This is a genomic window from Anaerococcus sp. C0059F3, from assembly GCF_056590475.1.
Window position 1 is genome coordinate 1 of the sequence record NZ_JBWPWE010000011.1, and the last position, 102,346, is coordinate 102,346.

Consider the following 102,346-nt stretch of genomic DNA (forward strand, 5'->3'; position numbering starts at 1 on the left):
AACTTAAAAAGGGATTTTATTTTATTGAAAATCTCAGTTATATATATTTGGTATACACATTTGTTTTTTAATAATGTTATTATACTATAGATTTATAAATCGAAACTCAATAAAATCTTTATATTTAAAGATGAAATTTTTATTCTAAACTTCTTATTCTATCTACAAGACTGTTTTGACTGTGCTTTTCATAGAATCTACCTGTAAATATTATACCAATGATAATATTTACAAAGTTTACAAGTATAAGTGGCATGATTACAAATTTATAGGAAGTCCACTTCGCTTGTTCCATAAAATCCAACAAGATGTATTTATCTACAAGAAGCATAATGATGAAAGAAAATATTAAGCCACATAAAGAATAGATCAAATTCTTTTTCACCAAATATTTTTTAATATTTTTCTTTGTCATTCCAATTGCTTCAAGAATTGATAAGTTAACCATATTTCTCAAAATTTCAGTAGCAATAACATTTATAAAATTCAGTACAGAAATTAAAAACAATACTATAGATAAACTATAACCCACAAATTCTATAAGATTTTTGAAATCTTTAAAAGACTTTATCTGAAGATCTCTTGAATCGTAAGAAAATCCTGGTTCATTTTCAAAAGATTTTAATAACTTATCAAAATTTTCCTTTTCACTATCTTCTACATCAAATCCATATGACATTATACTGTTATCGCCTGTGAGTTCTTTGTACAAATTAGGATTTAAATAAAAATATTCTAAATCTAACTCAGGGCTAGACTCATCAAATTGATTTTCCTGGATAATAGGATAATATCTCAATCCATCGGAAAAATTATAATTAATTTTTCCCATAATTTGGACTTCTTTAATGCTATTTTTTACTTTGATCTTTATTTTATCGCCAGATTTAAATGCAGATTTTTTATCTCCATATTCTCCTATGATAACATAATTTCCTGTTTGCCATTTTTCTTTATCAAATTCTCCATCTATTATTTTTTGTTTATTTATTAAATAATCATCTATTCCCAATAATATTGGAGCAACTTTATTGTCTTCTATTTTTATAACCGGATATGTGTACTCATAACCGTATGAATATAAGGCACCTCCACTTTTAAATCCTTTATGGTTTTCTATTTCACCAATATACTTTTCATTAATACCGTCTTCACTTCCTGAGTACATATACCTAAAATATTTTGGGCTTGCTATATTATAGTCTGTTACAATTACATCAGAAATTCCCTTTTCTAGATCAATATTGCTTGTATAAGTTAAAACGCTATTTAAAATAACAGCTGATAAACTCATAGAAAGAACAATTGAAACAAATCTAAATTTATTTGAAAAAACCTGTCTTTTTGCAAGTTTTCCTAGTGAAATAGAATTACTTATGTATTTCTTTTTTACTTGAGTTTCATTATATTTACTAGCATCTATTGGTGAAATTTTAGCTGCATATTTTGCTGGACTCATAACTGATAGAAAAACAGTTAATAAAGTAAATATGGTAGAGAAAAGTATAATTAATAATATTAAGGCTAATGATAGATTTATATTCGCTAGCATTACATTAGTAGAAAATATTTTATTTAAAATTATTTTACCAATAGAAATACCTATGGCGTTTCCTATTATTATAGATGGGATTGAAAGTATAAAAGATTCTAAATGAACAAGCTTTTTAACTTGAACTTTTGTCATACCAATTGTTTTAAGTAGTCCAATTAAATTTATATCTTCATTTACAGATATTTTAAATATATTATTGATAATTAAAAATCCTGCAATAATTACTAAAATTAATAAAAGTAATGCGGGTAAAAATATCAAAAAGTCTGCGTTATCACCTCTAGATAAAATATAAGCAAAATTAACACCAATTCTTATTTCTTTATCAGATAAATTTCCAGGGTCATCTACCACTTTATAACCATTTCTCTCTGCTATTTTTAAGAGTTTATTTTTTATCATAAAAGAGTTTTTTAGCATTACTTCCATATCGTTATTCGTATCTGGTAGTAATAATTTATCCACATAGGCTTTTGATAAATAGATTTGTCCTACACCAACATTGGAATCAATAGGATTTTGAAAGGTTCCAGATATAATAAATTTATCACTTTTCTTTTCAATAATCTCTCCTGTGTAAGGTTTTTCAATACTGTATGGAATTTCTATCTCTTCTCCAATTTCACCCTTATAACCTAATTTTTTAGCAGTTGCTAAATCTATAAATACGTCGTTTTCTTTTTCAGGAAATTTCCCTTTAACTTTTTCTATTAGAGACCATTCAAATCCTTTCTTATCCATATAAGATAGTTCTGCCATAACTTTTTCATCATCAAGAATTCCAACTTTTTCTCTTACTGAAAAATCCTTTATATCCTTATCCTGGGTTAATATTTCTATATCTTCGTCAGAAAGTTCTTTAAAAGATCCGTGGCTGATTGTTCCAATAGTTTTCATTGTTTGGGTTTCCATGCTTTTTCCTAAACCTAAGGCTACGGAAAACAGACTTGTAAATAGTATAGAAGTCAAAGCAATTGCTAATAAGAGAATATTTCTCCTACTTTTATTTGCATTTAAAATACTTTTTGCAAGACGCCTTATATAAGCTTTATTTTTGACTTTCATTTTTTTCCACCAGCCTTCCATCTTCTATTCTTAAAGTTTTTTCTGCAGCTTGAGCGACAGCATCATCGTGAGTGATCATAAGAATAGTATTTCCAAGCTCTTTATTAATCTTTTTTAGTAAGTAAACAACTTGAGAAGATGATTTTGAATCCAAATTTCCTGTAGGTTCGTCAGCTAAAATCAATGATGGTTTAGTAACCAAGGCTCTCGCTATGGCAACCCTTTGTTGCTGTCCACCTGATAATTCGTTTGGCATTTTATTTTTTTGATCGCTTATCTCAAGAATGTCTATTACTGAATCAACATATTTCTTATCTACTTTATCCCCATCAAGACCAAAGGGAATAATTATATTCTCATATACATTTAGCATGGGCAAAAGATTATAGGCTTGAAATACAAAACCAATATTTCTTCTTCTAAAAATGGTTCTCTCATCATCTTTCAATGCATAAATGTCGGTATCATCAATTAAAACTTTTCCGCTTGTAGGATAATCAAGTCCTCCTAGTAGATGTAACAGGGTTGATTTACCAGAACCGCTTGCTCCAATTATAGAAATAAATTTTCCTTTTTCCACATCGAAAGATACTCCGTCAAGGGCTCTTACTTCTACATCATTTGTTTTATAATATCTTTTTAAATTTTCTACTTTTAACATATTTATCACCTCTTTACATTTAATATAACATTCATATCTTACAAAGTACTTACAAGACTTCTTACAGTTTTGTAAGAAAAAAGACTTCTCACAAGGGGAAGTCTACTGAAAATTTTATTCTATTTTCGTTCAAAGATGCCTTTATATTTCCACCATGCTTTTCTATAATTTCTCTGGCTATAAATAGACCCAAACCCAAACCGTCCTTTGAAACTGAATTTTTTCCTCTATAAAATCTTTCAAATATCTTTGGCAAAGCTTCTTCTGATATGTCTTTGCACTCATTTTCTATGTCTAGATTATAGTTTAGGTAAGATTTATAAACTGAAATATTAATTGTAGAACCATTTTGCGAGTATTTTATAGCATTATCTACTAGATTGTGGATAGCTTCTTTAAGCCATCTTTCGTCTAAATTGAAAATTAAGTCTTCGTCTTTTAAATTTATGCTTATGTTTTTTTCATATAATATTACTTTAAATTCTCTCAAAACATCTTCTACTATGTCTTTTAAATTTGCTTGATGTTTTTGTAAGGAAATAATATCTGATTCAAGCCTAGAAGATTTTACTAGGTTTTGAATTAAAAATTCTAGTTTATTAAGTTCATACTTTATAATTTCAAGATACTCATCTTTCGGATCATCTTCTAAAAGACTAATGTATAAAGCAAGATTGGTTATTGGCGTCTTGGTTTGGTGGGATATATCTGCTATTAAATCTTTTGTTTTACTTTTTTCTGTATTTATTTTCGCTTCTTTTACTTGGCTGGCATACAAAAACTTAATGAGCTTTGATTTTATTTTAGATAATTCCTTTTCATCAAATTCTGTAATTTCTAAATTTCCATCCAAAGCCTTATCAATATAGTCTGAAAGTTCAAGCATTTCATTTCTCAAGGTAATATATTTATATAAAAGAATTCCAATTATAATTACTAAAAGACCTATTAAAATTTCCATTTATATCCAACTCCAAAGACTGTTTCTATTGGGTCATAGGGTTTTAATTTATTTCGTATCCTAGAAATATTGACGCTCAATGTATTTTGATCAATAAATTCATCATCTATTCCCCAAACAAAATCAAAAAGTAATTCCTTAGTAATAACTTGAGACTTGTTTTTTATCATGTAGTATAAAATTTTTGTCTCTGTCCTTGTGAGATCTATATTTTTATTGTCTACATAGAAAATATTTTCATTGAAATTAAAGTCTAGACCATCTTTCTTATAAAGATTTAAATCACTAGACACTATTTTTTCAAAAGCTCTTTTTATCTTTGCTTCTAATATACCCAAAGAAAAAGGTTTTGTTAGATAGTCGTCTGCCCCTAAATTTATGGCTGAAATTATATATGCTTCTAGATCTATGGCTGATAAAACTATTATAGGAATTGATGAAGATTGTCTCGTATATTTTATTATTTCAAGTCCATCTCCATCTGGTAAGTTCATATCAAGTAAAATCAAATCTGCATCATCAATAAAAGATTTAGCTTCACTAATTGTGTTTACAGAAAAAACTTCATATTCTTTATTTAAGGCTATAGAAAGCCCTTTATTTAAATTTGTATCATCTTCAATTATTAATATCTTTTTCATACCATTTCCTATTCATAAAAATCCTAATAAAAAATCGTAATACGAATTTGAATATATTTAAACTCACTTATGCTAATTTATATACTATCTATAGTAACTATACCATAAATAAAAAACAATTTTATAACATCTAAAACATAATAAAAGCGAGTCTTAGACCCGCTTTTTTCATTAAAATGATATTCTAAATATGACTGCAATTAAACATAAAATAACTGCTAGAGGTACATATAGGAATTTTCCAATATTGTACCAGGTATCGCCGTAGACTTTCTTTGAGCCAAGATTAATCGCACCGAGTAATTGGTCTTTTTTCAAAATCCAGAACCAGGTCACAGCCCCAATCATTGCCCCTATTGGGATTACATAGATTGAGATAATGTCCATAAATGGTCCCCACTGGCTAATCATTTCCATGTTTACGCCTATTGCAAAAACCACGATTCCGATTAAAACTAAAACCAAATTACGTTTTAATTTTGGATGTCTTTGCATAAGGGATTCTGCTACTACCTCAAACATATTTTGTAGGGATGATATACCGCCGAATACAACTGCTACGTATAAAATAATGGCAAAAATTCTTCCTGCTGCCATGTCTTGAAGAATTGTTGGTAGAACTTGGAATAAGAGTCCAGGTCCACCTGCTTGGTCCATACTATAAACAATAATTGCTGGAATCATTACAAAAGACGCTAGCATGGCTGCTAGAGTATCAAGAAAGCCTGTCATTTTTGATGATGAAACTATATCTTCATCATCAGAAAGATACGCACCTACTACTAGCATGCCCGATCCTGTTACAGATAGGGAGAAAAATGCCTGGCCCATGGCCTGAAGGATTGTTCCCCAAGATAGCATTTCTTTATCAAACCTAAACATGTATTTGTAGCCTTCTATAGCATTTGGAAGTGTTAAAATCCTAATTGCTAAAATTACAAAAAGTACAAAGAAGGTTGGCATCATAATTTTGTTTGATTTTTCAATGGTTGTTGCTCCACCTATACATGAAAGCAATGTAATTGCAATTATAAAAAAGTGGTAAGGCACTACTGAGAATGGCTTTAAGGAAAAACTATCAAAGTAAGATGTAGTGTCAGTAGTTAATAAAAATCCAGATAAAGAATCAACCAAGGCTTTTAGAACGTAGGCAACTATAACTGCATAGCCAATAGCTATTAATAAAGACCCAATTAATGGAATGTAGCCTATAAACTTGCCTACAACTGTGTCTTCTTTACGGCTTTTGAAAGCCTTGTGGTAAGCACCGAGTGTGCCTGTTTGAGCATATCTTCCAACTGCAAACTCACTAGCGAGTCCACAGTAAGAGAAGACACTAACAAAAAATATGTAGGCTATTAAAAAAACTAGGCCTCCTTTTTGGAATTTATATGGAAAGCCCCACACGTTTGCCATACCGACGGCCGATCCGACTGCCGTGAGGATAAATCCTAATTTCGAACTAAACTTATTCATTTTTTTCTCCTTTATTTATATAAAAATTTATTTTCTTTGTCGGTATATCACTTTAAAGCATAGTCTAATTATAACCCATTTTAAAAATAATTCAAGAAAAAAAATCTCCTACAAAGATTGGCTATTTACCTAAAAACTTGGAAAGTTTCTAGCAAAGAATCTCTGTAGGAGTAATATTTAATGGAAGAGTATTGCACCTATACAAACTATTATTACAAGCGGTGTATAGACATACCTACCAATTTTTATGAAATTTTCATTTTTTTGCTTCTTTGCTCCAAGATTTATCTCCTTTAAAAGGACTTTAGGATCCATTACGAAAAACCAAACCACAGCGCCAAGCATGGCCCCAAGTGGGATTAGGTAATAGATTGTTATGTCCATCAAATGTGACCACCTAGCTAGTGGGTGGAGGTCAATTCCCAAAATTAGGACAAGTGTGCCTACTAAAAGAAGGGCTTGTTTGTCATCCATTTTAAATTCCTGGTTTAAGGTATGGGAAATCGATTCGAATATTGTTTGAAGTGAAGTCAATCCCGCCATAATAATTGCCAGGTAAAATAAAATTGCAAATCCACTTCCTATCCTCATAGAATTAAAAATACTAGGCAGGATGTGGAAAATTAGGGCAGGTCCCTCAGCGTGACCCATAGAAAAAACAGCAATTGCAGGCACTATTATAAAGGCTGACAAAAGAGCAACTATGGTATCAAAAAGTCCTGTAAGTTTTGAGTTTGTGACTATATCGTGGTTGTCAGCAAGCATCCTTCCCACAAAAATCATGCCAAAACCCGTAATAGAAAGGGCAAAGAGGGCGTCTCCCATGGCTGAAATTGCTGTGCCAATATTACAATCTTTCCATTCAAACCTAAAAAGTAGTCTGTAGCCTTCCCCTATATTTGGAAGCGTTAACATCTTTACTAAAACTATAAGGTAAATTACAATCATTGATGGCATCAAAATCGAGTTTAGTTTTTGAACCGACTTAAAACCACCGAGACTTATCAAAATTACCATGACTATTATCAATAGATGGACTTCCATAACGGCAAAGGACCTTGAAGAAAAGTCTTCAAACCAAACTGATGGTGGGGTTAGCAAAAGCCTTCCATTGATAGTATCCACCAAGGCCTTAGCCACATAAGAAACTATTATTGTATAGCCAACCGCTATAATTAAGGAAATTAAAAGTGGAAAATAGCCGTAAATTTTTGCTAGTTTTGAATTTGGGCGGGATGTTTTTATGGCTTTTTCGTAAGAATTTACAACTGATCCCTTTCCCATCCTTCCTATGGCAAATTCGCTAGATAGGCCAACATAGGAAAAAAGCGTTATAAAAATCAAATAGAAAATCAGGAAAAATAGCCCGCCCTTGTGAAACTTATAAGGAAAGCCCCAAACATTTGCCATACCAACCGCAGAACCTGTGGCTGATAGGACAAAGATGGTTTTGGATTTTGTCTTAGGGAGCTTCATGGCTAGCCCCTATATTTTTCTTGGATTTCTTTTATAAGTTCTGTATCTTCAAAATAATCTATACCCATGGCAGCCTTGACTCTTTCGATTTTCTTAGCTCCTTGGGCCCTAGCGTCAGCTGTGCCTTTTTCTAGGATTTCAAAGACTTTTTCTATGTCTTTTTCGTATTCAGCACGCCTTGCCCTAATTGGTTCTAATTCCTCTTCTAGGACCTTGATTAAAAACTTCTTGCACTTAACATCACCAAGCCCTCCCCTTTGGTAGTGGGCCTTAAGTTCGTCAAGGTTTTTGTATTCTGGTAAGTATTTTTCAAAATGGCTGTCATTAGAAAATACATCTAGGTAGGTAAAGACAATATTTCCCTCAACCTTGCCAGGATCGTCGATATTGATATGATCTGGATCTGTATACATGGCCATGACTTTTTTCTTGACTGTTTTTTTGTCATCTGCAAGATAAATCGCATTTCCAAGTGACTTGCTCATCTTGGCAGCCCCGTCAATTCCTGGCATACGGCGAGCCATTTTTGATTCTGGCAAAACTGCCTTTGGTTCTACAAAAATTTCTCCGTAGATATTATTAAAACTTCTTGCAAGTTCCCTTGCTTGTTCTAGCATTGGTTCCTGATCTTCACCTACTGGAACAACATTGGCATCAAAGAGCAAAATATCAGCAGCCTGGCTTACTGGATAGATCAAAAATCCTGCTGGAAGGCTAGTTTCAAAATTTCTTAGCTTAATTTCTGATTTAACAGTTGGGTTTCTTTCTAGCCTTGAAAGTGTAACTAGGTTTAGAAAATAAAAGGTAAGTTCAGTTAATTCTGCAACTTGTGATTGGACAAAAATGCTCACCTTTTCTGGGTCAATGCCCACGCTTAGGTAGTCGAGGGCAACTTCGATAAGGTTTTCACGGATTTTTGCTGGATTGGCAAAATTATCTGTAAGGGCTTGGCTATCTGCAATCATGACATACATCTTATCATAGTTACCTTCATTTTGCATCTTTACCCTATTTCTTAAGCTTCCTACATAGTGGCCAAGGTGAAGTCTACCTGTTGGCCTATCACCTGTTAAAATTATATCTCCCATAATTTTCTCCTTTTGATGTAAAAAAGGGGAAGCTATTGCTTCCCTATTAATTTTCATTTTTTGCTAGATAAGCATCTATAAAGCCTTGGATGTCCCCATCCATCACTGCTTCTACATTTCCCATCTCGTAGTTTGTCCTGTGGTCTTTGACCATGGTGTAAGGTTGGAAAACATAAGATCTTATCTGGCTACCCCAGGCAATTTGCGAATACTTGCCTTGGATATCTTCTATTTTTTCTTTTTTCTCTTCTTCTTTAATCTGAATTAGTTTTGAAATAAGGAGGTTCATCGCTGTTTCCCTATTTTGCATCTGGCTTCTTTCAGCCTGGCTTGTGGCAACCACTCCTGTTGGAATGTGGGTGATCCTTACCGCAGAGTCAGTCTTATTTACGTGCTGGCCGCCTGCCCCACTTGCCCTGTAGGTATCAATCCTTAAATCTGATGGATCAATTTCTATGCTTGTATCTTCATCTAATTCAGGAAATATATCTACTGAAGAAAAAGAAGTGTGGCGCCTGGATTGGCTATCAAATGGTGAAATTCTCACAAGTCTGTGAACGCCCTTTTCTCCCTTTAGATAGCCGTAGGCGTAAGGGCCCTTGACATGGAGGGTGACAGACTTAATACCGCCTGCTTCCTCGTTGTTTAAGTCCTTGACCTCAACCTTAAAGCCCCTTTTTTCGCAATACCTGGTGTACATCCTAAAGAGCATGTCCGCCCAGTCTGTCGCCTCAAGACCACCTGCACCTGCATTTATGGAAAGGTAGGCATTGTTTTTGTCGTATTCACCATTTAATTGGGTCTTAAGTTTTAGGCTTCCTAAGTCTTTTTTGATTTTTTTAAGGTTAGAATCAACCTCTTCTAGGGTAGAAAGCTCTTCATCATCGCTTAATTCTACCAAGTCTATCAAATCTTGGTTATCTTTGATAGCCTCTTCAATGTCAGTGTAGGCTTTTAAATCTTCTTTCTTATCAGAAAGGGTCGCCATGACATTTTGGGCCTTGTCAGAATCATCCCAAAAATCTGGGCTCATTGATTTCTTTTGTAGGCCATCTATTTCTTCTTTTAGCCTAGCCGGGTCAAAGACTATCTCCGACTAGGTTTAAGGTTTCTTCGAGGTTTTTGATTTCTTCTTTTAGTTCAAATATTTCTCTCATATTATTTCTTTACAGTTGATTTCTTGGCTTCACGGTCTAATCTTCTGCGTTCAGCTCTGTTTAGACCTTCGTAGTCTTCTTCATCTGTAGAAGGACCTGTTATATCCTCGTGGCTAGCTTCTTCTGGAACAAGTATTTGCTTTCTTTGGATATTTTGTCTGATTTCTACATTCATCATGTATCTAACAGTGTCTTCTTGGATTGCCCTGGTCATTTCTTCGTACATATCAAAACCTTCGTTAGTGTAGGCCCTAACTGGGTCTTCCTGACCCATAGCCCTTACGCCGATTTCCTTACGCATTTGATCCATTGCATCGATGTGGTCCATCCATTTTTGGTCTATAACCCTAAGAAGTATTACCCTTTCAACTTCTCTCATGTTTTCTGGTCCGAAAGTAGCTTCCTTGTCTTCGTATTTAGCAAGGGTTGCACCTGTGATATAGTCAATTAGGTTATCTTGGGTGTAAGAATTTATATTTTCAAAATGAAGTTGGGTTACAGGAACTCCTAGACCATTTAGGTAGTTTAGAAGGGCTGTCATTTCCCAATTTTCTGGCTTAACTTCTGGGTTGGTGAAAGTATAAACTGCATCTTTTATAACTTGTTTAATCATATCGACGATGGTTTCTTTCATGTCATGACCCATAAGAACTTCACGTCTTTCGTTGTAGATGATTGTTCTTTGCTTGTTCATAACGTCGTCGTATTGAAGGACTCTCTTTCTTGTCGCAAAGTTATTTGCTTCTACTCTTGTTTGAGCCTTTTCAATTGACCTTGTCACCATTCTTGATACGATTGGCTCGTTTTCGTCAAAATCTGCCTTTTGAACAAATTTTGCTACAGCTTCACCACCGTTTAATCTGATTAAATCGTCTTCTAGAGATATAAAGAATCTTGACTTACCAGGGTCTCCTTGACGGCCTGAACGTCCTCTTAGCTGGTTATCGATACGTCTTGATTCGTGTCTTTCAGAACCGATAATGTATAGACCACCTGCCTTGATTACTTCGGCTTCTTCAGCCTTGATTCCTGGTCTAAATTGATCTTTATAGTGTCTAAATTTCTTTCTAACATCAAGGATTTCTTGGTTATCTGTTGCTGAGAATGAGTCAACTTCTTCGATTAATTCGTCTGAAATTCCTTCTCTTCTTAGCTTTTGTTTAGCCATGAAATCTACGTTACCACCAAGGGTAATATCTGTACCACGGCCCGCCATGTTGGTTGCGATTGTTACTGAACCAAGACGTCCTGCTTGGGCAACTATTTCTGCTTCTCTTTCGTGGTTTTTAGCGTTTAGGACTGTGTGCTTGATGCCAGCTTGTTTTAGGGCATCAGAAAGTCTTTCACTTGCCTCGATTGAAATAGTACCTACAAGGATTGGTTGGCCTGTTGCGTGGACCTTGTTAATTTCGTTTATAATTGCGTTGAACTTGCCGCGTTCGTTGATATAAACGTGGTCATTGTCATCTTCCCTTTGAACTGGTCTATTAGTTGGAATTTCAACTACGTCTAGCTTGTAGATTTCGTCAAATTCATCTTCTTCTGTCTTTGCAGTACCAGTCATACCTGAAAGTTTATCATACATTCTAAAGTAGTTTTGGAAGGTAATGGTAGCAAGTGTTTTACTTTCTGCCTTAACTTCTACTCCTTCTTTAGCTTCTATAGCTTGGTGAAGACCATCTGAGAATCTCCTACCTTGCATGATACGACCTGTAAATTCGTCTACGATTTCAACTTCGCCATGGTTTACAACATAGTCAATATCTCTTGTCATTGTTGTATTAGCCTTTAGGGCGTTGTTGATATAGTGAGATAATTCTAGGTTTTCTGTATCAGAAAGGTTGTCAATTCCAAAGAATTCTTCAGCCTTTTTTGTACCTTTTTCTGTAAGGTTTGATGATTTTCTCTTTTCATCTACAAGGAAGTCTACGTCTTCTACCTTAAATTCCCTATCAAATGGGTCAATATCTGCATCTTCATTAGGATCTAAGATTCTACCTTCAAGAGTTTGGATAAACTCATTTGCCTTTTGATAAGTATCTGTTGATTCATCGCCCTGGCCTGAAATAATAAGTGGTGTTCTCGCCTCATCTATTAAGATTGAGTCAACCTCGTCTACGATTGCGTAGTTTAGGCCACGTTGAACCATGTCTTCCTTATAGATAACCATGTTATCCCTTAGGTAGTCGAAACCAAATTGGTTGTTTGTACCATAAGTGATATCAGCGTTGTAATTTTCTCTTCTTTCGCTATTTGTAAGTCCGTAAATAATACAACCTACAGATAAACCAAGCCAGGTATGGACCTTGCCCATCCACTCTTGGTCACGCTTTGCAAGGTAGTCGTTTACTGTTACTACGTGAACACCCTTTCCAGATAAGGCATTTAAGTAAGATGGAAGTGTTGCTACAAGAGTCTTACCTTCACCTGTCTTCATTTCTGCTATCTGTCCATTATGTAGTACAATACCACCTAAAAGTTGCACTGGATAATGCTTGATTCCTAGTACCCTATTACTTGCTTCTCTAACTACAGCAAAGGCCTCAACTAAGAGGTCATCAAGGGTTTCTCCGTTTTTTAATCTTTCTTTAAATTCAATTGTTTTATGTTTTAAGTCTTCGTCACTTAACTTTTGCATATCTTCATCTAGTGCTAAGATTTTATCGACAATTTTTTTATTTTCTTCGATTTCTTTTTGACTAAATGATTTAAATATATTAAATAATGCCAAATTTTTCACCTTCCAATTCTTCACTTATCCTACCCTTATTATACAAAATTTCAATCAAAATAGGCAATCTAGGCAAGGATTACTCCCATATAAAATAAATATTAATTTTGTAAAATAAACTGATAATGATTTTAATCCACTATACATTATAATAGCTTTCTATGGTTAATTCAATCTATTTTCCTAATTTAAGGCAAATTTAATAGAAAAAAGCCCTAAATTCCTTTAGGACTCCTTAAATTAATTGAAAATCAAATTTTTTTACTTAATATTTTGAAATTTTACAAACCTAGGATATTTTTATATTTTTCAAATTCCTCTGGGACTTCCTTATCAAAGACCATTTCCCTGCCGTTCTTGTCGGTAAAGGCCAAATGGGTGCAGTGGAGAAGTGGATGGTCTAGGTTGAATTTGTGCTTAAAATTCCCATAGACAGGATCGCCCAAGAGTGGATGGTTTATGTCTGTCATGTGAACTCTTATTTGGTGGGTCCTACCTGTTATGATGTGGACCTTCACTAAGCTAAAGCCGTCTACTTCGCTTAGGACTTGGTATTCAGAAATAGCCTTTCTCCCGCTAGGACGAACCGCCATCTTACGTCTATTATGAGGGTCCCTATCCATGAAGTTTTCAATTCTGCCAGACTTTTGGTCAAAATTTCCAAAGACAATGGCCAGGTATTCTTTCCTGACCTTTCTAGTTTCAAAAAGTTCCTTTAGATATCTATAGGATTCATTATTTTTTGCAATCACCATTAAGCCTGTCGTATCCTTATCAAGTCTGTGGACAATCCCTGGCCTATCTTCCCCGCCAATGTGGGAAAGGCCGTCGTAGCCGTATTTAAAAAGCAGGGCATTTACCAATGTCCCTGTCACAATTGACCCTGCTGGGTGGACAATTAGGTTTTTTTGCTTGTTAATTATAGCGTAGTCTTCATTTTCATAGACAATATCAAGTGGAATATCCTCTGGGACAATCTCTGGGACCTCAAAAAGCGAATCGTCTATAAAGATCTCATCGCCCATTTTAAGCTTAGTTGAGGGTTTTACTTTGTCATTATTTACTTTTATTAAAGAAGCTTTGATAAAGTCCTTTATCTTCTCCCTTGGTATTTCATCAAGTTCGTCAGATATGTATTTATCAACTCTTATAAGGTCATCTGCTATTAGTATCATATGATTATTATATGAGAAAATTAATTTTCTGCATTTAACTTTTCAAAATAGGACTGAGTTTTGTCTAGGATTTTTTCTGAAGCCTTGATATTTCTAAGAAGAGGTCTTCTAATCCCAAGACTTTTCTTTGGAGCTTCATTTAGGATTATATTTCCCGCCATGGCCGCTGACTTGTTATTATAAAAGGCTAGGGCAAGCTTTCTATTAAGGTCAGAATTTAAATCCTTGTTGGTATAAAGAAGCCTTACAAGATTTACAATCATATCTTCCTCACTTTGAATAGGCTCTTTAGAAAAATTTGCCAAAGTCTTTTTAGATTTGTCCAAAACAGCCTTTGAATTTTCAATTTGCTCTCTAAGGACAGGTCTAATTTGGTCTATGGCTGGCAAATCAGACTCAAGGAGAGTTTGGCCTGCATTTATAAAAATTTGGTTTTTATAGACGGCATAGGCAAGTTTTTTCTCCTTGCTATCAAGACTTGCCAAAAGTTTTGCTTCGGACAATTTCTCCTTATTTTTATTGGCATTTTCATATTTCTCGTATGCCTTGGCAACTTTTTCGCCAAGCTTATTTATAAGGAGGATTTGATTGTAGGTATCCATAAAGTCGTTATTTTCTGTCATAAGACTTATGATATAGGCCTGGGATCCTGTTTCTATAAGGGCTACGTCGTTTTCGATGTGGGCAAGCTCCCCAGTTTTGTTCAGGGTTTTGTAGTCTGGATTTATATTTTTTAATAATTTAACCCTCTTTGTGGATGAATTGGACAAGGAAACTGCCATATCTTGGCCAATTTCACTATCATCTCTGTAAATCTTATAAAGGGCCAAAGTTAGATCCTTGGCATTGGCTGTGTTTTCCTCGCCTTTGCCTAGCATCAGTCTATTTAAACTTGTCCTGTCATTTTTTGTAAAGGATTTTATATAGGAATTTACTTCCTCAAAACCACCTATTTCCTCAATTAGCCTATTTGCCGCATCATTGTCTGATAAGCGGAGGCTAAGGTCAAGGTCTTTTTTTATTTTTTCAGAATATATCATTTGGCCCTTTTGGGTTTTATCTAAAATGGCTAGGCCGATGAAGGGCTTGATAGTAGAAGCTGCTGGCAGGCTATCTTGGTCGGTATTTGCCATGTAAATATTGATATCACTTGGTCCATGGACGGTTTTTATATTTACCTGATAATAAAGCTTGCCATCAATAGTATCTCTCACAGCTTGATAAAGTTCGTCTTTAAGGATTTTTTCATCATCACTTGCAAAAGATTTTCCAATTAAAGTCAAATTTATCAAAGCAAAAGCACAAAGAATCTTAAATATTTTTTTCATAATCTTACAAGTCTCCCAAAGCAGTTTTGAAAATTCGACCTAGGATTTCCTTGCCTGGTTGGTCATCAGTTGTGAAAATTATGCTAATATAAGAACCCTCATCTTTTACGGCAAGGATTTTTGGATTTGAAAAATGTTTCCTAACTATAGGAAGGACCGCCTTATCAAATGGCACAGACAAGCTATATTCGTCTATTTCACCACTTATCTTATCCTCAATATTGAAGCCCTCAAAGCAAAACCTATAGGCAAAATCGTCCGTAAATTTATCAAGACTTTCACTTGCATCATAATAATTATTTACACAGGTTAAAAGATCTTTATAATCTTCCTTATTTTTCTCCATTGTGGATGCAAATAGTGTCCCCATATGTTTAAAAACAGCATCAGATTTTTCTGTAAGTGTAAACCCATCTTCATCCTTATATAAGTATCTTTTTTTAAGAAGACTAGCTACAATTTCTTTGCTATCATCGATAAAATATCCGTCTATATCGTAGATTTCATCGTCATGACAGGTATAAATTGTGGAGTAATATAGGCAAAATTCAAATTCTCCAAGGCTTAAATCGTAGGCAGGAGCAATGAAAGAATATAGGTTTCTAAGATTTTCCTTAATCTTTTTATGGTCCCTATTAAAATCATCTAAAAGACCGATAAAATGGGTAAAGGCCTCACCATCTTCCATGTCATCGTCATCTAAATCCCCTATTTCAATCACATCTGAAAAGTCTTCCGCATTTACAAGTAGACTTGTCTTAACCCTTCTAGAATTCATAGTGTATTCAATTTCTACAAGGTGCCTGCCATCTTTTAGGTAGTTTTCAACCATATCGTCAAAATCTTCCTCAAAGTTTTCATCATCTTCATCAAGGTCATCAAAGGAAGGCTCCTTATATTCATCAAAATTAATTATAGATAGGTAAGGGTATTTCTCATTTAAGGCTTTTTTAAGGTCCCTCACTAATTCATAACGCCTGGTATATTCAGGATCTAGGTCACCATCAGCTTTTATATCCAATATGTACTTATCATTTCCAAAAATTCTCAAATCATCAAAAAGGTAGTTTAATTTTTCAATCACGTCTGTATAGGCAAAATCGACCAAGTCTTTGCCACGACCAAAGTCATCGAGGAGGCTTGATAGCCTTTCATCTAGGTCTATTGCTAGATTTCTTGCCTTTGGGGTGTGGGAATATGAATAATAGTAATTGTCATCACTTTCGTTTTGAGTTTCTATTTTCAAATATCCCTTATCAACCAAAGATAAAAACTCTTCCAAAACGTCTTCTCCCTTAAAAAAACCACTAGAATCGAGATTTTTAAAGATTTCACTCCTCTCAAAATGGATACTATCTATTAAAAATTCAAATTCACTAAGGCTTAGGCCATAAACTGCCGCAAAAAATTGCAAACAATGGCCGATTTCATCTTTTACAAAATTATATCTTTCAGCGACATCAAAGATGTGGGCCAGGTCGGTTTTAAAATAAGAATTATTCATGCTTGCCTCCTTTATCCTACTAATAATTTTATCATAATTTGCAAATAAAGGGAATTAAAGACAAAAAAACGGCACCCTAAGGTACCGTTTGATCCTAGATTCTATTTAATTTTCTTATAGCCGATTCCTGCACCGATTAGAGTAACAAGAGCAAGGCTTGTGCCTACTAGACCGGTTTTTGGGTTTTTAGCAGACTGTTTATTCTTTCCTGCCATTACTTCTTCGATTTTTATAATCTTTCCAAATTGGGCTGGGTAAGAGGTGAGAACTACATCATTTGTGAAAATCTTGTATTCCTTGCCTTCTTTTATTTCTAGTTTTCCAAAGTCTTTTTTAGGAACAAGGTACTTATCTTCCTTGTTTGACTTTCTATAAACAGTCACACCTTCCTCGTCGATTTTTTCTACTACAAAGATGTCAGATAGAGTTTTTTCCTTAGCCTTTTCTTCTTTAGCTGGTTTTTCCTTAGATTTTTCAGGTGTTTTCTTTTTATCAGCAGGCTTTTCTGCCTTTTTTGGAGCTTCTTTTTCTAATTCTGCCTTTATTACTTTCGCAAATTGGGCTGGATCTGAAGTTAGGATTTCTTCTGATGTTTCAATCTTATAAGTTTCTCCAACTTTTGGATTGGCCTTGCCAAAGTCTTTTTTAGGGATATTATACTTGCTTTCCTTCATGTCCTTTTCGTAAACTGTAACCATATCATCAGCAACTTTTTCTACAACATAAGATTTTACCATAGTCTTAGCTGGTATTTCTTTTTCAACAATGGAGAAAATCTTGCCAAATTGTGCTGGGTAGGATTTTAGAGAAATATTATCAGATGTAATAGTAAAGACCTTGCCTTTTTCGACTTTCATATCCTTAAATTCAGATTTTGGCACATTGTAAAGATTTGATTCGTTTCCTACTTCATAAAGGGTGACGCCTTCTTCGTTGATTTCTTTAACAACAAAATCTCTTACGACCTTTTCTTCCTTAGGTTTTACTTCACTTATTTTGTGGATTTTTGTAAATTTAGCTGGATATGAAGCGTAAAGTACATCATCTGCTACGATTTCTACTTCTTTGCCCTCTACTAAATCAATATTCTTGAATTCTTTTTTTGGAACATTGTAAAGGTCATCAGGATTTGATTTAAGGTATAAATCTACTCCTTCTTCATTTATGGTCTTGATTACATAAATATCAGAAGTAACGTGACTTTCCTTGCCTTCGATAACCTTATACACTTTTCCAAATTTTGCTGGATCTGATTCTAAGATTTCCCTATTTGTATAAAGGGTGAAAATCTTACCTTCTTTAAGGTCCATGCCCTTAAAATAAGATTTTGGAACATTGTAGACATCAGCTTCGTTATTAACGTCCACAATATCAACCCCTTCTTCATAAATTTTCTTTACCTTGTATTCTGCTACTTTTGGATTTGTAATAGGGTCTTCTGCTTCGATTTCATTTACTTTTTGATTTTTCATTTCGCTAGCATAGGCGCTATTAATCAACATAGCTGACACTGCTAGGGCTAGTAATAATTTAGATTTATTCATGACACCCTCCTTAAAAATTCTTATATTAGTGTCTTTCTTAACTATATAATACCCAAAATGGTGTTAATTTTGTGTTAAATTTGTAGAAATTTTAAAAGTTTTTTATTAGTTGTATATTAATAATAGAGAATAAAAAAAGAGAGGTAATTATGAAATTTATTTCATGGAATATAGATTCACTAAACGCAGCCCTAACAAGCGATTCTGCAAGGGCTGTGATGAGCCGTTTGGTTTTAGATAGGCTTGTGAAGGAAGATGCTGATGTAATAGCCATCCAAGAAACCAAACTTCCTTATTCTGGCCTTAGCAAAAAACATGTGAAAAAACTTGCTGAATATTTCCCAGAATATGATTATGTTTATAGGCAAAGCGAGGAGCCTGCGAGAAAATCTTATGCAGGAACTATGACCCTTTACAAAAAAGGTCTTGAGGCAGAAGCAACTTTTCCTCAAATCGGTGCACCTTGTACCATGGATTTTGAAGGCAGGATTATCACCCTAGAGTTTGATAATTTTTATTTCACCCACGTCTATACACCAAATGCTGGTGACAAATTAGTAAGACTTCCTGATAGGCAGGTTTGGGATAGGCTCTATGCTGATTATCTAAAAAGTTTGGATCAAAATAAGCCAGTAATAGCAGCTGGTGACTTTAACGTTGCCCACAAGGAAATTGACCTTGCAAACCCTGATAACAACCACGAATCAGCTGGTTTTACGGATGAAGAAAGGGAAGGCTTTACAAATCTTCTTGATAAAGGATTTACAGACACCTTTAGACACATCCACGGCGATGTGGAAGGTCGCTACACTTGGTGGGCCCAAAGGGTTAAGACAAGTAAAATCAACAACTCCGGCTGGAGGATTGATTATTTCATAGTTTCAGATAGGATTAAAGACTTAATTACAAATTCGGACATGATCGACTCTGGCGAAAGACAAGACCACACACCAATTGTTTTAGAAATTAATATATAAGAAAAAAACCTTGAAGGATCCATTTTTATGGTCTTCAAGGTTTATTTTTATTTGCAATGTATTTTAATTTTTAAATAGATTTTACACTCTTAATTTTTTATCATCCATGTAAACTTCATCAATAATTGCAGATCCTAGGCATACTTCTCCGTCGTAGAAAACTGCGGCTTGGCCTGGGGTTACGGCCTTGGTGTCGTCATAAGTCACTTCTACCTTGCCATCTTCAAGGACTTTCACATGGGCCCTTATATCTGCTTGCCTATACCTAAATTTGGCTGTGCAATCAAATTCCTTTGGACTTTCCTTATCAGAAATTGTAGAAAATTCTGACCCGTATAGCTTATTTGAAAATAAAAGCGGATTATTTTTTCCCTGGCAGACTAGAAGTTCGTTTTTCTCAAGGTCTTTTCCATAAACAAACCAAGCTTCTCCCTCACCGCCTATGCCAAGTCCACGTCTTTGGCCGATTGTGTGATACATCAAACCGTCGTGTTTTCCCATGATGTGACCTTCTGTATCGACAATATTTCCTGGTTGAGCTGGAAGGTAATGAGATAAAAATTCGTTAAAATCTCTCTCGCCAATGAAGCAAATTCCTGTCGAATCTTTCTTATTAGCAGTTGCAAGGCCCGCTTTTTTGGCGATTTCCCTTACTTCTGATTTTTGCAAATCGCCTACTGGAAATAAAACGTCTTTTATTTGTTCTTGGGATAATTGGCTTAGAAAATAAGTCTGATCCTTGTTGGAATCAAGACCTCTTAGCATCTTTGTTTCCCCATCGGTCCTGTCAACTCTTGCATAATGTCCTGTTGCTAAATAGTCCGCCCCAAGATTTTTTGCAAAATCCAAAAAGGCCTTAAACTTTATCTCCTTATTGCACATGATATCAGGGTTTGGAGTCCTGCCCTTCTTGTATTCATCAAGAAAGTAGGAAAAAACCCTGTCGTAATATTCTTTTTCAAAATTTATGGAATAATAAGGAATTCCGATTTGGTTACAAACGGCAACCGCATCTTCGAAGTCTTCTTCGGCAGTGCAAAAACCATTTTCATCGGTATCATCCCAGTTTTTCATGAAAATCCCTGTCACATCATAGCCCTCTTCTTTTAAAAGAAGGGCTGCAACAGAAGAATCCACCCCGCCTGAGATCCCCACTATTACCTTTATATCTTTTTTATCTGTCATCTAATTCTCCTAAAACTTCTAATAGCCTATCAATATCTGCCCTTGTATTTTCAAAACCCAGGCTAATCCTTAGTGAATGGCTGGCCATGTCTGGTCCGTAAATTCTTTCAACAACCTTTGAAGGAATCACAGCTCCCGCCCTACAAGCAGAACCCGCAGAAACGGCAATCCCGTGCATATCAAGATAAGTTAGCAAAAAGTCTGACCTATAGTCTTTGAAATAAATATTTACGATGTGATCGACTGTCTGATCTGGATTGCCATTTATCTCGTAAATTATCTTTGATTTTCCAAGACTTTCTAGTAAATATCCTTTCAAATCCTTGATCTTTTCCCTTTCTTCAATCATATAAGGAAAAGATTTGGCCATGGAATAAGCGCCCATTACATAGGAAGTGCCTGCCCTGCGGTATTTTTCCTGCTCACCGCCCTTTATAAAAGAAGGGAGGTTTTCTCTTGCAAATAAAATTCCAAAACCATTTATTCCCCCGATTTTGTGGCCAGAAAGGGATAAGAAGTCAATATTCATCTCATCCACATCAATATCCAAATGGCCGTATGCTTGGACGCAGTCGACGTGGAAATAAATGTCTTTATCTTTTAAAAACTCACCGATTTCCTTAATTGGCATTATAAGGCCCATTTCATTATTTACCATCATTACCGAAACGAGTTTAATATCGTCTGTGAGTTTTTCCTTTATTTGATCAAGGCTAATTCCTTCCTCGTTTGCCTCTATAAGAATGGTGTTTTGAGGATTATAGGTATTTTCAATAGAGTCGTGCTCGATATTACTTGTAATTATTTTTTCGTCTTTAAAAGCAGAAAGAACTGTATTATTGGATTCACTGGCTCCAGATGTGAAAATAATCTGACTTGGCTTTGCCCCGATGGATTTTGCAACGTCTTTTCTCGCATCTTCCAAAATTCTTTTGGCATCCCTTCCAAAAGAATGGCTAGAATCGGGATTTCCGTCAAATAATTCGGCCTGATTTATTATATCTTCTAAAATTTTCTTTCTTTTTATGCTTGTTGCTGCATAGTCAAAATAAATCTTCTTCATTCTCTCAATATACTTTTCTAGGGCTTGTATTCAAGGTTTTTGGCCAAGTAAAAACCGCCCTAAGGCGGCATTCTTTATTTTTTCATAGATTAGTATTATTGGTCCAAAAACATATGAAACTAAATGTACGGTTTGGGGAATTATAAAAAAATTATCTCCAATTTTTTCATTAACTATATCGTAAACAAAAACCATGGTAAAAACCGAAATACCAAAGTATATAGTTGGTATGATTTCTAATCCTTCAAAAGGATCAACTTTAAAATATTGGGTCATAAGTAAATAATATCCACCAAAACCAACAAGGCCAAAAATAAAGACTAAAAAGTCATAAAAATCAAATTTCTTTTTCATATTCTTATTCCTTTCTCAAATTTTTTCTGTAAATATAGGCTAAAAACAGAAAGTATATGAGGGCAATTACATTAAGCCTATCATCAATACCATCAAGGATAAAATTAGAGGTAATAGCAAGGCTAAGGGGCCTAAAAAAGCTAAAAAAGTTTAGGTCTTTTTTTATAAGTTTATTAAGGTCAAAGCAAGCAAAGATTATTAAAAATATTAAAAATAATTTATTTTCCATTCTCTTCCTCCCAAAGGTCTAAGCAAATTTTGGCTCGTCCCCCATTTTTGTTTTCAAGAAGGAGCCTTCCTCCCATAGCTTCTATATAAGAATTTCCTATAAAGAGTCCCATACCAGTTCCTTTGCCGGATGTCCTGCCGTAATTATCTGTATAAAAAAGATTTTTGCCATCTTTTAGGCTTTTTTCATCAAAACCTCGCCCATCATCAGCAACTGTGATTATGATTTCCCCATTTTTTTCCGCAAGCTCTAGCCAAACCGCACTCTTCCTGTGTTCAAAGGCATTGGTCAAAAGCTGGCTTAGGGCCTTGTCAAACCTTATTTTATCAATCTTTAGATAATATTTACTTCGAATATTAATTTCATTTATAAGACCAATTTCCTCTTCCCTCATATCTTCAAAAAGACTTAAATTTGCCTTTAAATTTGCCATAAATTCGGAAAGCGAAATTTTTACTGGCCTTATCTCTTCGATAAAGCCCCCGCTTACCTCCATCAAATCGCCAATATAGGCTGCGATTTTTTCGCTTTCGCCCTTAATCTTTACAATCCTAGCCTGGTTTTTTAGATCAATAGGCTTAAGAAGGGATAAATTTGTATTTATCACTGTAAGTGGAGTTTTCATATCATGGGAAATTGCTGCTAGACTTGTTTTTATAAAAGAATCTTTCTCTCTTATTTTTTGGTTTTTATCTTTTAAAGTCTTGGCAATTAGGTCAAATTCTGCCAATTCCAAGTCCTTGTCATAATTATCTTTTTTTATAGATTCTTCTAAAATCCTTAAATCATTCAGAATATTCTTATCAATCCCAATGTAAAATTTTCTTAGAAAATAGAGAGAATAAATCATAAAAATTCCCATGGGAAAATCTCTTTTTAGCCTTAGGGGATACAGGTATTCTTGGCCTAATTTGAGGGCAATAATTGTTAAAATCCCGTAAGTTAGGACTCTCAAGAAATTATCCAAGAGAAGGCCTAAGACCAAGTTTTTTACTCGTTTTTCCATTTGTAACCCTCCTTCCAAACATTTTCTACCGGGTCATCTGCCCCAATTTCAAGGATTTTCTTTCTGATGTTATAAATATGGGTCACAATCGTCCTCTCTGATACCTGATCGAAATTATCCGATGCCATAGAAAGAAGGCTCTCTTTAGAAAGGACCCTTCCCTTATTGATAAATAAAATTTTCAAAATCTTTTTTTCCTGACTTGTTAAATAGATTTGGCTTTCATTTTTCTTAACCGAACCCGTTTCAAAATCAAAAGTGGTCTCCTTGTAGGAAATTTCTGAATTTTCATTTATCCTTAATTTTGATTTTATCCTGGCAAGTAGGATATCCGGATCAAATGGTTTTTTGATATAGTCATCTGCCCCAAGACTCAGGCCTTTTAGCTCATCTTCTTTGCCGCCCTTGGCAGTTAGGATTATAATCGGTCTTTTTATTTCACTTCTAACAATTTTTAGAAAATCCAAACCATCAAACTTACCCAACATAAGGTCCAAAATTATCAAATCATATTTATTTAAAATCAGATAATCGTCAATTTCCCCAAGATCGAGAAAATAGTCCACCCCATAACCTTCATTTTCCAAGAGGTCCTTGAGGGATTCGACCAGGGCAAGATTATCTTCAATTATACAAATGTCCATTTTCTCACCTCTCCTATATTATAGACGATTTTTATCAATAATTGGTAAAGACCATAAAAAAACCAGACCCTAGGCCTGGTTAAATTTATCCTTCTATATCTATTTTCATCTGAGCCAAAAAAGTTTCCCCAGCTTTTAGGATGTAAGGTTCCCCGCCCTTTACAAAGGACTTGCCATTGTAGCAAGGCTCCACACACCTGTAATCATCTAGGAAATCTGTCCAGATAGCAAACTTGTGGAAATTTTCTGAAGTGATTTTAATATCGAAATTATCCGCCTTAAAGGAAACCTCACTTGCATCTAGAAAATAAGTATCTTTTAGGTTAAAGTCCCCAAAATCTAGGCCATGAACTTCAAAATCTTCACCTGCCTTAAAATATGGGTGAAAACCTGGTGCCACTGGCAAATCTTTGTCAGACTCATTTAGCATTTTTATTTCAGCGATCAAAGATTTATCTGAAAGCTCATAAGCAATAAAAGAATCCATGCCCTCATAGCCACAGGTGCCGGCAAGTTTTAAAATAACTTTTTCAGGGCTTTTTTCTACCACTTCCCATTCAAAATCCCTGCCATAGCCATGGTCTTTTAGGTCATTTATCTCGCTTGGTCCAAAAGATGGAAGACATGGGTGAGATCCTCCCCTAGTTTTCTTTTTGCCAGCAATTTCTGTCTCAAATTTTGGGAAAAATACATCTTTGCCATCGTAGGTAAATTCTTCTATGTAGGCACCATTTGTGTCTGCTAATAATCTTGTTTTATTATTTTTTAGTTCAATTTTCATCTTAACTCCTTTTTAAAGAACCATTACCAAGGTCCCAATACTTATTAATATTGCGCCAATTATAGCTTTTTTGCTTGCTGTTTCGCCCAAAATTATGAAGGCAAAAATAATTGTGAAAACCACGCTTAGCTTATCAATTGGCACAACCTTTGATGCCTCTGTCATTTGTAGGGCCTTATAAAAGGCAAGCCAGGAAATGCCTGTGGCAAGGCCTGAGAGGATTAAAAATATCAAAGTTTTTTTGCTAATACTTCCTAAATCGTGCTGTCCACCGACCACAAAAACCATTATCCAAGAAAAGACAAGGACCACTGTAGTTCTAATGGCTGTGGCTAGGTTTGAATTAATGTCGGAAATGCCGATTTTAGCCAAGATTGATGTCAAAGCTGCAAATATCGCTGATAAAAAGGCGTAAAAATATGCCATATCTTCTCCTTAGAAAAAAACTCCCCCATCAAGGGAGAGCCTAATTAGTCTTCGAATTCGTCAGCTAGGATATTTTTTAGGACTTCTGCCTCTTCTGCTGTAAGGGTGATGCCCTTGCTCATCCTAGTGTGGTCTTCGTTCCAGTCTCTGATGTCGTATTTTGGCTCTCTTTCATTCCAGCTAACAAGGTTTAACTCCTTGGTCCAACCCTTTGCATTTGTTGAAAGGATGCCAATATTTTCTACTATATCATATTTAATTGCCATAATTCACACTCCTAGTTACAGTATATGTTTATTTTTTATTTCTTCAATCTTAATTTTTTATCAACATCTTTTTGGACTTGATTATAGTTATAGCCCGCATATTTGAGGCGTTTTTCCCTTTCCTTACCCTCAGCCCAGTGACCGTCGATTATTTCCTGGATAAGGTCATTGTAATTTTTCCTAGACTTACCCTTAATGATTAAAGGATAATCCCTATAAAGAGTATTTAAGTCAAGGTTGCCTGGATAGCCTGCAACCCTACCCTTGTGGGCATATTGCCAGATGTCAAATTCTGTGTCGGTATAGCCTGTAAAACCAACTCCGTCATAGTCAGCAATCCAGAAATTGCCCCTGTTTCTTACTTCCCTATTTAAGTGGTTTTTGGCAAAGTGTGGGTAGGAATAAATCCCTGCTACATAGCCATTTCTCTTCATGATATTTAGGAAGGTGTCGGCCACTTTTGAGAGTTCCTCCCTAGAAACCTTGGCCTGTCTCATATTATCTTCCATATCCAAAAAGATTGGCAAGGAAATATTTTTGCCCCTGATATAATCAAGAACGTAGTTTGCTTCTTTTCTCGCTTCTTCAACATTTGTCGCCCTTGAATAGTGGTAAAAACCAATTGGCACGTTTCTTGCGTTTAGGTTTTGGTAGTGACTATCAACTGTGAGATCACGCCTTAGGTAATAGGATTTTTCCCCTGTTTCCTCGTCTTCTTTGAAGGTTGTAATGGATGAACGTAGTATGGCTCCGTCAATTTCCTTGGCAAAAACATCGTAATTTACAGCCACAGGATTTTGGTGCTCACTCATATCTACAACCTTGGTATAAACCGCAGTTTTTGGATAGACTACTGGTTTTTTCTTTTCTTCCGCTGGTTTCACGGAAGGATTTTTCTTAATTAGGGCCTCGCGCCTGGCCTTAACTTTTTCACTATCAACCTTAACTCCATTTTTGATTAAGACCTCATCAAGACTTGTAGCATCGTATTTTACTACATCGCTTGCGTGGGCTAGGCCTGGCAGGCCTATTAATAAGGCCACTCCTATGGCCATTATTTTTGTAAATTTCTTCATTTTATCTCCAATACATCGCTTAAATCAATGTGGCAATAGCCAGCTGGGTTTTTCTTCAAATAGTCTTGGTGATAGGCTTCTGCCACCACATAAGACCTTAATTCTTCTACTTCTACAAGGATTTTCCTGTCAGCTTCCTTTTGCTTTTTGTCTAGGAAATTTCTTGCAAATTCCAAATCTTCTTCATTTTTAGAATAAATCCCTGTCCTATATTGGCGGCCTAGGTCATTGCCCTGCCTGTTTAGGGAAAAAGGATTAATTATATAATAAAAATGTTCAAGGATTTGATCTAAAGAAATTTTTTCTTCATCAAAAGTCACTTTTACTGTTTCTGCAAAATCAGTTTTGTATAGTTCTTCATAAGTAGTTGTGGATGTGTTTCCATTAGCATAGCCACATTCTGTAGCAACAACTCCATCAAGGCCCCCAAAATAGGCATCTACTCCCCAAAAACAACCACCTGCTAGGTATATTTCTCTCATTATTTTCTCCTAAATTTTGTAAAATCTGTCCTTCTTTGACTTCTCCATTTAAAATTCTTAAGTGAAGCTGAAAATGAAGATGACAACAAAACACCAAAGGCAATGGCTGCTGCAATCCCTAGGGCCTTATAAAAATAAGAAAGGGCGACAAGATTTTCATTAGCTATAAAATTTGTCATCGATTTATAAATGGCTTCGCCTGGGCAAAGATTGATTATACCTGGAAGGATAAAAACGCTGGCTGGATAATGAAAAACCCTGGCCAAAACCTCTGCTGTTGCAGCCATTACAAGGGCAGAAACTAGAGATCCTAGATATACAGAACCAGTAACTTCCATAGTTATTTTATAGATTACCCAACCAAAACCTGCTGCCAAACTTGAAATATAAATAGCTTTTTTGGGTAAATCAAAAATCAAACCAAAACCAACTGCCGCAATGGCTGAAATTATAAATTCTCTAAAATAAATCATATTAACCCCAAATCTTCATAATTGTAATAGGAGTACCAACTCCCATGGCAAGGGCTGTCGATATTAAAATACCAATTACAGCTCCAGTTAGGCCACTAGTCGCATCCCCACTCATCAAGTCCCTCATGGCATTTGTAATCATTATTCCCGGAAGGAGTGCCATCATGGATGAAACAATGATTATACCTGATTCAATTCCAGGAAGATAATGGGCAAAAATTATGGTTAGGAGGGAAACAATGACCCCGTAGAGGTAATTTACCACAAAATAACCAATTCCATTTTGTTCCATAAAGTTTGCTGCATAGTAAGAAAGGAGTCCCACTATAAAGGAAACTGCCATCTCATCCTGACCACCACTTAGAAGTAGGGAAAAAGCTCCAGCTGCTATGCCCCCGCCTAGGATTTTTTCAAAAAGTGGTTTTCCTGTAGAAGCCTTAATCTTCTTAAGCTCCACTAAGGCCTCTTCCAGGCTTAATTTGCCCGCACAAAAATCTCTTGAAAATTGGTTGACCTTGTCAACGTAAAATAATTTATTGGCCCTGTTTTTTACCCTCCTAACATTGGTATGGACCTCGTTGTCATAGGTAAAAGATAGGATAATTACGTTAAAAGTTGAGTAAACATCAACATCCTTGGCGTTTGTCTTAGACCTTATTATTCTTTCTACTGTATCTTCAACCCTATATATCTCCGCCCCGCTTGCAAGCATGATCGCGCCAGCATCTGAGGCGACTTCTGATAATAGGACTGCTGCTTTTTCATTCTTAATTGTATCGTGCATGGTTTTTCCTATAAATAATTATTCTTGTACTTCTTGATATTTTCTTCAGACAAAAACTCATAGGCATCGTTGATTTCTTGGAATTTCTCCTTGGCACCAGGCTCTTTATTCAAATCTGGATGGTATTTTTTGGCAAGCTTCCTATAAGCAAGTTTTACATCATAGATGTCTGTATTTAGTGGCACACCAAGCTTACTTGTTGCATTTTCATACCTTTCCTTAAAGCCAAGGTCATTAACCCCAGAAAAACCACCGCCATAATTTTGGTAGCCGCCATAATTACCACCAGAAAAACCACCAAAGTCACCTTGGTTAAAATCCCTGGTGTCATAGTAGGTGAAATTACCAAAGAGGTCTTCAAAGTAGTCGTACATTTGTTCTTGGCGGCGACGAGCTTCTTCTTCCGCCTGTCTTTGTCTTTCTTTTTCTTGGTCAATCCTATATTTTTCAGAATAATCTGAAATATTTTCAAAGCCGACCCTCTCCCCTGTTATCAAATAATTTGCCCTGTCATACATCCATTCAGTAAGGACATAATTTCCATACCTTAGAATAGAAATAAACTTAGGTCCAAGGACTGGAATTACAAGGATAATAAAAATCGCATACCAGACCTTGGCAGGCAAAAATAATAAAAGAGTTGGAAGGAAAATAAAAGTCGAACAGCCCACCATAAAGACAAGGGCCAAAAGAGATCTTATTCCTTCAAAGGTCATCACTAATATATTCATAAAGTTAATTAGAACTGCAAAAATAGTTCCAACAAGAGTCGCAAGTCCATGAAGGAACTTGCCAAATAGTTTTTTCATAAAATGTCCTTTCTTTCCCATTATATTATACATCTTTAGATAAGATTACCAAGAAAAAACAGACCACGGGGTCTGTTCTTTTTAGCCGAATAAATCTGTGTTATTTGAATTGTATAGGTTGTAGTAGACTCCATTTTTGGCTAGGAGGTCTTTGTGGTTGCCTCTTTCTACTATGCCGTCGTAGGTTAGGACTATGATTTCATCGGCGTTTATGATGGTTGAGAGTCTGTGTGCTATTATTAGGGTGGTCCTGCCCTTTGATAGTTTTTCTAAAGATGCTTGGACTATGGCTTCGCTCTTATTGTCTAGGGCACTTGTTGCCTCATCTAGGATTAGGATTGGTGGGTTTTTAAGAAAGACTCTTGCTATTGATATTCTTTGCTTTTGTCCTCCAGATAATTTTACTCCACGTTCTCCAATATAGGTGTCAAGCCCATTTGGCAAATCTTTTATAAATTCATCTGCACCTGCAAGTCTTGCTGCTTCCTTGATTTCTGCTTCTGTGGCATCTTCCTTGCCGTAGGCAATATTTTCCCTAACTGTGCCTGAAAATAGGTAAACATCTTGCTGGACGATTCCAATATTGTTTCTCAAAGAATCAATGGAAAGGTCCTTGATATTTGTATTATCAATCCTAATTTCCCCTTCATTTACATCGTAAAATCTTGGGATTAGCTTTGAAATTGTGGTCTTTCCTGCTCCTGAAGGACCGACTAGGGCAATATTTTCCCCAACATCAATTTTAAAGGACATGTCTTCTAGGACATAAGGTTCATTTTCTGCTGAGTTTGGATATTTGAAAGATACCTTATCAAATTCAATTTTACCCTTAACGTCTGCTAGGGTTTCTGGGTTTTCTGCGTCAAATATATCCCTATCAAGACTCATAATTTCGATAAAGCGTTCTATACCGGTTGTCCCTCTTTCATAGGTGTCGGTGAAGTTTATAAGCCTTTCAATGGTTGCAACTAACATATTTAGATACATGGTAAAGGCGATTAGGTCACCTGGGGTGATTTCTTTATTTATTACAAGTAGACCGCCGATTACAATTAAAACCAAATACATGAGGCCTGAAAAAGTGTCCTTGACCATAAAATATTTGGCCATGTTGTAATATTGGTCGGCCTTGATGTCAGCAAACTTGTCGTTTTCCTTGGCAAATTTGGATTTTTCAATATTTTCATTGGCAAAAGATTTTACAACGCTGATGCCAAGTAAAGTATCTTCCACACCTGCATTTATTTCCCCGATTTGCTTCTTAGAATTTTTGGTCGCCTTTCTAAATTTGGCCCTAGACTTCCTTGAAACAACGTACATTAGTGGGATTAGGATATAGATTACTAGGGCTAATTTCCAATCTATTGTCAATAAGACTATAAAGGAAATTATTAGCTTGATGGCCCCAGCTAGGAATTCCTCAGGAACGTGATGGGCAAACTCAGTAATTTCAAACAAATCAGAGGTAAGCCTGGTCATTAGCTGGCCGATTTTTGCTTCATTAAAAAATTCTGTATCCATTTCCATGAGGTGGTTGAAGACATCTTTTCTCATATCTCTTTCGATCGACGCCCCCATAATGTGGCCCATAGACTGCATGAAATACCTAGCTATGACTGAAACTGCCTTTGTTATGGCATAAATTATAGCAACTTTCACTATCCTTGGCGCATCGAGGACGCCTATTTGTGCCCAGTCTGTGAGGTAGGATAACAAAAGTGGCAAGATTAGCTCAGATACTGTTGTAAAGGCTGCTGCCAACAAATCTATGGTTAAAACCTTCCTGTAAGGTCCATAATAAGGTATGAACTTTTTTAGGAGGTATTTGTTTGTGTATTTTCTTTGATTTTTTTCCATAATACTCCCTTCTTTTTTATCTCAATAGGTCTATAATACTATATTTTATAAATAATTCACCTTTCCTTGTCTTTCAACTTTTACATATTTATTATTGTGAAGTATGTTATAATTAAGGAAAGAAATCTTTGTCTAAAGGAGGACTTATGGCAAGAATAATAGAAAAAACAAATTTGAATGATACAACCATCAAGTTTGTTGTGAAGGCCCCAGAGATTGCAAGAAAAGCTCTGCCTGGCCAATTTATAATCCTAAGGCTCGATGAAAAAGGCGAAAGAGTGCCTTTTACCATTTCAGGAGTCGACGGTGAAAATGTTACAATAATCGTCCAAGTCGTTGGCGGCACAACTATGAGAATGAACGACCTTAAGGCTGGGGATGGATTTTTAGACTTCGTAGGCCCCCTTGGCAAACCTACTGAATTAGACGATTTGAAGGGGAAAAATGTCTGCGTAATCGGCGGCGGTCTTGGAACTGCAATTGCCTATCCACAGGCCAAATACCTCCACGAAATCGGAGCCAATGTTGATGTCATCATGGGTTTTAAAAATAAGGACATAATCATTCTTGAAGATGAACTTGAAAATTGTTCGGATAATCTTTACATAACAACCGATGACGGATCTTACGGCAGACAGGGTTTTGTAACCCAGGTTTTAGAAGACCTCTTAAAGGAAGGAAAAATCTACGACCACGTCCTTACTATTGGCCCTGCTATAATGATGAAAAATGTGGTTAACATTACCAAAGTCCAAGATATACCAACAACTGTGTCCATGAACTCAATTATGGTTGACGGCACAGGTATGTGCGGCTGTTGCAGGCTTACTGTTGGTGGGGAAATGAAATTTGCCTGCGTTGACGGACCTGATTTTGACGGATTTTTGGTAGATTTTGATGAGGCCATGAATAGGTCAAGAAACTATGCCACAGAGGAAAGAGAACACTTTTGCAACCTAACTGGGGAGGTAAGAAATGGCAAAATTTAATATGTCAAATGAAAAAGTAAAGATGCCTGAACAGGACCCAAATGTTAGAAATAAAAATTTTGACGAAGTTGCCACAGGCTATACCGCAGAAATGGCCCTAGAAGAAGCCACTAGGTGTGTCCACTGCAAGAACCAGCCTTGTGTTTCTGGCTGTCCTGTTTCCGTAAAAATTCCTGAATTTATCCAATTTATAGTTGACGGCGACCTTGATAATGCCTACGAAAAAATCGCCGAAACCAACAACCTACCAGCCATTTGCGGGAGAGTTTGCCCACAAGAAAACCAATGCGAAGGCGTTTGTACAAGAGGAATCAAGGGCGAACCTGTTGGAATAGGCAGGCTTGAGAGATTTGTCGCAGATTATCACAACAACAAAAAATATAAAAAACCAGTTGAAGTTTACGCTAACAAGGAAAAAGTCGCTGTGGTTGGTGCAGGCCCATCTGGCCTAACTGCTGCTGCAGATCTTGCAAAACTAGGCTATAAGGTAACTCTTTTTGATGCCTTCCACACTGCAGGTGGGGTTTTGATGTATGGAATTCCTGAATTTAGGCTTCCAAAAAAACTAGTAAATACAGAACTTAAAAACGTAATCGGACTTGGAGTTAAACTAAAAACCAACACCATTGTTGGCAGGACCCTTTCTATTGAAGACCTCTATGATCAGGGCTATGAGGCAATTTACATAGCATCTGGTGCTGGACTTCCAAAGTTTTTGGGTATCCCTGGTGAAAACCTAAACGGAGTTTATTCTGCAAATGAATTTTTAACCCGTATGAACCTTATGAAAGCCTATAAGTTTCCAAAATACGACACACCAGTCCATGTGGGCAAAAAAGTCTGCGTAGTTGGTGGCGGAAATGTTGCTATGGATGCAGCTAGATCTGCAAAAAGACTTGGGGCTGATGTGACAGTTGTTTACCGTAGGAGTTTTGAGGAAATGCCAGCCAGGGCTGAGGAAAGCCACCACGCCATAGAAGAAGGCATTAATTTTATGAACCTCCACAACCCAGTAGAAATTATTGGCGAAAATGGTTGGGTTAAGGCTGTAAAGGTTGAGAAAATGGAACTCGGCGAACCAGATGCTTCAGGCAGAAGAAGACCTGTTGCCACAGGCAAATTCGAAGAAGTAGAATTTGAATCTGTAATTGTTTCAATCGGCCAATCTCCAAACCCACTAATCAAGCACACCAATCCAGATATAAAAACCGAATCTTGGGGCGGAATTATAATTGACGATACCACCATGACCAGCAAGGACGGAGTCTTTGCAGGAGGTGACGCTGTTTCAGGCGCAGCCACAGTAATCCTAGCCATGGGAGCCGGCAAAAAGGCCGCAGCAAACATTGATAAATATATAAGAAATAAAAATGATTAATTATATAGGGCTAGCTCTTTTTGCTTATATCTTAGACTTTAGGGTATAAATTAAATAAATAAAAAAGAAAGGATTTATCAATGAAAATAGGATTATTAGTAGGATCACTTAGAAAAAATTCATGGAATAAAAAGCTTGCCAAGGAAGTTGCAGAACTTCTAGATGTTGAAACATATATGATAGATTTAAGCGAAACACCTTTTTATAACCAAGACCTAGACATGGGCGAAATTCACCCTGCCTACATTAAACTTAGAGAAGATGTCAAAAAATGTGACGCCTTTATCTTTATAACACCAGAATACAACAGGTCCCTAGCCCCAGTCTTAAAAAATGCAATTGACATTGCATCTCGTGGGCCAGAAGGAAACCTATGGGCTGGAAAGCCAGCTACAGTTTTTAGCTCAACAATCGGTACAATGGGTGGGGTATCAAGTAACCTTGCCCTAAAGCAATCCTTTACTTGTGTAGACCTCATAGCAATGAGCAAGCCAGAAGTATACCTAGCTAAGATTAACGAATTATTTGATAAGGATGGAAAACTTATCGAAGAAACAAGACCATTTGTAAAAAGTGCCTGCGATGCCTTCGTAGACTTTGCTAAAAAATTTGTAGACTAAAAAAAGGTGATGCAGAATAGGTAAATCTATTCTGCTCATCACTTTTTTTCTTGTGTATTTGTATCAAGCCATTAATTTTTATAGAGTTTTTTAAGATAAGAATAAATTTTCCACATTTTTATTAAAATTAGGGTCACTTAATAAAGCTATCTATCATGAATATTTTTTTCCTAAGCAGCTTTGTATTTTATAATTTCTAAGTTCTTATTTTCTATTTTTGATGCCAGTTTATTTAAGTTTAATGCAATAGAAAGTAGGCATATTTCGCTTATTATATTTTCTTTTCCTCTATGGTGGAATCTGTTGTAGTTTAGTCCTGATTTTATTTTGGAAAAAGCTCCCTCAGCTTGAATAGACCTGTTTAGTCTTTCTTCTATTCCCTGGTCGGATATTATGTTTTCTAATGATTCTTTCCTATATTTTTGAAATGTTTCTGCTATGTAGATCCCTTTAGTTTTTTGACCATCTTTATTCCAGTCAAAACACCTGTATACTTTTGTAGTTGTTACATATCCACTTTTTCTTTTACTGTATCTATCATTGGATCTTATGAATTCTTTGCCTTCTTTTGATATGTATTTGTCTTGGGTTTCATCATAGACTAGGCTTTTTCTAAATTCTTGTTCTTTTTTATATTTTCGTGTTTTGGATTGATCGTAGTTTGAAGGTTTTATGTAGGATGTTAGATTATGTTCTGCTAGGTATACATAGTTTTCTTCGCTTTCGTATCCTGCGTCTGCTACTATTTTATCTAGTTTGTTTGGATAACTTTTTAGTAGTTTTGTTAAGAATGGTTTTAGGGTGTAGATGTCATTTGGATGGTGGGATACATTTTCTCCTATGATAAAGCCTAATGCACTTGCAAGGTCCTCCACGAGCCGGACGGGCTAGTTAATTATATGCTGGTTTTAGTTGACCGTTTCTCATATGGTCTTCTTTCATTCTCATGAAGGTTGCGTCATGGTCTGTTTTTGAGTAGGAGTTTCTGTAATCTCCCATTATTTCTAGGTGTTCTTGATAAGTTTCTAACTTGTTTTTCCAATCTTTTAGTTGTTCATATTCTCGTTGAAGTTGGTGTTTTCTTTTTCCTTGACCATGTACGAAGTTTATTTTCTTTTCTCTACATTCTTTACTTACTTGATTAAATACTATTTTTACTACTTCTAATACTTGGGATGGTGTTAGGTCTTTATTTAAATTGAAGTGCTTTATTATTCTAATTCTTAGTTTTTCTTGCCATTTTTCTGTGCTTCCTCTCCATACAAAACTATATCTGTTGGCATAAGCTTCTATTTTTGTTCCATCTATGTATATACTTGATAGGTCTATTTGCTTTTCTTTTATTAGTATTTCTACTAGTTGACTTAGTAGGTTAGGTGTTAGATTTACTATTTTTTGTCTAAATCTATTGATTGTGCTATGGTCTGGTGGATTTTGACCATCAAGAAGATATTTTATTCTTAGATCATATTTGCATGATTTTTCTATTTCTCTTGATGAGAATATTCCTTCAGAGTAGCAGAATATTATTATTTGAAGCATTGTTACTGGATTTACACTAGGTTTTCTCCCAAATGATGAGTAGACTTTTCTTAATTCTGTTAGGTCTATCCTTTCAATTATATTTTTTACAAGCCTTAGTTTTATGTCATCTTGGATGTATACTTCTGTGTTAAAGTTTAATTTTAATTGAATTGTATCATCAACTAGTGTAAAATTAGTTAATGATATTGTATTTTTACTTGTTTTCATAAATACATTGTATCAGAAAAAGACGAGGATGTTTAGTTTCCTCGTCTTTTTTCTATACTGGGACTTTTGCAACAGCCCCTTCTTTTTAAACTTTACTCTAATACAGAGACTTTTCAGTTTACTTTCTAATTGAAAATTTAACGAAATTAGTATTTAATGATATCTATCTATAAAAACTGATAAAATCCTTGCAATCTTGATTGATATAGTTTATAATTAGCTGGAGCGATTAATAATGATTATCATAATCGCAAATTATTATTCAAGGAGATTTTATGAAAAAAAGACAAAAAATAGCCATCTGCCTGGCCCTATCAGGTGTGATTTTGGCAAATACAAATATAGAAAGACAGATAGGTCAAAATAATTTTAACCTAGTAGCCTTTGCTGATAGCCCTAGTTTGATAAAGGGATCTAGGGGTGGATTTGCGACAAATACAATTATTTTAGACCACGAATTTATAAATAATATAAAAAGTGTAGAGGTTAAAGGATCAGCCTGGAGCGAAGACCCTAGCAATAGTAGACCAAAAAACAGGGGAGTTTATTACCTATCCAAAGGAGAAAATGGCGATGAATTTTCTATAGTTTTCACTAAACTGGATGAAGGTGACAAGGTTGTCATAAAATCAGATAAAAAGATCTTATCTTTTACAATAAAAAATCCTTATGCATGGGACGATAATCTTATAGATAAAAATTCTATCAAAGAAGAAAACATAGGCGCAGAAAAAGAAGATCCACAAAATAATGAAGAGCCAGATCCTGGAAAAACTGATGAAATAGCCTTTAGCTATAAAGAAACCTTTGGAAAAAATATCTTGGGTTTAGCAGATGGGAGAAAGGTCGATAAAAATAAACTTGAAAAAATAATTATTAATGGCAAGACTCAAACAGAAACCTCATCTCCTTCATCCGTTTTTGGCAATAATACCTATGCTTTTTCAATGGATGGTGATCTCTGCATAGTTGGGCTAAATAACAATGATTCGCTTTCCATTACCTACGATGGAATAGAATACAATTACTTATACAAGGATAAAAAACTTGTTGATAACAAGAATAAAAAGGATGTGACCTACCAAATAAGACTAGTAGGAAAGTTTGACAATCTTTTAGTGGGTCAGACAAAGTTAGACGGTTTTTCTGGCGGTAGCGTCTCAGTTTCAAACAATCCTAATGCTGTATCCGTAGAGTACACAGACAAAGAAAAGCCTAGCGAGGATGATTGGAAAAAACTAGAAGACAGGGGCAATGAATTTAACGAAGTCAAAGCTGTTGTTGTAGATGAAAATACAGGCATAGAGGCAAACTTCGCCCATGGTTCTATAATCCTTGGCGGAAGCCCAACAAAGACAGGTACTTTCAAAATAAAAATAAGTGCAACTGATATTCGTGGAAAGAAAGTGGAATCAAATGAAGCTGAAGTAGAAGTCCATAACCTAGGAGAGCAAAGCCTAGAAGAGCTTTTATCAAAAGCTAAATTCATCCAAACTCAAGATAAAAAATATATGTGGGAAATGAGTCCATGGAAAATCACAAAATTCAATGACTCAAACAATATTGTAAATGTGCGAAAAGACCTCAAGGCATGGTTTGGATCTCACCAATCTGGCACCTATGGAGAGTTAGGTTTTGAGACCATTGATGAGCCAACCCAAACCCTAGTTGTAGGCCAAGGAGCCAACCTCACCTTCAAAAACATGAAAATCCTTGGATCTGTAAAAATAATTGTAAAAGACGGCGGAATCCTAAACTTAGATGACTCTGTAGTCTTTGGCAAGATCGAAGTTTCTAATAGTGGAAAATTAAATGTAAATTACAACCCACGCGATGACAAAATTACAACTGGCGCATCAATTTGGGGCCAAGTTGTCCTAAAAGACGGGGCTATTCTTGGAAATTCTTCTATTTACTCAAATACAAACTCCGCTGCCCAAGGCAAGATTGTAAACACAAATGACAAGCCAATCATAAAGGTAGAAGGTAGAGCTAGGATAGAAGGCGAAGTTTCCGTAAGAGGCGACGAGCAAGCAACATATGGTAAATCTGGTCAGCCAGCCCTAGAAGTGGGCCCAAATGGAAACCTAGAAATAACAGAAAACTCATCCCTAAACCTATTTGGCGGCGGTGTATACGCTCTCACATCTGTTGGTGGAGACGGTCTAAAGCTTGATGGCGGAAATGTGACCGGCAAGGGCAAACTCGTAGCTATAGGCGGATCTGGCTCAGGCAAAAAAGGTGGATCTGGCGTATCAGGCCATGGTTCTATATCTGTAAGCACCGCTTATATTAGGGGCGGCAATAGCTCAAAAAATCCTGCCAAAGCAGTAGAATCCGACAAGATAAAATTTGAAGGCACAAAGGGTATTGCAATTGACGGCAAAAAAACTACAAATTCTGACCTAATTATCCCAGAAGACTACTGGAGTGGAACCCAAAAAATTTCTGATAAGACTTTAAAAACTATAAGCGATGCTCTAACAGAAAACAAAGATAAACCTATAAACCAAAAGTCTAATACTGAAAACTCCAAAACTGAAAATGGTGGAGGCAAAAAAGAAGAAAATAAGAATCCAAATTCTGGTAAAGACAAAGATAAAGGCCCGATAAAACCAGACAGGACTGGAGAGAAAAACCACTATTCAAATTACCAAGTAGATTATTTGCCAGATTACTTTTTAAATGAAAGTAAAAGCAAAAATTTTGACAGAGAAAAATATAACAAACTAAAAGAAGCCTATGAAAGATCTGTTATAACATCAAAGGCAGCTGTTTGGTTATTAGAAAATTGTCCTGAGAAAACAAAAAACATCAGAACAGACCTCTTAAAATTAATCGAACAGTCAGAAAAATTAAGACAAAAAGCTGAAATATTGCTCATAAAAATGAATCCTGATTTTAAAAGTCTTATGTAAAGTTCAGGCTAACTCAAACAACAAATAAAATTTCCCAAGCTTGAGAATAGCTTGGGTTTTTTGTTAAAAAGATTTTGCTTAAATTTTGAAAATGGTATTACATTTATGAAACGTTAATTATCTTATCGGAAAAAATTTGTTATTGCTCAAAAAAGGGACTGTTTCAGAATGAATAAATCGATCCAATATCATCAGGGGGTCTCAATAAGCCGACAGGCTATTTTCTCGTGAAGTTTCGCACCTATGAGCCGGCGGGATTAAAGTGGACTGCCGGCTCTAAGAGGCAAAATTTGAGATATAACCCTATGATGATGGGACGATAATTATTCACAATTTGCAACAGCTCCCTTTTCTTTATCCTCTTCTTATCTTATCAAGCCACTCCTTATTTTCTGGGTCATTAGAAAATCTTTCCTTCCTATCAAGGCTGGCAAGAGCGTTCATGTCCTCTTGGCTAAGGTCAAAGTCAAAAATCGAGATATTTTCTTTTATCCTTTTTGGGTTAGATGATTTAACGAGGACCATAGTTCCCCTTTCAATATTCCATTTTAGGGCAATTTGGGCAGGGCTCTTGCCATACTTATCCCCTATTTCCTTAAGGATTTTTTCATCAAGCAAGTTAGATTTTCCCTGAGAAAGTGGACCCCAGGCCTGGTGGAGAATTCCATTTTCCTTTAAAAATTCAACAGTTTTATAGTCTTGTAAGTAAAGATGGCTTTCAAGTTGGTCAAGGACTGGTTTTTCTCCTAGATTTATTAGTTCTGTCATCTGATCAATGGAGAAATTACAAACTCCGATGGCCTTTACAAGGCCTTGGTCCCTGTAATTTCTAAAAACTTCCCAAGCTTTTTCGAAGTCTTTGCCATACCAATGAAGTAAAATAATGTCAATATAGCCAATATCTAGGTCAGCTAGGGATTCATCAAGACTTCTCTTACAAGCATCTGTATCAAAAGATGATGGCCACACCTTAGTTGCAACATGATATTCTTCCCTCTTTAGACCAGTTTCTTTCAAATATTTTCCTAAAATCTTTTCATTTTCGTAATATTTTGCAGTATCAAAATACCTATAACCTTCTTCTACTGCCTTACCAATGGCAAGTTCCATATCGGCTTCTTCAGTAATTTTAAAGGTGCCAAAGCCAATAGCTGGCACTTTACTTCCATTATTTAACCTAAAATATTTCATAATCTCTCCTTTTTTCTTACTATTTATATACCCATATGATATAATAAATAATATGAAAACAGCATTAATAACTGGCTCTTCTAGGGGAATTGGGGCGGATATCGCTAGGAGACTTGCCAAATCTTATAAAATCGTAATAAATTATAATAATTCGGAAGAGCCTGCCCTTGCTCTTTTGAAAGAATTAAGACAAGTAAATCCAAATGTAATCGCAGTTAAGGCTGACCTTTCCAAGGAAGATGAGGTTGACTATCTTTTTAAAACTGCCGAAGAAAATTTTGGCCATGTTGATATTTTAATAAACAACGCAGGCAAATCCTATGTCGGTCTTATCCAGGATATGGACTTTGAAAAGTGGCAGGAAATGGTAAATACCAATCTTAACTCAGTTTTTCTTGCTACAAAAAGAGCCCTTGGGCCAATGATAAGCGAGAAAGACGGGGTCATTATAAATATTTCTTCAATTTGGGGAAAGGAAGGCGCAGCCCTTGAAGCTTGCTATTCAGCTACTAAGGGTGGTGTTAACACCTTTACCAAGGCCCTTTCAAAGGAACTTGCTCCGTCAAATATAAGGGTAAATGCCGTAGCTCCTGGAGTTGTCCTTACTGATATGATGAAAAACGACTACAGCCAAAGGGAACTTGACTTGATCAAGGAAGATATTGGTCTAGGCCGCTTTGCAAATCCAAAAGAAATCGCAGATCTGGTTGCTTTTTTAATTTCAGAAGAGGCTTCCTATATCACAGGTTCAATTATAGATATAAATGGTGGATTTTATTAAAAAAGCTAGGATGAGGATTTTCCCTCTATCCTAGCTATTTTTTTACATTTCTTGAAATTCTTTAAAATTGTACCAATAAATTAGGGACTTCTCTACTTTCTTCCCCAAGGCTTCCTCAATAGCTTCCTTGTAGATAGCAAGCTGGGTCTTATAGGCTTCTTCTCTTTTTACCATGTCAGTCTTAAAGTCAATTAATATTACCGAATCTTTATCCTCAAAAATCAGGTCGATCTGGCCATTTACATAGTATCCGTCATAGGCCATGAGGAAGGATTCCTCTGATCTTTTTGGAACATTCTCGTCAATCAACTTCCTAATCAAATCGCTTTGATAAAAACTCATGAGATTATCAAGATCAATTATTTCCTTGATTTTCTCATCAAAAATTTTCTTTTCGATTAAGATATTTAGCTCATCTTCAAGGTCTTTTTCTGTGTAGGACTTCATCGGAAGTTTTTGGAAGACCTTGTGGATTAGGCTTCCCTTTTCGGTTGGACTGTAGGTTTTTTCCTCTTCCATAAAACTTGGTTTCTTAAAGGAAATATTGCCACTTGTGCCTTCTGCATCAAATGATTCGTAACCTTCGTTTTCTTTGTTAAAGTCCTTGGCAAGCTCAGTTACAGATTTTTTAAGGCTCTTACCTATATCATCTTGACCTGGATAGGCAAATTCCAAATAATCTTTGATTTTCTCAAAAATATCCTTATCTGCCTTTTCATTTAAAAGATCAAAAAGATTTTCGTGTTGGTTTGCCTTTAAATCATCTACTTCCTCTATAAAATCAAAGGAAATTCTCTTATCAAAGGCGGACTCTTTTTCAATTCCTGTAAAAAATCTGCTTGTAATCCCATCAAAGGAAAGGACAGCAAGCAGCCATTCCATGTGAGAATTTAGGGAAAGATAAGATTCATTTTTGTAGACCTTGTCCATAGCCTTGTCGGTCTTATCGAAATTGCCTGTAATGTATAGCCTTTCTTCTGCACGGGTTAGGGCAACATAGAGGATTCTCATCTCCTCTTTCTTGTCATCTTCCCTAGATTTTTCGATAATTAACTTCCTATTTATAGTCGGAATTTTAATCTTTTTATCATAGTCGGCAACATTTATGCCAATACCGATTTTTTCATCAAAAATTATTGAATCTGTCCTATTATTAAAGCCCTTGTCAGCTCCAGCAAGGATTACAATTCTAAATTCAAGGCCCTTGGACTTATGAACTGTCATAATCCTAACCAAGTCCTCACCTTCTGAAAGGTCACGGGTTGGGCTAATTGAGTCAGACCTGGTTGATTCCAAATTATTAAAAAAGCTTACAAAACCATATAGGCCGTTGTCGTTTGCAGCATCATAATCAGCCATTAATTCGATTACCGATTCAATATTATTTATCCTATCTTCTGCCAAATCTCTTGCTAGAAGAAAATCATAGAGTCCAGATTTTTCGAATAAATAATTAGCAAAGTCGTATAAGTTTAAAATGGCAAGCTTATCCTTGAGGTCTTCTATCAAAGCCTTAAAAGATTTGATTTTTTCTCCGAGCTCATCGTCATTGTCATAAGAATTGAAAGCCTCATAAAACTTATAAGAATCAGATGCTAGCTTGATTTTCGCCAGGTCATTTTCGTCTATATCAAAAATAACAGATCTTAAAATCGCAAGTAATACAAGGTCGTCATTAGGATTTGTCAGATATTTCAATAAGTTAATGAAAAATCCAACTTCAGACGCTTGGGTTGAAACCTTGGAAATATCGTTAAAATAAGGAATATCTGCCTTTTTGAAGGCTTCCTCATACTTGTAGGATTCAGTCCCGTTTCTAAGAAGAATAGCTATATCCCTATACTCGTATCCCTCTGCGATTAAGTCCTTGATTAGACTAGTTAGATAGACTTCTTCCTTGACAGTTGGATCTAGGACTTTGACTCCGACTCTGGCAGAATCTAGAAGGTCCTTTTCTTCCTTGCCGTAATTTAGCCTGTGGCCGCCTTTTTTGTAGTCAATATCGGCCATGTCTTTGGTCATGAGCCTGTCAAAAATATAGTTATTAAAATCGAGAATTAACTTATCGGTCCTGAAGTTTTCATTAAGATTTATCCTCATAGAATCTTGATCTTTTTCATAAGAATCGAGTTTTTCTATAAATAAATCAGGTCTCGCCCTCCTAAATCCGTAGATTGACTGCTTGACGTCGCCTACAAAAAATAGGTTCCTGTCAGATTTTAATTTATCTACTATATAATTTTGGATTTCGTTTGAATCTTGGTATTCGTCAAAGAAAATGTACTTGTACTTAGTTTTTAGCTTTTCCCTGGCGGTTTCATTTGCAAGGAGCCTTATAAATTCATGTTCTAAGTCGTTAAAATCAAGGTAGTCCTTGGCTCTTTTTTTAGAATCAAAGGTCTCTTTAAAATCTTTTGTAAGTTTATAAATCTCCCTAAAAAGTACCTCTTCTTTGGCATTTATAAAGTCAAGGGCCTTGGAATCGGTATTTGTAATCATGGCCTCAAGGTCTTTGACCTCTGCCTTGTAGGCATCCCTTGCAGCATTTATTTCATTAGCCAGGTCATCATTGCCTATCTCATTTTTAATCTTTTTGGCAAAGGTCACATATTTTTTACTTGCAAGAGCCTTTGGAAAATCATCCCAATTATCAATCTGATTTCTGATAGAAGCAAGCATTTCATAATCACTTGCTATCAAATTTACAGCTGATGCTGGAAGGTCCGGGTTTAGCCTAGCTCCTAGATTTTCAATTGTTTTTAAAATCAAATCAAACTTGTTTTTAATAAAATCTTTGAAATATTCTAGGTTTTCTCCCTTGTCCTTGGCAGTTTCAAGCCAAGCCATTCCGTCAATCATACCTACAATTTTTTGGTAGGTTAAAAGAATAATTTGCTTGGCATTATAATCTGACCTTTCCCCAGAAAAGTTTTGCAAGAAATAGACAAAATCATCGTCCATTTTCTCATATTCTTTGTCAAAAACCTCGTCAATTGCATCTGCCATGAAGATTTTGCCTATAGAATCAGGCATGACCTTGAAATTCGGGCTAAGATTTTCCAGATAATAGAAATTTTCCCTAAGCATATCAGAGCAAAAAGAGTGGAGGGTCTTGATTTGGGCAAGTTTTAGGAGTTTAAATTGCCTTTTTATAAAAGCTGGATCAAAGTCATCCGCCCTTTTTTCGAGAGCTTCCCTAATCTTATCCTTCATATCTTGGGCAGATTTATTTGTAAAGGTTACGATTATCATCATGTCGATGTCGATGCCTTCCTCTACCATCATTGAAATCACCCTATTTACAAGGACCATGGTCTTTCCTGAACCTGCGGCGGCTGATACTATTATATTTTTATCTCTTTCGTAAATCGCGGTCCTCTGCCCGTCGGTTAACTTAAGTTCAGTCATTTTTAGCCTCCAAATTATCCAAGCTTAAACTCCTGTCAAAGTCCCTAAACCTAAAAGTATCTATGGTCTTATCAAACTTGCAAATCCCCTTGTAATCGCAATAGGTACAGGAGGTTTTATCCTTACTTTCTCTGAGGGGTGCGAGGTTGATTTTTCCAGCCTTGATGTCTTTGACCAAGTCTTTTACCATATTTTTTATATAGGCGGTTAGGTTTTTGAAATCTTCTTCGCTTATCTTATGATTGCGTCTACCAACCACAATTGGCGATTTTTTCCCATCTGAATCCCTATCCATCAAAGTCAAGGCCTTGCCGTCTCTATCAAGAAGAATCCCATCAAGGGCAAATTTCTTATCAAGACTTGCGGCAAGTTTGGCCTCATCTGAAATCGAATCCCCAAAGCTTTCAATTTCGTCTTTTAGGGAAATGTAAAAGGCACCTATTGGCTCTAGATTTTTCTTATCGTCATTTACTGCAATCATGTAAATTATAAGCTGTAAATCCTTGCCATTTAGGATGGCAGCTAGGTTATAACCCTTAGACCCAGTTTTGTAGTCAATTACCCTGACCAAGTTTCCTGCCATATCTATCCTATCAATCCTGCCCCTTAGGTAATTCTCTTCATCCACATAAACTGGGTCGAAAAATCCGCCCTTGTCAAAGGCTTCCTCAAAGTATTCAAGCCTGAAATCACCCTTGTTAAGCTGGTCTATAATCTGTCTGGTATTCCTCTTGGCAGCCTGGTTTATATTTTTAAGTATATACTTATTTTTTGGATTATCCTTTCTTTCCTTATCAAGATTTTCGTCGATTCCTTCCCTAAATTTATTGTCCAAAAGTTCGTCAATTTGATCAAAATCAACGTCTTCTAGGTCCATATCCTTAATTAGTTTTGACAAGTCTTCAAAGGACTTATGGACGATATTTCCAATGTCTAGGGCATCTACATCAAAATCTTTTTCCACATCTGGCCTTAAGCCGTAGGCTATAAAGTGCTTGTAAGGACAGGCCGAATAGGTCTCAATTTCTGACACCGAATAGGCATGCTTTTTATAAAGAACTTCCCTAATGCTTGGATCAAGTGGCTTCTTGTCATTGTTGTAAAATAGACCTTTCTTAATCTTATCGTAAATTTCTTTATTTTCTAAATCTGAAGGATTCTCCCTCAAATATTCCATGAAGGCAATGCCAAGGTCCTTATCCTCCTCAGATAATTTTTCCTTGTTTTTTAGCTTATTTAGGATATTAAGTGTGTATTTTTTTAGACTTTCCTTGGCAAAAAGAGCGTCATCTGCCTTTGTATCAAGCAAAATATTTTTCTTAAGATTTGGGAAAATCTTTCTAATATCGCGAATTACAAGACTTTCGCTCAAATCCTTGCCCTCTTTGTCGGAAAGTGCGTAAGATAAGATTAATTTATCAGACCTTGAAATAATCTTATAAAGACTTAAAAGCTCAGCCATATCACGGTCTTTGGCGTATAGCTTAAGGTCAATTTGTGCTTCTTCAAGCTCTTCTGCCTCGTCGGGACTAATTAGGTAGTCCTTGGCCTCCTGGCTTGGAAAATATGAATCATCCATGCCCATTAAAATATTTATCCTTTTGTTTGAAACCCTATCGCGGGCGAAATCTGTAACAATGAGGTGGTCTCTAGATGGCGGAATTAAGCCAATTTGCACATCTTTTGCGACCGATTCAATTAGGCTATAAACCCTAACTAGGGGCATGGTTCTCTCGCCCATTAATATTACTAACTGGTCTAAGGTTCCCACAAACTCGTCCCAAATCTGTTCATTTTCCTTATAGTCATCAAGGGCCCCATTTGCTAGGAGCTTATCCTGAAAATCGTTGATTCCCGCCTTAATTCCAGGATCTGAAATCATTTTATAGATTTTTATAGCAAGGTCTTTTACTGTCATGTCTTTCTCATCAAGACCATCAATCAAACCTAAAATCCTCGCCCTTGCCTCGTTTACAACCCTGTATTCTTCACGTTTTTTGGCAATTTTTATATCTTTTTTAGGATCATTCGCCAGATTTTTTTGGTAAAAATCTTCGTCCATGGCAAAGTACTTGTCATTTTCAAACATAGATCCCTTGATTTTCCTGTAGGTTAGGAAATTCACTAGTATATCGGCATCTTCTTCTGTAATACCAATTAGTTTTGAATTTAGGATATAAAATAAGTCTTCAGACCTAAAATTATTTACCCTAAGCCTTAAAAGTGCCAAAAAAGTTTTTATGATATGGTTATCTGCCATCTTCCTACGTTTATCAAGAAATATTGGAATTTCATACCTTGTGAAAATTTTTATCAGCTCATTTTCATATTGGTCTGCGTCTGTCAAATAAATTGCCATATCCTTAAAGCGGATGTCGGTATTAGTTTTTATAATTTTATTTATCAAAAGTGCCATGTTTGCTACTTCAGATTTAGTTGAAATTGATTCGTAAAGCCTGATATTTTTAGGATTTTCTTCATATACATCCGGCTTATACTTTTCAAAATTATCCCTTAAATGGTCAAGATCATCAGCCCTTGGACCTCCATCTAAACTTACAAGTTCAGTTTCGAAACCCTCCCTAAAAAGATCAAAGGTCCTTGCTGGACTATCAAAAATCTCAGGTCTTACTAGGGGATTATTTATATATTTTTGTTCTATATTTAAGGAAACATTTATATCAAGGCCTTTTTCATAAAGAGCAGAAATTAAATCAAGCTTTCTTTCCTCAAAAAAGTCAAACTTGTCTATAAAAATCTCATAACCATCAAGAAGGTCAGTTTTTCCAAGATTTTCTGCCACAAAGGCAAGAATATCTTCCTTGTCTAAGTATTTTCCCTCAATTTCTTTTTGGTAGGTATCGAGGATTAGCTTTATTTCTTCAAATTTTATCTTTGAAATCTCAGAAATCCCACTTTCTGCAACAGACTTAAAAAATTCATCATCAAAATTATTGTCCTTAAAGGCTGAAATTAGGCCAACAAGTGAGTTTATAAAATCAATATTTTGGTAGGAATTACTAAATAAATCAAGAGCGTCTTTTAGGTCTTGGAGGATATTGGTAAGGAGTAAAACCTTGCCCTCCTTGTTTAAAAATTCGAGCTTACCCTGGTTAAAATTGTCCATAAAAAAGCTTGAAAAGGATGAAAAGGAAAGGACCTTGGCATCCATGACAGCCTTGTATTTTACAGATCTTAGGAAGTTTATATCAGTTTCCAGTGTGTACTGTTCAGGCACGATTAGAATTGATTTTTTGCCCTGTTCGAGCCTTTCTTCAATTTTTTTGTAAAGATAGAGGCTAGCCTCTCTTGCCTCCTTCGAAATTATTAGTCTAATCATTTACAATCTCCAAACTTGACCCACAACTTGGGTCGTATGTGATTAAAATCTTTGCTTCTATGGCGTCTTTGAGTTCGTCAACGTGGGAAATGAGGCCAACAAACCTGTCTTCCTTGGAAAGTTTTTCTATAGTTGTAATGGCATTTGACAAAAATTCCTTAGAAAGAGTGCCAAAGCCTTCGTCTATAAAGAGAGTATCTATCCTTATTCCCCCGTTTTCCGCTCCGATTTCATCTGAAAGACCAAGGGCAAGGGACAGACTTGCGAGGAAATTTTCCCCGCCAGAAAGGGTTGATGCTGGCCTTTTCTTGCCTGTGTTTGAATCTAGGATTTCTATATCAAGACCCATTTTTGACCTGGCATCTGTCGCCTCTGTCTTTCTTACCATTGAAAATTGGCCGTCTGTCATGGCATTAAACCTCTTGTTGGCAAAATTTAGGACCCTATCAAAATAAACAGAGAGAATAAAGGTCTCAAAATCAAGCCTTTCAATCCCCTTCACAGCCCCTGTGACCCCGTTTGCGAGATCTGAAAGAGCTGATACAATTTGGGCAGTTTTTGAAAGTCCATCGAATATTTCATGAATTTTCCTAATTTTTTCCCAATCTTTTTGAGTCTGATCAAGCCTTGTTGCAGCTGCGATTTTTTCCCCATCGAGGACTTTGATTTCCCTTGCGACTTCTTTGAGATTTTCCTCAAATTCGCTTAAATCAAGTGGATTTTTATCCTTAAATTCTAGGAAGTTTTCCCTAGTGGTTTTCTCCCTTTCAAGATTCTTGAAGTATTCTTCTATAAAGTCTTTTTGGGCCCTTAATTCGCCTTCTCTTGCCAAATAACCTTGGTAAGTTTCTATGTTTTCAAACCTTTGGCCAAGCTTTTCTGCAAATTCTTTTTCAAAATCTTTTTGGTCTACTTCTGCCTTAGCAATATTTTCTCCAAGGGAAGTTAAGATTGATTTTTCCTTAGAAATGGCTAAAACTAGGTCTTGGTGAGCCTTTTCCTTTTCTTTTATAAGGCAATCTTTCCTTGTAATTTCAACCTCTAAGCTCTTTTTCTCCTCAAGAAGCTTTTGCCTATCAAGGCCTGCCATAGCCTTTTCTCCGGCCAAGTATTTTATCTTTAAGTCTTCAAGATTTTTAAGCTTATCCGAAATTTCTTGGTAGGATTTTTCCCTTACTTCTTTTTGATTTTTAAGGGTCTTGCCATTTTCAGCCATTTGGCTTAAATTTTGCCTTAAATCTTTTATTTTTATCTTATTTTTATCTGCAAGGTCCTCATAAGTCTTTAATAAGTCCTTATTTTCTGAAATAATCTTTTCAATTTCATTTATTTTATAGGCTGTGCCAAGATCTTTGAGGTTTTTTTCGTAAATTGCCTTGGTTTTTGCAAGACTAAGCCTTAAATCTTCCAAGTCTTTGGTAATTTTCCCTAAGTCAAAATCACCAACAGGGAGTTTGTCCCTTTGACCTGTGTGGGCCTTGCCGCAAACAGGACAAAGGCCTTCGGCATTAAGCCTGTCGATTAATTTGTTGATTTCAATATGGTCGTGGTCTTGGTCTGCCTTTTCCTTGAGTTTTTCAGTGCTTTCAAGGTCTTTTGCAATTTTACTAAGCTCTTCCTCATAGGCCTTGTTTTCCACAAGTTTCTTATAGTCCTTGCCAAGATTTTCTATTTTTACATTGAGGGTAGAAATTTTTTCCTTGTAGGCAAAGTCTTCTTCCTTGACATCAGCCAAATCCTTGTTGGCCTTATCATAAGCTTTCCTGAGTTCTTCAAGCTTTTTCTCGTCTTCTTTAATCTTGTCCCCAAGGATTTCCAAATCCTTATCCAAATCTTTTATAGATTCGTAGGATTTTTTCACCTCAAGAAAGTCTTCGAAATCAGCAATTTGCTTTGCCTTTTCAGAAAGTAAAATCTTATCCTGATCAAGTTTATTTTTTAATTCAGGAAGCTTTTCCATTTCTTTTTCAAGGTCAATTAGACTTTGGTTTTTATCTTTCAAAACTTTTTGAGCCTTGCTTTGATTTTCCAAAAAACCTTTTAGATCGGTCTTGGTTTTTTCAAGCCTTTCCTGGTAAATTTTTATGGAAAGGGCGTAGGCTAATAAATCCAAGTCAGCTTTTATCTTGAGATTTTTTTCCTCATCTTTTTCTAATTCCTTGTAGGCACCATCCGCCCTTTGGTATTTTTCAATATTTTCATTTAGGGTTTTGGCCTTTTCTAAATCACTAATTAATGATTTTTCCCTTTTTTCTAGATTATCCAAAGATTTTAAAATTTCTTTTAAAAATGAATCCTGGTTTTTTTCTATATCTGAAATTACTTCAAAAATACTTTTAAAATCGTGTTTAGAAATTAAATCAGAAGTGATTTTTTCTGCCAAAATTTCATTATAGGAAACCACATTTTCTAGGTCCTTATCAATTTGGGAAAGTTTTTTCCTATTATCAAGTGCCCTGGTTTTAAGCTCATCCTGGATGGCCCTTTGGGCGTCGGTCTTAAAAATATCAGACAAGAGGGCTGCCTTTTCGTCAGATTTTGAAATCAAAAACTTTTGAAATTGGCCCTGGGCAAGAAGCATGACCTTTGAAAACTGGCTCTTATCAAGGCCTACAATTTCCTTAACCTTATCGTCCACTTCCTTGATTTTATCAGCAAGGAGGATTTTTTCGCCTGTTATATCATAAAACTCAACCCTGTGGCCGATATTTTTTGGATTTTTAAGCTCAACTGCCCTCTGACTTGGGACCCTAACAATTTTATAAATCTTTTCCCCAAGGCCAAATTCTAAGTCCACATAGGTAAAATCGTCCTCTTCAGAAAGGTAGTCGCTCCTTAAGTCTTCCATAGCAATTTCCCTAGGCACTTCCCCATAAAGGGCAAAGGAAATGGCGTCAAAAATAGTGGTCTTGCCTGATCCGGTTGGGCCAGAGATTAAAAATATTTTCTTTTCAAAAAGCCTGGTAAAGTCGATTTCAATTTCGTCCTTGTAGGTTAAAAATCCCCTTAATTTTACCTTCCTAACCTTCATTTATAGCCCCTATCACGTCTTCTAGGACGGTTTTTTCATCAGCTGTCATCTGGCGTTTATCCTTGTAGGCAACAAAGTCCTCAAAAAGTTCCAAAGTTGACTTATTTTCAATGTCGATATTAATCTCTTCGTTATCCATGGCAAAAACAGACCTGGATGCGTAATTTATAAGGACTGCGTTTGGGAATTTCTTCTTAAATTTAGCCATGGCATTTTCGATTGTGGCCTTATCTTCAAGGATAAATTTGATATAGGAATCACTAGCTGGCTCGCTTATCAAATCGTCAAAATATCCTGTCCTTACTTCAAATTCTCTTAAAAGTTTAATTGGAATTTTCTCTATATCTATCGAGTCTTTGCCCAAGTCAACTATAGTCACCGTCTTATTTACATCCTTTTTATCAAAGGAATAAGGCATAAAGGTGCCCGAATACCTGATTTTGGGATCAAGAACGTAATGAGCAGAATGGAGATGGCCCAAAGCGGCGTAATCAAAATCCATAAAAAGACCAGCGTCCATAAAATCTGACCCACCAATTGTTAAAGGCTTTTGGCCTTCATTGTAGGCTTTTTCAAGGCCCTGGCTTATTTCAGAAGCATAGCAATGGGTAATTATGACATTTCTGTCTTTATAATCGTAATCTTTTAAAGCTTCCCTATACAAATCTGTAAAATCAGCAATTTCCTCGCCAAAAATTACCCTGGCCTTGGCAAGGGACATAAAAGGCAAGAGAAAAAAGTGAATTGGCCCCTCCGAATCCTCTAGAGTCACGACTTCTTTTGTAAATTCCCCCGCCAGATAATATTTATTTGTCTTATAAAACCTCTTATTCACATCAAGGCGCTTGGCAGAATCGTGGTTGCCGGAAATGGCAAGAACTGGGATTTTTATGTCAAAAACGATTTTTTCTATAAAATAATTATATAAATCAAGGGCTTCAGCCGTAGCAACCGCTGTGTCAAAAATATCTCCAGCAATCATGACAGCCTCGATTTTCCTATCATTAATGATGTCTAAAATCTGGTCTAAAACGTATTTTTGATCTTCAAGAAAGGAAAAATTTCCCAAAGATTTTCCAATATGAAGGTCTGATAAGTGAAGGAGTTTCATTATTTGTCTCCATTTCTCACAAAGGTTAGGGTGTCAGCTGTCGAATTATATGGGTCATAGACATAACCATTGATATTTAGCTTTTTTACCTCTTCAATATCTTCAATTTTTCTTGTAATAATTTCCTTAAGCATCTGACCCCTCGCCTGCTTCATGTAGGAAACAATCGACTTTAACTTCCCATCGCGAACTTCCTTAAAATCTACAGTCAAAAACTTGTCGTCCTCTTTCAAAAAAGGGCTGATGGTCTTGGTATACTCCTTGCTCGCAAGGTTTAAAACCAAGTCATTATCCTCGAAAAGTTTTTTATACAAATCGTCACCCCAAAATTCGTAGAGGTCGTACATGGTGTTGTCAAAATAAAGCCTATAATCCCTAATCCCTGTCATTGGTTTTAATAGACCATAAAGGGCTGAAATAATATAGACGTGGTCATTTAAATATGGGATATCATCGAAATCTTTAATATAAAACTGCTTAAAAACAAGGCCGTCATAGGAAAAAAGTGCCGGATTATTAAGCCTATCAAAGTCAAAGTATTGGTAATCAACATAAGCTTTTTCAGTTAATTTATCATTGGTAAAATTAAGGTTACCAATCTCATTCATGGAAAGCTTCTTAATTTTATCAACCAAAATTCTAGTTTTTTCAGGAAACAAAAGCTCTTCAGTAATAATATTATCAAAATGTTTAAAACTCTTAGCCGGTGAAATAATAATCTTCATAAAAATCCTTTCTTTATATGTAATATTATATCATATTGAGATGAAAAAATTCCCAGTTAAATAACTGGGAAACTTAACCTAATTATATCCATTGTTAATGGTGTCTAAACATTTCATCCAATATCTTTCTCTAACTTTTACTTTTTCTGAATCATAAGATCTATTATAAAATTCTATTAGAGTAAAGGTGAAATATTTTTCAAAATATTCTTCTCCTTCTTTATTTTTTAGTTCTATTAATTTTTTATTTCCTCCATCCTTGTTTTCAAAATAATCTCCCCACCTTTGTCTTACCCCTTCAATGCCTGTTGCTGATCCGATATAATGTTTACCTGTCTTTGTATCTGTCAAACAATAAACCCCACTTACCTTGCTCAAAGCTTCATAATATGATGGCAATATTTCTTTTCTAAACATCCTGGATAATTTATCATAAGTTAAGTAAACATTATCATATCCATCAAAAGTGTCTTCACTATAAAGGCATGATAAAATTTCCTTTACACTAATCTTTTCAATGTATGTACTTAGGTTAAAAGTATATCTTGAATATGCACTACCCTTTTTACAATTAATAACAAGTCTACCAAAAAATGGCTTGAACCTTTCTAAAATCTCTACTTTTGCCCAATCATCTTCTGGAACTTCTAGAACCTTGCCTGCAGAAGTAAATAACCATTCATCCCCACTTATCCTAGAAAAACTAAAAACCCATTGTCCTGGATAAAAATTCCTTTTACTTTTATCATACCAGCCCCAGTAAGAGCACTGTTCACATGTACCATTTATTTTATCAATATCATTTTGCTTAAGCCAGTAGTCTATAAAATAATCTGCTTTGGACCCATAGGTCATATTTAATTCTATCTTACTATTATTTATTTCTTCTTCTGTTAAATTAAAAATATCATTTAGTTTAAGTTCCATAATCTCTCCTTAAATCCCATATAAATTTTCTTTCAAACTTTCAATAATCGACTCTCTTAGGCTTTTTGGCTCTAGAACTTCCACATAAGGGAGAAATTGCAAGGCCCAGTATTCTATGCCTTTTTCGGGTGCCAAAAATTCTCCTAGGTAATAGTCACCATCTTCTCTAATTTTTATATCCGTTCCAAATTGATCAATTACATAGTTTAATATTTCCTCCTTAAAGCGTATTTTTATAAATGATGGCTTGCCAAAAAAAGCATGGGTCGCCTTTTCTATTATCCTATTTAATTCTTCTTCCCTAAAGTCATCCCTTTTTTCGTCTAGGATTTTTATATCCTTTATAAAATCTAGCCTGAAGGACAAAATATTTGTAAAACCTGGCGTCGTTCCCAAAAGATAGTATTTTTTATTGTCGGCTAGAATCCTATAAGCGTTTAATTTGTAGGGTCTTTTTCTTTTTGGCACAAGTTTCTTGTCTGGCCCATAGGTCAGGTAGGTAAATTCTATTTGTTTATTTTTATCTATTGCCTCATTTATAACTTCTATATTTAGGAAAACTTCCTTATTTGAAGTTCTTTTTGACCTATAAAAGTCTGGCTGGCTTATATATTTATCAACTGACCTTTGGTATTTGGACTGAATTTTGCCTATTTTCCTTAAAAGCTCTGTGCACTGGTCCCTGTCAATGTAGGCAAGGGAAAATATGGCATCCATCAAAAGATAAATCTCGCTTTTTTCAAGTGGGCGATCTATAAGATAATAGCCCTTGCCATTGTCAGCAAAGGTTGAAATATCAATTTCAAAGTCAATTAGATCATTAATAGCACTGGTAATTGTTCTCCTGTCTAAATCTACATTATAATATAAAGAAAGTTTTTTCCTTATTTCGGCCATTGAAAGTATATGGTCGGCATCACTTTCTTCACGAAGAATTTCTAGGATATATAAAATATTTAATCTCGAACTTGCCATAGGTCCTCCTAGAATTATTATATCATATTAAAGCATTAATTTTATAATCTAAATAAGAATAAAGACTGACTTTAACTAGGCTTGTCTTATCCCAAGTATAGTTGAGTTTTTTTAGGTAGTAATCTTTCTCTGGATCTATTTCTGGAAGGATATCAGCCTTGAAAAAACTTATGTCATTGGTAAGTTTCCCAGCACTTTCCCTATCAATACCATGGTCTAAATAATAGGCAAAAATTTCTTCCCTATTTGATGGATAATTTCTATTAGCAAAGTCTATAAATAAGGAATATGCCCTGGTATAGGTCAGTGTTAGGCCCAAAAGATAAAAAAAATCTCCATAGGTTTTTATATTTTCTTTGTAAGATGAACCTTCTATAGATTCGGTCACCTTCCTTGGAAATCCATTCTTTAATTCAAGTTTCTCGTTCAAAAAATTTTCAAATAAATATTTTTTAAAATCTTCCATATCTATGTATTTTGAGATATTTTTTTCATAATATAAGGTATTTAACTTATCAAGGTAAATAAAATGTGTAAAATATAAGCCACATTTTTCCATCCCCTTATATTTACACCAAAGATCCCCAGGTCCGTAGTCATAATATTCCAATACCCGGAACCTTACTCTATACTCATATTTTTTATCAATCTGAATTTCAAAATAAATTTCATTTAGGAAAGTATAAGAAGGATCAATATTGAAACCGTCTCGGCAAAACCCCTCCTTTTTTTCTAAATCAACCCCATACTCCACCCCATCTACAAAAATAAGTTCCTTGGTTTTTTCGTTGTAATAGTGGGCAGGAAGGGGATTTATTAGGCTAAGACCCAAAAGATATAAACTTATAAAAGGCAAGTTTCCAATGAGGATATTTTGGTCAAGATTTTCCTTTAAGAACAAAAGAAAATCAATTTCATCTTCTGAGCTTTTTTTCCTTATTACTTCCATTTCTTTCTTTATCCTATCTTCTATATAGAGATTTTCTCCGTATTTGGTCCTAGATAAGTCTATGATTTTTTCTTCAAGATTCATCTTATCACCTCTTAAAATTATTATAGCAGGTAGGGTATGCAAAAAATTGTATAGGCCAAATTTTCCAAGCAAAAAGACCCCCTATTTGGAGGTCATTTTCTTTAATTTTTCTCTTATTTTTTTAACTATTGCGACAATTAACAAGGTCCCAATTGCTATCATTACTATGGCACCGCCTGGTTTTAGGCCGTAGTAGAAGGATATGGTGATTCCTGAGATCATAAAAATTACCGAAAATATTAGGGAGATTAGGTAGGTTTTTTTGTAGGAATCGCTCATTAAAAGGGCTGTGGCGACTGGGATTACCATTAGAGATGTAATCATCAGTGCCCCTACGATTTTGGCTGAGATGGCTATTGTGATGGCTGTTAGAAAGGTAAATACTCCGTTTACCATTCCTGCCTTCACACCTGCAAGCCTTGCCATTATCGGGTTTATGGATATAAATAGGAGGGCGTTGTAAAAGTAGAGGGACATGGTTACGACTAGGGCAAAAATTATCCCTACTAGGATGACGTCATCACTTGAAACTGTTGTTATTGACCCAAAGAGGTAGGATTCAAAAGATTTTCCTCCTGGGGCAAAGTCTGATAAAATCGCCGCAAGGCCTATGCCAAAGCTCATGATGATAGCTGTTGCCATGTCGCCAAAGTCCTTGAATTTCTTCCTTATTATGTCAATAGCGAAGGCTCCTAGAACGCAAAATACCAAGGATGTCCACATAGGATTTATAGCGAATATAAGTCCCATGGCTATTCCCGCCAGTGAAGAGTGGGATAGGGCGTCGCCTATCATGGATGTTTTCCTATTTATCATTACAAGGCCAATCATTGGAATGATTATGGCTAGCATCCCGCCAACTAGAAGGGCCCTTCTCATAAAATCATAACTTAGCATATGACCCCCTCCTTGAGTTTAAAGACCTTGTCCACATAATCGCCCAAAATTTCCATTTCGTGGGTTATCATCAAAATTGAAATCCCGTGGTGGGTATTTAGGTGGACTATGAGGTCAAGGAAGTCTTCCTTGGATTTTTGGTCGATTCCGACTGTTGGTTCGTCTAAAATCAATATATCGGGATTATTTACCATGGCCCTTGCGATCATAACTCTCTGGGCTTGGCCACCGGATAGGGTGTTGACAGGCCTATCTATAAGGTCTTTAATTTTTAGGGTTGAAAAAGTGTTTTCGATTTTCGATTTTGATTTTTTTGTGATAGTGTTTAATATCGAAAATTCCTTATAGAGGTTTAGGCCCACATATTCCCTAGCAGATACCGGAAAGGCAATCTTGATGGCCTCGTTGACCTGAGGCACATAGCCAATCTTATCAAAATTTTTAAAGTCTTCCATGTCGATTCCAAATAACTTAATGGACCCATGGTCTTTTTTGAGTTCACCAAGGATTAGCTTAATTAGTGTGGACTTGCCTGATCCATTTTCGCCGGATATTACGGCAAAGTCCCCCTGGTCAAGGTCTAAATTTACGCCTTTTAATATTAAATTTTCATTATAGCCAAATTTTAGGTTTTTTATCTCGATTTGTTTCATATATATATTATGCTAGTGACTTATATATATTTTCAAGGTTTTCCTTGATTATTTCTTGGATTGTGACTTCCTTGTCGATTTCTTCTTGGGTTGCAAATTCCATTGTTGATAGTGGGGCTACTTCTGCACCTATTTCATCAGCAATAGTCTTTGCTGCCTTGTCAGAACCACCTTTTTCAAAGAAAACTGTCTTGATTTGGTTTGCTTTTGCAAGGTCTGTCACTTCCTTCATAACCTTAGCATCTGGGTCTGCTGTTGATGTTAGGCTTGCTAGAGGAATTTGTTCAAGACCAAAGTCCCTTGCTACATAACCAAAAGCTTCGTGAGGAACTATGAATTTCTTGTTTGTTACTTTTTCAAATTTTTCCTTGTATTCAGCTATTATTTCGTCGAATTCTTTAGCAATTTTTTCGTAATTTGCTTCGTAGTAATCCTTGTTGGCTGGGTCAATTTCTGATAATTTATCTGCAATTACCTTAGCTTGGGCTTTGGCATTTACAGGTGATAACCAAGTGTGTGGGTCAAACTCGCCGTGGTGGTGATGATGTTCTTCTTCCCCATCTTCGTGGTCGTGATTATCGTGGTCAGCATCTTCGTGATCATGGTCAGCGTCTTCGTGGTCGTGATCATGGTCGTCTGCATCTTCGTGGTCGTGGTCTGCCTTTATAAGGTCAAGACCCTGGCTTGTGTCAACCATTGTAATATCAACAGTTTCTTCCACATCATCCTTCCAATCTTCCATACCTGCCCCATTCATAAAGATTAATTGAGATTCAGATAATTCTGCAATTTCCTTTGCAGATGGCTCAAAATCGTGGCTTTCGGTAGTAAGAGAATTAAATGCCTTAACTTCAAACTTATCGCCAGCAATTTGCTTTGTTAGGTTGTAAATTGGGTAAAATGAAGCGTAAATCACCTTTGATTCGGCTTTATTTTCAGCCTTTGATTCTGTTTTTACTTCTTCCTTTGTTTCTGTATTTGTATCATTCTTAGCTTGATTTCCGCAGCCTGTCACTGCAAGGGCTAAAGCTAGTCCTATAAATAAATTTTTCTTTTTCATACATACTCCTTTTGCAAATGATTTGCACATGTATTATATAGGCGTTTTTATATCTGTCAAATCAAGTATAATGTTTTTAAGGAGAATAATATGCAATTAAACGACCTACTAAAAAACAAAAACCTAAGGATTACCAAACAGCGCAAGCTAATCCTTGACTACATTGACAAGAAAAACGAACCAGTAAGCGGTCAAGCAATCTATGACGACCTAAAAAAAGAAATGGCAATAGACCTTTCGACTGTCTACCGCAACCTCAACATCCTTGAGGAAAACGACCTTTTGCTCAAAACTTCTGACCTGGATGGGATTTCCTACTATCAAATAAATAAGGACGACCACAAGCACTTTATAACCTGCTCACGTTGCCACAAAAAATATATCATCAAATCTTGCCCAGTCCACGACCTTGAAAAGGAAGTTGCAGCTGAAACTGGCTTTATAATAAATGGCCACAACTTTGAATTTTACGGTATATGCCCTAACTGCCAAAGGGAAATGGAAAATGCATAGGCTAATCCTTGCCATTTTTCTCGCCCTAACTTTAACATCTTGCGACCAAATCCCAAAGGGAAATAAAAATGAATTTTCTAAGGAAGAAAGGCAAATTTATCAAAAAGCCAAAGTCAAATATGCCGTAGATGGGGATACTATTTGGGTTGATATTGATGGAAAAGACGAAAAAGTGAGGTTTGTCGGCGTAAATACGCCAGAAATCGCAAAGGACGGAAAGCCTGCCGAATTTATGTCAGATGAGGCCAAAGATTTTACAAATAGTATTTTGAAAAATAAGGAAATCTACTTGGAAAAAGATATTTCCGACAGGGACAAATACGATAGGCTCCTAAGGTATATTTGGTTAGAAAAGCCAGTCGGTAATCCTAGCCTATCCGATATTGAAAAAAAGACCCTAAACGGGATTTTGGTCAAGGAAGGCTACGCCTACGCAAATTACTATAAACCTGACATAAAATACCAGGAATATTTAAAAGAATTAGAAAAGTCTGCCCAAGAAAATAAAAAAGGAATCTGGTCAGACGGTACAGAACAAAAAGAAGAAAAAATCGACCAAACCCACCTCATAAAAGGAAACAAAAACTCCAAAGTCTACCACCTCCCAGAATGGCCTTCTTATGACACAGTCAAAGAAAAAAACGCAGTCTATTTTGAAACAGAAAAAGAGGCTAAGGACGCTGGTTTTAGGCCTGCGAGATAGGTTTCTATAAAAAATAAGCCTTGCTATTTAATCAAATATTATAAGAAAAAAGAGCTCATCAAAGATTTTTATCTTGATAGCTCTTTTAAATTCCTAATCATATATATTTTTTCTATGACCAATATCAATAGCAAGTACAATTAGCTCATCGTCTCTAATATCGCAAATCACCCTATAAGCCCCTATCCTATAACGCCACAGGCCCTTGTGGTCCCCTTTTAAAGCTTTGCCGAATCTTCTGGGATCTTCGAGCCTATCTAGCTTTGATTTCATATCTTTCGCCAGCATAAGACCGAGATGTTTGTCCATTTTCTTAATTTTTTTCCTAACATTTTCTGAAACAACTAACCTATAAGTCATTTTCAAGTTCCGAAATCAAATCATCTATAGAATAAGTTACTGGGTTTTTTTCAAACTCTGCCAAGGCCTTAAGCCCTGTTTCATAATCAAGCTCATCTTCAATCTGACTTGCTAAGGCAGTTTTAAAAAGCTCAGATAAATTTTTGCCAGTATGCTTAGAATAAGACTTAAACAACTTATTTTCTTCTTCATTTAACCTAAGTGAAACAACGCTCATAACAACCTCCAATCTTTGTTTACATTGTACTACATTCATAGTTTTATTCAATCTACATAATCAATAAAAAAGAAGCATATAGTTATTAATGCTTCTAATCTTTGGCACGTCCTCAGGGAATCGAACCCTGGGCTTGGGCTTCGGACACCCTTGTTTTACCACTAAACTAAGGACGCTCGATTGTGATGTTTGTGTAGGAGATTTGGTCTAGAAATCTTAATGGCAAAAAGGTATTGCCGAGGCCGCTTGATACGTAAATCTGACTTTCATTAAAATTGTAAAGTCCGCTGTCAAAGTCTGGGAAATATCCTTCTCCTGGAGCTATCAAAGCACCTATAAATGGGGCTCTGACTTGGCCTCCATGGGTGTGGCCGGAAAATATTATATCCATCCTTGGATCGTAATTTTCCCTAATTCTTTTAGAAAAATGGGCCAATACCAAATTTAGACCTTGATCTGGCTTGAAATCATCAAGGTTCATTCCCCAATAAGGGACTCCATAAATATATACCTCATTATCCCATATCCTAAGATTTTCTCCTTGGTTATCAAGTTTTTTGATGCCCAATTTTTTTATTTTCTCATAAAAAATCTCAGATTCTTCAGAGGCTTCCTCATGGTTTCCTGAGACATAATAGGTTTTGATTCCAAGTTTTGAAAGTTTTTCCAAAAAGAACATGGTCCTTTGGAGCTTTTTTTCTGTTGGGTAATCGATCATATCCCCAGTTAGGAAAATCAAATCGGGATTAAAAGTCTTGATATTACTTAAAACCTCATCGAGATTTGAAAGGACATTGGAGTGAAAATCTGAAATGTGGGTGATTTTTATATCCTTATTGACCTTGGGACTTTTTATAGTAAGTTTTTTCTCCACGCCCATAAAGGCCTGGTCATGGAGATATTTGCCTGTCAAAACCATTGTGGCAAGAGCGAGTCCTGCCACAATTTTCTTTTTATTTTTCATCGAGATCTCCTAGATAAAGGTCGCTTCCCATATCTGAAGGAATCTTAAAGCCGAGTCTTGGCGAAAAGCTCCTGCCTGTCACATTTGGGCCGTCAACAGCTGTGGACCTCTTAAATTGGGACTGGGCAAAGCGTTTAAAATATGATTTTAGCCAATATTTTATAGTTTCCCTGTCGTAGGCACCTTCAAAGGCGTAGGTGGCATCGGTAAGAATTTCCTTTGCACTCTTGTGGTAGGTCAAGTGCTGGTAGATGAAAAAGTCCAAAAGTTCGTAAGGGCCGATTATGTCCTCGGTTTTTTGGGTAATTTCTCCCGCTTTTTCGCTTACAAGTTCTGGCGAAACTGGAGTATCTAAGATATCTGTCAAAACATTTTTAAGGTCTTCATTTTCTGTAAAATGGGCATAAGATTTGATTAGGTATCTTAGTTCGGTTTTCATCAAGCTAGCATTTAGGCTGTAAGATGACATGTGATCGCCATTGTAGGTTGCAAAACCTTGCATATTTTCAGACAAGTCGCCAGTTCCCACAACGATGCCCCCATCCATATTTGATAGGTTAAAAAGTACCTGGGTCCTCATCCTTGCTTGGGCATTTTCGTAGGCTAAATCTGGTGTCAATCCGTCATGACCTATGTCTTTTAAATGGGCTGTGACGGATTTTGAAATATTTATTTCCTTTAGGTCAATTCCGAGTGCCTGGCAAAGCTTATAGGCATTGGACTTGGTCCTGTCGCTTGTGCCAAAGGCTGGCATGGTGTAGGCACCGATTTTTGCCTTATCAAAACCAGCGATTTCATAGGCCTTATTTATGGCAAGGAGGGTAGCTGTTGAATCAATTCCGCCAGAAACTCCCAAAAATACCTTTTCTGTCACAACTGCTTTCATTCTTTGAATAAGACCTAGGGCCTGGATATCCAAAGCTTCCTCTAGATAATATTCAGAATATTCTTCATCTGGCAAATATGGGAATTTATGAACTTGGTATTTTTCGTCTGTATGATTGTTAAAGTTAGAAATCCATTCAAATTCATAGCAATCCATAGGGAAAATCGCAGGATTATTTCTTAAAACTTCCCCATTTTGGGCTATATAAGTTGACCCTGTGTAAACTAAATCTGTAGAAGATTCGCCTAGGCCTGCTGATGTATGGACATAGATACAATCTTTTGATAGGAATTCAATATTTTGCCAAATTTTTTCTTCTGTATAAATATAGCGAGGATTTGCTGCTGGGTTTAGGATGATATCAGCTCCAAGCTCTTTTAATTTCAAAGATTTTGGAATTGTCATTTCCTCGTCTTCCCCAATTGTAATTCCGATTTTAAGGTCAGAAATTATATCAACAAAGTCTTCCTTATCAAGGCAATAGTCAAAGGCCTTGACATAGCCTTTTGGATTTGATTCAAAGATTGTCTTTTCATATTTTTTTAGATTTTCTTTTATGCTTAAGCTTAAAAGTTCGCCGCTTCTTACAAAGGCAATACCATTATAAAGACCAAACTCTGCCCTTAGTGGAAGGCCCACTGTAAAGGCTAGGTCATAATTTTTGCTAAAATCGATTAGATCTTTTAGGCCATTTTCTGCCGATACCAATAAGTCTTCTTCAAGATATCCGTCATAAAGACTCGCCCCGGTAAGGCAGAGTTCTGGAAGGGATAAAATATTTACCTTTTCTTCCTGAGCTTCATTTATTAGATTTTTTATTTGTTTAACATTTTCTGCCACATTTCCCAGAGAAACTGGAAAAGATGCAGATTTTATCTTTATATTTCTTTTCATAATCAACCTCTTAGTCTTATTTTACCATAATTTTACAAAAAAAGAGGACCCTATTGGGTCCCGCTCTCTAAATTTAATTTTATAGGTTTTTGATTTCTTCGATTAGGGCTGGTACTACTTCGTGGAAGTCGCCTACTATACCGTAATCGCAGTTTTTAAAGAATTGTGCACCCTCATCGTTATTTATAACTACAACTTTTCTCGCAGAGTCAATTCCCTTTAAGTGTTGGATTGTACCTGAAATACCTATACCAAAGTAAAGTTCGCCAGTAAATTTCTTGCCACTAACGCCAATATAGTGGTCATTTGAAACATAGTGTCTAACTTGGGCAGCAGGTCTTGATGCCCCAAGGACTGAGCCTGTAAGCTTTGCAAGGTCTTTTGCCAAATCTAGGTTTTGTTTTTCACCAAGACCCATACCAACAGCCACAACCCTCTCAGCGCCTTCAATAGGGCTTTCTAGGTCAACTGGGTCTTTCTTAAGCTTAAGGCCATCAGCAAGGAGGGCTGCCACAACTTTCTTAACAGCTTCCCTAACATCTCCAACAAAGACTTCTTTCTTCCTATCTTCAACCTTAGCTGAGGCTTTTTTAGTGGTATCTTCTATCTTTGTAACCTTCTTAGCATCTTTTTTATCCAAAATATAGGCTGCGATTGTTTCCTTCATAAGGTCGCCAGAACCATCATAGATTTGGCTAATCTTGGCATCTCTATAAAGTTTATCAAGATCAGTAGCAGATGATGAGGTACCACTACACATATCAAGGGCCTTGGATGAGAAATCTTCAGAAAGCTTTGAAACAAAAAGTTTAGCCATAGAAGTATCTTTGCCATAAAAATCTGCCTTAGCGTCCATTTTTAAGGCCGCATCCCTAACCATCATCTTTGCTGCCTTAAGGTCTGTAGCCATAGAAGCGAGGATTGGACGATTGACCTTGGCAGCCTTACGAGCCTTAAAGGTCTTCAAACCACTTTGTAAATAAGTTTGACTAGCTTCATAAGCAGCATCTGCCAGACCTAAGGCAAGGGCAGCTGTTGCAAGGTTACTTGCCTCAAAAATTTCCTCAATATATTCATTTGCCTTGTTAATCTCGCCAATTAAATTTTCCTTTGAAACTTTTGCGTCTTTTAAAATCAAGTCTCCAGTTATAACTGATCTTGAGCCTAAATTCTCATAGGTTTTTGAAAAAGAAAGTCCTTGGCAATCCTTATCAATTATGAAAAGTGAAAGTCCATTTTCCTTATCTCTTGGGTTTGTAAGGGCTGTTACCAAATAATAATTTGCAAGACGAGCGTTGGTTACTAGGATTTTCTTGCCATTAAGTAGGAAGTAATCTCCCTCTTCTGTGGCAGTTGTTTGGATATCCTCATCTTCCTCATAGTGGCCAAGACCTCCTAGGTTTTTGCCATCTAGGAGTAAATTCAAATACTTTTCTTTTTGTTTTTCGTTTGCAAATTCATTTATAGGCCAAGTAGCCAAAGAAGTATGGGCAATGACAAGGCTTGCAAGTCCACTATTTACCCTAGCTATTTCCTCAACAGCGGTAGCATAGTTGTCGTAAGATAAACCACAGCCCCCAAATTTTTCTTCAAATGGAATGGATAAGAGCCCAGCTTCTCCTATTTCGTTTAGGATTTCAAGAGGGAAGTCCTCTTCCATAAAGGCTGCAAGTGGCTTAACCTTTTCATCTGCAAAACTCCTTACAAATTTTCTAAATTCATTAATTTCTTTTGGCAATTTATATGTCATATTTTCTCCTTAATTTACTACGCTTATATATAAGTGATACCCATTATCATTTTAATAAAACATTTTCATCAAAGTTTATTAACTCTTTCAATAAATAAGTTTAACATCGGCGGAAAACAGGTATAGTTAAGTTAGAAAAACAATTATTTAACAAAGGAGTTAATATGCACAATATAATAGAAGTACTCGATAATATTTATTGGGTAGGTGTGAATGACCGCAGAATCAACAGGTTTGAGAATATGTTCGAAGTTCCAAACGGAGTTTCTTACAATGCCTTTGTCATCAAGGACGAAAAAAATGTTCTCATGGATTCTGTAGAAGGTGCATTCACAAGACAGTATCTAGAAAATGTTGCCGCAGCTCTAGACGGAGAAGAACTTGACTATATCGTAGTTTCCCACATGGAACCTGACCACTGCAGAAACATTGACTTTATCCTTAAAGAATATCCAAACTGTAAATTTGTCGGAAATGCCAAAACTCACAAGTTTTTTGAGCAATTCTACGATAACAAATTTGCTGAGAGATATGTAGAAATCAAAGACGGCGAAGAATTAAATATAGGTAAGAGAAACCTTAAATTCGTCTTTGCTCCAATGGTTCACTGGCCAGAAGTATTTATGACCTATGAGACAACAGAAGGCTTATTCTTCTCAGCTGACGCCTTCGGTGCCTTCAACGCTATCGCAGGTAATATCGAAGCAAGTAAGGTTATCCACAAGGGTGACTGGTTAGAACAAGCTAGACGTTACTATATCAATATAGTTGGTAAGCAAGGAAAGATGGTACAAAACTTATTTAAAAAGGTAGAAGGCCTTGATATTAATGCCATCCTTCCACTACACGGACCTGTATATAAAGATCCTGAATCAATTAGCTTTATCATGGAAAAATACGGCCACTGGGCAGGCTTTACACCAGAACAAAAGGGAGTAGCTATAGTTTACGCATCAATGTACGGCGATACAGAACAAGCAAGCGACATCCTCGCAAACTACCTAGCTCAAGAAGGCATTGAAGATATTGTTCTTTACGACATCTCTGACTGGGACTTCTCATATCCAGTTGCAGACTGCCACAGATTTACCCACTCAGTATTCGCACCAATCAACTACAACGCAGGCCTCTACTACAAGATGGATGCCTTCCTAAGAGAACTTGTTGGAACAGGCTACAAAAACAGAACTGTATCCTTCTTAAACAACTGGTCTTGGGGCGGAAGAAGCCTTGAAATCGCTCAAGAAATCCTAGAACCTGCTAAGCTAAACTACATTGGCGACGTTGTAAAAATCAACTCCGGAGTAAAAGACCCACAAGTATCAGAACTTAAAGAACTTGCTAAACTAATAGCAGAAGATATAAAAAACACAGAAATTTAAGAAAAAAATTAAGCTCGAAGATTTACTTCGAGCTTTTTGCTATGAAAAATTATAAGTAAATGATTTTATCTAATATGAAAAACTAGCAGAGTTATTAAATGACTTTAATACTTTGCTAGAATTATTTTTCTTTAAAAGATATTCCTTTAGGCTTTTATAAGCATTTTCAGCAGATAGATGAAAGTATGAATTATCTCCCTTTGTATGCTTTAGAGCATTTAAAATAAATTGTTTGTGTTCTTGATAAAACTTGATATTATCAATCAAAAGATTATTTAAATCATAATCTTCATCTTCATTTAACCTATCAATCAGACTCTGCCCATAGACCTTGTGGACAGAAAAACCCAAGCCTTCCTTATTTTTATAATAATTATAAAAAGTTTGCTGGGACAAACCTGATTCTTCAACGATTTTTCTTACAGTGATCTTATCAAGATCCATTCTCACAGACAAGTCTAAGAGAGTTGCTACAAATATTTCTTCAACACTTCTTTTTTTTATGTTTTCTCCCTTATAATATGGTATTTATCTACATAGTCAAAATTTTTTTTATCAAAGCAAGGGTCTTTTTCGAATAAGGCGGATACCTAAAAGGATTATCAAAAAATCCAGCCTTGACCATAGATTTCCTATTAGAAAAATTCATAAAACCAAAAAAACCGTGGTAGCCTCCCTGGCCCGAATTTCCTACTCCCCCAAATTCTAACCTAGGATTAGCAATTTGCATCAAGCACTCATTAATGGCCCCGTTGCCGTATTCCATTTCCCTGATGATTTTATCTTCTATATTTTTATCACGTGTAAAGGTATAAAAAGCTAAGGGCTTTGGCATTCTCTTTATTTTACCCAAAATCTCATCAAGCTTTGAGTAAGAAATTATGGGAATAATAGGTCCAAAAATTTCCTCACCCATGACAGGATCAGAAAAATCGACCCCGTCCATGATAGTTGGGGCTATTTTTAATTTATCCCTATCATAAGCTCCTCCAAAAACTACTTTGTCTTCGTCTATAAGCTCCAAAAGCCTATCAAAATGATGGGTATTTATAATCCTTGGCAAGTCTTTATTAGCAAGTGGGTTTTCCCCATAAAAGTCAGTTAGCTTTTCCTTTAATTCTAAAATTAGATTGTCTTTTATGGCCTTATCTACGATCAAAAAGTCTGGGGCAATACAGGTTTGGCCGGCATTTACAGTTTTGGCCCAGGCAATTTTCTTTGCCGCCATTTTTATGTCAGCTGTCTTTTCAACCAGGCAAGGACTCTTTCCCCCAAGTTCTAATGTTAATTTACTAAGGTGAGGAGCTTGAGCTTCCATAATTTTTTTGGCAACACCAGGACCTCCTGTATAAAAAACATGGTCATAAGGCTTATTTATCAATTCATCATAGTCGAGTTTTTCATTATCTAAATGAATAAAATACTCTTCCCTAAAATTATCCCCGACAATTCTTGAGATAATTTTACTTGTTTCAGTCGATTTTGATGAAGTCTTTAAAATCACAGTATTACCACTTGCTATGGCCCCAACAACAGGACCCAAACTCAAATTAAAAGGGTAATTCCATGGGGAAATAATCAAAGTCACGCCAAGGGGCTCGTAGACATAAAAACTTTTTGCTGGAAAGGTCGTAAGGGACTTTCCTACTCTTTTTTTCTTCATCCACTTTTTAAGATTTTTCTTTGCAAATTTAATCTCTTCAAGGACAAAATGGTATTCAGTAAGATATGATTCAAAATTAGATTTGCCCAAGTCTTTTTCAAGGGCAGCAAGAATCGCCCCTTCATTTTCCCTTATGGCCTTTTCAAGCTTGTTTAACTCTCTCATCCTAAAATCATAGGACTTGGTAGAGTTGCCTAGAAAAAATTCTCTTTGATTATGAATAATATTTTCAAGATTCATAACTGTCCTTTCAAAATTCACAGATTGAAATTCATAAAAAAATATTCTATAAATTAATCCTTTAAAATATCTTTTTCCATCCTTATACACATATATATCATTCCTAAAACCCACGGAATTAAATTAATAAACAAGCCAACTAAAGAATCAAAAAGTCTAAAAACTTCACCTAATATTGCTGTTATCAGTGTAAGAACAATACTAAATATTCCCAATCTTACACCAGACCTATACCAATAAGTATTTCCATTTTCCCAATTTGCTTGGCTTTTAACAAGTCTTGGGAGAAGGTAATGGGACAGGCCACTATACTTATATGAACCTCGCCTTTCTCCCCCACTTTTAAATTCTTTCCTAATTTCCTCTGGTGGGTATGGTTTTGGGTTTTTTAAAAGATTGTAATTTACTATAATAATTAAAATATTTACACCTAAAAATATTAGATAGATTTTATCACTCATATAGACTTTCTACTTTAATATATTTAGTCGCTCTCCCGCTACCTATTTGTTTAATTAAACCTCCATCACTTAGCTCTTTTAATGCTCTCTCGATAGTTCTCTTTGAAATATCTGGGCAGAGTATAACAATATCAGATTTAGATAGGGCTTCTAAAGTGTTATCAAATACCTTTAACACCCTTTCTGCAGATGTCAAAGATTTCTCCCCTATTAGCCTAAATCTCTCATCACATTCACTATATGCCTTGTAAATTACTGATAGCATATATTTTATAAATGGTAATTCATCATTAGTTCCAGAATGCCAATTTTCACTTGACGCTTGCAATTCTTCATAATACGAATCCTTGGTATCTTCTATTATCATTTCTAATGAAATATATTTTCCTACAAAAAAACCATTTTTATAAAGAAGTAGAAGTGTGATAAGTCTAGACATCCTCCCATTTCCATCAAAAAAAGGATGGATGCACAAAAAATCATGAACAACAACCGGAATTAGTAACAATGGTGGTATTTTTAAATTTATAGCTTCATCATAAGCGCTAATCATTTTATCAATGTATGATTCTGTTTCAAAAGCTGATACAGGCTGAAATCTTATTCTTTTTTCCCCTAGTACGTTTGTTTCAACTATACTATTATCTATGCTCTTAAATTTGCCCTTATGACTCCCTCCAGAGTAAGAATATAGTCTATTGTGCAAAGTTAAAATATTATTTTTTGTAAAGTCTATATTTTCATAGTTTTCGTGAATAATATCTAGTACTTGTCTATAGCCATATATTTCTTCTTCATTTCTATTTCTTGGCACACTTTTTTTCTTCATCAATTCTGCTAACCTGCCATCACTTGTAGAAATGCCTTCAATTGCATTTGATGATTTTGTTGATTGGATCTTAGCAACTTCTACCATTTTTTCGAGTACATCTGAGAAATTTTCCACATAAAGTTCCTGTTTACCCTTATACTCGTATATTTTTGCTATCAAATCATACATATTCGCAGGTATATTTAACTCAAGCAATTTTGAATAATTAAATTCCGTCATGAAATCTCACCACCTTTCTCGCCATTATACCATAATTGGCGTATATAAATCAAGATTGGCGAGATTAATCTCGCCATTTTAATTAATTTGGCTATGATAATGCAAAAGTGGCGAGATTAAAAAATGTTATCTATCATTTTAATATATTTATTTTTGCCATTCAACATCTTATGAAATCCTTAAATGACAGGAATTCAATGCTTGACTTTATCTATAAAATGAAACTTTCAATATTTCAATAGATGGCTGAGCCTTGTCAGACTCTTTCATCTGTGACGATGTGAACGAGGTCCTTGTGGTCTGACTTTAAATAATCTTTCATAAAAGTCGGATAAGCCTTATAATTTTCAAGTCGGTCGATTGGTATCCAGTGCATAGTTTCTTTTATGCCTCCCATGGTATGGCTGTGGCTATTAAGATTTTTATCGCCCTTTGGCTTCATCATGTAATAAAAGCAAATCTCATGGCAGTCTACGCCTTTTAAACTAGAGCTTCCTACAAAGAAATTTTCGTGAATAATAGCCAAATAATCAACTTCGTAATAGGCGCCTGTTTCTTCGAAGACTTCTCTTTTTATGGCTTGTTCAGAACTTTCCCCCAAATGGACTCCGCCACCTATGGAATAGTAATAGTCCTCTACTTCATTTCCCGCAAACAAAACGCAGTCATCTTCGACTATTATTGCATCAGCCCTATACCTAAACCACTTATCCCCTTTTCTAAATCCACAATCCTGATCCATCTCTCTTCCTTAACTTTAATTTCAAAATTCCCACAAAAACAAAAATGACCCCTCTGGGTCAAGATTGTATTTTTCTTATTTTTTTATTTCTTATAATCTTATCAAACAAATAATAAAGAGCTTATAAATACTTTTTAAAATCATTTACATAATGATTCTGTTTTCAAAAATTTTTACAAATCCTATTTCACAAGATTTTCATTTTCAGAATAACTTTAGCAATAGTTTCGAAAACTTATCCAAAAAGACTATGAATATTTCCCAGAAATTGAGCACACTAATCCTGTTTTTTCGAAAATTCCTTTTTAACTAGGACTACCGTCTTTCCATAACTCGAACTTCGTTCTCGTTAGGACAAAGCTATAGCATCGGTGGAACTTTCTGCTTATTTTCCTTCGGGAAATAAGGACAAGTTCGAACCTCTGCATAAGGATTTTCATAATTTTCCTTTCGGAAAATTAGGACAAGGCTATAGTACAGCTATGGCTTCGATTTCTATTACTGCACCTTTTGGTATGTTTGCTACTTCTAGGGCAGATCTGGCTGGTTTATGGTCGCCGAAGAATTCTTCGTAGACTTGGTTGAAGGCTGCAAAGTCGTTTACGTCATCTAGGAATACATTGCATTTTACAATTTTATCCACAGATGAACCGCCTGCTTCTACTATGGCCTTGATGTTTTCAAGGGCTCTTTTTGTGGCCTTTTTGATTTCCATTTCTAATTCGCCTGTTGCTGGGTCAAGTGGAAGTTGGCCTGATGTGAATATTAAATTATCTGTAACTATGCCTTGGGCATAGGCTCCTACAGCTGCTGGTGCATTTTTTGTTTGAATTGTTTTCATACTTCCCCCTATGATATCTTTAAAAATTCTTCTAAAGTAAGATTGTTGTCGTAAATTTCCTTGGCATTTTCGACCCCTACAAACCTGTAGTGCCAAGCTTGGGCCTTGTGGTGGGTTTTATTTTCCTTACCCTTTGGATATCTTTCGATAAATCCATATTTATAGGCATTTTCAGCTAGCCATTTGTATTCGGCTGTCGCTTCAAATTTATCATTGTATTTAGAGCCTTCTGTGAAAAAGTCAAAGGCTGTGCCTGTTTGGTGTTCACTTGTGCCGGCTGGTTCTGCATCAACTTCGCCCGCATCATACATCTTGCCCTCAAGCTCATAGCCCCTGTAGTCAGACGCTATCTTTAGGTTTAGGCCAACTCTTTCCATATCTTGGCGCATGGTTTCGAAGGCACGCCTAGCAGTCTTGTCCACACCTGGGTCAAAATTTGCTGGTAGTGGATAGGCTTCGCTGACATAAACTATTCCGCTTACAACCTTTACAGTCTCGCTTGGATCTGTCTTTGCAAGTCCATATTTATTTACATAATAATATGAATCGTCAATTTTTACCTTTGCAAAACCGTTTTCCGAGCCATAAAAACCAAGGTATTGGCCTTCCTTTACAAACTTATCTGTTTTTGAATAATCATTTGGAAATTGGTAGGCATATTGGGTTTGTAGGCACTTCACATACTCAACAAGCTCATTTTCATAAGAGCTATCTTCGATCTTTTGTTCATCTTTTAAATCTATATTTTTAAAACCAATCTCAGTTGCTACGTGGACATCGGATGTGCTGGCTTTTTCCTCTTTGGCTTTATCTGCCATTAATTCACCAGATGCAATCCTGTATTCACTTGGTCTTCTGATTTGGTAATCATCATCTTTTTGTAGGGCAAACTTAGCTGTTGTAAGGGTCAAAACCAATCCAGCACCTAGAAAAATTGCCTTTTTTCTCCTTCTTCTTGTCTCTCTTCTTTTACGTCTCTTAAGCTCTCTGATACCTTTGTTTGACATTTTTATTCCTCTATTTATTTCAATATTTTAGTGTAAATCTGTGGGTCAGTAAGGTCTTGCATAAATATTAAATATATTTCAATTTACTATTTTAGTTCAACATTACATTTCGTTACCATTATTATAACACGAATTTTACAAAATGAACAGGGCAAAATGCGTATTTTTTAAAGAAAAAAGTAAAAAATCCGACTTTTTTGTCGGATTTTCATCAATTTTAGGTTTATTTTGACTAATTCTTAAAAATATTTTTAAGCCAGTCTATAAAACTTGCTTTTTCCTCATCTTTTTTTGCAGCATCAGCTTTAAGTATTTTATGATTATTTCCTAAATCATTTTCCCTATACTTAGCTTCTGCCTGTTCAAAATCTGAGATGGCTTTTTTCATAAGCTCTTCTTGGGCATTATAATTATTCTTATTTTCCACCCTCAAATATTCGCCAGTTGCATATAATTTCCTGATTTTAACGTCATCAGCAAACATGGTATCGCAAAAGTCTAGGACATATTTTTTCACATCAGGATCTTCGATTGGTACTGCAACTTCGACCCTATTTCTGATATTTCGGGTCATAAAATCGGCCGAAGATATATAAACTTTTGGGTTTTCCCTGCCGAATTGGTAAATCCTGTGGTGTTCGAGGAACCTGCCAACAATCTGGTAAATTTCAATGTTTTCAGTCTCTCCTGCTACTCCTGGCAAGATGCAGGTGATACCCCTTACCATCATCTTGATTTCAACTCCCGCCTGGCTTGCCTTGGCCAAAAGGTCAATTAAGCCCCTATCGGAAATTGAATTCATCTTTAGCCTGATATAGGCGTCTTCTCCATTTTTAGCCTTTTTAATCTCATCTTTAAACAATTTTTCAAGGCCTTCTGGCATAGACTTTGGCGAAACCATGAGCTTTTTGTAATCGCCTTCGAGATTGCCTATCAAAATATTATCAAATAAATCCTTGGCATCTTGGCCAATGACCATATCTCCTGTCATGAAGGAAAAATCTGTATAAAGTTTGGCGGTTTTTTCGTTATAATTTCCGGTCGCAATCTGAGTAATAAAGGAAATTTCCCCGTCAACATACCTAGTAATGAGGCAAACCTTGGAATGGCACTTGTAATGGTCAAAACCGTAGACAATCTTGCAGCCCGCATCTTCAAGCCTTGACGACCAGAAAATGTTGTTATCTTCGTCAAATCTCGCCCTTAATTCCAATAGGACAATGACTTCCTTGCCATTTTCACTGGCCTTAATGAGGCTCTTGGCAATTTTAGAATCCTTAGCAATCCTATAAAGGGTAATCTTTATGGAATCTACAGTAGGATCAGTTGCCGCCTCATCCAAAAGCCTTATCATTGGGTCCATGGACTCGTAAGGGTAGGATAAAATTATGTCTTTTTCGATAATCTGATCAATCATTGGCCTTGCTGGATTTACCATGGCTGATCCTTGTGGCTCAAAAGGCTCGTATGTTAGGGCATTTTTGGTCCTTCTTGGTAGGTTCTCAATGAAATCAAAGATAAAACCTAGTTGGAAAGGGGTTTTTGAAACGAAGATTGATTTCTCGCTAAGTTCAAAATTCTTGCATAAAAATTCCTTATCTTCAGCGACAAGTGGAGAATCAACCTCAAGCCTTACTGGCTTTAGCCTATTTCTCTTCTTTAATTTCCCCTTCATATAGGTCCTGAAGTCTTCCTCGACATCGTAGTCATCATCGTCATAGGAAATATCAGCGTTCCTTGTAAGGCTCATAACAAAGGCATTCTCAGCCTTATAGCCCTCAAAAACTTCTGCCCCACATTCCTTGATTATATCTTCAAGGAAAACATAGGTCCTGTCGGAAATCATGACATATCTTTTTAGCCTTTCTGGCAGGTAGATTATGCCGATTATTTCCTTTGGGCTGGATGATTTGGACTTTTTCTTGGACAGGTCAAAGACTACTGACAGGCTTAAATTCGCAAGTCTTGGCAGTGGGTGGACCCTATCAATAATTTGAAAAGACAAAATCGGTTCGATTTTTGTGTCAAAATATACCTGGCAAAAATCCCTGCCCTTTTCATCTAAATCGGTAACTTTTCGTATATTTATACCTTCCTTGGCCAAGTCTTCGATTAGGTCAAGATATATCTGGTCCTTTCTCTCATACATTGGCACAAGTTTTTCAAGAGATGCGTCAATTTGCTCAATTGGAGTCATGTTTGACTTGTTATCAATAGGTTGCTTTTTAAGCTTTGACAAGTCAGTCAAAGACCCAATCCTTACCATAAAAAACTCTTCAAGGTTAGTATCGTAAATCGATAGAAACTTGAGTCTTTCAAGGACTGGGACGGTCTTATCCATGGCTTCTTCTATAACTCTTTTATTAAAGTCTAGCCAGGATAATTCCCTATTTTGCGTATAATTTTTCATGCCTAGCCCCTTCCTAAAAGTTTGCTATAGACATATCCTTCCCTAACACCCGTTTGGCTAACATTTATTTTTTCAACTGAGAAAAACTTGCATATTTCATTCATAATAATCATTCCAGGCAAGAGGGTGTGGATCCTGTCTGGCTTAATATCAAGGATTAAACGCATTTTCTTCTTGTCAGATTTTTTAATAATATCTTTTACCATGGCTTGGAAATCCGCCGCATCCATGGATCGGACGTCATCAGTTAGGCCGTAATATTCCCTATAAACCATGAGGGCAGCACGGGCAGAACCTCCAACGGCTGATAGGACATTGAAATCTTCCCTATACATAGAAGTATCATCAAAAAGCTGGACGACTCGGTTTTCGATTTTTTTCCTGCTGGCCTTATCGACAAAAAGTCCTTCAACATAGTCGTTAAAGGCTGAAAGTGAACCAATTGAGAGGGATGAAGACTTAATAACCTTGCCCTGGTCAATCAAAACAACTTCAGTCGAACCACCTCCAATATCACAAAGAACGCCCTCCTTGACATCAGTAGAAACAGCCGCACCCACAAAGGCGAGCTGGGCCTCCTCTTCGCCGGATAAAATCTCTATATCAAGGTCAAGCTTATCCTTAATTAGGGCTAAAATATCAGACCTGTTAGCAACGTCCCTTACAGTCGCAGTTGCAAAAGGATGGACCTCGTCGATATCGTCAAAGTTATCCACAACTTCCTTAAAGTTTGCAAGAGTTGAAAACAACCTCTTTATCCCCTTCTCAGTAAGCCTGCCGTCCTTGACGTAGGATTTAAGGGAAACTTGTTCTTTTTCTGAAAATAAATTCACAGCCTCGCCGTTTTTTTCCTTGTAAACTGAGAGTCTTACTGTGTTTGAGCCGATATCCATAATTGCGTAAATCATCTTACAAACCTCCTATAAAGCTCAATTTATAGTCAACATCCATAATTTTATCGATTAAATCACGAGTTTCATCGCTTTTCTTTGTCATAAATATATTTACCCTATTTGGGTGGTCTTCAGTCACTATTTTTTCAGCCAAATAAAGGGCGGGATCTATGATATTTGCCTCATAATTTAGCCTTTCTTTAATCCTATCCTTGATTATTGGATAATGGGTGCAGGCAAGGATAATATTTGGAATTTTCTTTTCATTTGCTATGGATAAATATTCATCTAGCGAGTCATTAAGTGTCGCACCTTCCAAAATTCCACTTTCAATTAAATTCACCAGGTCAATGGCCTTTGACTCGTAGACCTTGCAGTCTTTTCTTGCCTCCAAGGCCTTTTTATAATAGTGACTATCAATAGTAGCCTTGGTTGCAAGTGTCAGGTAATCACCCTCAAAGCCCGATGCAGCCTCAATCGCCATATCGGCAATAGTGATAAATTCTTTCTGGAATTTCTCCCTCAAATAATCCTTGCAAGTCACAGAAATTGTGTTGCAGGCGATTATGTAATAATCTATATCATAGGACTCAAGGTAATTAACAATATCGGTCGCAAAGCTTGTTATTTCAGTCTTTGACCTGTTGCCATAAGGGACTCTGAGATTGTCCCCCAGGTAGAAATAATTGGCCTTGTTTTTCTTGGCAAGTTCGTTTAAAACCGCAACTCCGCCCAGACCCGAATCAAAAATTCCAATATTAGTCATCAATTAGGTCCACCTTTCTCACAAAATTGTAGGAATCCTTAAGGCCTTCGTATGCCATATCCAAGCACTTTTCATCCTTAAAAATCCCAAAAATAGAAGCGCCAGACCCAGAAACAAGGGCCTTAAGGGCACCATGATTGGTCAAATTTTCCTTAATTGCCTTTAGGTGTGGAAAATCCCTCAAAACTACGTCTTCCATTACATTTTCAAAATCCTCTACAAACTCCCAAGAACCTTGGCTAAGACTTTTTGCAATTTCACCAGTCTTAATGTGGCCAAAAAGCTTGGTATTTTTGTATACATGGGCAGAAGCTATACTTGTCCCGTCATTTACCAAAAGAACCTTGAGGGGTGTTTTGATAGAAAAAGGCTCGAGGATTTCCCCGATACCAGTCGCACGAGCCGCCCTTTCAAGGAAGAAAAATGGAATATCCGCCCCAAGCTTGGCCCCAGCCTCCATAAGGTCATTTTTAGTAAGACCCAAGCCCCAAAGTTCGTTTAGGGCCTTTATAGTCTCAGCGGCGTTGGTAGATCCACCTGCAAGGCCAGCCGCAACCGGAATATTTTTTGTTAGTTTAACCCTAATGCCCGTCGCCTTTTCGCCCGCAAGATTTTTCATGACCTCGTAGGCCTTAAAAATCAAGTTATCCTCGACTTTTCCTAAGCTTACATTAGAGTCATAAGTAAATTTGCCGTCAGAAGTTTTTTCTATTTCTAATTTATCAAAAAGATTAATCCTCGCCATCAAAGTGTCGATATTGTGATAACCATCAGCTCTTTTTGAGATAATATCAAGGCTAAGGTTAATCTTTGCAAAACATTTTTTAATCATATATACCTCAAAATTATTATATCATATCCCAAGGCAAAACCTAATTTTTTTGCGAATTGTAAGAAAAATTTTACACAAGAATGGAAAAGCAGTTGACAATTTATAGAATATATAGTATTATTTACTAGTAATCCCATGCGGGATTGGCGGAATTGGCAGACGCGCAAGACTAAGGATCTTGTGACCGATTTTAGGTCGTGGAAGTTCAAATCTTCTATCCCGCACCATATCTTAAAAATAACATTTTATAGTATATGATAAATAAAAAAGACCATAAGAGGTCCTTTTTTTATGCTAATAAATATTAATTTTCTTAAACAATAGAATTTATTACCTATCCTTAAAAAAATCTTTCCGATAGGGATTTTCCCTATCAAATATCTCTTTTTCTTCTTTATTTAGACAAGCAGGATAATCTTTAAACAAATTATAAACCTTAACCTTATCAAAGGAAAATTCCCACACGCCAATTCTATCCGACTTTTTCCACCAAATTAGATCTGTTTTTTTATTTTTATACCAAGAATTCTTCATAATTTTCCTTAATTAGAATTTACTAGATTGATTAATCCACATTTGTCATTATTTACTTATCTTTGTATGATAATATTCATTTGTTTTCTTTTCTTTCGTCTATTTTCTTCCAAAACACTTCAGCTTCTTTTTTCTCTTCCTCTGTTAATTCTCTATGTCCGATAGTCTCCCCCTTAAAAGGAGCTGTAAATCTATTTGTCAATAATTTTTGCTTTTCTTCATCAGTTAATTCTTTTTTATTCATTTGAAAACTCCTTAAGAATAATTTCTACAATATTTGAAGATTTTCTTATAGTATTGACTAAAGACTCACTATTTTTCTGATACAGATCTTCTTTTTCATCAAGTCCTATACTCGATATATCTTTACCCGTTTGTGCATTTTTTAAAAATAAAGTAAATTTCATAATCTTCATTTTTACCAAGTAAAAAGCGACCACACCTGTAATCGCCAATAAATAAATTATTCTATATCAAATTCCCTTTCCAAAGCCTCTGTTAAAAGTTTGGAAAAATTAATTTTACTAGCCTTGCCCATTTCATTAAGGTAGGAAGGTATGGTTACATTTTTCTTAACAGTTTTCTTTTCATGTTTTTTCACATAATCAGTCAAATTCAAACCAACATAAGACTTAAAACTTCCTTCTAATGAAAGATATTTGTATTCGTCCTCCTCAATAAAATCTCTAAGATCAATATCTTCTAATAATGAAGATTTTGGCATATCCTCAAGCCTTGCATAATCATCAAATAAAAAACAACCCAGGGCGTCATTTGCCATGTATAAGGCGTCCTTCACATCATTTCCACATGAAATACAGCCTGGTAAATCAGGAAATAAAATTGTAAACCCAAGGCTTTCTACATTTTTCAAAAACACGGCTGGATAAGATACAAACATAAAAATTCTCCTTATCATCTAAATTTCTTAAGTCTTTTATGGTCTTTTGCCTTTTGGCATCTCTCCCATTACTCAGATGAAATTCTTTTTTTGCATATCAAAGTCAATAATTTCACCATAAATCTTGCAAATATTAAAATTCTTATATATCATTATACGCATTAGTCCGTATAACGAAAATACTAAGCCAGTAATTTTTACGAAATAATTGCCATCTTATCATATACTATTAACTTATAATAATCAGCCTGATTTTTCAATTTACCAAACTAAAATATTTCTAATTTGAAACATCACATCTAAATTTTTCCAAAATTCTTAAGATTAATTTTTATCTTCTTTATTTGATTCTCTATGATCTATAACTTTGACCTTAAATGAACCAGTAAACCTATTTATAAATAAACCGTGATTTATTTAATCTGTTGCTTATATTTTATCCTTTTTATTCCTCATAGAGATCTATGCTAGGAATTAGAGTCTTCCTAAATTAATGAATATTCTTGTTCTTCCATTAGAATATTGAATCTTAATATCCAATATCGTAGCTTGGGTAGGCTCTCTTTTCCTTAAATGGGGTATGTTTTTCCCAAATACTTAGGTCGCTATGCTTCATTATTAGATATGCTTTCAACTGATTTTCATCTTTTTTTATCGAATTAATAAACTGATTCCATTCATTCATATCCGAAACTAGGGTATAGGCCTTTTCAGGATTTCCATTGAAAAATAAATCCGCGATTTCAATAACTTGATTTTTGGATAACATTTTACCCTCCCTTATTTTCTTATGTTAGTTATATAATATATTCATTTATTTATCAAGCATAAATCACAAATATTTTTTAATGTTCCACAAAACATTCTTAGTTTATATTTGACAATTAAAGCAATATTCATATATTAAATTAAATAGGGTTTCCTCGCTCATTAAAAAACTTACTAATAAGTTTGGTGGGGAACCCCTATTTTTTCTATATCTAATCTTTTATATCACCAATTATCCTCTTCCGGATAATATTTCCTATAGATTTCCACAAGCCTTTGGATATATTTTTTCACTTGACTTTGCCTATCTTCATCCCAATCACCACTTTTTGTGAAATATTCTAAGGTAGAAGTGGTTCTTTGTATATGAAAATAAAGGGATTTCGGACCGTACTCCCTACCGTCTATATTTAAATATTTCTTGCCTTTTTTATTAATTACCTTTACCATTTTCCCTCCTTCCTAAATCCTATCCAACATAGCTTGTAGATAGTCGGACTTCCTTGGTGGTCTAGATGGATTTTCTATAGATACTTTTGTGGTGTAGCCCATATTATCCTTTATATTATTTATATTTATATTATTATCTTTAAAGTCTCCTTTTATACCCTCCTTAAAGTCTCCTTTGTGGGGGTCATTAAGTCTGCTTTTATATGTCATAAAGTCTGCTTTGATATAGAGCCTACGTCTTTCTATCTTTTTTGTCTTGTCTTTGTAATCATAAGAGCGGCTTATATAGCCATATTTTACTAGGTTTGATATCCAAGTTGATATGGAGACAGTTGATACCTCGTAGGCTTTTGCAAAATAAGCGTTTGAAGCAAAACAATAACCATTCTTGTTGGCAAGTGTTAAAATATCTGAAAATAAAATTCTCTCAAAGGGCAAGAGCCTCTTATCCAGCCTTACCTCTGCAGGTAAAATTGTATAATATGTTCCTGTCATAAATTCTCCTTTAGTATTAAAGTCTATTTATATATAGGATTTTAAAGGAAAATGTCCCGATTTTTGCCATAAAAAAAGTGCAAGCCTTAGCTTAGACAAGCTTTATCTCACACTTTCTATAAGTTTCTTTGATTTTTATTTTCATTTTCAATATGATTTTTGCATTTAAATTTAATTTCAATCTTGAATTTAAGATAATTTCTAATCTTTTACCACAAAAAATCTGCTAACAAAAATAGTGCAAAATAGAAATTGCTTTCTTTCTTACACTATTCATAGTACAAAAAAAGACCCCATCTTAGATGAGGTCGATTTTTATTGTTTTGTTTTAGATAAATAGTCCGGCACAGATTACTGATACTACGGTCATTAGTTTGATTAGGATGTTTAGGGCTGGACCTGATGTGTCTTTGAATGGGTCGCCTACTGTGTCTCCTACTACTGATGCCTTGTGAGCGTCTGAGCCTTTTCCATCTTCACCTTCTAGGGTTTCGATGTATTTCTTTGCGTTATCCCAAGCTCCACCTGCGTTTGACATGAAGATTGCCATTAGTACGCCTGTTACTAGGGCTCCTGCAAGAAGTCCGCCTAGGGCTGTTGGGCCAAATACTAGTCCTACAAAGATTGGTACTACTATTGCTAAAACGCCTGGTAGGATCATTTCTTTTAGGGAAGCTGATGTTGAGATTTCAATACATTTTTGATAATCTGGTTCGCTTGTTCCTTCTAGTAGGCCTGGGTCATTTCTAAATTGTCTTCTTACTTCGTTGATCATTTCTGTGGCTGCTTTTCCTACAGAGTTCATTGTGAGTGCTGTAAATAAGAATGGTAGCATGCCTCCTACGAACATTCCAGCTACTACGTGGGAATCTAGAATTGATATTGTTTCTAGGTTTAATGTTTCTGAGTAGGTTACGAATAAGGATAGGGCTGTGAGGGCTGCTGAGCCGATTGCAAAGCCTTTACCTATGGCTGCTGTTGTGTTTCCTATTGAGTCTAATTCGTCTGTGATGTCTCTTACATGGCTTGGTAGGGCTGCCATTTCAGCGATTCCGCCGGCGTTGTCTGTGATTGGGCCGTAGGCATCTACTGATACAGTGGTTGCTGTTGTTGATAGCATACCTACTGCTGATAGGGCTATACCAAATACTCCGTCTGCCCAGTAAGCTACGATGATGCCTAGGGCGATTAGGATGATTGGTCCTACTGCTGATAGCATTCCTGTTGATAGACCTGAGATGATGTTGGTTGCAACACCTGTTTTTGATTCTTCAGCTATATTTTTTACATATTTGAATTTATCTGATGTGTAAACTTCTGTTAAAAGTCCGATTGCAATTCCTACTATGATTCCTGTAATGATTGCAAGGGCTGCTTTTACGTTTCCAAAATAAGCAAATGATAAGATTATTGCGGCAATTATTACAATTGCACCTGAGACATAGATTGTCATCATTAGGCCCTTTTGTGGGTCTTTGTGGTTTTTGGATGTAAATAAGAAGCCTGCTACTAAGGATGATAGGATTCCAATTGCTGTAAGTAGAAGTGTGAAGTTTAGTCCTGCTTCGCCGTATGATACAAGGCCAAGGGTGATCGCTGAGATGATTGCTCCGGCATAGGATTCAAATAAGTCTGCTCCCATTCCTGCAACGTCTCCTACGTTGTCTCCTACGTTGTCTGCAATTACTGCTGGGTTTCTTGGGTCATCTTCTGGGATACCTGCTTCTACCTTTCCTACAAGGTCTGCTCCAAGGTCTGCGGCTTTTGTATAGATACCGCCACCTACTCTTGCAAATAGGGCTACTGATGATGCACCAAGTGAATATCCCATTACGATGGCTGGGTCTCTAAAGATTAAGTAGCAGATTAATAGGCCTGAAAAACCAAGTCCTGTTACTGCATAACCCATTACAGATCCACCTGCAAAGGCAAGTTTTAAGGCTCTGTTTGTGCCACCTTCCATAGCTTCATTTGCACACCTAGCGTTTGCTTCTGTGGCTGTTCTCATTCCGATAAAACCTGTTAACATTGAGAAACATGAACCTACTATGTAGCAGATTGTGATTTTGTAATCTAGGAATATCGAAATTAAGATTGATACGACTACAACGAAGGCAACGATGAACTTATACTCGCTTGCGATGAAGGTCATTGCTCCGTTTTTGATGTATCCTGAGATCTCGTGCATTCTCTTTGAACCACTTGATACAGGAAGGATTTTCTCTTTGATTGTAAAGGCCATTAGCACTATGGCCAATATGGCTACAATAAGAGAAAGAATAACAATTAACATAATTCCTCCTTTTATTATTTAATTATACTTATAACTATACTTTGTTATATTTAATATTCATGTTTTATTGCAAATAAAAAGGGAGCTGTGCTCCCCAGATTGCTTATTGAAATTTTTTTATTTATTTTATCTTAGTTTTCTTCGTAAGGCAATAAAGCTACTTGTCTAGCTCTTTTGATTGCTCTTGTGATTTCTCTTTGGTGTTTTGCATTTAGACCTGTAACTCTTCTTGGAAGAATCTTACCTCTGTCAGTAACAAATCTTTTAAGAGTTTCAATGTCTTTATAGTCTATTACCTTTGATGGGTCTTTAACAAATGGATCAACCTTTTTTCTTGGTTTAAATCTTCTTGCCATTGTAATTCCTTTCTTTATATTCTCTTAGAATGGAATCCTGCCATCGTCTTGGATTTCAGTAAAGTCATCGTCAAAAAAATCATCGTTTGTGGATGGACCACTTGGTTGATTATTTTGATAGTTGTTGGTTTGGGAATAATTATTTTGGTAGACATCTTGGTTATCACCAGGATTTGAGCTATGACTTTGTCTTTCTGACCTTGATCCTAAAAACTCAACATTATCGGCAACAACATCTGTTGTATAGACTGTCTTACCTGTTTCCCTATCTTGGTAGCTTCCGGTTTGGATCCTACCTTCTACTGCGCATTGACTTCCTTTAAAGAGGTATCTAGAGGCATTTTCTGCCTGTCTACCCCAAACTGTTATCCTTGGAAAATCCGCTGTTGGACGATTAGCTGCTTCCGCTTCTTCTCTTCTTTCACGACTTAATTTCTTGTCAATTGCTAATGTGAATGTGCATACCGCTTGATTTCCTTGGGTATACCTTAACTCAGGATCCCTAACTAGGCGTCCTATAAGTATCACTTTATTCATATTAGTCCTCTTTTCTTATAACCATGTATCTAAGAACGAAATCTGAAAGTCTTAATCTTCTTTCAAATTCTTTGATATGATCTGGTTCAGACTTGAAATCTACGATATAGTAGTAACCTTCTTTAAGGTCGTTGATTTCGTAAGCAAGTCTTCTTTTTCCCCAGTCATCAACTGATACAACTTCGCCGTTTTCTTCGATATGACCTTTGAATCTATCTAGAAGAGCAATTCTGTCAGCATCAGCTAGTTCAGTCTTGAAAATCAATACTGCTTCGTAATTATTCATATTTTCACCTCCCTGTGGACTATTGACCCCGTTTATACTACGGAGTAGAGATTACCTATTGATAATACTCGCAAAAGCTCTCTTTGTCAAACAAAAAGCTTGACTTTTCATAATTTTTGCTTATTTTTCAAAAATAGTATAAAGTAGGATAAAGAAAACGATTTATAAGGAGATTTTATGAAATTATTAGAAAACAAAGTAGCTATTGTGACAGGTTCATCAAGGGGAATTGGCTTTGCTATTGCAGAAACTTTCCTAGAAAATGGGGCCAAAGTTGCCGCCCTTGGCTCTATATAAGAATCTGCCAACAAGGCTATCGAAAAACTTACTCAAAAGTACGATAAGGAAATGTTTAAAGGCTATTGGCCAAAGCTTACAGATTAAGAAAGTGTGGCAAACTTTGCCAAAGAGGTCCTAGAAGATTTTGGAAAAGTGGATGTACTTATAAACTGCGATGGCATTTCAGATAATATCCCAAGTCTAAATGTAGAACTAAATCACTTTGCAAATGTAATGGATATCAATGTCAACGGGACCTACAATATAATCTACAATTTCCTCCCACACTTCACAGAAAAAAGGTCTGGATCAATTGTGAACCTATCTTCAATAGTATCAAAAAATGGTCAGCAAACTGGAGTTGCCTATCCAACCAGCAAATTTGCCGTAAACGGCCTTACAATCTCACTTGCAAGGGAACTCGGTCCTTATGGAGTAAGGGTCAACGCAGTTGCTCCATGTGTTACAAACACAGATATGTGGCTGTTCCACCAGCTGAGCAAATCGAACCTGTCAAGCAAATCATCCCACTAAAGAGGATTGGCGAGCCAGAAGATGTTGCCAAGGCAGTTTTGTTCCTTGCTAGCGACCTTGCTTCCAATGTTTCTGGCGAAATCCTCTATTGCGATGGCGCTACCTTTATGTAGGATTTAAAAACAACCCCCATTGGCTTTTCTGCTTGAAATCCAGCAGGAAATCCAAATAGGGGTTGTTTTCTATTGTTATTTTTGTAGGATAAGTAAGGGCTTAGTTAAGTCCATTTTTTATATTTTTCTATAATTTTTCTTAACCTTGTCTAAAGGTTACGCCAACTTCGCCTTGTGGGTGTTTCCAATCTTTTACGATTTTGCCGTGGGATAAGACCCTACAGGTACCACATTCCAAGCAACCTAGGTGAGAAAAGCTAAATACACCATCTACATAGGTATAGCAGGCTGCTGGGCAGGCTATGATTAATTTTTTTATTTCGTCTTCATCTTTGAATTCTAGGTCAACATCAATATGTGAATTAAATTCGTCAGTATGGTAAATATTTAGACCTAGCTTGTCTTCTACACTCATTCTTTTCATTATAGTGCCTCCATTACAGTAGAAATAAAGTCTGATAGTTGTGTTGCGCTAATCCTTGTTGCAAGATCATTTACTGTTCCCATTATGAAGCCCTTGCTGTCTCCACCATTTACGGTAAAGGCCCTGCCAGCTACGTCATTTATGATTTCTGGTAGGTCGCTAAAGATTTCCCTCCTGCTTAGGATAGTTGGGAAGGCTTTGAAGGTCATAAGGTCTTTCATGATAAAGCTATCCTTTACTAAGTCTTGGTAAACAGCTAGGCTTTCCTTGCTGAAATCTTCTTTTTCCTTAGCTCTTAGGATGGCAAGGGCAGCTAGCCTACCACTTTCAATTGCAAAATCCATACCCCTTACAGTGTAGCCTAGGTTTATACAGAAGCCTGCAGCGTCTCCTACTACGAGGAAGCCGTCTCCGTAAATTTGTGGAACCATGTGGATACCTTCTTCTGGTACTAGGTGGGCAGAATATTCTATGGTCTTACCACCCTTGATGAATGGTGCTACGCTGTCATGTTCCTTAAATCTTTCTAATAAGTCGGTTAATTTTGTGTTGGAATATCCAATATCAGAAAGGGTTGCTACAACACCTATTGATACAGAGTCCTTATTTGTGTAAATAAAGCCACCACCAAAACCACCCATAGTTGGGTCGCCACAAGATAGCCAGCTCATTCCCTCGCCACTTTCAAGGTTGAATCTCTCGTTTATAATCTCTTCTGATAATTCAATTACTTCCTTGGCGCCAACAGCTACTTGGTTTGGTTCTAGTTCTTTTTTGATACCTATTTGTTGAGAAAGTAGGGAGTTTACACCATCGGCGATAATAACTGCATCTGCGTACATTTCTTCGCCTGTAGCGTCAATACCAACTACCTTGCCATCTTCTAATAGGAGTTTTTCTACAAGTACGCCTGTAATAATGGCTACTCCAGCCTCTTCAGCCTTTTCTGCCAAATATTGGTCAAACTTGCTATGTAATACCACATATGATGAAGAATCCTTATCCTTACCCAATTCTTTTGATGAATAACCTATATCGAGTGAGGATTTTTCGCTCATCATAGATATTTTTTCTTTAACAACTTTTCTTTCAATTGGAGCTTCGTCAGCAAAGTTAGGTATGATTTTTTCTAAACTATGGCCATACAACCTACCGCCAGTCACGTTTTTAGCTCCGCAGTAGTCCCCTCTTTCAACTAACAAAACTTCTAGTTCATTTTCTGCTAAAACTATGGATGCCGCAAGACCTGCAACACCACCTCCAACTATTATAACATCAAACTTATCTTCACTCATTATTTCACCCCATATTAATTATTTCTCTAGATTTTCTCTCCCATTACGATAACACAAGCACCGAATAGCATTTTTTTCATTTTTATATTTTTCAGGCCCAAAGATTCAAAAATTTGAACTAATTGGTCTGGGCTTATAAAGTTTTTTGTAGATTCATATAGCCACCTATAATCCTTGCTCCTCCTAAAACCGCCTCCCAAAAAAGGCATGATATATTTAAAGAACAAGGTATAAAATGGCTTAACTAGGACATTTTCAACCGAAAAGGAATCCAAGACATAGATGTAAGACTTACTCTTGCCAACCCTAAGTATTTCCCTTAGAACTTTCTCATAATCAGCTGTATTTCTAAGGCCAAATGAAATAGTAATATTATCAAAGGACTCATCCTCAAAAGGCAAGTTGGAAACATCAGCTTTTGTAAAGGATATATTTTCCAAGCCTTTCGCCTTATCTAAAGCCTGAGCCAACATGTTTTCCGAAAAATCCACACCCACAACCCTAGCTTGGGACTTATTTGCCAAAGAAATGGCAATGTCTCCGGTCCCAGAACATAGATCAAGGATAGATGAATCTTTGCTACATGTATTTAAGACGGTGTTAACGAATTGCTCTTTCCAACTTTTTTGTAAACCTAGGCTAATCCTATCGTTGGCACTGTCATAGAAAGGCGAAATTCTCTGAAATATATTATAAACTTTATCACTTTTTTCCATTCTAAGCCCCTATCATACTAAGACCTATCCACAGCAAGTAGCTAGCGTTGATTAGGACATTGGCCTTAGCTATATTCATCATTTGCCCAATCCTAGCCTCTGGCAAAAGACTTGCGGAAAGAACTTCTTTGATGAAATTTTTTTTGATAAATAATAAGGCAAGGTTTAGGACTAGGAGTATATTTCCTGCCAAAACATAGGTCAAAATCACCTGGCTTATAAGCCATAAAACAAGGGAAATCTTGTACAGGATTCTAATTTTTTCCCTGCCCATGACAACCGCGAGTGTATTCCTTTTTGCTCTCTTATCTTTTTCTATATCACTTGCATTGTTAGACATCATTATAAGCCCTATGCCCAATATAAAGGGCAGGCTATAGATTAGGATTTCTGGATTAAGGCTAGCAGTAATAGCACTACTAACTCCAAGAGGAATCAGCCCTCCCATTACAAAACCACTTGTAAATTCACCTATAGGCAGATATGAAATTGGCAATGGACCCTTGGAGTAAAACAAAACTGTAAAGAGTGCAACAAGGCCAATTGCTATGCTTGGATAATTTATGCCATCTAGGGCCAAAAAGCCCAAGCCTATGCCTATGGCTAGGAATATCAAGCCCAAGTTTTCAACACTTTTTGGTCTGATATTGTTATAAAACATGATATTATCTTCTGCTTCTAGGTTATCATCAATGCTGTCGACCCCATTTACAAAGTCTGCATAGTCATTGATTGTATTGACTGAGGCCTGGAAAAATACGCAGGTCAATATCAATACTAGACCCCTTGCAAAACTCATACTATAACCAAATTTTATAGTAAGCAGGATACCGAATATTGCAGGTATGACTGATGCCACAAAGGACTTTGGATTTGCAAAATTTATTATGTTTTTTGCTGACATTCTCTGATAAGCGTACATTAGCTTTTCTCCACCTTTTCTAAAATTTTTTCTAAATAGTAAAGGTCATTCCTGTTTAGGCTTGCCAAAATATTTCTGTTTTCATCTGCCAAGTCTTTGATTTTTTCATTGCTTAAAGTATGGGCCTGAGCACCAATTAGAAGTTTTCTTATATATTGTAATTCTTCTTGGCTTAGACCTTCTTTTCTATTCTTTGCTAGGATACCGTAGATATCCTTGCCGTATTTTTCGTCTTCCAAGGCCCTTATCACAGGATAGGTGTAGATTCCTGCCCTTATGTCAGAAAAAATTTCCTTGCCTGTGATTGACTTATCAGAAAATAAGTCCAAAAGGTCGTCTTTTAGCTGGAAGATTAGGCCTAGATTTTGGCCGAATTTTACCATTTTTTCTATATCTTTTTGGTCAAATCCAGAATTTTTCGCCCCCAAAAAGCAAACTGTCTTGAAAAATGAAGCTGTCTTGCCTGAAATATTCTCAAAATATTCCTCTTCGCTTGTATCGACCCTATATTTTATGAGATTTTGCCCAACTTCTCCGTTGCACATATCCCTGATTGTATCGGCCATTACCCCAATCTCTTCATATAAACCCTTCTTAGCCAAATAGCTAAAAACTTTTGCTATCATAAAGTCCCCAGCAAATACAGCTACATCCTTACCGTATTTGGCCTGAGTTGACTTGTGTGATCTTCTTAAGTTAGAATCATCTATTATGTCATCGTGAATAAGTGATGCAAGATGGGTTATCTCTACTGCTGCACACTGGCTTATTATTTTTTCGGAAAGATCTTTATTTCCTAGAAGACTTGTACAAATTAAAAGCTTAGTTCTTAGCATTTTTCCACTTGATTTCAAAGCATCGTAGATTATGTCAAATAGATTTTGACTTGACTTATAGTCGGATAAGATAAATCTTATTTCATCGTGGACTTTTATAATCAATTCATCTATTAACTCTTCTCTACCTGCTGCATCACTTATTCTCTCATTCATTTCTAGATGAGTCCTCTCTTTTCACTTATGATTTCTGAAGTGTGTTTAACCTTGATATCAAGGCCTTCTGCCTCAAGACCGCCCCTGATTTGCATCATGCAACCCGGACAATCTACAGCTACCACATCTGCTCCAGACTTTTTAATGTTTTCTATTTTGTTCTTTAGGATTTTTGATGAAATATCTGGATAAAGGACATTATATGAACCTGCGAAGCCGCAGCAGTTGTCGCTTTCTTCCATTTCAACAAATTCTATACCTTCAGTTTCTTTTAGGAGTTCTCTTGGTTCTTCAAAGACACCCAAAGTTCTCTTTAAGTGACAAGAATCATGGTAGGTTACCTTAACATTTTTGCCATCGCCATGGTTTTCATGAGTGTCCTTTTCGTGGAAGAGCTTGCAGAAGTCAACGCACTTGCTACCTAATTCCACAGCCCTCTTATGCATCTCTGTACCTTCTTCAAAGAAATCCTTATAAGATTGAAGTTGGTGGGTACATGATGGACAAGCAAGGAGGATGTAGTCATATTTTTCAGCATCCATAGCCTTTATATTAATCTCAGCTTCCTTGGTTGCATTTTCTATATCACCCATGTTGCTAGCAGGACAACCACAGCAAGCTTGACCCATTGGGAATTCAACCTTATAACCTATTGAGTTCATATTTTTAATCAAGGATTTAGCTGTATCTACATAAACAAAGTCTAAGAGGCATCCTGCAAATAAGGCAACAGTTCCCTTTTGATTTTCAACTTTTTGATCTATTTCATCAAAGATATCTCTTAATGGCACCTTGGCTATTGATGGAAGAACCTTGCCACCTGTCATGCCTGCTGCAAAGTCAGGAAGGTGTCTAATCATTGTTCCGCCCTTGGTAAATGGCTCTTGGGCAATAGATGCAATCCTCAATAATGAATGGAAAAGTTTCCTATCTGTAACTGCGTCTAGGGCAAATTTCTTAACTGGGTTTGGATTTTTCTTTACATTTTCTTCCCTTATACCCATAATCATTTGGGCTATTGGTAGACCACCACCACAAACTTCATTGCACCTTCCACATTGGAGGCAGACGCTTTCGATTTGGTTAGCCCTATTTTCATCAATTAAGAAATGAGTTAGGAGGGTACCAATACCACCTGTGTAAACATTTGATCCATAAACGTGGCCACCAACTAAGGCGAAGGCTGGGCAAACATCTAGACAAGCTCCGCACCTAATGCAGTTAAAAATTTGTCTGTATTCTTCTTCTGCTAAGATTTCTCTCCTGCCTGGGTCATCAAGGATTAGGCAATAAAATCCCTTATCTTCTTTGGTGTCATTTTCCTTATCTGTTACAACTTCGCAAGCACCAGTGTAGAGAGATAAGTAAGAGGTAATTCTTTGGGCAGTACCATTACGTGGAAGAGCTTTGAAAATCCACCTTGCATCTGAAATAGATTTTACAAATTTTTCTATCCCAAATATGTAGAGGTGGTCTTTTGGCAAGGTACCTACCATCCTACCATTACCTTCATTGGTCATTGTGAAAACTGTACCAGTTTCTGCAACAGCAACGTTAGCGCCAGATACACCAAGGTCTGCATGAGTAAATTTATCCCTCATAACCTTCCTTGCTGTCCTTACTTCTTCAGAAATAACTGGAGCGTGGTCAGTTTTTGTGTAGTCTGAGAATAAATCAGCTACCTGCTCCTTATTTAAGTGAAGAGCTGGCATTACCATATGTACTGGAGTATTTTCTTCTAGGGAAATAATAAATTCACCCAAGTCTGTTTCTTGGCACTCTACACCATTATCCTTAAGAATTTTATTAAAATGAATTTCCTCAGAACACATTGATTTTGATTTTACAGCTGTTTTTATGTCTTTTTCTTTGATAAAGTTTTTAACCCATTCAGCTGCTTCTTCCTTGCTTTTAACTACGATTACATGGCCACCTCTGGCTTCGCAATTTTTCTTAAATTCAGCTATCATTTCATCAACATGGTCAGCTGCATAAGATTTTACTTTTTTAATGGCCTGTTGGGTTTGTTCGAAATCAACGCCCTTGTAAGAATTCAACCTTCTTTGTGGATAGGTTTTACAAAAATTACCAAGGGTCCTGCCTAAAGTCGCGTTATCGAGCGCGTCCTTTATCTCATCTTTTAAACTTATAGTATCAACCATTTTTATCTCCTCAATACTTCAGATTATAGATCTGTTACAATAATAATGCTCATCTGTAAAGGACCGTGAACGCCCACAGTACCAACACATTCAATATCTGCAGTCCTTGAAGGACCTGTAATAAATCCCACATATTTTGGGAAAGGTTTCAATTCTGCTAGGACATCAAACATATCATCATATGTTTTCACAATTGTTGACCCCTTGACTATTCCGATGTAATAATCAGGCATAATCGCCATAAGTCTTGTATCTACATTATCACTGGCTTGAATTACTGAACCAAGCTCTGCTATACCATATTCAACTTCTGTGATCCCACCCTTATCGGTTTCGCTATTCAACCTAATATGGTCTGTATGTACTGTAATACCATTAGCTTTTAGGCAATCACTTAAGCCTATTTCCTTGGCCAAGTCTGTTTCAAGCATACAGGTAGAAGCAATTGCATTGTCCTTGTAAATTTTGGCTACTATTTCAGCCAAATCATTTTTACCAACCTTGTAGCAAGTGCCGTTGACACTTTCAAGGTTTTGTGCGAAAGTATCAAATAATTCCATTTTTCCTTCCATATATCTATGACCTCTCATTTTTATTTTTAATCATAATCCAACACAATTCTTAATTTCTTATCTTCCAAGGAAAATGAACTTATCTTCCTTGAAGACACCGTATCTGGCAACTTAAATCTTCTCTTGAAATTTAGGTAAGATATTTCTAAATCTTCACCTATCTTCTCTACCTTAACCTCATCTCCTTTCGCATAATCTAAATGAATTACTATAATCTTGCTTCCCTTTTCCTCTATTATTTCAAAGGACTTTTTATCTAGGAAAATTTCCTCAAGATATAAATCCTCAAAATACTCATCATGGAGCCTATTTAGGGCTTCTAGGCCTAAGACCTCATAGTCTTTAAGTCTTAATTTAAAAACTTTCTCTTCTCCAAAAAATTCATCTATAGCCTTGATATTTTCGGCCTCTTCCTTAAGCAAATGGTCATAAGATGAGCTTTTCATAGACTCTGGATAGATCATATTTATAAAAACACAGTCGGTTAAAAATCCATACATATTTGCAAGGCTATAGGACCTAAAAGTTTCATTTGCAACAATCTTATTAGCCTTACTTACAAATCTGATTGTAGTTTGGCTAGGGTCTTGTAAAATCTTTTCAAGTTCATATAATTTTTGTGACAAACTTATAAATTCATCAAAAACTATGTCTTTTGGTTTTTTAACTTCTGTTTGCTTTTCAATAAAACTACCGAAAAGTCGGTTAAATCTCTTAACCACTGGCACCAAAGAATCTGCCAAATTATTGAATTTTTCTCCTGTAGACAAGAGGGAAATGGTTTCTCCACTTGGCCCACAATCCACAACTAGGACTTCAAAATCCCCACTCTTATAAATTTCCAAAATTTTTAAGAGGGAAAATACATCGTCCAAACCAGGCAATAACAACAATTCATCTAATTGGATATCATCCATAGCATTTTCTTTTACCAATTGTCTTATGTAGAGATTAAGATTGCCCCAAGCCTTCTTACTCTCTTTAATAGCATTTATTTCAAGAGCGTACAAATTATGACAAACTTGTCGGGGCTCATCACCTAATTGTATATCTAGGACATCGCTCAAACTGTGAGCAAGATCACTACTAATCACCAAGGTCTTGTATCTTTTTGAAATATTTATAGCTGTAAGGGCAGAAATTGTGGTCTTACCTACACCACCCTTGCCAGTATTTATAATAATTCTCATACAGAAAACTCCTCTTGGCCCTTATTTTCTAAGTAGATTAAAAGTTTGTCATCCTGGATAAAATATTTGGAAATTACCGAATTTACGCAAACATTGGGCAGGCTAATAATCCTTTTTATATCTTTAAGCCTAATATTTATGTCAGAACCCTTTTTATAGACTTCTACATCATCTACTTCGCCTATATACATTGTTAAGATATAGCCATTTGCCATCTTTTCGTAATAATAGCCTTCTTCAAAAGCCTTAATCTCTAAAAGCGAATCCTTAAAGACCAAACTTTCGGCAAAGTCTTCTAAATCGGCAAGACTTTTTAGGTCCTTACTCCGTAAGCCAAGCTTATAAATCGGGAGGTTATAAAAACAAGCTTCAATCTCCTCTAGCCTCTTATCCTGGATTTGGATACGTTTTTTGATAAAATCGACATCTTCATCCGTAAAGAGCCTATTTACAAAATACCCGTCCACATTGTAATCAAATAGGCTAAGGTAGGCAAAATCCCTCTTGCTTTCTTCTATAACCATCTTTTCAGCCAGACCAACCAACCTAATTGTAGATATACTCTTATCTTTCAAAAGATTTTCCAATTTTTTTAGCCTTTGATAAGTGATTTCTAACTTATCCAAAGCCTCCTTATCAGGTAGGTTAATCTGATACTTATACTTAGAAATAGGTCTCAAAGTCCTAATAATACCCTTTCCTACCCCAAAAAACTTTTCCAGATACCAAGTAAGCATTTCAGGAATTTTTAGGTAGGCAAAGGTAGATGCCGAAGCAGGGCAATCCACAATTATATTTTCAAAGTCGTAATTTTCGTATATATCAAGGATTTTAAGCAAGGAAAGGATATTCACCACAAAGGGCAAATCGTAGCTAGAATTATAAGAAATCTTTGAAAAATCAACCTTCCTAAACTCATTAGCCAGACTTGCCTTTATACTTGGAAATTCTTCTTCCAAAATTTTTGAGCTATCAAATTCAATTGCAGTTAGACCTTCCCTGACTTTTGTTAGGTTACTTCCTATTTTTATAGAAAAAATATCAGATAAACTATGGGCTGAATCAATGCTGATTAAGATAGTTTCTATATTTTTCTTAGCAGAAAGAAGGGCAGTAGAGCTGGCAAGTGTTGACTTGCCAACCCCACCCTTTCCTGTATACATAAAAATTTTTTTAGCCATCTAATATTAAACCTATGAAATATTAGAAAAATAAAATTATAAATAATGGCATCAAGATAACAGTGCAAATACCAGCTACTGCTATAGATAAACCACTCATAGCTCCTTCAACTTCGCCCATTTCGATAGCCTTTGATGTACCCATAGCGTGGCTTGATGTACCAATACCAATACCTTGGGCGACTGGGTCTTTAACCCTCATTACCTTCATAACTGTTGGGGCAAAGATTGCACCAACAGTTCCCCTTAGGATGACTGTGATGGCAGTAATGGCCGCAAAGGTCTTAATAGTCACTTCATCAGCCCCAAATTTCGCCACATATTCCTCTGTTAGGGATTTAGCGATTGGAGTTGTTACAGATTGTGGCATCATTGAAAGTGTCAAATCTCTATCAAAGCCAAATACCTTTGATAAAAGATAGGCTGAAAGGATAGCCACGAAAGATCCAACAAAAACACCAATTAAAATTGGGATTAGGTTGGCCTTTAATTTTTCTATATTTCTGTAAAGACTTACTACTAGTGCAACTGTAATTGGGGCAATCATAAAGGAAATATAGTGGCCGCCCTTGTTGAAGTTTTCATAAGAAATTCCTGTTAATTTTAGGAAAGCTATACAAAAAACAATAGCTAGTAGAAGTGGGTTTAGGATGGCAACCTTAGTTTTTTTGTTAATTACCATTCCTATCCTAAACATAACTATACTTAGGACAATCCCGAAAAAATCATTATCTGCTACATATGTATTTAAAAAATCACTCATTTTATTTCCTCGCTTTCTGTACTAGTTCAACGATTTTGGCTGTGACAGCCATGGTGATAAGGCAAGAAACGGTCATAACTATTAATATTTTTAGGGCATTGTCCCTAATCACATCAAATTGTACCATAAGGGCAACTCCAAGTGGTGTGAAGGTAAAGGCTAGTATTGATGTTAGAAAATCAGATGTTTCCCCAATATCGTCTACCTTTAAAAACTTGCAGCAAAGGGCAATAAATAAGAAAATCATACCAAAAACTGGTTCTGGAATTGGTAGTCCTGTTAATTTCTTAGCAATAAAGCCCAACAATAAGAAAAAAAGTATGTAACAAAATTCTTTTAAATATTTCATATATTCTCCTAAAATTTTCAAAAATAATACAGTATCGTCCTTTATATTCAGCTAGATTTCTTATGTGAACATTCTAACCACCCCTTTTGTCATAAATTTCTGTTTTGAAAATTAGATTCACAAATAAAAACGATAAATATCAAAAATAAGATTTAACAAGTAAAATTAAAAACATTATTGGATATGTAGAGATTAATTTATCATTTTATTTTACTTAGAAAAACTTATCGCCTTTTAGCTTATCATTTTTTTTCATTATATCATAATTCTTTGTTAATGAAAAGGTTTTTTGATATTCCGAGTAAAACGCTATAACATAGGAAATTTATACGAAAAAACGTGTTTTTTTAAAGACTCTAATAGCTTTAAGATTTTATGGCCTAAACTGTGGCGAAATTTTTTTATTCAAGCTAAAAAAATTTTTTTAAAAAAATCCTAACTGGGATTTGCTAAGCTTTCCTAAAATTTTATATGATGTGCCAAGAAATAAGGACTAAATTTACAAATTTTCCCAAGAAAAAAAGACTAGATGACTAGTCTCCTTTATTCTTATTTTCGCCTAGGCTGTAAATGGCATTGGCAATGGCCATAGACATGGCTTCTGCGGCGAGTGCCCCTACTAGGTTTATGTTCGCCTCTACTTTATTTGTCGCCAAGGAAAAGATTGTGTCCCCGTCAAAAAGGGTGTGGACTGGATTTATAGACCTGGCGTAGCCGTCGTGGGCCATGCCGGCAATTTTTGTAAGCTCAGTCTTAGAAAAAGTGGCATTTGTAGCAACAGCCCCGATTGTGGTGTTGGATGGCTTTATATCCGCAAAAGAACCGAGGATTTGGTCAATCAAATCTATTGTTTTTAGCATTTTCCCGTCTTTGGTTGGTCCAGCGATTTGGAGGCCCTTATGGTAGTCGAAAATATCTCCAAAGGCATTTACTGCAACGATTGCTGACACTACTAGGTCACCTTTTTTAATAGAAGCCTGGCCGAGACCAGATTTTACCAAAAATTCTGGGCCAAGGGCCTTGCCAACTGTCGCACCTGTGCCTGCACCAAGAATCCCTTGGCTCTTGTCATCATAGGTCGCAGATTCAAAAGCTTTTTGGGTCATCTTTTCATCAGGCCTTGCCTTGGGATTTTTGTAGGCTAGGTCAAATAAGACCGCCTGGGAAATGATTGGAACGACTCCAACTCCCACGTCAAAGCCAATCCCTTCTTTTTCTAGGATTTTCATAAGGTGGCTAGCCGCTTCAAGTCCATAGGCAGAGCCCCCAGATAAAATTATGGAAGAAACTTCAGAAACCTGGTTTAAAGGGTTTAAAAGGTCGGTCTCACGTGTGCCCGGTGCCCCTCCCCTTACGTCTACACCTGCTGTGTTTCCTGGATCTGGAAGGATAAGGGTAAGGCCTGTGCCTCCCTCAATATCCTGGGCATGGCCTACTTTAATATTTCCAACATCTGTAAAATATCCACTATACATTAAACATCCTCATTCCTGTAAGTATCCATCATCGACCCAAAAACGTCAGACGAAGATGGTGGAGTGTAGGAAATGGCATTGGCACCAGCATTTATGGTTTCAAGTATGGATTTTCCGTCCTTGCCACCTGTGGCAATTATTGGAAAGTCATCGCCAATATCCGCCCTTATGTGGCGAACTAAATCAGCTGTATACTTACCGCCAGAAACATTCAAAATCTCAGCACCCGCCTTGATTTTCTCCTTGTAATCATCCTTCAAAGACGAAACTGTGGCTATGACTGGTATGTCGACAAAGCTTGAAATTTCCCTAATATCTTCATGAGGTATTGGTCCATTTACCACAACCCCATAGGCACCAGCAAGTTCTGCATAATAGGCTACAAACCTTGACCTTGGCCCTTGGGTAGTGCCGCCGCCAACACCTATAAAACATGGAACTGAAGCTATGGAAATAATGGACTCAGTGATGGAATTTAGGGGTGTGTAAGGGTAGACTGCCATGATTGAATCGGCATTTGAATTTCTGATTATGGCAAGGTCTGTAGTAAAAAGCAAGGATTTGATCCTCTTATCAAAAATTTTGATTCCGCTTGCCTTGTAGATTTCTTCAGGCACAGAAATGAATGATTTTCTGAGCTTGGAATGAACCTGGGGCACTTTTTTCTTTTCTGTCATCTAATCCCTCTCAAATAAATCTCTGGTGTAAAGCTTGTTTTTTACATCTTTTAGGTCGTCTTCGACCCTGTTTGCTATTATCAAATCGACTTTCTTAAAGTCATCTAAATTGCTAACGAGTTTCATACCTTCAAAGTCGTCGCCATCAAGGTTTGGCTCGTAAATTACAATATTTGCGCCCTTTTCTTTTAGGTTATTTATTACATCAAAGATTGCAGACTTCCTAAAATTATCCGAACCCTTTTTCATAACAAGCCTGTAAACGCCGATGGTCTCCGGATTTTTAGCCAAAATATCCTCTGATACATAGTCCTTTCTAACCTCATTTGAGTCGATAATGGACTTAAAAAGTGCAGAAGGAATCTTGTCAAAATTGGCATAAAGCTGTTTAGAATCTTTTGGCAAACAATAGCCCCCGTAACCGAAAGATGGATTGTTGTAGTGGTTTCCTATCCTTGGATCTGCTGAAACTCCCTCGATAATTGACTTAGAATCAAGGCCCTTGCCTAGGGCAAAATTGTCAAGTTCGTTGAAAAATGCCACCCTCATTGCAAGGTAAGTGTTGGCAAAAAGTTTGACTGCTTCAGCCTCACTCCTTCCCATCAAAATCACTTCTGGGTCATTTAGGGCTTCTTTTTTGTAGAGGTCGGCTATCTTTTCCCCAATTCCTGTCTTATCTGATACGATAATCCTTGTAGGATGAAGGGAATCGTAAAGGGCCCTGCCCTCTCTTAAAAATTCAGGGGAGAAGATTATATTATCGCACCCATATTCCTTGTTTTTCCCCTCAGTATAGCCAATTGGAATAGTTGATTTTATAAGGATTGGCAAGTCGGCTCTGATGTCTTTGATCATCTTTATAGCGTCGTCTATAAAAGAAGTGTCAAAAAATTCTTCCACCTCGTCATAGTTGGTTGGAAGGGCTAAAATTACTAGGTCAGCGTCCTCAAAGTCCTCTTGTCCACTTGTCTTGGCGATTAGGTTTAAGTCCTTATTTGCCAAATAATCTATTATGTAATCGTCCTTTAATGGCGATTTTTTGCTGTTGATGAGGTCAACTTTTTTGGGGTCAATTTCCACGCCCACAACCTCGTTTGATTGGGCCAAAAGAACTGCGTTTGATAGGCCAACATAGCCCATGCCCATTACTATAATTTTCATCATTGCTCCTTAGTTTTTTAACTTTCTTATACTTTACATTCTTTCAAAATATTTACAATTTGATAAAAGCGATAGACTCGTAGGGCCTTAAAAGTGTGGTCCTATAAAGGGTGCGATGGGTTAAGGACCCTGTCAAAAATTCATAATCCTTGTAGTCCATGACCTTAAAAGCCAGATCTAAAAGGACTTCCCTTTCTGATAAATTTGCCAAAAACAAGACCTTCTCCCCATTTCCTTCCCTAATAAAGGCCAAAACGTCAGCTTCCTTTGGCAAAATTTTTGTCATTTTCCCTAGGTCTTGGATTTTTTCTTTGTGGATAAAAAGCTCTCGCAAAAAAATTATATCGCCAAAATCCAGCCAATTCTCATCTATAAATAAGGATCCTTTCAAAAAGAAAAGGGTCATAAAAATTAATCTCTTGGCAGACTCTGGATAATTTTCAAAATTGATTCCATCTCTGGGGAAATTTGAAAGACCCAAGCAGACCTTAGATCCTGCTAGGGCAAAATCTCTTGAAAAATTAAATAAATCCCCTATTTCTCCGCTTGGCCTTATCATAGAAAGGGCAGAAAAATTAGGATTTGCTAGGGCGATTTGGGTCTTTTTGCTAGCAGAAATTTCCCCCATGGCAAGGACATCCTTGTTAAAAAAAGTATTTTTATTTAGTTCCCTACAAGCTTTAAGGAGGTCCCCCTCTCCAAGTGCGAGATTTTCAAGGCCTTCAAGGTCAAAAGCCTTAATCCCATGCTTAATCAAATATCCCAAAAAATGATAAAGACCCTGCCTGATTTTTGGGTCGGCAAAGTCTATATTTGAAGGATTTTCCCCTAAAAGTTTGGCCATAAGTTTTTTAATATGGAAAGACACCACAAGGCTAAGGCCGTTTTTTTCGTAGAAATGATTTAAGGCAAAAAAGTCCTCAAGTTCATTTTCGTCAAGCCTTTCAAAGGGCCTAAGAAGGACATAATCAAGACCCAAGGCCTTATAAAATCTTATATTCACTTGTAATTTTTTATGCTCCCTAAGGTCGGTTTTTAAAATTATCTTATCCTTCATTTTTAAATCATTTCTATTTCTAATCTAAATTTTTTATAATTATCTAATTTCTAATTGTTAAAATCCCTGCACAAAATGAGTATTTTTCAAAGTTCATACTAGGAAAACTTGGTTTTAATTCATCATAGACAAAGTAATATTCTTCATTGTCCCAATAAGCAAGGGATTTTTCCTTGCAAGCCTCTAAATCTTGACGATTTTCAAAGGCCACATCCCCGATATATATCTTTCCACCAGGATTTAATAAAGGAAGCAAAGATTTTATAAAGGGAACTTTCTCCTCATCTGTCAGGTGGTGGAGGGAATAGGTTGCGATAATGGCGTCGTATTTTTTCCCTAACAAGCCTTGGCAAAGGCCTTTGGTAAAATCCCCAGCAAAAAGCTGTGCTTCCGGCATCTTTTCTTGGGCAATTTTAATCATTTCATTAGAAAAATCTTGACCATAAATATGGATTCCCTTTTCATAAAGTCGACAGGTCAAAGTCCCTGTCCCAAAACCAATATCCAAAACTGCATCAGCCTCAGATTTCAAAACTTCCTTATATATGGTATTTAAAATATCCTTATAACCTGCAAAAGGATAGGTATTTTCTTCATCAGAAAGGCCAACACTTTCATCATAACCATCGGCCCATAAGTCAAAGCCCTTATTATCTAACATTCTTCCTCCATTTTTCATAATGTGTCTACTAAGAGTAAGTCTCTCATAAAAATACTATACTACTTTAAGTGCCGCTCTTAAGTCGTATAATCCCTAGGAGAAAGGAAAGAATATGTTAGAACTTAAAAATATATCCAAGATTTACCACACCGCTGGTTTTTCCCAAAAGGCCCTAGACGGTGTGTCTATTTCATTTAGAGAAAATGAATTTGTTTCGATTTTAGGCCAGTCTGGCGGCGGCAAGACCACTCTACTTAATGTGATTGGCGGTCTTATGCGCTATGATGAGGGCGACCTTATAATCGACGGTAGGTCCACCAAGAAATTTACCGACAAGGATTGGGATTTTTATAGGAATGTGAGGATTGGTTTTATCTTCCAATCTTATAACCTAATCAGTCACCAATCGGTCCTTGATAATGTCAAATTATCCTTGACACTTGCCAATAAAAATACATCCGATATGGATCAAAAGGCCATAAAGGCCCTAGAAAGGGTAGGTCTTAAAAATCACATCCACAAAAAACCTGCCGAATTATCGGGCGGGCAAATGCAAAGGGTCGCCATAGCCAGGGCACTCGTTAACGACCCCCAAATCCTTTTGGCAGATGAACCTACTGGTGCACTTGACAGCGAGACTTCAGTCCAGATAATGAACCTTCTTAAGGAAATTGCAAAAGATAAGCTTGTCATCATGGTAACCCACAACCAGGACCTGGCCGAAGAGTACTCCACAAGGATAATCGGCACCAAGGACGGAAAGATTGTTTCAGATTCCAATCCTTATGAAGAAACTGACAAGTCAGATAACTTCAAGATTTCAAAGATTGCCCTTAAGCTAAGGACAGCTCTGGGTCTTTCTTTTAACAATCTTTTAAACAAAAAGGCCAGAACCCTTCTTACCGCCTTTGCAGGATCAATCGGGATAATAGGCATTGCCCTCATTCTTTCAATTTCAAATGGGGCATCCGATTTTATTGAGGAAAACCAGAAAAATGCCCTCAAGTCCTACCCAATTGACATTGAAAAATCCTCGGTAGACCTTTCTTCCTTGGGCCAAATGGGGGCTGACAAAGAAGAAAACCCCGACCATACCAAGGTTGTTTCAAATGATATTGGCCTTAAAAATAGGTCAAAACTGTCAGGAACCGGCCTTGAAAATGACCTAGAAGGCTTTAAGGAATATCTGGACAAGAACGATAAAAAATTGAGCGAGGAAGTTGGAAACCATTTTATTTCCTATTCCTATGATGGAAAGTTTGACATCTTCACCAAAGACCCAAAGGGGGAACTGGTAAACACTGACGGGTCTGACTTTGAATCCGCCAGACCTTCTGGTTTTAACTTTTTCCCTGGCTTTGGATCTGGTAGTCAAAATCCAAACTTTTCCCAACTTATAACTACAAAGGATGGGGAAATTTCACCTATGGTCAAGGATGAGTATGAAATCATTGAAGGTAAGTGGCCAGAAGGCCCAAATGACCTCATCCTCTTTACCGACTACAATAATCAAATCCTAAGGTCAAAGTTTTACGAATTGGGTTTTCTTCCAAAAAAAGAATACGAGAAAATCCTAGCCGAACTTGACGATAATAAAAAAGTTGATATCAAAAAAGTCACTATAAATCCAAAGGACCTAATCGGCCACGAATACCAGATCCTCACCCCATCTGACTATTACGAAAAAGATGGAGAAAACTTCGTAAGTATCAAGGATGATAAGGCAAAAGTTGACGAGAAAATCTCAAATGCCAAGACCTTAAAAATCGTTGGTATAGCAAGAAAAACTAAGGACGATGACGCAAGACTCATCCAAACTCCCCTAGCCTACACACAAGGCTTTACCAAGGAAATGATAGCCTATGTCAAAAATCAAGATATTATCAAAAATCAAATTAATAACAAGGAAGTAAATGTCCTAAACAAGATAAAATTTAGGGCTGAATCTGATGACGAAAAGGTAAGTCAGACCAAAGATTACCTAAAAAATCTTTCTCAAGCCAATCTTCTTAGGGTAAATACCTGGATTCTTCAAAATAAAGAAGACCTCGTTAAAAAAATGCAAGAGGAAAGCAAAAAACTTGCTATGATGGGCCAGGCTCCTTTAAATCCTAAGGAGAATACAAATAACAGGCAAATGGTAGATTTTCTTTTGAAGGAAGATGACAGAAAGACCTTCCTTGAAATATACGACGACTTTTTAAAGGACTTCTCTTACAAGAAAAACCTCGAAGACCTGGGCTATATAAGCGAGGAAAATCCATCGAAAATTTCTATTTATGTAGACAATTTTGAAAATAGGGACAAGGTCAAAAAATTTATTGACGAGTTCAACCAAGGAAAAAAAGTCGAAGAGCAAATATCCTACACCGACCTAATCGGGATAATTTCAAAGTCTATCACCGACATCATCGGGGCAATTTCTTATATTTTGATTGCCTTTGTGGGCGTCTCCCTCATCGTTTCATCAATCATGATTGGGATAATCACCTACATTTCAGTCTTTGAAAGGACCAAGGAGATAGGTATCCTTAGGGCAATCGGTGCAAGCAAAGGCGATATCTACAAGGTCTTTATGGCAGAAACCTTGATAATCGGCCTTCTTTCAGGCCTAATAGGAGTAGGACTCACCTACATTTTAAATATCTTTATTACAAAGATAATGGTAAACATGTCAGGTTTTGCCGACATTAGGTCAATCCTACCTCCTGGTGCCGCCATTGTCTTAGTCCTCATATCTGTTGGCCTAAGTCTTCTGGCAGGCCTCATTCCATCTAGGATAGCCGCCAAAAAAGACCCAGTAGAAGCCCTTTCTGCTGAATAAAATTAAGAGTTAACCAGTCATGGTTAGCTCTTTTTGCTTAGAAAAAACACACAGATTTTACAAGATTTTTACAATTTTTATTGACCATTTCAAGTATTATCTTCATATAAGGAGGATTTTATGGCAAATTTTTTGGACTCTGCTTTTCCCTTTATCATTGGCGGTATATTCTTAGCCCTGGCTATGGGTATAATCTCAAAGAAAAATAAATAATTCCCATTAAAAAACCCCTCCATCCATA

Annotated in this window: 96 protein-coding genes, 2 tRNA genes and 1 pseudogene; 13 read left to right on the plus strand and 86 right to left on the minus strand. The window is 36.2% G+C overall.

Annotation, left to right across the window (positions count from 1 at the left end; genetic code table 11):
• Nucleotides 1–139 precede the first annotated feature (139 nt).
• From AC1EJ5_RS07790 to AC1EJ5_RS07850, 13 genes are all read right to left on the minus strand, one after another.
• Nucleotides 140–2,641, minus strand: a complete 2,502-nt coding sequence (locus tag AC1EJ5_RS07790) for an ABC transporter permease (protein WP_479815587.1) — start codon at nucleotides 2,639–2,641, stop codon at nucleotides 140–142.
• On the minus strand, nucleotides 2,604–3,281 hold the full coding sequence (locus AC1EJ5_RS07795) for an ABC transporter ATP-binding protein (RefSeq protein ID WP_479815589.1): 678 nt from the start codon (nucleotides 3,279–3,281) through the stop codon (nucleotides 2,604–2,606). Before AC1EJ5_RS07795 ends, AC1EJ5_RS07790 begins: the two co-directional genes overlap by 38 nt.
• 88 nt (nucleotides 3,282–3,369) lie before the next feature.
• Nucleotides 3,370–4,242 carry a sensor histidine kinase gene (locus tag AC1EJ5_RS07800; protein ID WP_479815591.1) on the minus strand — a complete coding sequence of 291 codons (873 nt, stop codon included), beginning with the start codon at nucleotides 4,240–4,242 and terminating at the stop codon, nucleotides 3,370–3,372.
• A complete protein-coding gene (locus tag AC1EJ5_RS07805; protein ID WP_479815593.1) occupies nucleotides 4,230–4,883 on the minus strand; it encodes a response regulator transcription factor in 654 nt (217 codons plus the stop codon). Before AC1EJ5_RS07805 ends, AC1EJ5_RS07800 begins: the two co-directional genes overlap by 13 nt.
• Before the next feature lie 171 nt (nucleotides 4,884–5,054).
• A complete protein-coding gene (locus AC1EJ5_RS07810) occupies nucleotides 5,055–6,359 on the minus strand; it encodes a sodium-dependent transporter (RefSeq protein ID WP_223419941.1) in 1,305 nt (434 codons plus the stop codon).
• Between the two features lie 177 nt (nucleotides 6,360–6,536).
• The gene (locus AC1EJ5_RS07815) at nucleotides 6,537–7,835 is read right to left on the minus strand and encodes a sodium-dependent transporter (protein WP_479815595.1); all 1,299 of its coding nucleotides are present in this window, start codon (nucleotides 7,833–7,835) and stop codon (nucleotides 6,537–6,539) included.
• Nucleotides 7,836–7,837: 2 nt separating this feature from the next.
• Nucleotides 7,838–8,923: a tryptophan--tRNA ligase gene (gene trpS / locus AC1EJ5_RS07820; RefSeq protein WP_479815597.1), complete on the minus strand. Its 1,086-nt coding sequence runs from the start codon at nucleotides 8,921–8,923 to the stop codon at nucleotides 7,838–7,840.
• A 46-nt stretch (nucleotides 8,924–8,969) separates the two neighbouring features.
• A protein-coding gene (prfB, locus tag AC1EJ5_RS07825; protein WP_311480729.1) for a peptide chain release factor 2 occupies nucleotides 8,970–10,080 on the minus strand; the annotation gives its coding sequence in 2 pieces (ribosomal slippage) (nucleotides 8,970–10,004 and nucleotides 10,006–10,080; 1,110 coding nt in all).
• A gap of 1 nt (nucleotide 10,081) precedes the next feature.
• Nucleotides 10,082–12,811, minus strand: a complete 2,730-nt coding sequence (gene secA / locus AC1EJ5_RS07830) for a preprotein translocase subunit SecA (RefSeq protein ID WP_479815599.1) — start codon at nucleotides 12,809–12,811, stop codon at nucleotides 10,082–10,084.
• Between the two features lie 281 nt (nucleotides 12,812–13,092).
• The gene (locus AC1EJ5_RS07835; RefSeq protein ID WP_479815601.1) at nucleotides 13,093–13,986 is read right to left on the minus strand and encodes an RluA family pseudouridine synthase; all 894 of its coding nucleotides are present in this window, start codon (nucleotides 13,984–13,986) and stop codon (nucleotides 13,093–13,095) included.
• 20 nt (nucleotides 13,987–14,006) lie between these two features.
• Nucleotides 14,007–15,314 carry a serine hydrolase gene (locus AC1EJ5_RS07840; protein WP_479815603.1) on the minus strand — a complete coding sequence of 436 codons (1,308 nt, stop codon included), beginning with the start codon at nucleotides 15,312–15,314 and terminating at the stop codon, nucleotides 14,007–14,009.
• Nucleotides 15,315–15,318: 4 nt separating this feature from the next.
• Complete coding sequence (locus tag AC1EJ5_RS07845) at nucleotides 15,319–16,818, minus strand: hypothetical protein (protein ID WP_479815605.1); 1,500 nt, start codon at nucleotides 16,816–16,818, stop codon at nucleotides 15,319–15,321.
• A 101-nt stretch (nucleotides 16,819–16,919) separates the two neighbouring features.
• The gene (locus AC1EJ5_RS07850; protein WP_479815606.1) at nucleotides 16,920–18,362 is read right to left on the minus strand and encodes a hypothetical protein; all 1,443 of its coding nucleotides are present in this window, start codon (nucleotides 18,360–18,362) and stop codon (nucleotides 16,920–16,922) included.
• A gap of 149 nt (nucleotides 18,363–18,511) precedes the next feature.
• Between AC1EJ5_RS07850 and AC1EJ5_RS07855 the strand changes: the two genes are divergently transcribed.
• Complete coding sequence (locus tag AC1EJ5_RS07855) at nucleotides 18,512–19,339, plus strand: exodeoxyribonuclease III (RefSeq protein ID WP_479815608.1); 828 nt, start codon at nucleotides 18,512–18,514, stop codon at nucleotides 19,337–19,339.
• 81 nt (nucleotides 19,340–19,420) lie between these two features.
• Here the strand turns inward: AC1EJ5_RS07855 and mnmA are convergent, their stop codons facing one another.
• From mnmA to AC1EJ5_RS07930, 15 genes are all read right to left on the minus strand, one after another.
• Nucleotides 19,421–20,524, minus strand: a complete 1,104-nt coding sequence (gene mnmA, locus AC1EJ5_RS07860; protein WP_479815610.1) for a tRNA 2-thiouridine(34) synthase MnmA — start codon at nucleotides 20,522–20,524, stop codon at nucleotides 19,421–19,423.
• A complete protein-coding gene (locus AC1EJ5_RS07865) occupies nucleotides 20,514–21,587 on the minus strand; it encodes a cysteine desulfurase family protein (RefSeq protein WP_479815612.1) in 1,074 nt (357 codons plus the stop codon). Before AC1EJ5_RS07865 ends, mnmA begins: the two co-directional genes overlap by 11 nt.
• Before the next feature lie 30 nt (nucleotides 21,588–21,617).
• Entirely contained in the window at nucleotides 21,618–21,941 is a 324-nt protein-coding gene (locus AC1EJ5_RS07870; protein WP_348937276.1) for a hypothetical protein, read from the minus strand.
• Nucleotides 21,942–21,945: 4 nt separating this feature from the next.
• Nucleotides 21,946–22,170 carry a hypothetical protein gene (locus AC1EJ5_RS07875; protein ID WP_308748642.1) on the minus strand — a complete coding sequence of 75 codons (225 nt, stop codon included), beginning with the start codon at nucleotides 22,168–22,170 and terminating at the stop codon, nucleotides 21,946–21,948.
• Nucleotides 22,160–23,176 carry a sensor histidine kinase gene (locus AC1EJ5_RS07880; protein ID WP_308748643.1) on the minus strand — a complete coding sequence of 339 codons (1,017 nt, stop codon included), beginning with the start codon at nucleotides 23,174–23,176 and terminating at the stop codon, nucleotides 22,160–22,162. Before AC1EJ5_RS07880 ends, AC1EJ5_RS07875 begins: the two co-directional genes overlap by 11 nt.
• Nucleotides 23,161–23,820, minus strand: a complete 660-nt coding sequence (locus AC1EJ5_RS07885) for a response regulator transcription factor (protein WP_348937278.1) — start codon at nucleotides 23,818–23,820, stop codon at nucleotides 23,161–23,163. The genes AC1EJ5_RS07880 and AC1EJ5_RS07885 overlap by 16 nt, the downstream gene beginning before the upstream one ends.
• Before the next feature lie 85 nt (nucleotides 23,821–23,905).
• Nucleotides 23,906–24,601, minus strand: a complete 696-nt coding sequence (locus AC1EJ5_RS07890) for an aldose epimerase family protein (RefSeq protein ID WP_308748646.1) — start codon at nucleotides 24,599–24,601, stop codon at nucleotides 23,906–23,908.
• Nucleotides 24,602–24,613: 12 nt separating this feature from the next.
• On the minus strand, nucleotides 24,614–25,027 hold the full coding sequence (locus tag AC1EJ5_RS07895) for an EamA family transporter (protein WP_308748647.1): 414 nt from the start codon (nucleotides 25,025–25,027) through the stop codon (nucleotides 24,614–24,616).
• A 44-nt stretch (nucleotides 25,028–25,071) separates the two neighbouring features.
• On the minus strand, nucleotides 25,072–25,293 hold the full coding sequence (locus AC1EJ5_RS07900; protein WP_209771302.1) for a YdbC family protein: 222 nt from the start codon (nucleotides 25,291–25,293) through the stop codon (nucleotides 25,072–25,074).
• A 35-nt stretch (nucleotides 25,294–25,328) separates the two neighbouring features.
• Nucleotides 25,329–26,369, minus strand: a complete 1,041-nt coding sequence (locus tag AC1EJ5_RS07905; RefSeq protein ID WP_308748648.1) for a GH25 family lysozyme — start codon at nucleotides 26,367–26,369, stop codon at nucleotides 25,329–25,331.
• Nucleotides 26,366–26,851 (minus strand): peptide-methionine (S)-S-oxide reductase MsrA, encoded by a 486-nt coding sequence (gene msrA, locus AC1EJ5_RS07910; RefSeq protein WP_308748649.1) that lies wholly within the window; start codon nucleotides 26,849–26,851, stop codon nucleotides 26,366–26,368. Before msrA ends, AC1EJ5_RS07905 begins: the two co-directional genes overlap by 4 nt.
• Complete coding sequence (locus AC1EJ5_RS07915) at nucleotides 26,851–27,324, minus strand: threonine/serine exporter family protein (RefSeq protein WP_223419899.1); 474 nt, start codon at nucleotides 27,322–27,324, stop codon at nucleotides 26,851–26,853. Before AC1EJ5_RS07915 ends, msrA begins: the two co-directional genes overlap by 1 nt.
• 1 nt (nucleotide 27,325) lies before the next feature.
• Nucleotides 27,326–28,108 carry a threonine/serine exporter family protein gene (locus tag AC1EJ5_RS07920; RefSeq protein ID WP_223419897.1) on the minus strand — a complete coding sequence of 261 codons (783 nt, stop codon included), beginning with the start codon at nucleotides 28,106–28,108 and terminating at the stop codon, nucleotides 27,326–27,328.
• An 8-nt stretch (nucleotides 28,109–28,116) separates the two neighbouring features.
• Entirely contained in the window at nucleotides 28,117–28,917 is an 801-nt protein-coding gene (locus AC1EJ5_RS07925) for a DnaJ domain-containing protein (RefSeq protein WP_479815616.1), read from the minus strand.
• Between the two features lie 81 nt (nucleotides 28,918–28,998).
• A complete protein-coding gene (locus AC1EJ5_RS07930; protein ID WP_479815618.1) occupies nucleotides 28,999–30,774 on the minus strand; it encodes an ABC transporter ATP-binding protein in 1,776 nt (591 codons plus the stop codon).
• A gap of 146 nt (nucleotides 30,775–30,920) precedes the next feature.
• Between AC1EJ5_RS07930 and AC1EJ5_RS07935 the strand changes: the two genes are divergently transcribed.
• The 3 genes from AC1EJ5_RS07935 to AC1EJ5_RS07945 all read left to right on the plus strand — a co-directional run bounded on the left by AC1EJ5_RS07935 (nucleotide 30,921) and on the right by AC1EJ5_RS07945 (nucleotide 33,761).
• Nucleotides 30,921–31,763, plus strand: coding sequence for a sulfide/dihydroorotate dehydrogenase-like FAD/NAD-binding protein (locus AC1EJ5_RS07935; protein WP_479815620.1), 843 nt, complete (start codon nucleotides 30,921–30,923; stop codon nucleotides 31,761–31,763).
• Complete coding sequence (gene gltA, locus AC1EJ5_RS07940; protein WP_479815622.1) at nucleotides 31,750–33,141, plus strand: NADPH-dependent glutamate synthase; 1,392 nt, start codon at nucleotides 31,750–31,752, stop codon at nucleotides 33,139–33,141. The genes AC1EJ5_RS07935 and gltA overlap by 14 nt, the downstream gene beginning before the upstream one ends.
• Before the next feature lie 80 nt (nucleotides 33,142–33,221).
• Complete coding sequence (locus AC1EJ5_RS07945) at nucleotides 33,222–33,761, plus strand: NADPH-dependent FMN reductase (protein WP_223419887.1); 540 nt, start codon at nucleotides 33,222–33,224, stop codon at nucleotides 33,759–33,761.
• 170 nt (nucleotides 33,762–33,931) lie between these two features.
• Here AC1EJ5_RS07945 and AC1EJ5_RS07950 read toward each other — a convergent pair whose 3' ends face one another.
• The gene (locus AC1EJ5_RS07950) at nucleotides 33,932–34,636 is read right to left on the minus strand and encodes a transposase (RefSeq protein WP_479815624.1); all 705 of its coding nucleotides are present in this window, start codon (nucleotides 34,634–34,636) and stop codon (nucleotides 33,932–33,934) included.
• A gap of 16 nt (nucleotides 34,637–34,652) precedes the next feature.
• Complete coding sequence (locus AC1EJ5_RS07955; protein ID WP_223419883.1) at nucleotides 34,653–35,513, minus strand: transposase; 861 nt, start codon at nucleotides 35,511–35,513, stop codon at nucleotides 34,653–34,655.
• A 275-nt stretch (nucleotides 35,514–35,788) separates the two neighbouring features.
• On the opposite strand from AC1EJ5_RS07955, the gene AC1EJ5_RS07960 reads away from it, so the two are divergent.
• Nucleotides 35,789–38,431: a hypothetical protein gene (locus AC1EJ5_RS07960; RefSeq protein WP_348938367.1), complete on the plus strand. Its 2,643-nt coding sequence runs from the start codon at nucleotides 35,789–35,791 to the stop codon at nucleotides 38,429–38,431.
• A gap of 354 nt (nucleotides 38,432–38,785) precedes the next feature.
• Here the strand turns inward: AC1EJ5_RS07960 and AC1EJ5_RS07965 are convergent, their stop codons facing one another.
• Nucleotides 38,786–39,622 (minus strand): aldo/keto reductase, encoded by an 837-nt coding sequence (locus AC1EJ5_RS07965; protein ID WP_479815626.1) that lies wholly within the window; start codon nucleotides 39,620–39,622, stop codon nucleotides 38,786–38,788.
• 52 nt (nucleotides 39,623–39,674) lie between these two features.
• Here AC1EJ5_RS07965 and ymfI point away from each other — a divergent pair, with 52 nt between their 5' ends.
• Nucleotides 39,675–40,403, plus strand: coding sequence for an elongation factor P 5-aminopentanone reductase (gene ymfI, locus AC1EJ5_RS07970; protein WP_479815628.1), 729 nt, complete (start codon nucleotides 39,675–39,677; stop codon nucleotides 40,401–40,403).
• Nucleotides 40,404–40,445: 42 nt separating this feature from the next.
• Here the strand turns inward: ymfI and addA are convergent, their stop codons facing one another.
• The 11 genes from addA to AC1EJ5_RS08025 all read right to left on the minus strand — a co-directional run bounded on the left by addA (nucleotide 40,446) and on the right by AC1EJ5_RS08025 (nucleotide 57,563).
• Entirely contained in the window at nucleotides 40,446–43,811 is a 3,366-nt protein-coding gene (gene addA, locus AC1EJ5_RS07975) for a helicase-exonuclease AddAB subunit AddA (RefSeq protein WP_479815629.1), read from the minus strand.
• On the minus strand, nucleotides 43,804–47,151 hold the full coding sequence (locus AC1EJ5_RS07980; protein ID WP_479815630.1) for a PD-(D/E)XK nuclease family protein: 3,348 nt from the start codon (nucleotides 47,149–47,151) through the stop codon (nucleotides 43,804–43,806). The genes addA and AC1EJ5_RS07980 overlap by 8 nt, the downstream gene beginning before the upstream one ends.
• Complete coding sequence (locus tag AC1EJ5_RS07985) at nucleotides 47,144–50,182, minus strand: AAA family ATPase (RefSeq protein WP_479815631.1); 3,039 nt, start codon at nucleotides 50,180–50,182, stop codon at nucleotides 47,144–47,146. The genes AC1EJ5_RS07980 and AC1EJ5_RS07985 overlap by 8 nt, the downstream gene beginning before the upstream one ends.
• Entirely contained in the window at nucleotides 50,172–51,293 is a 1,122-nt protein-coding gene (locus AC1EJ5_RS07990; protein ID WP_479815632.1) for an exonuclease SbcCD subunit D, read from the minus strand. Before AC1EJ5_RS07990 ends, AC1EJ5_RS07985 begins: the two co-directional genes overlap by 11 nt.
• Nucleotides 51,293–52,018 (minus strand): YaaA family protein, encoded by a 726-nt coding sequence (locus AC1EJ5_RS07995; protein WP_479815633.1) that lies wholly within the window; start codon nucleotides 52,016–52,018, stop codon nucleotides 51,293–51,295. Before AC1EJ5_RS07995 ends, AC1EJ5_RS07990 begins: the two co-directional genes overlap by 1 nt.
• Nucleotides 52,019–52,096: 78 nt before the next feature.
• Nucleotides 52,097–52,945: a GIY-YIG nuclease family protein gene (locus AC1EJ5_RS08000; RefSeq protein ID WP_479815634.1), complete on the minus strand. Its 849-nt coding sequence runs from the start codon at nucleotides 52,943–52,945 to the stop codon at nucleotides 52,097–52,099.
• Between the two features lie 9 nt (nucleotides 52,946–52,954).
• On the minus strand, nucleotides 52,955–53,920 hold the full coding sequence (locus AC1EJ5_RS08005; protein ID WP_479815635.1) for a helix-turn-helix transcriptional regulator: 966 nt from the start codon (nucleotides 53,918–53,920) through the stop codon (nucleotides 52,955–52,957).
• Between the two features lie 22 nt (nucleotides 53,921–53,942).
• Entirely contained in the window at nucleotides 53,943–55,025 is a 1,083-nt protein-coding gene (locus AC1EJ5_RS08010) for a hypothetical protein (protein WP_479815636.1), read from the minus strand.
• 9 nt (nucleotides 55,026–55,034) lie between these two features.
• Nucleotides 55,035–55,850: a metal ABC transporter permease gene (locus AC1EJ5_RS08015; protein WP_479815637.1), complete on the minus strand. Its 816-nt coding sequence runs from the start codon at nucleotides 55,848–55,850 to the stop codon at nucleotides 55,035–55,037.
• Entirely contained in the window at nucleotides 55,844–56,503 is a 660-nt protein-coding gene (locus tag AC1EJ5_RS08020) for a metal ABC transporter ATP-binding protein (protein WP_479815638.1), read from the minus strand. The genes AC1EJ5_RS08015 and AC1EJ5_RS08020 overlap by 7 nt, the downstream gene beginning before the upstream one ends.
• Nucleotides 56,504–56,510: 7 nt before the next feature.
• Nucleotides 56,511–57,563 carry a metal ABC transporter solute-binding protein, Zn/Mn family gene (locus tag AC1EJ5_RS08025; RefSeq protein WP_479815639.1) on the minus strand — a complete coding sequence of 351 codons (1,053 nt, stop codon included), beginning with the start codon at nucleotides 57,561–57,563 and terminating at the stop codon, nucleotides 56,511–56,513.
• Nucleotides 57,564–57,653: 90 nt separating this feature from the next.
• Here AC1EJ5_RS08025 and AC1EJ5_RS08030 point away from each other — a divergent pair, with 90 nt between their 5' ends.
• Together AC1EJ5_RS08030 and AC1EJ5_RS08035 are read left to right on the plus strand one after the other, a co-directional pair.
• The gene (locus tag AC1EJ5_RS08030; RefSeq protein ID WP_308748344.1) at nucleotides 57,654–58,076 is read left to right on the plus strand and encodes a Fur family transcriptional regulator; all 423 of its coding nucleotides are present in this window, start codon (nucleotides 57,654–57,656) and stop codon (nucleotides 58,074–58,076) included.
• On the plus strand, nucleotides 58,069–58,779 hold the full coding sequence (locus AC1EJ5_RS08035; protein WP_479815640.1) for a thermonuclease family protein: 711 nt from the start codon (nucleotides 58,069–58,071) through the stop codon (nucleotides 58,777–58,779). Before AC1EJ5_RS08030 ends, AC1EJ5_RS08035 begins: the two co-directional genes overlap by 8 nt.
• A 93-nt stretch (nucleotides 58,780–58,872) precedes the next feature.
• Here the strand turns inward: AC1EJ5_RS08035 and AC1EJ5_RS08040 are convergent, their stop codons facing one another.
• The 6 genes from AC1EJ5_RS08040 to AC1EJ5_RS08065 form a co-directional block, all read right to left on the minus strand.
• Complete coding sequence (locus tag AC1EJ5_RS08040) at nucleotides 58,873–59,139, minus strand: type II toxin-antitoxin system RelE family toxin (RefSeq protein WP_311487367.1); 267 nt, start codon at nucleotides 59,137–59,139, stop codon at nucleotides 58,873–58,875.
• Nucleotides 59,129–59,356, minus strand: coding sequence for a type II toxin-antitoxin system RelB family antitoxin (relB, locus tag AC1EJ5_RS08045; RefSeq protein ID WP_311487368.1), 228 nt, complete (start codon nucleotides 59,354–59,356; stop codon nucleotides 59,129–59,131). Before relB ends, AC1EJ5_RS08040 begins: the two co-directional genes overlap by 11 nt.
• Before the next feature lie 102 nt (nucleotides 59,357–59,458).
• Nucleotides 59,459–59,532 (minus strand) — tRNA-Arg (locus tag AC1EJ5_RS08050).
• Nucleotides 59,523–60,320, minus strand: a complete 798-nt coding sequence (locus AC1EJ5_RS08055) for a metallophosphoesterase (protein WP_311487369.1) — start codon at nucleotides 60,318–60,320, stop codon at nucleotides 59,523–59,525. Before AC1EJ5_RS08055 ends, AC1EJ5_RS08050 begins: the two co-directional genes overlap by 10 nt.
• Nucleotides 60,310–62,100 (minus strand): NAD(+) synthase, encoded by a 1,791-nt coding sequence (gene nadE / locus AC1EJ5_RS08060; protein WP_479815641.1) that lies wholly within the window; start codon nucleotides 62,098–62,100, stop codon nucleotides 60,310–60,312. Before nadE ends, AC1EJ5_RS08055 begins: the two co-directional genes overlap by 11 nt.
• A 79-nt stretch (nucleotides 62,101–62,179) precedes the next feature.
• Nucleotides 62,180–63,850: an acyl-CoA dehydrogenase family protein gene (locus AC1EJ5_RS08065; RefSeq protein WP_479815642.1), complete on the minus strand. Its 1,671-nt coding sequence runs from the start codon at nucleotides 63,848–63,850 to the stop codon at nucleotides 62,180–62,182.
• A 164-nt stretch (nucleotides 63,851–64,014) separates the two neighbouring features.
• Here AC1EJ5_RS08065 and AC1EJ5_RS08070 point away from each other — a divergent pair, with 164 nt between their 5' ends.
• A complete protein-coding gene (locus AC1EJ5_RS08070; RefSeq protein ID WP_479815643.1) occupies nucleotides 64,015–65,232 on the plus strand; it encodes an FprA family A-type flavoprotein in 1,218 nt (405 codons plus the stop codon).
• 69 nt (nucleotides 65,233–65,301) lie between these two features.
• Here AC1EJ5_RS08070 and AC1EJ5_RS08075 read toward each other — a convergent pair whose 3' ends face one another.
• The 11 genes from AC1EJ5_RS08075 to ispE form a co-directional block, all read right to left on the minus strand.
• Nucleotides 65,302–65,676, minus strand: coding sequence for a TetR/AcrR family transcriptional regulator (locus tag AC1EJ5_RS08075; RefSeq protein ID WP_311486636.1), 375 nt, complete (start codon nucleotides 65,674–65,676; stop codon nucleotides 65,302–65,304).
• 88 nt (nucleotides 65,677–65,764) lie between these two features.
• Nucleotides 65,765–67,135, minus strand: a complete 1,371-nt coding sequence (locus tag AC1EJ5_RS08080; RefSeq protein WP_479815644.1) for an aldehyde dehydrogenase family protein — start codon at nucleotides 67,133–67,135, stop codon at nucleotides 65,765–65,767.
• A gap of 53 nt (nucleotides 67,136–67,188) precedes the next feature.
• Nucleotides 67,189–67,596, minus strand: a complete 408-nt coding sequence (locus AC1EJ5_RS08085) for a hypothetical protein (protein ID WP_308748353.1) — start codon at nucleotides 67,594–67,596, stop codon at nucleotides 67,189–67,191.
• A complete protein-coding gene (locus AC1EJ5_RS08090) occupies nucleotides 67,589–68,647 on the minus strand; it encodes a Fic family protein (RefSeq protein WP_479815645.1) in 1,059 nt (352 codons plus the stop codon). The genes AC1EJ5_RS08085 and AC1EJ5_RS08090 overlap by 8 nt, the downstream gene beginning before the upstream one ends.
• Nucleotides 68,648–68,903: 256 nt before the next feature.
• A complete protein-coding gene (locus AC1EJ5_RS08095) occupies nucleotides 68,904–69,389 on the minus strand; it encodes an NUDIX hydrolase (RefSeq protein WP_479815646.1) in 486 nt (161 codons plus the stop codon).
• Between the two features lie 469 nt (nucleotides 69,390–69,858).
• Nucleotides 69,859–70,230, minus strand: coding sequence for a RidA family protein (locus AC1EJ5_RS08100; RefSeq protein ID WP_479815647.1), 372 nt, complete (start codon nucleotides 70,228–70,230; stop codon nucleotides 69,859–69,861).
• 8 nt (nucleotides 70,231–70,238) lie between these two features.
• Complete coding sequence (locus AC1EJ5_RS08105; RefSeq protein WP_223419807.1) at nucleotides 70,239–71,237, minus strand: M15 family metallopeptidase; 999 nt, start codon at nucleotides 71,235–71,237, stop codon at nucleotides 70,239–70,241.
• A gap of 232 nt (nucleotides 71,238–71,469) precedes the next feature.
• A complete protein-coding gene (ppk1, locus tag AC1EJ5_RS08110) occupies nucleotides 71,470–73,647 on the minus strand; it encodes a polyphosphate kinase 1 (protein WP_479815648.1) in 2,178 nt (725 codons plus the stop codon).
• Nucleotides 73,648–73,649: 2 nt separating this feature from the next.
• Nucleotides 73,650–74,555, minus strand: coding sequence for a Ppx/GppA phosphatase family protein (locus AC1EJ5_RS08115; RefSeq protein ID WP_479815649.1), 906 nt, complete (start codon nucleotides 74,553–74,555; stop codon nucleotides 73,650–73,652).
• Nucleotide 74,556: 1 nt separating this feature from the next.
• Nucleotides 74,557–75,306 carry a glutamate racemase gene (gene murI, locus AC1EJ5_RS08120; protein WP_479815650.1) on the minus strand — a complete coding sequence of 250 codons (750 nt, stop codon included), beginning with the start codon at nucleotides 75,304–75,306 and terminating at the stop codon, nucleotides 74,557–74,559.
• Nucleotides 75,299–76,138: a 4-(cytidine 5'-diphospho)-2-C-methyl-D-erythritol kinase gene (gene ispE / locus AC1EJ5_RS08125; RefSeq protein WP_479815651.1), complete on the minus strand. Its 840-nt coding sequence runs from the start codon at nucleotides 76,136–76,138 to the stop codon at nucleotides 75,299–75,301. The genes murI and ispE overlap by 8 nt, the downstream gene beginning before the upstream one ends.
• A gap of 137 nt (nucleotides 76,139–76,275) precedes the next feature.
• Between ispE and AC1EJ5_RS08130 the strand changes: the two genes are divergently transcribed.
• Nucleotides 76,276–76,365: transfer RNA gene (locus AC1EJ5_RS08130), tRNA-Leu, on the plus strand.
• A gap of 103 nt (nucleotides 76,366–76,468) precedes the next feature.
• Here the strand turns inward: AC1EJ5_RS08130 and AC1EJ5_RS08135 are convergent.
• From AC1EJ5_RS08135 to rpsF, 11 genes are all read right to left on the minus strand, one after another.
• Nucleotides 76,469–76,672, minus strand: a complete 204-nt coding sequence (locus AC1EJ5_RS08135) for a DUF7675 family protein (protein WP_308748480.1) — start codon at nucleotides 76,670–76,672, stop codon at nucleotides 76,469–76,471.
• A 76-nt stretch (nucleotides 76,673–76,748) separates the two neighbouring features.
• Complete coding sequence (locus AC1EJ5_RS08140; protein WP_308748481.1) at nucleotides 76,749–76,916, minus strand: hypothetical protein; 168 nt, start codon at nucleotides 76,914–76,916, stop codon at nucleotides 76,749–76,751.
• The gene (locus AC1EJ5_RS08145) at nucleotides 76,909–77,079 is read right to left on the minus strand and encodes a hypothetical protein (RefSeq protein WP_308748482.1); all 171 of its coding nucleotides are present in this window, start codon (nucleotides 77,077–77,079) and stop codon (nucleotides 76,909–76,911) included. Before AC1EJ5_RS08145 ends, AC1EJ5_RS08140 begins: the two co-directional genes overlap by 8 nt.
• Nucleotides 77,080–77,135: 56 nt before the next feature.
• Nucleotides 77,136–77,573, minus strand: coding sequence for a type II toxin-antitoxin system HicB family antitoxin (locus tag AC1EJ5_RS08150; protein ID WP_223419790.1), 438 nt, complete (start codon nucleotides 77,571–77,573; stop codon nucleotides 77,136–77,138).
• A gap of 529 nt (nucleotides 77,574–78,102) precedes the next feature.
• The gene (locus AC1EJ5_RS08155; protein WP_223419788.1) at nucleotides 78,103–78,342 is read right to left on the minus strand and encodes a hypothetical protein; all 240 of its coding nucleotides are present in this window, start codon (nucleotides 78,340–78,342) and stop codon (nucleotides 78,103–78,105) included.
• A 224-nt stretch (nucleotides 78,343–78,566) separates the two neighbouring features.
• The gene (locus AC1EJ5_RS08160) at nucleotides 78,567–78,791 is read right to left on the minus strand and encodes a hypothetical protein (protein WP_223419785.1); all 225 of its coding nucleotides are present in this window, start codon (nucleotides 78,789–78,791) and stop codon (nucleotides 78,567–78,569) included.
• Nucleotides 78,792–78,803: 12 nt separating this feature from the next.
• Complete coding sequence (locus AC1EJ5_RS08165) at nucleotides 78,804–79,286, minus strand: helix-turn-helix domain-containing protein (protein ID WP_479815652.1); 483 nt, start codon at nucleotides 79,284–79,286, stop codon at nucleotides 78,804–78,806.
• Nucleotides 79,287–79,614: 328 nt separating this feature from the next.
• The gene (locus AC1EJ5_RS08170) at nucleotides 79,615–81,579 is read right to left on the minus strand and encodes a sodium-translocating pyrophosphatase (protein ID WP_479815653.1); all 1,965 of its coding nucleotides are present in this window, start codon (nucleotides 81,577–81,579) and stop codon (nucleotides 79,615–79,617) included.
• A 131-nt stretch (nucleotides 81,580–81,710) separates the two neighbouring features.
• Complete coding sequence (gene rpsR / locus AC1EJ5_RS08175; RefSeq protein WP_004828342.1) at nucleotides 81,711–81,935, minus strand: 30S ribosomal protein S18; 225 nt, start codon at nucleotides 81,933–81,935, stop codon at nucleotides 81,711–81,713.
• Between the two features lie 24 nt (nucleotides 81,936–81,959).
• On the minus strand, nucleotides 81,960–82,472 hold the full coding sequence (locus AC1EJ5_RS08180) for a single-stranded DNA-binding protein (protein ID WP_223419778.1): 513 nt from the start codon (nucleotides 82,470–82,472) through the stop codon (nucleotides 81,960–81,962).
• Between the two features lies 1 nt (nucleotide 82,473).
• Nucleotides 82,474–82,758: a 30S ribosomal protein S6 gene (gene rpsF / locus AC1EJ5_RS08185; protein WP_308748489.1), complete on the minus strand. Its 285-nt coding sequence runs from the start codon at nucleotides 82,756–82,758 to the stop codon at nucleotides 82,474–82,476.
• Nucleotides 82,759–82,935: 177 nt separating this feature from the next.
• On the opposite strand from rpsF, the pseudogene AC1EJ5_RS08190 reads away from it, so the two are divergent.
• Nucleotides 82,936–83,571, plus strand: a pseudogene (locus AC1EJ5_RS08190) (SDR family NAD(P)-dependent oxidoreductase).
• Nucleotides 83,496–83,684: an SDR family oxidoreductase gene (locus tag AC1EJ5_RS08195; protein WP_308748490.1), complete on the plus strand. Its 189-nt coding sequence runs from the start codon at nucleotides 83,496–83,498 to the stop codon at nucleotides 83,682–83,684. The pseudogene AC1EJ5_RS08190 and the gene AC1EJ5_RS08195 overlap by 76 nt, the downstream one beginning before the upstream one ends.
• Before the next feature lie 139 nt (nucleotides 83,685–83,823).
• Here AC1EJ5_RS08195 and AC1EJ5_RS08200 read toward each other — a convergent pair whose 3' ends face one another.
• From AC1EJ5_RS08200 to AC1EJ5_RS08275, 16 genes are all read right to left on the minus strand, one after another.
• Nucleotides 83,824–84,108, minus strand: a complete 285-nt coding sequence (locus AC1EJ5_RS08200; RefSeq protein ID WP_308748491.1) for a ferredoxin family protein — start codon at nucleotides 84,106–84,108, stop codon at nucleotides 83,824–83,826.
• A complete protein-coding gene (locus AC1EJ5_RS08205) occupies nucleotides 84,108–85,403 on the minus strand; it encodes an FAD-dependent oxidoreductase (protein ID WP_308748492.1) in 1,296 nt (431 codons plus the stop codon). Before AC1EJ5_RS08205 ends, AC1EJ5_RS08200 begins: the two co-directional genes overlap by 1 nt.
• Nucleotides 85,404–85,429: 26 nt before the next feature.
• On the minus strand, nucleotides 85,430–86,119 hold the full coding sequence (locus AC1EJ5_RS08210) for a ubiquinone/menaquinone biosynthesis methyltransferase (protein WP_348938339.1): 690 nt from the start codon (nucleotides 86,117–86,119) through the stop codon (nucleotides 85,430–85,432).
• A 1-nt stretch (nucleotide 86,120) separates the two neighbouring features.
• Nucleotides 86,121–87,041 carry a prenyltransferase gene (locus tag AC1EJ5_RS08215; protein WP_308749267.1) on the minus strand — a complete coding sequence of 307 codons (921 nt, stop codon included), beginning with the start codon at nucleotides 87,039–87,041 and terminating at the stop codon, nucleotides 86,121–86,123.
• Entirely contained in the window at nucleotides 87,041–88,033 is a 993-nt protein-coding gene (locus AC1EJ5_RS08220; protein ID WP_348938337.1) for a polyprenyl synthetase family protein, read from the minus strand. Before AC1EJ5_RS08220 ends, AC1EJ5_RS08215 begins: the two co-directional genes overlap by 1 nt.
• Before the next feature lie 2 nt (nucleotides 88,034–88,035).
• Entirely contained in the window at nucleotides 88,036–90,195 is a 2,160-nt protein-coding gene (ldhH, locus tag AC1EJ5_RS08225) for an L-lactate dehydrogenase (quinone) large subunit LdhH (protein WP_348938335.1), read from the minus strand.
• Nucleotides 90,196–90,218: 23 nt separating this feature from the next.
• Nucleotides 90,219–90,755 carry a LutC/YkgG family protein gene (locus AC1EJ5_RS08230; protein ID WP_308749270.1) on the minus strand — a complete coding sequence of 179 codons (537 nt, stop codon included), beginning with the start codon at nucleotides 90,753–90,755 and terminating at the stop codon, nucleotides 90,219–90,221.
• A 38-nt stretch (nucleotides 90,756–90,793) separates the two neighbouring features.
• On the minus strand, nucleotides 90,794–91,957 hold the full coding sequence (locus AC1EJ5_RS08235) for an ArsA family ATPase (RefSeq protein WP_308749271.1): 1,164 nt from the start codon (nucleotides 91,955–91,957) through the stop codon (nucleotides 90,794–90,796).
• Nucleotides 91,954–93,138 (minus strand): ArsA family ATPase, encoded by a 1,185-nt coding sequence (locus tag AC1EJ5_RS08240; RefSeq protein WP_308749272.1) that lies wholly within the window; start codon nucleotides 93,136–93,138, stop codon nucleotides 91,954–91,956. Before AC1EJ5_RS08240 ends, AC1EJ5_RS08235 begins: the two co-directional genes overlap by 4 nt.
• 22 nt (nucleotides 93,139–93,160) lie before the next feature.
• Nucleotides 93,161–93,901, minus strand: a complete 741-nt coding sequence (locus tag AC1EJ5_RS08245) for an LrgB family protein (RefSeq protein WP_209771156.1) — start codon at nucleotides 93,899–93,901, stop codon at nucleotides 93,161–93,163.
• 1 nt (nucleotide 93,902) lies between these two features.
• Nucleotides 93,903–94,250, minus strand: a complete 348-nt coding sequence (locus tag AC1EJ5_RS08250; RefSeq protein ID WP_209771153.1) for a CidA/LrgA family protein — start codon at nucleotides 94,248–94,250, stop codon at nucleotides 93,903–93,905.
• Between the two features lie 533 nt (nucleotides 94,251–94,783).
• The gene (locus AC1EJ5_RS08255) at nucleotides 94,784–95,725 is read right to left on the minus strand and encodes a P1 family peptidase (RefSeq protein WP_479815654.1); all 942 of its coding nucleotides are present in this window, start codon (nucleotides 95,723–95,725) and stop codon (nucleotides 94,784–94,786) included.
• The gene (locus tag AC1EJ5_RS08260; RefSeq protein ID WP_308749274.1) at nucleotides 95,725–96,402 is read right to left on the minus strand and encodes a beta/alpha barrel domain-containing protein; all 678 of its coding nucleotides are present in this window, start codon (nucleotides 96,400–96,402) and stop codon (nucleotides 95,725–95,727) included. The genes AC1EJ5_RS08255 and AC1EJ5_RS08260 overlap by 1 nt, the downstream gene beginning before the upstream one ends.
• Nucleotides 96,403–97,563: a nucleotide sugar dehydrogenase gene (locus AC1EJ5_RS08265; RefSeq protein WP_479815655.1), complete on the minus strand. Its 1,161-nt coding sequence runs from the start codon at nucleotides 97,561–97,563 to the stop codon at nucleotides 96,403–96,405.
• A gap of 52 nt (nucleotides 97,564–97,615) precedes the next feature.
• Nucleotides 97,616–98,620 carry an alpha-glucosidase C-terminal domain-containing protein gene (locus tag AC1EJ5_RS08270; protein ID WP_479815656.1) on the minus strand — a complete coding sequence of 335 codons (1,005 nt, stop codon included), beginning with the start codon at nucleotides 98,618–98,620 and terminating at the stop codon, nucleotides 97,616–97,618.
• Nucleotides 98,621–98,663: 43 nt separating this feature from the next.
• The gene (locus AC1EJ5_RS08275) at nucleotides 98,664–99,281 is read right to left on the minus strand and encodes a class I SAM-dependent methyltransferase (protein ID WP_479815657.1); all 618 of its coding nucleotides are present in this window, start codon (nucleotides 99,279–99,281) and stop codon (nucleotides 98,664–98,666) included.
• A 112-nt stretch (nucleotides 99,282–99,393) separates the two neighbouring features.
• Here AC1EJ5_RS08275 and AC1EJ5_RS08280 point away from each other — a divergent pair, with 112 nt between their 5' ends.
• A complete protein-coding gene (locus AC1EJ5_RS08280; protein WP_479815658.1) occupies nucleotides 99,394–102,105 on the plus strand; it encodes an ABC transporter ATP-binding protein/permease in 2,712 nt (903 codons plus the stop codon).
• The last annotated feature ends 241 nt before the right edge of the window (nucleotides 102,106–102,346 follow it).

Coding starts and splice junctions, on each gene's coding strand:
- AC1EJ5_RS07790 (WP_479815587.1), bottom strand. CDS start 2,641: ATGGAAGGCTGGTGGAAAAAAATGAAAGTCAAAAATAAAGCTTATATA.
- AC1EJ5_RS07795 (WP_479815589.1), bottom strand. CDS start 3,281: ATGTTAAAAGTAGAAAATTTAAAAAGATATTATAAAACAAATGATGTA.
- AC1EJ5_RS07800 (WP_479815591.1), bottom strand. CDS start 4,242: ATGGAAATTTTAATAGGTCTTTTAGTAATTATAATTGGAATTCTTTTA.
- AC1EJ5_RS07805 (WP_479815593.1), bottom strand. CDS start 4,883: ATGAAAAAGATATTAATAATTGAAGATGATACAAATTTAAATAAAGGG.
- AC1EJ5_RS07810 (WP_223419941.1), bottom strand. CDS start 6,359: ATGAATAAGTTTAGTTCGAAATTAGGATTTATCCTCACGGCAGTCGGA.
- AC1EJ5_RS07815 (WP_479815595.1), bottom strand. CDS start 7,835: ATGAAGCTCCCTAAGACAAAATCCAAAACCATCTTTGTCCTATCAGCC.
- trpS (WP_479815597.1), bottom strand. CDS start 8,923: ATGGGAGATATAATTTTAACAGGTGATAGGCCAACAGGTAGACTTCAC.
- AC1EJ5_RS07835 (WP_479815601.1), bottom strand. CDS start 13,986: ATGATACTAATAGCAGATGACCTTATAAGAGTTGATAAATACATATCT.
- AC1EJ5_RS07840 (WP_479815603.1), bottom strand. CDS start 15,314: ATGAAAAAAATATTTAAGATTCTTTGTGCTTTTGCTTTGATAAATTTG.
- AC1EJ5_RS07845 (WP_479815605.1), bottom strand. CDS start 16,818: ATGAATAATTCTTATTTTAAAACCGACCTGGCCCACATCTTTGATGTC.
- AC1EJ5_RS07850 (WP_479815606.1), bottom strand. CDS start 18,362: ATGAATAAATCTAAATTATTACTAGCCCTAGCAGTGTCAGCTATGTTG.
- AC1EJ5_RS07855 (WP_479815608.1), top strand. CDS start 18,512: ATGAAATTTATTTCATGGAATATAGATTCACTAAACGCAGCCCTAACA.
- mnmA (WP_479815610.1), bottom strand. CDS start 20,524: ATGACAGATAAAAAAGATATAAAGGTAATAGTGGGGATCTCAGGCGGG.
- AC1EJ5_RS07865 (WP_479815612.1), bottom strand. CDS start 21,587: ATGAAGAAGATTTATTTTGACTATGCAGCAACAAGCATAAAAAGAAAG.
- AC1EJ5_RS07870 (WP_348937276.1), bottom strand. CDS start 21,941: ATGAAAAAGAAATTTGATTTTTATGACTTTTTAGTCTTTATTTTTGGC.
- AC1EJ5_RS07875 (WP_308748642.1), bottom strand. CDS start 22,170: ATGGAAAATAAATTATTTTTAATATTTTTAATAATCTTTGCTTGCTTT.
- AC1EJ5_RS07880 (WP_308748643.1), bottom strand. CDS start 23,176: ATGGAAAAACGAGTAAAAAACTTGGTCTTAGGCCTTCTCTTGGATAAT.
- AC1EJ5_RS07885 (WP_348937278.1), bottom strand. CDS start 23,820: ATGGACATTTGTATAATTGAAGATAATCTTGCCCTGGTCGAATCCCTC.
- AC1EJ5_RS07890 (WP_308748646.1), bottom strand. CDS start 24,601: ATGAAAATTGAACTAAAAAATAATAAAACAAGATTATTAGCAGACACA.
- AC1EJ5_RS07895 (WP_308748647.1), bottom strand. CDS start 25,027: ATGGCATATTTTTACGCCTTTTTATCAGCGATATTTGCAGCTTTGACA.
- AC1EJ5_RS07900 (WP_209771302.1), bottom strand. CDS start 25,293: ATGGCAATTAAATATGATATAGTAGAAAATATTGGCATCCTTTCAACA.
- AC1EJ5_RS07905 (WP_308748648.1), bottom strand. CDS start 26,369: ATGAAGAAATTTACAAAAATAATGGCCATAGGAGTGGCCTTATTAATA.
- msrA (WP_308748649.1), bottom strand. CDS start 26,851: ATGAGAGAAATATACCTAGCAGGTGGTTGTTTTTGGGGAGTAGATGCC.
- AC1EJ5_RS07915 (WP_223419899.1), bottom strand. CDS start 27,324: ATGATTTATTTTAGAGAATTTATAATTTCAGCCATTGCGGCAGTTGGT.
- AC1EJ5_RS07920 (WP_223419897.1), bottom strand. CDS start 28,108: ATGCACGATACAATTAAGAATGAAAAAGCAGCAGTCCTATTATCAGAA.
- AC1EJ5_RS07925 (WP_479815616.1), bottom strand. CDS start 28,917: ATGAAAAAACTATTTGGCAAGTTCCTTCATGGACTTGCGACTCTTGTT.
- AC1EJ5_RS07930 (WP_479815618.1), bottom strand. CDS start 30,774: ATGGAAAAAAATCAAAGAAAATACACAAACAAATACCTCCTAAAAAAG.
- AC1EJ5_RS07935 (WP_479815620.1), top strand. CDS start 30,921: ATGGCAAGAATAATAGAAAAAACAAATTTGAATGATACAACCATCAAG.
- gltA (WP_479815622.1), top strand. CDS start 31,750: ATGGCAAAATTTAATATGTCAAATGAAAAAGTAAAGATGCCTGAACAG.
- AC1EJ5_RS07945 (WP_223419887.1), top strand. CDS start 33,222: ATGAAAATAGGATTATTAGTAGGATCACTTAGAAAAAATTCATGGAAT.
- AC1EJ5_RS07955 (WP_223419883.1), bottom strand. CDS start 35,513: ATGAAAACAAGTAAAAATACAATATCATTAACTAATTTTACACTAGTT.
- AC1EJ5_RS07960 (WP_348938367.1), top strand. CDS start 35,789: ATGAAAAAAAGACAAAAAATAGCCATCTGCCTGGCCCTATCAGGTGTG.
- AC1EJ5_RS07965 (WP_479815626.1), bottom strand. CDS start 39,622: ATGAAATATTTTAGGTTAAATAATGGAAGTAAAGTGCCAGCTATTGGC.
- ymfI (WP_479815628.1), top strand. CDS start 39,675: ATGAAAACAGCATTAATAACTGGCTCTTCTAGGGGAATTGGGGCGGAT.
- addA (WP_479815629.1), bottom strand. CDS start 43,811: ATGACTGAACTTAAGTTAACCGACGGGCAGAGGACCGCGATTTACGAA.
- AC1EJ5_RS07980 (WP_479815630.1), bottom strand. CDS start 47,151: ATGATTAGACTAATAATTTCGAAGGAGGCAAGAGAGGCTAGCCTCTAT.
- AC1EJ5_RS07985 (WP_479815631.1), bottom strand. CDS start 50,182: ATGAAGGTTAGGAAGGTAAAATTAAGGGGATTTTTAACCTACAAGGAC.
- AC1EJ5_RS07990 (WP_479815632.1), bottom strand. CDS start 51,293: ATGAAACTCCTTCACTTATCAGACCTTCATATTGGAAAATCTTTGGGA.
- AC1EJ5_RS07995 (WP_479815633.1), bottom strand. CDS start 52,018: ATGAAGATTATTATTTCACCGGCTAAGAGTTTTAAACATTTTGATAAT.
- AC1EJ5_RS08000 (WP_479815634.1), bottom strand. CDS start 52,945: ATGGAACTTAAACTAAATGATATTTTTAATTTAACAGAAGAAGAAATA.
- AC1EJ5_RS08005 (WP_479815635.1), bottom strand. CDS start 53,920: ATGGCAAGTTCGAGATTAAATATTTTATATATCCTAGAAATTCTTCGT.
- AC1EJ5_RS08015 (WP_479815637.1), bottom strand. CDS start 55,850: ATGCTAAGTTATGATTTTATGAGAAGGGCCCTTCTAGTTGGCGGGATG.
- AC1EJ5_RS08020 (WP_479815638.1), bottom strand. CDS start 56,503: ATGAAACAAATCGAGATAAAAAACCTAAAATTTGGCTATAATGAAAAT.
- AC1EJ5_RS08025 (WP_479815639.1), bottom strand. CDS start 57,563: ATGAAAAAGAAAAATTTATTTATAGGACTAGCTTTAGCCCTTGCAGTG.
- AC1EJ5_RS08030 (WP_308748344.1), top strand. CDS start 57,654: ATGCAATTAAACGACCTACTAAAAAACAAAAACCTAAGGATTACCAAA.
- AC1EJ5_RS08035 (WP_479815640.1), top strand. CDS start 58,069: ATGCATAGGCTAATCCTTGCCATTTTTCTCGCCCTAACTTTAACATCT.
- AC1EJ5_RS08040 (WP_311487367.1), bottom strand. CDS start 59,139: ATGACTTATAGGTTAGTTGTTTCAGAAAATGTTAGGAAAAAAATTAAG.
- relB (WP_311487368.1), bottom strand. CDS start 59,356: ATGAGCGTTGTTTCACTTAGGTTAAATGAAGAAGAAAATAAGTTGTTT.
- AC1EJ5_RS08055 (WP_311487369.1), bottom strand. CDS start 60,320: ATGAAAAATAAAAAGAAAATTGTGGCAGGACTCGCTCTTGCCACAATG.
- nadE (WP_479815641.1), bottom strand. CDS start 62,100: ATGAAAAGAAATATAAAGATAAAATCTGCATCTTTTCCAGTTTCTCTG.
- AC1EJ5_RS08065 (WP_479815642.1), bottom strand. CDS start 63,850: ATGACATATAAATTGCCAAAAGAAATTAATGAATTTAGAAAATTTGTA.
- AC1EJ5_RS08070 (WP_479815643.1), top strand. CDS start 64,015: ATGCACAATATAATAGAAGTACTCGATAATATTTATTGGGTAGGTGTG.
- AC1EJ5_RS08075 (WP_311486636.1), bottom strand. CDS start 65,676: ATGGATCTTGATAAGATCACTGTAAGAAAAATCGTTGAAGAATCAGGT.
- AC1EJ5_RS08080 (WP_479815644.1), bottom strand. CDS start 67,135: ATGAATCTTGAAAATATTATTCATAATCAAAGAGAATTTTTTCTAGGC.
- AC1EJ5_RS08085 (WP_308748353.1), bottom strand. CDS start 67,596: ATGAGTGATAAAATCTATCTAATATTTTTAGGTGTAAATATTTTAATT.
- AC1EJ5_RS08090 (WP_479815645.1), bottom strand. CDS start 68,647: ATGACGGAATTTAATTATTCAAAATTGCTTGAGTTAAATATACCTGCG.
- AC1EJ5_RS08095 (WP_479815646.1), bottom strand. CDS start 69,389: ATGGATCAGGATTGTGGATTTAGAAAAGGGGATAAGTGGTTTAGGTAT.
- AC1EJ5_RS08100 (WP_479815647.1), bottom strand. CDS start 70,230: ATGAAAACAATTCAAACAAAAAATGCACCAGCAGCTGTAGGAGCCTAT.
- AC1EJ5_RS08105 (WP_223419807.1), bottom strand. CDS start 71,237: ATGTCAAACAAAGGTATCAGAGAGCTTAAGAGACGTAAAAGAAGAGAG.
- ppk1 (WP_479815648.1), bottom strand. CDS start 73,647: ATGAAAAATTATACGCAAAATAGGGAATTATCCTGGCTAGACTTTAAT.
- AC1EJ5_RS08115 (WP_479815649.1), bottom strand. CDS start 74,555: ATGATTTACGCAATTATGGATATCGGCTCAAACACAGTAAGACTCTCA.
- murI (WP_479815650.1), bottom strand. CDS start 75,306: ATGACTAATATTGGAATTTTTGATTCGGGTCTGGGCGGAGTTGCGGTT.
- ispE (WP_479815651.1), bottom strand. CDS start 76,138: ATGATTAAAAAATGTTTTGCAAAGATTAACCTTAGCCTTGATATTATC.
- AC1EJ5_RS08135 (WP_308748480.1), bottom strand. CDS start 76,672: ATGAAGAATTCTTGGTATAAAAATAAAAAAACAGATCTAATTTGGTGG.
- AC1EJ5_RS08140 (WP_308748481.1), bottom strand. CDS start 76,916: ATGAATAAAAAAGAATTAACTGATGAAGAAAAGCAAAAATTATTGACA.
- AC1EJ5_RS08145 (WP_308748482.1), bottom strand. CDS start 77,079: ATGAAATTTACTTTATTTTTAAAAAATGCACAAACGGGTAAAGATATA.
- AC1EJ5_RS08150 (WP_223419790.1), bottom strand. CDS start 77,573: ATGTTTGTATCTTATCCAGCCGTGTTTTTGAAAAATGTAGAAAGCCTT.
- AC1EJ5_RS08155 (WP_223419788.1), bottom strand. CDS start 78,342: ATGTTATCCAAAAATCAAGTTATTGAAATCGCGGATTTATTTTTCAAT.
- AC1EJ5_RS08160 (WP_223419785.1), bottom strand. CDS start 78,791: ATGGTAAAGGTAATTAATAAAAAAGGCAAGAAATATTTAAATATAGAC.
- AC1EJ5_RS08165 (WP_479815652.1), bottom strand. CDS start 79,286: ATGACAGGAACATATTATACAATTTTACCTGCAGAGGTAAGGCTGGAT.
- AC1EJ5_RS08170 (WP_479815653.1), bottom strand. CDS start 81,579: ATGTTAATTGTTATTCTTTCTCTTATTGTAGCCATATTGGCCATAGTG.
- rpsR (WP_004828342.1), bottom strand. CDS start 81,935: ATGGCAAGAAGATTTAAACCAAGAAAAAAGGTTGATCCATTTGTTAAA.
- AC1EJ5_RS08180 (WP_223419778.1), bottom strand. CDS start 82,472: ATGAATAAAGTGATACTTATAGGACGCCTAGTTAGGGATCCTGAGTTA.
- rpsF (WP_308748489.1), bottom strand. CDS start 82,758: ATGAATAATTACGAAGCAGTATTGATTTTCAAGACTGAACTAGCTGAT.
- AC1EJ5_RS08195 (WP_308748490.1), top strand. CDS start 83,496: ATGTGTTACAAACACAGATATGTGGCTGTTCCACCAGCTGAGCAAATC.
- AC1EJ5_RS08200 (WP_308748491.1), bottom strand. CDS start 84,108: ATGAAAAGAATGAGTGTAGAAGACAAGCTAGGTCTAAATATTTACCAT.
- AC1EJ5_RS08205 (WP_308748492.1), bottom strand. CDS start 85,403: ATGAGTGAAGATAAGTTTGATGTTATAATAGTTGGAGGTGGTGTTGCA.
- AC1EJ5_RS08210 (WP_348938339.1), bottom strand. CDS start 86,119: ATGGAAAAAAGTGATAAAGTTTATAATATATTTCAGAGAATTTCGCCT.
- AC1EJ5_RS08215 (WP_308749267.1), bottom strand. CDS start 87,041: ATGTACGCTTATCAGAGAATGTCAGCAAAAAACATAATAAATTTTGCA.
- AC1EJ5_RS08220 (WP_348938337.1), bottom strand. CDS start 88,033: ATGAATGAGAGAATAAGTGATGCAGCAGGTAGAGAAGAGTTAATAGAT.
- ldhH (WP_348938335.1), bottom strand. CDS start 90,195: ATGGTTGATACTATAAGTTTAAAAGATGAGATAAAGGACGCGCTCGAT.
- AC1EJ5_RS08230 (WP_308749270.1), bottom strand. CDS start 90,755: ATGGAATTATTTGATACTTTCGCACAAAACCTTGAAAGTGTCAACGGC.
- AC1EJ5_RS08235 (WP_308749271.1), bottom strand. CDS start 91,957: ATGAGAATTATTATAAATACTGGCAAGGGTGGTGTAGGTAAGACCACA.
- AC1EJ5_RS08240 (WP_308749272.1), bottom strand. CDS start 93,138: ATGGCTAAAAAAATTTTTATGTATACAGGAAAGGGTGGGGTTGGCAAG.
- AC1EJ5_RS08245 (WP_209771156.1), bottom strand. CDS start 93,901: ATGAGTGATTTTTTAAATACATATGTAGCAGATAATGATTTTTTCGGG.
- AC1EJ5_RS08250 (WP_209771153.1), bottom strand. CDS start 94,250: ATGAAATATTTAAAAGAATTTTGTTACATACTTTTTTTCTTATTGTTG.
- AC1EJ5_RS08255 (WP_479815654.1), bottom strand. CDS start 95,725: ATGTATAGTGGATATTTTACAGATGTTGGAAATATTAAAGTAGGCCAT.
- AC1EJ5_RS08260 (WP_308749274.1), bottom strand. CDS start 96,402: ATGACAGAAAAGAAAAAAGTGCCCCAGGTTCATTCCAAGCTCAGAAAA.
- AC1EJ5_RS08265 (WP_479815655.1), bottom strand. CDS start 97,563: ATGAAAATTATAGTAATGGGCATGGGCTATGTTGGCCTATCAAACGCA.
- AC1EJ5_RS08270 (WP_479815656.1), bottom strand. CDS start 98,620: ATGAAGGATAAGATAATTTTAAAAACCGACCTTAGGGAGCATAAAAAA.
- AC1EJ5_RS08275 (WP_479815657.1), bottom strand. CDS start 99,281: ATGTTAGATAATAAGGGCTTTGACTTATGGGCCGATGGTTATGATGAA.
- AC1EJ5_RS08280 (WP_479815658.1), top strand. CDS start 99,394: ATGTTAGAACTTAAAAATATATCCAAGATTTACCACACCGCTGGTTTT.